General features: G+C 65.2%; 103 protein-coding genes, 1 tRNA gene and 1 pseudogene (2 of these 105 only partly in view). 48 read left to right on the forward strand and 57 right to left on the reverse strand.

Features of this window, described 5'->3' with window-relative positions; translation table 11 throughout:
• On the reverse strand, positions 1-2,411 hold the 5' portion of the coding sequence (gene putA, locus AAFG16_RS06910) for a bifunctional proline dehydrogenase/L-glutamate gamma-semialdehyde dehydrogenase PutA (RefSeq protein ID WP_342738251.1). 589 nt of this gene lie to the left of the window's left edge; the window shows 2,411 of its 3,000 coding nt (coding positions 1-2,411); its start codon is at positions 2,409-2,411; its stop codon lies beyond the left edge, outside the window.
• Positions 2,412-2,525: 114 nt separating this feature from the next.
• Between putA and AAFG16_RS06915 the strand changes: the two genes are divergently transcribed.
• Positions 2,526-2,987: an Lrp/AsnC ligand binding domain-containing protein gene (locus AAFG16_RS06915; protein ID WP_283084132.1), complete on the forward strand. Its 462-nt coding sequence runs from the start codon at positions 2,526-2,528 to the stop codon at positions 2,985-2,987.
• A gap of 171 nt (positions 2,988-3,158) precedes the next feature.
• Here AAFG16_RS06915 and AAFG16_RS06920 read toward each other — a convergent pair whose 3' ends face one another.
• The 4 genes from AAFG16_RS06920 to AAFG16_RS06935 all read right to left on the reverse strand — a co-directional run bounded on the left by AAFG16_RS06920 (position 3,159) and on the right by AAFG16_RS06935 (position 7,190).
• Positions 3,159-3,359 carry a cold-shock protein gene (locus tag AAFG16_RS06920; protein WP_008563500.1) on the reverse strand — a complete coding sequence of 67 codons (201 nt, stop codon included), beginning with the start codon at positions 3,357-3,359 and terminating at the stop codon, positions 3,159-3,161.
• 208 nt (positions 3,360-3,567) lie between these two features.
• Positions 3,568-3,876 (reverse strand): cytochrome c, encoded by a 309-nt coding sequence (locus AAFG16_RS06925; protein WP_283084133.1) that lies wholly within the window; start codon positions 3,874-3,876, stop codon positions 3,568-3,570.
• 12 nt (positions 3,877-3,888) lie between these two features.
• Positions 3,889-5,088: a molybdopterin-dependent oxidoreductase gene (locus tag AAFG16_RS06930; RefSeq protein ID WP_342738254.1), complete on the reverse strand. Its 1,200-nt coding sequence runs from the start codon at positions 5,086-5,088 to the stop codon at positions 3,889-3,891.
• A 374-nt stretch (positions 5,089-5,462) separates the two neighbouring features.
• Complete coding sequence (locus AAFG16_RS06935; protein ID WP_342738256.1) at positions 5,463-7,190, reverse strand: adenylate/guanylate cyclase domain-containing protein; 1,728 nt, start codon at positions 7,188-7,190, stop codon at positions 5,463-5,465.
• Between the two features lie 399 nt (positions 7,191-7,589).
• Here AAFG16_RS06935 and AAFG16_RS06940 point away from each other — a divergent pair, with 399 nt between their 5' ends.
• Positions 7,590-9,095, forward strand: a complete 1,506-nt coding sequence (locus AAFG16_RS06940) for a glycosyltransferase family 39 protein (protein ID WP_342740861.1) — start codon at positions 7,590-7,592, stop codon at positions 9,093-9,095.
• A gap of 198 nt (positions 9,096-9,293) precedes the next feature.
• Here AAFG16_RS06940 and AAFG16_RS06945 read toward each other — a convergent pair whose 3' ends face one another.
• Together AAFG16_RS06945 and AAFG16_RS06950 are read right to left on the reverse strand one after the other, a co-directional pair.
• Positions 9,294-10,322, reverse strand: coding sequence for a TIGR01620 family protein (locus AAFG16_RS06945; RefSeq protein WP_342738258.1), 1,029 nt, complete (start codon positions 10,320-10,322; stop codon positions 9,294-9,296).
• Entirely contained in the window at positions 10,319-11,788 is a 1,470-nt protein-coding gene (locus tag AAFG16_RS06950) for a YcjX family protein (RefSeq protein WP_342738260.1), read from the reverse strand. Before AAFG16_RS06950 ends, AAFG16_RS06945 begins: the two co-directional genes overlap by 4 nt.
• Positions 11,789-11,974: 186 nt before the next feature.
• On the opposite strand from AAFG16_RS06950, the gene AAFG16_RS06955 reads away from it, so the two are divergent.
• Both AAFG16_RS06955 and AAFG16_RS06960 read left to right on the forward strand, forming a co-directional pair.
• Entirely contained in the window at positions 11,975-12,670 is a 696-nt protein-coding gene (locus AAFG16_RS06955; RefSeq protein ID WP_283084138.1) for a hemolysin III family protein, read from the forward strand.
• Between the two features lie 65 nt (positions 12,671-12,735).
• Entirely contained in the window at positions 12,736-13,530 is a 795-nt protein-coding gene (locus AAFG16_RS06960; RefSeq protein ID WP_283084139.1) for an SDR family oxidoreductase, read from the forward strand.
• A gap of 157 nt (positions 13,531-13,687) precedes the next feature.
• On the opposite strand, the gene AAFG16_RS06965 is transcribed toward AAFG16_RS06960, so the two are convergent.
• Entirely contained in the window at positions 13,688-14,143 is a 456-nt protein-coding gene (locus AAFG16_RS06965; RefSeq protein WP_342738263.1) for a MarR family transcriptional regulator, read from the reverse strand.
• Between the two features lie 75 nt (positions 14,144-14,218).
• On the opposite strand from AAFG16_RS06965, the gene AAFG16_RS06970 reads away from it, so the two are divergent.
• A complete protein-coding gene (locus AAFG16_RS06970; RefSeq protein WP_342738265.1) occupies positions 14,219-14,995 on the forward strand; it encodes a glucose 1-dehydrogenase in 777 nt (258 codons plus the stop codon).
• Positions 14,996-15,116: 121 nt separating this feature from the next.
• On the opposite strand, the gene mdlC is transcribed toward AAFG16_RS06970, so the two are convergent.
• From mdlC to AAFG16_RS06990, 4 genes are all read right to left on the reverse strand, one after another.
• Entirely contained in the window at positions 15,117-16,739 is a 1,623-nt protein-coding gene (mdlC, locus tag AAFG16_RS06975) for a benzoylformate decarboxylase (protein ID WP_342738266.1), read from the reverse strand.
• A 150-nt stretch (positions 16,740-16,889) separates the two neighbouring features.
• Positions 16,890-17,741, reverse strand: a complete 852-nt coding sequence (locus AAFG16_RS06980; RefSeq protein ID WP_342738267.1) for a MaoC family dehydratase N-terminal domain-containing protein — start codon at positions 17,739-17,741, stop codon at positions 16,890-16,892.
• Positions 17,742-17,755: 14 nt separating this feature from the next.
• Positions 17,756-18,859: a CaiB/BaiF CoA-transferase family protein gene (locus AAFG16_RS06985; RefSeq protein ID WP_342738268.1), complete on the reverse strand. Its 1,104-nt coding sequence runs from the start codon at positions 18,857-18,859 to the stop codon at positions 17,756-17,758.
• Between the two features lie 10 nt (positions 18,860-18,869).
• A complete protein-coding gene (locus tag AAFG16_RS06990) occupies positions 18,870-20,039 on the reverse strand; it encodes an acyl-CoA dehydrogenase family protein (RefSeq protein ID WP_342738270.1) in 1,170 nt (389 codons plus the stop codon).
• Between the two features lie 125 nt (positions 20,040-20,164).
• Here AAFG16_RS06990 and AAFG16_RS06995 point away from each other — a divergent pair, with 125 nt between their 5' ends.
• Entirely contained in the window at positions 20,165-21,085 is a 921-nt protein-coding gene (locus AAFG16_RS06995) for a LysR substrate-binding domain-containing protein (RefSeq protein ID WP_342738272.1), read from the forward strand.
• A gap of 277 nt (positions 21,086-21,362) precedes the next feature.
• Here AAFG16_RS06995 and AAFG16_RS07000 read toward each other — a convergent pair whose 3' ends face one another.
• Both AAFG16_RS07000 and AAFG16_RS07005 read right to left on the reverse strand, forming a co-directional pair.
• Entirely contained in the window at positions 21,363-22,637 is a 1,275-nt protein-coding gene (locus tag AAFG16_RS07000) for a cytochrome P450 (RefSeq protein ID WP_342738273.1), read from the reverse strand.
• Between the two features lie 182 nt (positions 22,638-22,819).
• Entirely contained in the window at positions 22,820-24,085 is a 1,266-nt protein-coding gene (locus AAFG16_RS07005; RefSeq protein WP_283084148.1) for a cytochrome P450, read from the reverse strand.
• A 311-nt stretch (positions 24,086-24,396) separates the two neighbouring features.
• On the opposite strand from AAFG16_RS07005, the gene AAFG16_RS07010 reads away from it, so the two are divergent.
• The 3 genes from AAFG16_RS07010 (at position 24,397) to AAFG16_RS07020 (ending at position 28,894) form a co-directional block, all read left to right on the forward strand.
• Positions 24,397-25,542 (forward strand): YjgN family protein, encoded by a 1,146-nt coding sequence (locus AAFG16_RS07010; RefSeq protein WP_342740862.1) that lies wholly within the window; start codon positions 24,397-24,399, stop codon positions 25,540-25,542.
• A gap of 3 nt (positions 25,543-25,545) precedes the next feature.
• Positions 25,546-26,655, forward strand: a complete 1,110-nt coding sequence (locus tag AAFG16_RS07015; RefSeq protein ID WP_283084149.1) for a M48 family metallopeptidase — start codon at positions 25,546-25,548, stop codon at positions 26,653-26,655.
• Positions 26,656-27,238: 583 nt separating this feature from the next.
• Positions 27,239-28,894: a winged helix-turn-helix domain-containing tetratricopeptide repeat protein gene (locus AAFG16_RS07020; protein ID WP_342738274.1), complete on the forward strand. Its 1,656-nt coding sequence runs from the start codon at positions 27,239-27,241 to the stop codon at positions 28,892-28,894.
• A 291-nt stretch (positions 28,895-29,185) separates the two neighbouring features.
• On the opposite strand, the gene upp is transcribed toward AAFG16_RS07020, so the two are convergent.
• The 3 genes from upp to AAFG16_RS07035 form a co-directional block, all read right to left on the reverse strand.
• A complete protein-coding gene (upp, locus tag AAFG16_RS07025; RefSeq protein ID WP_283084151.1) occupies positions 29,186-29,815 on the reverse strand; it encodes a uracil phosphoribosyltransferase in 630 nt (209 codons plus the stop codon).
• Between the two features lie 156 nt (positions 29,816-29,971).
• Positions 29,972-31,210 (reverse strand): URC4/urg3 family protein, encoded by a 1,239-nt coding sequence (locus AAFG16_RS07030; protein ID WP_342738275.1) that lies wholly within the window; start codon positions 31,208-31,210, stop codon positions 29,972-29,974.
• 7 nt (positions 31,211-31,217) lie between these two features.
• Positions 31,218-32,474: a GTP cyclohydrolase II gene (locus AAFG16_RS07035; RefSeq protein WP_283084153.1), complete on the reverse strand. Its 1,257-nt coding sequence runs from the start codon at positions 32,472-32,474 to the stop codon at positions 31,218-31,220.
• 388 nt (positions 32,475-32,862) lie between these two features.
• Between AAFG16_RS07035 and AAFG16_RS07040 the strand changes: the two genes are divergently transcribed.
• Complete coding sequence (locus AAFG16_RS07040; protein ID WP_342738276.1) at positions 32,863-33,990, forward strand: threonine synthase; 1,128 nt, start codon at positions 32,863-32,865, stop codon at positions 33,988-33,990.
• A 179-nt stretch (positions 33,991-34,169) separates the two neighbouring features.
• On the opposite strand, the gene AAFG16_RS07045 is transcribed toward AAFG16_RS07040, so the two are convergent.
• Together AAFG16_RS07045 and AAFG16_RS07050 are read right to left on the reverse strand one after the other, a co-directional pair.
• Positions 34,170-34,985: a DUF2927 domain-containing protein gene (locus tag AAFG16_RS07045; protein WP_283084155.1), complete on the reverse strand. Its 816-nt coding sequence runs from the start codon at positions 34,983-34,985 to the stop codon at positions 34,170-34,172.
• A 207-nt stretch (positions 34,986-35,192) separates the two neighbouring features.
• Positions 35,193-35,774, reverse strand: coding sequence for a L,D-transpeptidase (locus tag AAFG16_RS07050; protein ID WP_283084156.1), 582 nt, complete (start codon positions 35,772-35,774; stop codon positions 35,193-35,195).
• Positions 35,775-36,138: 364 nt separating this feature from the next.
• Between AAFG16_RS07050 and AAFG16_RS07055 the strand changes: the two genes are divergently transcribed.
• Complete coding sequence (locus AAFG16_RS07055) at positions 36,139-37,686, forward strand: acetolactate synthase large subunit (RefSeq protein WP_342738277.1); 1,548 nt, start codon at positions 36,139-36,141, stop codon at positions 37,684-37,686.
• Positions 37,687-37,723: 37 nt separating this feature from the next.
• The gene (locus AAFG16_RS07060) at positions 37,724-38,242 is read left to right on the forward strand and encodes a hypothetical protein (protein ID WP_283084158.1); all 519 of its coding nucleotides are present in this window, start codon (positions 37,724-37,726) and stop codon (positions 38,240-38,242) included.
• 17 nt (positions 38,243-38,259) lie between these two features.
• Here the strand turns inward: AAFG16_RS07060 and AAFG16_RS07065 are convergent, their stop codons facing one another.
• On the reverse strand, positions 38,260-39,837 hold the full coding sequence (locus AAFG16_RS07065; protein WP_342738278.1) for a winged helix-turn-helix domain-containing protein: 1,578 nt from the start codon (positions 39,835-39,837) through the stop codon (positions 38,260-38,262).
• A gap of 148 nt (positions 39,838-39,985) precedes the next feature.
• Between AAFG16_RS07065 and AAFG16_RS07070 the strand changes: the two genes are divergently transcribed.
• Complete coding sequence (locus tag AAFG16_RS07070) at positions 39,986-40,219, forward strand: DUF1127 domain-containing protein (RefSeq protein WP_283084160.1); 234 nt, start codon at positions 39,986-39,988, stop codon at positions 40,217-40,219.
• 127 nt (positions 40,220-40,346) lie between these two features.
• Here AAFG16_RS07070 and AAFG16_RS07075 read toward each other — a convergent pair whose 3' ends face one another.
• Entirely contained in the window at positions 40,347-41,888 is a 1,542-nt protein-coding gene (locus tag AAFG16_RS07075) for a heme peroxidase family protein (protein ID WP_342738280.1), read from the reverse strand.
• A 65-nt stretch (positions 41,889-41,953) separates the two neighbouring features.
• On the opposite strand from AAFG16_RS07075, the gene AAFG16_RS07080 reads away from it, so the two are divergent.
• Entirely contained in the window at positions 41,954-42,178 is a 225-nt protein-coding gene (locus tag AAFG16_RS07080) for a hypothetical protein (protein WP_342738282.1), read from the forward strand.
• Between the two features lie 45 nt (positions 42,179-42,223).
• Here the strand turns inward: AAFG16_RS07080 and AAFG16_RS07085 are convergent, their stop codons facing one another.
• Positions 42,224-42,457 carry a DUF3551 domain-containing protein gene (locus AAFG16_RS07085; RefSeq protein WP_283084163.1) on the reverse strand — a complete coding sequence of 78 codons (234 nt, stop codon included), beginning with the start codon at positions 42,455-42,457 and terminating at the stop codon, positions 42,224-42,226.
• Positions 42,458-42,729: 272 nt separating this feature from the next.
• Here AAFG16_RS07085 and AAFG16_RS07090 point away from each other — a divergent pair, with 272 nt between their 5' ends.
• The 3 genes from AAFG16_RS07090 (at position 42,730) to greA (ending at position 44,339) form a co-directional block, all read left to right on the forward strand.
• Entirely contained in the window at positions 42,730-43,083 is a 354-nt protein-coding gene (locus tag AAFG16_RS07090) for a hypothetical protein (RefSeq protein WP_342738284.1), read from the forward strand.
• 134 nt (positions 43,084-43,217) lie between these two features.
• Positions 43,218-43,697, forward strand: coding sequence for a hypothetical protein (locus AAFG16_RS07095; RefSeq protein ID WP_342738286.1), 480 nt, complete (start codon positions 43,218-43,220; stop codon positions 43,695-43,697).
• Between the two features lie 159 nt (positions 43,698-43,856).
• Complete coding sequence (gene greA / locus AAFG16_RS07100; RefSeq protein ID WP_342738288.1) at positions 43,857-44,339, forward strand: transcription elongation factor GreA; 483 nt, start codon at positions 43,857-43,859, stop codon at positions 44,337-44,339.
• A gap of 325 nt (positions 44,340-44,664) precedes the next feature.
• Here greA and AAFG16_RS07105 read toward each other — a convergent pair whose 3' ends face one another.
• From AAFG16_RS07105 to AAFG16_RS07120, 4 genes are all read right to left on the reverse strand, one after another.
• On the reverse strand, positions 44,665-45,438 hold the full coding sequence (locus tag AAFG16_RS07105; RefSeq protein ID WP_342738290.1) for an SDR family NAD(P)-dependent oxidoreductase: 774 nt from the start codon (positions 45,436-45,438) through the stop codon (positions 44,665-44,667).
• A 46-nt stretch (positions 45,439-45,484) separates the two neighbouring features.
• Entirely contained in the window at positions 45,485-45,883 is a 399-nt protein-coding gene (locus AAFG16_RS07110; protein ID WP_283086824.1) for a cupin domain-containing protein, read from the reverse strand.
• 118 nt (positions 45,884-46,001) lie between these two features.
• Positions 46,002-46,694 (reverse strand): carboxymuconolactone decarboxylase family protein, encoded by a 693-nt coding sequence (locus AAFG16_RS07115; RefSeq protein ID WP_342738292.1) that lies wholly within the window; start codon positions 46,692-46,694, stop codon positions 46,002-46,004.
• A gap of 89 nt (positions 46,695-46,783) precedes the next feature.
• Positions 46,784-47,989, reverse strand: a complete 1,206-nt coding sequence (locus AAFG16_RS07120; RefSeq protein WP_342738294.1) for an arabinose transporter — start codon at positions 47,987-47,989, stop codon at positions 46,784-46,786.
• 100 nt (positions 47,990-48,089) lie between these two features.
• On the opposite strand from AAFG16_RS07120, the gene AAFG16_RS07125 reads away from it, so the two are divergent.
• Entirely contained in the window at positions 48,090-48,989 is a 900-nt protein-coding gene (locus tag AAFG16_RS07125; protein WP_342738296.1) for a LysR family transcriptional regulator, read from the forward strand.
• Between the two features lie 150 nt (positions 48,990-49,139).
• On the forward strand, positions 49,140-49,817 hold the full coding sequence (locus AAFG16_RS07130; protein ID WP_342738298.1) for a hypothetical protein: 678 nt from the start codon (positions 49,140-49,142) through the stop codon (positions 49,815-49,817).
• A gap of 318 nt (positions 49,818-50,135) precedes the next feature.
• Here the strand turns inward: AAFG16_RS07130 and AAFG16_RS07135 are convergent.
• The 3 genes from AAFG16_RS07135 to AAFG16_RS07145 form a co-directional block, all read right to left on the reverse strand.
• Positions 50,136-50,210 (reverse strand) — tRNA-Val (locus AAFG16_RS07135).
• Between the two features lie 159 nt (positions 50,211-50,369).
• A complete protein-coding gene (locus tag AAFG16_RS07140) occupies positions 50,370-51,662 on the reverse strand; it encodes a hypothetical protein (RefSeq protein WP_283084172.1) in 1,293 nt (430 codons plus the stop codon).
• 118 nt (positions 51,663-51,780) lie between these two features.
• The gene (locus AAFG16_RS07145) at positions 51,781-52,386 is read right to left on the reverse strand and encodes a DUF1134 domain-containing protein (RefSeq protein ID WP_283084173.1); all 606 of its coding nucleotides are present in this window, start codon (positions 52,384-52,386) and stop codon (positions 51,781-51,783) included.
• A 139-nt stretch (positions 52,387-52,525) separates the two neighbouring features.
• On the opposite strand from AAFG16_RS07145, the gene AAFG16_RS07150 reads away from it, so the two are divergent.
• Positions 52,526-53,011: a YHS domain-containing (seleno)protein gene (locus tag AAFG16_RS07150; RefSeq protein ID WP_342738300.1), complete on the forward strand. Its 486-nt coding sequence runs from the start codon at positions 52,526-52,528 to the stop codon at positions 53,009-53,011.
• Here AAFG16_RS07150 and AAFG16_RS07155 read toward each other — a convergent pair.
• A complete protein-coding gene (locus AAFG16_RS07155) occupies positions 53,005-53,832 on the reverse strand; it encodes a 3'(2'),5'-bisphosphate nucleotidase CysQ (protein ID WP_342738302.1) in 828 nt (275 codons plus the stop codon). The two genes, AAFG16_RS07150 and AAFG16_RS07155, sit on opposite strands and share 7 nt — an antisense overlap.
• A gap of 201 nt (positions 53,833-54,033) precedes the next feature.
• Here AAFG16_RS07155 and AAFG16_RS07160 point away from each other — a divergent pair, with 201 nt between their 5' ends.
• The 7 genes from AAFG16_RS07160 to AAFG16_RS07190 all read left to right on the forward strand — a co-directional run bounded on the left by AAFG16_RS07160 (position 54,034) and on the right by AAFG16_RS07190 (position 61,501).
• Positions 54,034-54,687: a histidine phosphotransferase family protein gene (locus tag AAFG16_RS07160; RefSeq protein ID WP_283084176.1), complete on the forward strand. Its 654-nt coding sequence runs from the start codon at positions 54,034-54,036 to the stop codon at positions 54,685-54,687.
• Positions 54,688-54,885: 198 nt separating this feature from the next.
• Positions 54,886-57,690, forward strand: coding sequence for a hybrid sensor histidine kinase/response regulator (locus AAFG16_RS07165; RefSeq protein ID WP_342738304.1), 2,805 nt, complete (start codon positions 54,886-54,888; stop codon positions 57,688-57,690).
• Positions 57,691-57,711: 21 nt separating this feature from the next.
• On the forward strand, positions 57,712-58,182 hold the full coding sequence (locus AAFG16_RS07170) for a chemotaxis protein CheW (RefSeq protein WP_283084178.1): 471 nt from the start codon (positions 57,712-57,714) through the stop codon (positions 58,180-58,182).
• A gap of 74 nt (positions 58,183-58,256) precedes the next feature.
• On the forward strand, positions 58,257-58,622 hold the full coding sequence (locus AAFG16_RS07175; protein WP_007600538.1) for a response regulator: 366 nt from the start codon (positions 58,257-58,259) through the stop codon (positions 58,620-58,622).
• Positions 58,623-58,697: 75 nt separating this feature from the next.
• On the forward strand, positions 58,698-59,897 hold the full coding sequence (locus tag AAFG16_RS07180) for a chemotaxis response regulator protein-glutamate methylesterase (protein WP_342738307.1): 1,200 nt from the start codon (positions 58,698-58,700) through the stop codon (positions 59,895-59,897).
• On the forward strand, positions 59,894-60,766 hold the full coding sequence (locus AAFG16_RS07185) for a protein-glutamate O-methyltransferase CheR (RefSeq protein WP_342738309.1): 873 nt from the start codon (positions 59,894-59,896) through the stop codon (positions 60,764-60,766). Before AAFG16_RS07180 ends, AAFG16_RS07185 begins: the two co-directional genes overlap by 4 nt.
• A 264-nt stretch (positions 60,767-61,030) precedes the next feature.
• Positions 61,031-61,501: a hypothetical protein gene (locus tag AAFG16_RS07190; protein ID WP_342738311.1), complete on the forward strand. Its 471-nt coding sequence runs from the start codon at positions 61,031-61,033 to the stop codon at positions 61,499-61,501.
• 56 nt (positions 61,502-61,557) lie between these two features.
• On the opposite strand, the gene AAFG16_RS07195 is transcribed toward AAFG16_RS07190, so the two are convergent.
• The 5 genes from AAFG16_RS07195 to AAFG16_RS07215 form a co-directional block, all read right to left on the reverse strand.
• Positions 61,558-62,718 carry a glutathionylspermidine synthase family protein gene (locus AAFG16_RS07195; RefSeq protein WP_283084182.1) on the reverse strand — a complete coding sequence of 387 codons (1,161 nt, stop codon included), beginning with the start codon at positions 62,716-62,718 and terminating at the stop codon, positions 61,558-61,560.
• A 3-nt stretch (positions 62,719-62,721) separates the two neighbouring features.
• Entirely contained in the window at positions 62,722-62,961 is a 240-nt protein-coding gene (locus AAFG16_RS07200; RefSeq protein ID WP_342738314.1) for a hypothetical protein, read from the reverse strand.
• Between the two features lie 64 nt (positions 62,962-63,025).
• Complete coding sequence (locus AAFG16_RS07205; protein ID WP_342738316.1) at positions 63,026-63,418, reverse strand: hypothetical protein; 393 nt, start codon at positions 63,416-63,418, stop codon at positions 63,026-63,028.
• A 14-nt stretch (positions 63,419-63,432) separates the two neighbouring features.
• Positions 63,433-63,837: a DUF350 domain-containing protein gene (locus AAFG16_RS07210; protein WP_342738318.1), complete on the reverse strand. Its 405-nt coding sequence runs from the start codon at positions 63,835-63,837 to the stop codon at positions 63,433-63,435.
• Positions 63,838-64,005: 168 nt separating this feature from the next.
• Positions 64,006-64,707: a response regulator transcription factor gene (locus tag AAFG16_RS07215; protein ID WP_016848562.1), complete on the reverse strand. Its 702-nt coding sequence runs from the start codon at positions 64,705-64,707 to the stop codon at positions 64,006-64,008.
• A gap of 400 nt (positions 64,708-65,107) precedes the next feature.
• Between AAFG16_RS07215 and fliI the strand changes: the two genes are divergently transcribed.
• From fliI to AAFG16_RS07245, 6 genes are all read left to right on the forward strand, one after another.
• On the forward strand, positions 65,108-66,433 hold the full coding sequence (fliI, locus tag AAFG16_RS07220; protein WP_027562547.1) for a flagellar protein export ATPase FliI: 1,326 nt from the start codon (positions 65,108-65,110) through the stop codon (positions 66,431-66,433).
• 121 nt (positions 66,434-66,554) lie between these two features.
• Positions 66,555-66,974, forward strand: coding sequence for a flagellar export protein FliJ (gene fliJ, locus AAFG16_RS07225; protein WP_011084990.1), 420 nt, complete (start codon positions 66,555-66,557; stop codon positions 66,972-66,974).
• Positions 66,975-67,158: 184 nt separating this feature from the next.
• Positions 67,159-67,704, forward strand: coding sequence for a sigma-70 family RNA polymerase sigma factor (locus AAFG16_RS07230; protein WP_342738321.1), 546 nt, complete (start codon positions 67,159-67,161; stop codon positions 67,702-67,704).
• Positions 67,705-67,776: 72 nt separating this feature from the next.
• Positions 67,777-68,826, forward strand: coding sequence for an anti-sigma factor (locus AAFG16_RS07235; RefSeq protein WP_342740863.1), 1,050 nt, complete (start codon positions 67,777-67,779; stop codon positions 68,824-68,826).
• Between the two features lie 167 nt (positions 68,827-68,993).
• A complete protein-coding gene (locus AAFG16_RS07240) occupies positions 68,994-69,953 on the forward strand; it encodes an AraC family transcriptional regulator (RefSeq protein ID WP_283084188.1) in 960 nt (319 codons plus the stop codon).
• 117 nt (positions 69,954-70,070) lie between these two features.
• Positions 70,071-71,288, forward strand: a complete 1,218-nt coding sequence (locus AAFG16_RS07245) for an NAD(P)/FAD-dependent oxidoreductase (RefSeq protein WP_342738324.1) — start codon at positions 70,071-70,073, stop codon at positions 71,286-71,288.
• A gap of 252 nt (positions 71,289-71,540) precedes the next feature.
• On the opposite strand, the gene AAFG16_RS07250 is transcribed toward AAFG16_RS07245, so the two are convergent.
• The 8 genes from AAFG16_RS07250 to AAFG16_RS07285 form a co-directional block, all read right to left on the reverse strand.
• On the reverse strand, positions 71,541-71,741 hold the full coding sequence (locus AAFG16_RS07250; protein WP_092193413.1) for a hypothetical protein: 201 nt from the start codon (positions 71,739-71,741) through the stop codon (positions 71,541-71,543).
• A gap of 294 nt (positions 71,742-72,035) precedes the next feature.
• Positions 72,036-74,177, reverse strand: a complete 2,142-nt coding sequence (gene flhA / locus AAFG16_RS07255) for a flagellar biosynthesis protein FlhA (RefSeq protein ID WP_283084190.1) — start codon at positions 74,175-74,177, stop codon at positions 72,036-72,038.
• A 379-nt stretch (positions 74,178-74,556) separates the two neighbouring features.
• Positions 74,557-74,850, reverse strand: a complete 294-nt coding sequence (locus AAFG16_RS07260) for a copper-binding protein (protein WP_342738326.1) — start codon at positions 74,848-74,850, stop codon at positions 74,557-74,559.
• Positions 74,851-74,861: 11 nt separating this feature from the next.
• Positions 74,862-75,317: a cupredoxin family protein gene (locus AAFG16_RS07265; RefSeq protein ID WP_342738328.1), complete on the reverse strand. Its 456-nt coding sequence runs from the start codon at positions 75,315-75,317 to the stop codon at positions 74,862-74,864.
• A 32-nt stretch (positions 75,318-75,349) separates the two neighbouring features.
• Positions 75,350-76,687, reverse strand: a complete 1,338-nt coding sequence (locus AAFG16_RS07270) for a copper oxidase (protein WP_342738330.1) — start codon at positions 76,685-76,687, stop codon at positions 75,350-75,352.
• A 13-nt stretch (positions 76,688-76,700) separates the two neighbouring features.
• A complete protein-coding gene (locus tag AAFG16_RS07275; protein ID WP_342738332.1) occupies positions 76,701-78,125 on the reverse strand; it encodes a TolC family protein in 1,425 nt (474 codons plus the stop codon).
• Positions 78,126-78,134: 9 nt separating this feature from the next.
• Positions 78,135-78,419, reverse strand: a complete 285-nt coding sequence (locus AAFG16_RS07280) for a hypothetical protein (RefSeq protein WP_342738334.1) — start codon at positions 78,417-78,419, stop codon at positions 78,135-78,137.
• A 79-nt stretch (positions 78,420-78,498) separates the two neighbouring features.
• On the reverse strand, positions 78,499-79,017 hold the full coding sequence (locus AAFG16_RS07285; protein WP_342738336.1) for a hypothetical protein: 519 nt from the start codon (positions 79,015-79,017) through the stop codon (positions 78,499-78,501).
• A 75-nt stretch (positions 79,018-79,092) separates the two neighbouring features.
• On the opposite strand from AAFG16_RS07285, the gene AAFG16_RS07290 reads away from it, so the two are divergent.
• Positions 79,093-80,358, forward strand: a complete 1,266-nt coding sequence (locus tag AAFG16_RS07290) for an MFS transporter (protein ID WP_342738338.1) — start codon at positions 79,093-79,095, stop codon at positions 80,356-80,358.
• Here AAFG16_RS07290 and AAFG16_RS07295 read toward each other — a convergent pair.
• Both AAFG16_RS07295 and AAFG16_RS07300 read right to left on the reverse strand, forming a co-directional pair.
• The gene (locus AAFG16_RS07295) at positions 80,355-80,762 is read right to left on the reverse strand and encodes a DUF4864 domain-containing protein (protein WP_283084197.1); all 408 of its coding nucleotides are present in this window, start codon (positions 80,760-80,762) and stop codon (positions 80,355-80,357) included. The two genes, AAFG16_RS07290 and AAFG16_RS07295, sit on opposite strands and share 4 nt — an antisense overlap.
• Before the next feature lie 65 nt (positions 80,763-80,827).
• Positions 80,828-81,466 carry a TetR/AcrR family transcriptional regulator gene (locus tag AAFG16_RS07300; protein WP_283084198.1) on the reverse strand — a complete coding sequence of 213 codons (639 nt, stop codon included), beginning with the start codon at positions 81,464-81,466 and terminating at the stop codon, positions 80,828-80,830.
• 241 nt (positions 81,467-81,707) lie between these two features.
• Between AAFG16_RS07300 and AAFG16_RS07305 the strand changes: the two genes are divergently transcribed.
• Genes AAFG16_RS07305 through AAFG16_RS07315 form a run of 3 tightly spaced genes read left to right on the forward strand, consistent with a single transcriptional unit; the run spans position 81,708 to position 85,511 of the window.
• A complete protein-coding gene (locus tag AAFG16_RS07305; protein WP_008140891.1) occupies positions 81,708-82,205 on the forward strand; it encodes a 2Fe-2S iron-sulfur cluster-binding protein in 498 nt (165 codons plus the stop codon).
• On the forward strand, positions 82,202-83,257 hold the full coding sequence (locus AAFG16_RS07310) for a xanthine dehydrogenase family protein subunit M (RefSeq protein WP_342738343.1): 1,056 nt from the start codon (positions 82,202-82,204) through the stop codon (positions 83,255-83,257). Before AAFG16_RS07305 ends, AAFG16_RS07310 begins: the two co-directional genes overlap by 4 nt.
• Entirely contained in the window at positions 83,250-85,511 is a 2,262-nt protein-coding gene (locus AAFG16_RS07315; protein ID WP_342738345.1) for a xanthine dehydrogenase family protein molybdopterin-binding subunit, read from the forward strand. The genes AAFG16_RS07310 and AAFG16_RS07315 overlap by 8 nt, the downstream gene beginning before the upstream one ends.
• Positions 85,512-85,553: 42 nt before the next feature.
• On the opposite strand, the gene AAFG16_RS07320 is transcribed toward AAFG16_RS07315, so the two are convergent.
• Positions 85,554-85,706 carry a hypothetical protein gene (locus AAFG16_RS07320; protein WP_283084201.1) on the reverse strand — a complete coding sequence of 51 codons (153 nt, stop codon included), beginning with the start codon at positions 85,704-85,706 and terminating at the stop codon, positions 85,554-85,556.
• Between the two features lie 145 nt (positions 85,707-85,851).
• Positions 85,852-86,400 (reverse strand): cupin domain-containing protein, encoded by a 549-nt coding sequence (locus AAFG16_RS07325; RefSeq protein ID WP_018646206.1) that lies wholly within the window; start codon positions 86,398-86,400, stop codon positions 85,852-85,854.
• A 147-nt stretch (positions 86,401-86,547) separates the two neighbouring features.
• On the opposite strand from AAFG16_RS07325, the gene AAFG16_RS07330 reads away from it, so the two are divergent.
• Positions 86,548-87,876, forward strand: a complete 1,329-nt coding sequence (locus AAFG16_RS07330) for an aspartate aminotransferase family protein (RefSeq protein WP_283084202.1) — start codon at positions 86,548-86,550, stop codon at positions 87,874-87,876.
• A gap of 70 nt (positions 87,877-87,946) precedes the next feature.
• Complete coding sequence (locus AAFG16_RS07335; RefSeq protein WP_342738349.1) at positions 87,947-89,212, forward strand: D-amino acid dehydrogenase; 1,266 nt, start codon at positions 87,947-87,949, stop codon at positions 89,210-89,212.
• Positions 89,213-89,367: 155 nt separating this feature from the next.
• On the opposite strand, the gene AAFG16_RS07340 is transcribed toward AAFG16_RS07335, so the two are convergent.
• Positions 89,368-90,027 (reverse strand): XRE family transcriptional regulator, encoded by a 660-nt coding sequence (locus tag AAFG16_RS07340; RefSeq protein WP_342738351.1) that lies wholly within the window; start codon positions 90,025-90,027, stop codon positions 89,368-89,370.
• A gap of 180 nt (positions 90,028-90,207) precedes the next feature.
• On the opposite strand from AAFG16_RS07340, the gene AAFG16_RS07345 reads away from it, so the two are divergent.
• Genes AAFG16_RS07345 through AAFG16_RS07360 form a run of 4 tightly spaced genes read left to right on the forward strand, consistent with a single transcriptional unit; the run spans position 90,208 to position 93,679 of the window.
• A complete protein-coding gene (locus tag AAFG16_RS07345; RefSeq protein WP_342738353.1) occupies positions 90,208-90,966 on the forward strand; it encodes an ABC transporter substrate-binding protein in 759 nt (252 codons plus the stop codon).
• A gap of 34 nt (positions 90,967-91,000) precedes the next feature.
• Entirely contained in the window at positions 91,001-91,654 is a 654-nt protein-coding gene (locus AAFG16_RS07350) for an amino acid ABC transporter permease (protein WP_027562571.1), read from the forward strand.
• Positions 91,651-92,382, forward strand: a complete 732-nt coding sequence (locus AAFG16_RS07355; protein WP_342738355.1) for an amino acid ABC transporter ATP-binding protein — start codon at positions 91,651-91,653, stop codon at positions 92,380-92,382. The genes AAFG16_RS07350 and AAFG16_RS07355 overlap by 4 nt, the downstream gene beginning before the upstream one ends.
• Positions 92,383-92,392: 10 nt before the next feature.
• Positions 92,393-93,679 carry an FAD-binding oxidoreductase gene (locus tag AAFG16_RS07360; RefSeq protein ID WP_342740864.1) on the forward strand — a complete coding sequence of 429 codons (1,287 nt, stop codon included), beginning with the start codon at positions 92,393-92,395 and terminating at the stop codon, positions 93,677-93,679.
• A 57-nt stretch (positions 93,680-93,736) separates the two neighbouring features.
• Here the strand turns inward: AAFG16_RS07360 and AAFG16_RS07365 are convergent, their stop codons facing one another.
• A complete protein-coding gene (locus AAFG16_RS07365; protein WP_342738357.1) occupies positions 93,737-93,955 on the reverse strand; it encodes a hypothetical protein in 219 nt (72 codons plus the stop codon).
• Between the two features lie 92 nt (positions 93,956-94,047).
• Positions 94,048-95,629: pseudogene (locus AAFG16_RS07370) on the reverse strand (gamma-glutamyltransferase).
• 115 nt (positions 95,630-95,744) lie between these two features.
• Here AAFG16_RS07370 and AAFG16_RS07375 point away from each other — a divergent pair.
• A complete protein-coding gene (locus tag AAFG16_RS07375) occupies positions 95,745-96,518 on the forward strand; it encodes an enoyl-CoA hydratase-related protein (protein WP_283084209.1) in 774 nt (257 codons plus the stop codon).
• A 175-nt stretch (positions 96,519-96,693) separates the two neighbouring features.
• Here AAFG16_RS07375 and AAFG16_RS07380 read toward each other — a convergent pair whose 3' ends face one another.
• Positions 96,694-96,864: a hypothetical protein gene (locus tag AAFG16_RS07380; protein ID WP_283084210.1), complete on the reverse strand. Its 171-nt coding sequence runs from the start codon at positions 96,862-96,864 to the stop codon at positions 96,694-96,696.
• A 9-nt stretch (positions 96,865-96,873) separates the two neighbouring features.
• Positions 96,874-97,107 carry a hypothetical protein gene (locus AAFG16_RS07385; RefSeq protein WP_027562577.1) on the reverse strand — a complete coding sequence of 78 codons (234 nt, stop codon included), beginning with the start codon at positions 97,105-97,107 and terminating at the stop codon, positions 96,874-96,876.
• Between the two features lie 207 nt (positions 97,108-97,314).
• Between AAFG16_RS07385 and AAFG16_RS07390 the strand changes: the two genes are divergently transcribed.
• The 3 genes from AAFG16_RS07390 (at position 97,315) to AAFG16_RS07400 (ending at position 101,493) form a co-directional block, all read left to right on the forward strand.
• Positions 97,315-99,381, forward strand: a complete 2,067-nt coding sequence (locus tag AAFG16_RS07390) for a PQQ-dependent sugar dehydrogenase (protein WP_342738362.1) — start codon at positions 97,315-97,317, stop codon at positions 99,379-99,381.
• Positions 99,338-100,279: an SMP-30/gluconolactonase/LRE family protein gene (locus AAFG16_RS07395; RefSeq protein WP_342738364.1), complete on the forward strand. Its 942-nt coding sequence runs from the start codon at positions 99,338-99,340 to the stop codon at positions 100,277-100,279. Before AAFG16_RS07390 ends, AAFG16_RS07395 begins: the two co-directional genes overlap by 44 nt.
• A 188-nt stretch (positions 100,280-100,467) precedes the next feature.
• Positions 100,468-101,493: a histone deacetylase family protein gene (locus AAFG16_RS07400; protein WP_342738366.1), complete on the forward strand. Its 1,026-nt coding sequence runs from the start codon at positions 100,468-100,470 to the stop codon at positions 101,491-101,493.
• A gap of 25 nt (positions 101,494-101,518) precedes the next feature.
• Here the strand turns inward: AAFG16_RS07400 and AAFG16_RS07405 are convergent, their stop codons facing one another.
• The 5 genes from AAFG16_RS07405 to AAFG16_RS07425 all read right to left on the reverse strand — a co-directional run bounded on the left by AAFG16_RS07405 (position 101,519) and on the right by AAFG16_RS07425 (position 111,435).
• Entirely contained in the window at positions 101,519-102,472 is a 954-nt protein-coding gene (locus AAFG16_RS07405; RefSeq protein ID WP_342738368.1) for a hypothetical protein, read from the reverse strand.
• Positions 102,473-102,706: 234 nt separating this feature from the next.
• Positions 102,707-103,687, reverse strand: a complete 981-nt coding sequence (locus AAFG16_RS07410; protein WP_342738370.1) for an LLM class flavin-dependent oxidoreductase — start codon at positions 103,685-103,687, stop codon at positions 102,707-102,709.
• Positions 103,684-104,415, reverse strand: coding sequence for a 4'-phosphopantetheinyl transferase superfamily protein (locus AAFG16_RS07415; protein WP_283084216.1), 732 nt, complete (start codon positions 104,413-104,415; stop codon positions 103,684-103,686). Before AAFG16_RS07415 ends, AAFG16_RS07410 begins: the two co-directional genes overlap by 4 nt.
• Positions 104,416-104,648: 233 nt before the next feature.
• The gene (locus AAFG16_RS07420; RefSeq protein ID WP_342738372.1) at positions 104,649-104,819 is read right to left on the reverse strand and encodes a hypothetical protein; all 171 of its coding nucleotides are present in this window, start codon (positions 104,817-104,819) and stop codon (positions 104,649-104,651) included.
• A 142-nt stretch (positions 104,820-104,961) separates the two neighbouring features.
• Positions 104,962-111,435, reverse strand: coding sequence for an amino acid adenylation domain-containing protein (locus AAFG16_RS07425; protein WP_342738374.1), 6,474 nt, complete (start codon positions 111,433-111,435; stop codon positions 104,962-104,964).
• 136 nt (positions 111,436-111,571) lie between these two features.
• Here AAFG16_RS07425 and AAFG16_RS07430 point away from each other — a divergent pair, with 136 nt between their 5' ends.
• On the forward strand, positions 111,572-113,250 hold the start of the coding sequence (locus AAFG16_RS07430) for an AAA family ATPase (RefSeq protein WP_342738376.1). It continues 1,792 nt past the right edge of the window; 1,679 of the gene's 3,471 nt are visible here — the first part of the coding sequence; it begins with the start codon at positions 111,572-111,574; the stop codon falls past the right edge of the window.

The raw sequence follows: 113,250 nt of genomic DNA on the forward strand, positions 1-113,250 counted from the left end.
ACGTCCTCCTGCACGAACAAGAGCCGCAGCGCCGAGCAGCGCTGGCCGGCGGAACGGAACGCGGAGGTGACGACGTCGTCGGCCACCTGCTCGGGCAGCGCGGTCGCATCGGCGATCATCGCGTTGATGCCGCCGGTCTCCGCGATCAGCGGCACGATCGGCCCGTCCTTGGCGGCGAGTGTGCGGTTGATCAGGCGCGCGACCTCGGTCGAGCCGGTGAAGACGATGCCCGCGATATCCTGATGCGCGGTGAGCACTGCCCCGATGCGGCCGTCGCCGGTGACGAGATGCAGTGCGCCCTTGGGAATACCGGCCTCGTGCAGCAGGGCGACCGCCTTGCGCGCGATGCGTGGCGTCTGCTCGGCGGGCTTTGCCACGACGCAGTTGCCGGCCATCAGCGCCGCGGTGATCTGGCCGAGGAAGATCGCCAGCGGGAAATTCCACGGCGAGATCGCGACGAAGACGCCGCGGCCGCGCATCGCGAGCGCATTGCTCTCGCCGGTCGGGCCCGGCATCGCGGCATCGGCGCCGAACTGCTTGCGGCCCTGCGCGGCATAGTAACGGCAGAAATCGGCGGCTTCGCGCAGCTCTGACAGTGCATCGTCGAGCGTCTTGCCGCCCTCGCGCTGCAACAGCGCGATGAAATGCGCGCCGCGGCTCTCCAGGAGATGCGCGGCCTGCTCCAGCGCCGCCGCGCGCACCGCCGCCGGCGTTCTGCTCCAGGCGGCGAAGCCGGCGCGTGCCGCTGCCACCGCCGCATTGGCCTGATCAGGCGTTGCATCGGCAATCGGCTTGAGATCCGTCGCCTCAGCCCTGACGGCCGTCAGCAACTGATCGAGCGCGGCATGCTCACCGAACTCGACGCCGCGTGAATTGCGCCGTTCCGGCGCGAACAGATCGCCCGGCAACGGAATTTTTGGATGCGCCGCCGCCTGCGGCCGGACGATGGCATCCGCCGGTCGCTGCAACAGCGCCGGGACCGGCACGCGATAATCGGCGGCCTGCGCGACGAAGGAGGAGTTGGCGCCGTTCTCCAAGAGCCGCCGCACCAGATAGGCGAGCAGGTCGCGATGGCTGCCGACCGGCGCGTAGGTGCGGTAGGCGATATCAGGGTGATCCTTGGCGAGCTGCTCGTAGAGCGCTTCGCCCATGCCGTGCAGGCGCTGGAATTCGAAGCCGCCGCTGCCATGCGCAAGCTCCAGCACGGTCGCGACCGTCAGCGCGTTGTGGGTGGCGAATTGCGGGAAGATGCGCGGCCGCAACGCCAGCATCTTGGCGGCACAGGCGACGTAGTTCAGATCCGTCATCGCCTTGCGTGTGAACACGGGATAGCCGTCGAGCCCGCGCTCCTGCGCGCGCTTGATCTCGGTGTCCCAATAGGCGCCCTTGACGAGGCGCACCATCAGCTTGCGGTCATGCGCGCGGGCCAGCGCATCGACATAGTCGATCACGGCGCTGGCGCGCTTCTGATAGGCCTGGATCGCGAGGCCAAAGCCGTCCCAGCCGGCGAGTGATGGGTCGGCGAGCGTCGCCGCGATCACGTCGAGCGACAGCTCCAGACGGTCGGCTTCCTCGGCATCGACGGTGAAGTTGAGGTCATACGCCCTGGCGCGTTGCGCGAGATCCAGCAGCAGCGGCACCAGCTCGGCCATGACGCGGTCACGGCTGATCGCCTCGAAGCGCGGATGCAACGCCGAGAGTTTTACCGAGATGCCGGGCCGGTCGGGCAGGGGATGGGGACCCGCGGCCTTGCCGATGGTTTCGATCGCACTGGCATAAGCATCGAAATAGCGTTTCGCATCCGCCGCGGTGCGGGCGCCTTCGCCGAGCATGTCGAAGGAATAGCGCGGCTTCTGGCCGGAGCGCGGCTTGCCCCGCTCCAGCGCCTGCTCGATGGTTTCACCGAGCACGAAATGATTGCCCATCAGCCGCATCGCCTGGCGCGTCGCGGTGCGCACCGCCGGCGCGCCCAGCCGCTTCACCAGCCGGCCGATGGTGCCGTCGGGCGTCTCGCCGGGCTGGATCACCCGCGCGGAGAGGCCGAGCGCCCAGGCCGAGGCATTGACGAGGAACGCGGTGGACTTGGTCTCGTGATGGATGAAGTCGCCCTCGCCGAGCTTGTCCTCGATGAATTGGTCGGCGGTGCGGGCATCAGGCACGCGCAGCAGTGCTTCGGCCAGCACCATCAGCGCCAGCCCTTCCTTGGTCGAGAGCGCGAACTCCCGCAGCATGTCCTCGACCCCGCCGAGCCGGTCGTCGCGCTTGCGGATCGCCTCGATCAGCCGCGTCGCGGTGCGGTCGATCCGCGCCTCCTGCGGCGGGCTCAGATGCGAGGCGGGCAGGAGCTTTGCTGCGATCTCGGCATCATCGGGGGCGTAAGGCGCGGTGAAGAGCGGTGGAATGTTGGGCATGGCGTGTCCTGTGGCTCAAATCCAGGATAAGGCCGGCATGACCGCAGTTCGATAGACAAGATAGCCATTTTGCCTTAGAAAATGAAGGCAAATGGTGATGTGGCCGCGGAAAATATGGAACTCGATCGAATCGACCGCAAAATTCTCTCAGTCCTGCAGCAGGATGGGCGAATCGCCAATGTCGAGCTGGCCGAGCGCATCGGCCTGTCGCCGACCTCGATCGGCGAGCGGCTGAAGCGGTTGCAGCGCGAGGGCTTTGTCGAGGGCTATGGCGCGCGCCTCAATCCGCACCGGCTGGGCCTTGGCCTGCTGGTGTTCGTCGAGGTGCTGCTCGACAAGACCACGCCGGACAATTTCGAGCGCTTCGCGCGCGCGGTGAAACTCGCGCCCGAGGTGCTGGAGTGTCACATGGTTGCAGGCGGCTTCGACTATCTAGTGAAGGCGCGGCTTGCGGACATGACCGCCTATCGACGCTTCCTCGGCGAGACCCTGCTGTCGATGCCGGGCGTGCGCGAGACGCGAACCTATGCGGTGATGGAGGAGATCAAGCGCGACGCACCGTTGCCGGTGGAGTAACGAAATGCGGTCGCGATTGTCATTGCTGTGGCGTTGAGGATGCGGTTTTCGCGGGAAAAATAGCTCTCCGTGTGCAGTCGCAACGCCTGTCGTCGAATGCACTGGCCGTCTTCTGAAATTTTTTTGGCCCCGCTCCCGGACTGATCCGGGAGGCAGCGAAGGCTGGCGGGCTTATACTTTGAGGTTCTCTGCGGAGGTCTTGCCCCGGTTTGCGATCTCTTCGTATTCAACCGTCTGTCCCTCGTTCAGGGTGGACAGGCCGGCTTTCTGCACTGCCGAGATATGCACGAACACATCTTTGCCCCCCGACGCAGGCTGGATAAATCCATAACCCTTCGTCGGGTTGAACCACTTGACCGTACCTTTAGCCATCACGACTTCTCCGCGGGTCTTCCTCCGAGATTGCGAACCGCCAGTCCCCGCCAACCGGCCGGTTCGGTCCTAACAGGATACGCGGATTGTGGCGGGCTTGGTAGCTCAAACCACAACCGCATTTCGCCGAATTCCGCTCAACTTCGCGGCGTTTTTGCCGGTTTTGCCCGTTTGGCGGTCAAATGGCCGGGAGCGCCCCTGCCGTCCATCAATAAGTCGCGGCCAGGTAATCGACGATCTTGCCGACATCGGCATCGTCGATCGGTGCGCCATAGACCTTGATCATCTTGGTGACCTCGGCCTGCCAGAAGCCCTTCTTGTCCTTCATCGGCGGCTGCGTGGCGACATAGTCGGACGAGTGGCAGGCGGTGCAATTGCCCTGCACGACCTCGAGATTGGGCCCGGGCTTGAACGCGGCGACCTCATCGGGGGTCTTGTAATTGATGGGCGCTGCAAGCGCCGAGCCCAGCAATGCGACGAAGACAAGCGAGGCGGCGAGGAGAACGGTGCGCTGCATGATCATTCTCCCTCAGGCCACGGTGACGCGCGTGGTTTCGACGACGTTGCGCAAGTATCCCGCGGGGTTCCAGCGCGGCGTATCCGGCTGGGTCTCGCCGCCATTGCCGGTGGCGCGCACGTTGAGCTCGACCTGGCCGGCCGCAAGCTTCACCGGCAGCTTCCATTCGCGGAACGCGTATTTGCCGAGATCCTTGCCGAGCTTGGCGGGCACCCAGGTCTTGCCGCCGTCGGTGGAGACCTGGACCTCCTTGATGCCCTTGCCGCCGTCGAAGGCGATGCCGCGCAGCGTCGTGCGTCCCGCCTTCAGCTTGGCGCCGTCGGTGACGCTGGTGATGAAGGAGCGGATGGTGAAGCGGTTGATCGGGATCGTCGCCTTCGGCGCGGTGCCCGGCTCGACCGCATTGTTCGGCGTATCGGGAATGCGATAGGCCGACTTCATCCAGAAGCCGTCATAGACGTTGTCGATGACGGTGATCTCGTTGAGGTGCTTGACCCAGTAGGTGCCGTAATAGCCGGGCACGACCAGGCGCAGCGGGAAGCCGTTGAGGAACGGCAAATCCTCGCCGTTCATGCCGTAGGCCAGCATCACTTCACCGTCGCTGGCGTGATCGATGTCCAGCGCCTTGATGAAATCGGGCGTCTTGTCGCTGGCCGGGCCGTCCATGCCGTTGAAGGTGACCTGTTTGGCGCCGGCCTGCACGCCGGCCATCTCGAGCACGGCCTTCAGCGGCACGCCGCGCCAGCGCGCGCAGCCCATCGCGCCGTTGGCAAGCTGGCCGCCGGCAACGCGCGGCTCGGAGAAGCCGCGGCTGTTGCCCGAGCACTGGTTGACGGCGATGATCTCGGTCGCCTTCATCTTCCTGATGTCCTGGAGCGACAGCTTGAGCGGCTTGTCGACCTTGCCCTTGACCTCGAGGGTGAACTTGTCGGGGTCGAGATTGTAGGGCAGGTCGGAGAGATGATAGCGCACGAAGAACGCGTTGTTCGGCGTGATCGGGCCGTCGTTGAAGACCGCGAACGGCGTCTCGAGCTGCGGCGGCCGGCTGGTCAGCCCGATCATCGGCCGCTTCTGCGGATACTTCACCAGCGGCCGCTCGCCATTGGCGAAGGGCAGCGCGACGGTGTCGAGGGCCAGCGCTTTGGTGGAATTCAGTGTGGCCGCCATGGCGGCAAGTCCCGCTCCTTTGAGCAGGTCGCGTCGATCGAACATGTCGTCTCCTCCCGGAGCTTTCGTTGGACCAGCGGTCATCACCGCGATCCCGTGCTCATCTGTCGCAACGACTCGGGCGAAGTCAATTCGTGCTTTCGCAGCAAGCCCATGCCGCTGCGTTGCAGCAAGCCGGTGTTACGTTTGTAACGAGATTGATCCGAACTGTAGCGGCGAACGATGGTGCACCTCTCCCGCTTGCGGGAGAGGTCGCGCTCCGGGCGATGCGAAGCATCGTCCCGCGCGCGGGTGAGGGCTTTCTCCTCTAGGGGATAGGGCTTTCTCCTCTAGGGGATTGTCCCGTTGGGGAGAGACCCTCTCCCCAACCCTCTCCCGCAAGCGGGGGAGGGAGCGCACTTCCGGTGTGCTTAGGCGTCTTACGCCGCCACGCGCTCGCCGCGGTCGACCAGCGCCGCAAGCTCTCTCGCATCGGCGACCACGCGCACGGCCATCGGCTCGTCGCGGCCGCGGATCGCGACTTCCTGCTGCGGCAGCGAATCGTCGCCAAGGCCGGCGGTGCGGCGGACTTCCTCCGAGACGATGGCCTCGCAGGCCAGCGTCTTGGTCATGTCCTGGAGGCGGGCGGCGACGTTGACGGCGTCGCCGAGCGCTGTGAACACGATGTGATCGCGATAGCCGATATCGCCGATGATGACTTCGCCGCCATGGATGCCGATGCCGAAGCCGATCGGCTGGCGCAAATCATGGCTGAGGAGCTCGTTGAGCTCGTCGATATTGGCGGCGATGCTGCTGGCCGCCTTCAGCGCCTGCCGGCAGGCGTGTTGCGGATCGGCCGACAGCCCGAACAGCGCCAGCATGCCGTCGCCGACGAACTGGTTCGGCTGGCCGCCATGCTCGATCACGGCCTGCGAGACCGCGCCGAGGAAGCGGTTGACGATGAAGACGGTGTCGAACGGCAGCCGCTTCTCGGCAAGCTGCGTCGAGCCGCGCATGTCCACGAACAGGCTGACGAGATAACGCTCCTGGCCGATCCGGGCCGGCGTCGAGGCGTGCGCGCCCGCCGACAGCGTGTGCGGTGTGAAGAGCTGGAAGAAGGAGAGGTCACACTCCGGCCGCAGCTGGCAGGCAAGCCGGATCGAGGGATCGGCGGTGCCGACGCGGGCGAGCACGAACGCTTCGCGCTGCGACGGCTCGGGCAGGGCGGCATGGTCGCCGATGATGCGGATGCGGCAGGTCGAGCAGCGGGCGCGGCCGCCGCAGACGCTGGCATGCGGCACGTTGTGGCGCAGGCTCGCCTCCAGCACCGACAGGCCCTTGGGCACCCGCACCGTCTTGCCGTTGCCGTAGGACAGCGCGATCATGCCGCCGCGCCGCTCGCGCAAGGCGCGCACGCCGCGCGCCGCCAGCACCAGTCCGAGCAGGCCGACATAGCCGATGGTGAGGGTGTTGGTGATGCGGTCCAGCGTTGCGGCCTCGGCCGTCGAGCCGAGCTGGCGGCGGGTCAGATTGTGCGTGCGCCATTCGCCGTCGTCGGCATCGAACATCACGCTACGGCCGCCCTGGTAGACGCCGAGCAGCGACAGCGTCGGGATCAGCACGGCGGCCGCGAGCAGATAGGGCGCCGCGCGCATGAAGAACGGCTTCAGACGAAGCCAGAAATAGATGCCGATGCAGCCGTGGATCCAGGCGATGGTGAGCAGGGTCGTCATGGTCCAGATGCGGTTCGAGCTGAAGAACAGATAGAGCTCCTGCGGATAGAGCTTCTGGTGCCCGTACAGCGTCTGGCCGAGCCGCACGCCGATCACATGCGCCATGACCAGCGCGGGGATGCTCAGTCCCAGCACAAGCTGGAGCGGCTCGATGGTCTTCCAGCGGAACTGCCGGCGCTGATACAGCGCGTAGACGCCGAGCCCCATATGGGTCAGGGCCGCGCCGTAGAACACGATCGCGACAGGCAGGAATTGCCAGAACGCCGTGTGATAGTAGACGGCGATCTGCATGGCATCGACCGAGATGTTGCCGAGCGCATGGTTGAGGAAATGGCTGACCACGTAGGCGAACAGGATGATGCCGCAGACCAGCCGCACCTGCCGCACGCCGGTCGCGCGGACGAGTTCGGGCATGTGGACGGGAGCGGTGGCCATGATTCGCTTGTATCAGTTCATCAATGAGAACAGCCAGCCTAGCTTTTAATTCCCGGAGTGGACAGCTGGCCCGATCACATGCGCGATATTTGCCAAATAAGCTGCTGTCGTCCCGGACAAGCGTAGCGAAGCGGAGCGCCGATCCGGGACCCATAACCCCAGGGAGCGGTCGTGTGACGGACTGATAACTCCGAGTCTTCGCCAAACTCCGCCCTGTGGTGATGGGTCCCGGGTCTGCGCTTCGCTTGCCCGGGACGACACCGATGCTGGGACCCCACATTGACTCCCCCTTCCAAGTCGGGGAAAAGCGCGGCCGTGACGATCGCTCCCGACATTTCTGCGAAGCCGGACGGCGCCCAGCGCCGGCTCATCCTCGTTGCGGTGCTGATCATCGCCGCGATGACGGTGCTCCGCATCGTCTACGCCTCCGCGATCGAGCTGCGCACCGACGAGGCCTATTACTGGACCTGGTCGAAGGAGGGCGCGCTGAGCTTCCTCGACCATCCCCCCATGATCGCCTGGTTCGTTCGCTTCGGCACCGCGATCTTCGGCGACACCACGCTCGGCGTGCGCTTCGGCGGCATCGTCGCCATGCTGGTGACGCAGCTGCTGCTCGCCGACATCGTCCGCCGGCTCACCCATGATATGCGCGCGGTCTTGTTCGCAGTGCTGATGCCGGAGGCCGCGCTCTATTACGGCCTGCTGATGGCCAAGGTCGCGCCTGATGTCGCCATGATCCCGTTTGCGGTGGCGATGATATGGGCGCTGGTGCGGCTCGCGCAAAGCGGCGACGGACGCTGGTGGCTCGCGGCCGGGCTGTTCGCCGGATTGTCGCTGCTGTCGAAATTCACCGCGATCATGTTCGCGCCCGCGGTGGCCGCCTTCCTGCTGGTGCCGGATTGGCGCTGGCGTTGGCTGCGCAGCCCGTATCCTTACCTCGCGGTGCTGATCGCCGTCGCTGTGTTTTCGCCGGTCTTGATCTGGAACGCGCAGCACGATTGGGCCTCGTTCCGTTTCCAGGGCGTGCGCGCCACTACCAATTACGGCGTCTCGCTGCGCACGGTCGGCGACTATATCGGCCTGCAATTCGGCCTCGTCGGCTTCGTCATGCTGCCGGTGATCCTCTCGGCTCTCGCGATGACGGCATGGCGCGGCTACCGCAGGCGGGAGCCGGTCGCGATCCTGCTGTCGACCGCGGTGCTGGTGCCGTTCTTCTATTTCCTCGTGAAGTCGATGACGCTCCGCGTCGGCGACACCTGGCCGATGTTCATGTGGCCGGTCGGCTTCGCCGCCGCCGCGGTCAATCTCGCCGTGCTGTCGCGCGAGGGTCGGTCGGCAAGGCTGATCCGGTTGAGCGTGTTCTGGCTCAACACGGCGGTGGTCTCGGGCATCGCCTTCGTCGTCATCGTGTTCCTGTACTACATCGCAGCGCCCTGGAATCTGCTCGGCAAGATCGACCCGATCGGCGCCGAGGCGGGCTTCGAGCAGGTCGCAGCACGTGCCCAGGCCGCGCTCGACGAGACCGGCGCGACCTGGATTGCCACCACGGACTACCGCACCTATGCCATGATGCGCTGGCTGTTCCGCGGCCGCGTGCCCGTCATCGAGCTCAACGAGCGCGGCCGCTTCCAGGATTTCGGCGACCCCGGCCTGGACCAGATCAAGGGCCACGCCGGCATCTATGTCGGCCGCGAGCCGGACAATCGCGCACCGGTGTGGGAATCGATCCGCGCGCAGCGCCAGCCGCTCGGCGACGTCGAACGCCGCTGGCGCGGTGTTCTCACGGATACCTATGTGATTGAAAAGCTCACCGGCTGGACCCCGGAGCTGTCCCCGCCGAAGGATTCTCCGCTGTTTTGGTGGAAGGTGCTGGCGGGGGAATTCGAAAAGCGGTCGCTCGGATAGCGCGGCAAGCTCGGGCTTCTTCCCTTCTCCCCTTGTGGGAGAAGGTGGCGCGAAGCGCCGGATGAGGGGTCTCTCTCCGCATATTCTACTGCGAGAGCTTCATTCGCGGAGAGATACCCCTCACCCGTCTCGCCGCTTCGCGGCGAGCCACCCTCTCCCACAAGAGGAGAGGGTGCCGCGAACGCGCGGCGCGAAGGATTACTCCTCCTCGTCCTTCTTCCGCAGCAGATCCGTCGCGAGGTCCGACAGTTTCGGCGGCGGCAGGGCCGCGAACGGCAGCGGGCGCGTCACGTCGATCGCCGCCAAGCCCAGCCGCGCCGTCAAGAGCCCGTTCAGCACGCCTTCTCCCAGCCGCTGCGACAGCTTTGCCGCTATCCCATGGCCGAGCATCTGCTGCACCAGGCTGTCGCTCGCGGCCATGCCGCCGGTGATAGCGAGATGGGCGATGACGTGGCGGAGCAGGCGGATCATGCCGAGCGCGCCGGGACGGCCGCCATAGAGATAGGCGAGCTGCCGGATCAGCCGCAGCGCGGCGACGAACACGAACAGCACGTCGATCGCCGCGCGGGGCGAGACCGCGGTCACGATCGAGACTTTTTGCGCGGCCGACGACACCAGCCGCCGCGCTTCCGCATCCAGCGGCGACATCAGCTCGCGCTCGGCGAGGCGAATCATGTCGGCGCCGTCGATGATCTCGCCGGCGTGGCTCTCCAGCGTGGCGCGGGCGCGCGCGAGCTGCGGGTTCTGGTGCGCGATCTTGATGAGATCCTGGACGATGACGCGGCTCTCCTTGCGGTCGTCGCTGGCAAGCACCGCGGCTGCGCGCTGATGCAATTTCTCGATGGTCGCAAGGCGTGCAAGTCCAAAGGCCTCGCGGCCGATCACGACCGCGAGCGCCAGCGCGGTGACGAAGGCGAAGGCAAGGCCAATGAAGCCGAGGCTTTCGCTGCGCGCAAACAGATCCTCGATCAGATGAACGACGCCGAGCCCGGTGCCGAGCAGCGTCAGCCCGGCAAGGCCGGACCAGAACAGCGTGCCCCACGGAAATCCGCGCCGCGCCGGCAGCGCGGTTTCGATCGGAACCGGGAAGGTCGATGGATCGGGCTCCGGCGTGATCTGGATGGTGGCGCGGCTGAGCCGGCTGGTCTCGTCGGCTTCGGTGACGACGACGCCGGGATCGTCGAGCCGGAACGTTGCCGGCCGGCGTGGCTTCGATCGGTCGTTCATGACAGCTTGTCTCCGATCAGGAACTGCAAGGCACGGTCGAGGCGGATGTGTGGCAACGTGGGCTCGTTCGCGCCTTCGCGCTCGAGCCTGGGCGGGCGGAAGCGCAGGAAGCGGAAATCGCTCTTTTCGGCCGCCTGCGTCGACAGCCCGCGGAACGCATCCCTGCCGTTGAACAGCGGCTCGGGATCGAGCGGCAGATCGCCCGGAAAGGTCGCAACTTCGGTGTTGCCGTCGAAAAACTCGCCGCCGGCGCTTTCGCCCGCGGCCGGCGTTCCCAGGATCGACGGCAATTTGTCGCGGCCATGCGCGACCTGCGCCTCGCGCGTGGCACGCACCGCGGCGAGCGCGACGACGTCGATCGCCGCGCCGGTATTTTCCGCGCGTGCAACCGCCCGGGTCACCGCTCGGCGCAGCACGGCCTCGAGTCGGTCGTGGCTGGAATGATGCAGATGGTCCGCCTTGGTCGCCGCGAACAGGATGCGGTCGATCCGGGGTCTGAACAGGCTGGAGAGGATGGTGCTGCGGCCGATGTTGAAGCAGTCGAGAATGCCGGCCAGCGCGGCTTCGAGATCGTGCAGCGCCTCCGGGCCGGAGTTGAATGCGGCGAGCGCGTCGGCCAGCACGATCTGGCGATCGAGCCGGGCGAAATGATCCCTGAAGAACGGCCGCACCACGACGTCCTTGTAGGCCTCGTAGCGGCGCACCATCATCGCCCACAGCGATCCCTCGCCCGCCTGACCGCCAACGGGCACGTCGAGCGGCGCAAAGGTCAGCGCCGGTGTGTCGGCGAGATTGCCGGGCATCAGGAAGCGGCCGGGCGGCAGCAGGCTCATCGCGAACTGTTCGTCGCGGCAGGCGCGCAAGTAATTGGTGAAGAGCTTCGCCGCCGTCAGCGTCGCCTGCTCGTCCTCGCGCGCTTCGGGCTTCAGCGTTGCGAGATGGGCGTGCCAGTCCGCGGCGAGATGCGCACGCGGCGTCTCGCGCGACAGGGCCAGGCTTTCGGCGGACCATTGCTCGTAGCTCTTCTGGAGCAGCGGCAGGTCCAGCAGCCATTCACCGGGATAGTCGACGATGTCGAGCGTCAGCGTGCGGTCGGCGCCGTTCGGGCGCTGATAGTCGATGACGAGGCGCAACTCGCTGATGTCGACGGTCGAGTTCGGCCAGCGCCGCTCCTCGATCAGCGCGCGCAGATGGTTCTCATAGGCAAAGCGCGGCACGGCATCGTCGGGCTGGGGCGCGAGATGCGCCCGCGCGATCCGGCCCGAGGCATAGGCCTCGAACACCGGAAACCGCCCGCCGCGGGTGAGGCCATGGATCAGCGCCGTGATGAATACGGTCTTACCGGCGCGCGACAGGCCGGTAACGCCAAGCCGCACCGTCGGGTTGAAGAAGTGCTCGCCGTAGTCGATCAGCGCCCGGGCCGACAGGCGCGCCTCCTCGACCATGTCCTGGAAATTGAATGCCATATGAACGTTGAGAGGGCTCGGGCGAGGGATACGCAAAATGGATTAATCACAAAAGTGGCAACTGCCTGATGAAAATCAAGCTTTCATACTTCTACCGTCTTTGTCGGCAAATCAGCCGTTTGAACGACGCGCCGGCCCCGAAAGACGCATACAAAAGGGCATTGCCTCAAGCTTTCCCGGATTGCCATGACCGTCTTCCAATTGAAACAGTTCGCATCCACCTCCGTCCACGCCGCAGCCGACGTGATCGGCTGGAACTACGATCGCGCCGAGATGATCGCCGACGGAATCATCCATGGCATCGGCGTCCTCGCCGGCCTCATCGCCGCGACCGTACTGGTGGTGCTGACGGCGATCTATGCGACCGCGATCGACATTGTCGGCGTCTCGATCTATGTCGCCGGCCTGCTCTCGATGCTGGTGTTGTCGGCGACCTATAATCTCTGGCCGATCTCGCCGGCCAAATGGCTGCTGCGCCGGTTCGACCATTCCGCGATCTACCTGCTGATCGCTGCGACCTACACGCCGTTCATCCTGGAAGTGAAGGACAGCGTGTTCGCGCTGGTGCTGCTCGCCGGCGTCTGGTGCGTCGCCATCCTCGGCATCGTGCTGAAGCTGTTTTACCCCGGCCGGTTCGACCGCGTCTCGGTCGGCATCTATCTCGCGATGGGCTGGAGCGGCCTCATGCTTTACGACGCCGTGGTCCGGGCGCTGCCTGCGCTGGTGCTGGGTTTCATCCTTGCGGGCGGCCTGTTCTACAGCTTCGGCGTGATCTTCCATGCCTGGCGGCGGCTGCGCTTCCAGAATGCGATCTGGCACGGCTTTGTCTTGGCCGGCGCGGCATGCCATTATACCGCGGTGCTCGACCTCGTGTTGAGCTGAGCAGGATCCGCGACGCGGAATAAGCGGCGCGGTATAAAGCGGTACAAGACAAGAGGAGACGTCGCATGCAGGTGACCGGCAAGGTCGTGGTCGTCACGGGCGGCGCCAATGGCATCGGCAGGGCGCTGTGCGAGGCCTTTCACCACGCGGGCGCAGCCAAGGTCGTGGTCGCGGACATGGATGCCGCCAACGCGCGGGCGGTCGCCGCCACGGTGAATGGCGCGGCGTTCAAATGCGACGTCGCGCAGGAAAAGGACATCACGCACGTCATCGAGGAGACCGAGCGGCAGTTCGGCCCCATCGATCTCTTCTGCTCCAATGCCGGCATCGGCGGCGGCTTCGATCCGATGTCGGAGAATGCCGGCGGCGCCTCCGACGAGCCGTGGCAGCGCAGCTGGGCGATCCACGTCATGGCCCATGTCTATGCCGCGCGGCATCTGATCCCCCGCATGAAGGCGCGTGGCGGCGGCTATTTCCTCAACACCATCTCGGCCGCGGGCCTCTTGTCGCAGGTCGGCAGCCCCGCTTATTCCACCACCAAGCACGCCGCGGTCGGCTTTGCCGAGAACCTCGCGATCTCGCACAAGGCCCACAACATCAAGGTCTCGATCCTCTGTCCGCAGGGCGTCGACACCAACATGCTGCGCTCGATCCCCAAGGGCCCGCAATCCGGCGACGGCGATCTCACGCCGGAGCAGGTGGCGAAGGACGTCCTCGCCGGCCTCGAGCAGGAAACCTTCCTGATCCTGCCGCACCCCCAGGTGCTCGGCTACATGCGCAAGAAGACCGAGAATTACGACCGCTGGATCGGTGGCATGGCGAAGATCCAGGCGAAGATGCGGGAGGAGTTCGGGAAGTAGGCGACGCTGTTTCCACGAACGACCTGTCATGCCCCGCCTAGTGCGCAATTGCGCACGGGGGCGGGGCATCCAGTACGCCGCGGCCTATCGATTGAACCATTGATGTCTCGGAGTACTGGATCGCCCGCCTTCGCGGGCGATGACACCGAGACTGCAGCTACGCCGCCGCCTCATCCTCCACCCGGCTCTGCCTGAGCGCCCGCGCGTAGAGCATCATGCCCTCGCGCACCGTACGCTGCTCAGCCGGCGTCAACGCCGCCAGCGCCCCGCGCACCTGCTGCCGGCCGAATGCGTGCAGCGCGTCCAGCGTGCGCCGTCCCTTCGGCGTCAGCGACAGCAGCTTGCTGCGCGCATCCGTCTCATCCGGCGTCTCCCGCAGTTCGCCGCAATCGATCAGCTTGCGCACCAGGCGGCTGACGCTGGATTTCTCCAATCGCAGGAAATCGCCGAGCTCGCCTGAATTCATCGGGCCGCGGATGCCGATCTCCAAAATGGTGTGGACCGCCGACGGCGGATAGTCCGATGCCGCCACGGTGGCATCCATGAAACCGAGCTCGCGCACCATCAGCCGCGAGGCGGCACGGATGTCGTCAATTAGCGAAAGCTCGGCCATCTTGACTCCGTGCATATAGTTGTATCATACAACTATATGCGCGCAACGACGCGCGCAAGCGTTTTGGAGTGTGCCATGAGCGGAACTTTGCCATCGGGGATGCGGATGCGAGGCAAGGTCTGCCTCGTCACGGGCGGCGGCAGCGGCATCGGCCGCGCCACGGCGCTCCGGATGGCGTGCGAAGGTGCGGAGGCGGTCATCGTCGCGGGCCGGCGCGAGGCCGAGATCGACGCGACCGCGGCCGCGTGCCACGAACTCGGTGTGGAAGCGATTCCACTCAAGACCGACATCACGAAAGAAGAGGACGTCGCGCGCCTGGTCCGCACCGCCATCGAACGCTGCGGCCGTCTAGACGTCGCCTTCAACAATGCCGGTTTTCAGGAGCGCCGCGCGCCGCTGGAGGAGCAGGGCACCGATATCTACGACAGCGTGTTCGACACCAATGTCCGCGCGCTGTTCCTGTGCCTGCGCCATCAACTGCCGGCGATGCTGGCGCAGGGCCGCGGCAGCATCGTCGTCAACGCTTCCGTCAGCGGCGTGCGCAACCCCAATCCCGGCTTCTCGCTCTATTCGGCCTCGAAAGCCGCCGCGATCTCGCTGACGCGCTCTGCCGCGATGGAGAATGCCCCGCGCGGCATCCGCATCAACGCCATCGCGCCCGGCCGTGTCGTCACCGACATGATGCTGCGCGCCGGCGTCGGCGATGTCGCAGCGGTTGGTGCGGGATTGCCGCTGCGGCGCATGGGAACGCCGGAGGAGGTCGCGGAGGCCGTAGTGTGGCTGTTGTCCGACGCGTCGTCCTATGTCGTCGGCCACGTGCTGGCGGCGGACGGCGGATTTCTCGCTTCGTAGCTTCGCTGTGGTGCGGCAGATTCGGTGTCGTAGCCCGGATGGAGCGAAGCGTAATCCGGGAATCGTGCCACAAGCGCGTCGGCCCCGGATTGCGCTTCGCTCCATCCGGGCTACACGCGCCTCAATGCTTCTGCCCGTACAGCACCGGCACCGCCGAATCCACGATCACCTCGACAAGGCTCGCGCCCTCGAACGCCATCCCGCGCTTCAGCGCCTCGCCGAGCTCCGCCGCCTTGCTCACCCGCACCGCATGGCATCCCATGCCTTCGGCGAGCCGCACGAAATCGATCCCCGGCAGCTCGAGCCCGGGCACGTTCCGCACCTGCATCACCTGGCTGAACGAGCGCATCGCGCCATAGCCGGAATTGTTGATGACGACCACCGTCAGCGGCAGCTTGCGTTGCGCGGCGGTCCACAGCGCCTGGATCGAATACATCGCCGAGCCGTCGCCGATCAGGCACACGGTGCGCTGCTTCGGCTTGCCGAGCGCCATGCCGACGGCGGCGGGCAGCGAATAGCCGAGGCCGCCGCTCGCCATGGTGTAAAAACTGTCCTGGCCCCGCATCGGCAGGAATTTTTGCATCGCCGGCCGATGCGAGGGCGCCTCCTCGACCAGCGACGCCCCATCCGGCATTGCCTGCGACAGCGAATGCAGCAGGAATTCGATCGGCAGCGGATCGGCGGCCTGCGGCGCCGGCGGCAGCGCGCGGCCTTTTGGCGTGGCGCGCTTGCTCTCGGGCAGAAGGTCGAGCAGCATCGCGAGCGCCGGCTTCATCGTCGCGATGATGCTCGTGCCGACGGGCGTCACCGCCGCGGCGTCCGGATCGTCCGTGATCTGGAAGATCGTCGCGCCGCCGTCAAAGATCGCGGCATGGCCCTCGACATGGAAGGTGAACACCGGCGCGCCGATGACCACAACAAGATCATGCTCGCGCAGCGCATCGGAGAGCTGTGCGGGCGAAGCATGCAGGAAGCCTGCGAATTGCGGGTGGTGCTCGGGGAACGAGCAGCGCGCCGAGAACGGGCTGACCCAGACGCTGGCCTTGGCCTTCTCGGCCACGCGCACCATCAGATCGACCGCGCCGGCGCGGTCGACCCCGGGGCCGACGACGAGGGCAGGGTGCTTTGCAGAGCCGAGCGCCGCCACCAGCGCTTTCATGGCGTCCGGCTCGGGCCCGATCTCGCGGCTGACCTTGCGCGCCTCGACCGGCGCGCAGGCATGGGCCCAGTCGTCGATCGGGATCGACACGAAGGTCGGCCCGCACGGCGGCTGCATCGCAGTGTAATAGGCCCGCGCGATCGCGGCCGGGACGTCCTCGGGCCGCGCCGGCTCGACGCTGTACTTCACATAGGGCCGCGGGAACTCGGAGGCGCGCTCGGCGTAGAGGAACGCCTGGAGCGGCAGGATCGAGCGCGCCTGCTGGCCGGCGGTGATCACGAGCGGCGTCTGGTTGCGATGCGCGGTGTAGATGTTGCCGAGCGCGTTGCCGACGCCGGCCGCCGAATGCAGATTGACGAAGCCGGCATTGCGCGTCGCCTGCGCGTAACCGTCGGCCATGCCGACCGCGGAGGCTTCCTGCAGCGCCAGCACATAGTCGATGTCGTCGGGCCAGTCGCTGAGGAACGGCAGCTCGGTCGAGCCAGGATTGCCGAACACCCGGTCGATGCCGAAGGCACGCAGCAGCTCGAGCGTCGCCCCCTTCACGGTGACGGACTTGCTGCCGGTCTTGCCGTTCTTGGACATTGGTTTCCGTCCCTTGTTTCTTATGGAAGGTAGCAGCCTCACCCCGTCATTGCGAGGAGCCCTTGCGACGAAGCAATCCAGACTGTCTCCCCGGAGGGATTCTGGATTGCTTCGCTGCGCTCGCAATGACGACGGGGAGACAGCGGTGACTCACCACACCGCCGCGCCCTTCATCGTCGGCTGCCCTTCCGCGTTCGCGGTCCACAGCTCGGTCCCCGTCTCGGTCTCGTTGGCGTTGATGGAGAACTCGGACCCTTCGAACAGCGGCTGCACGCCGCGATAAGTAAATTTCTTCGGCGCCTTGCCGCCGCGAAGCTTCGCCGCCATCTCGATGATCAACGCCGCCTGCAGCGGGCCGTGGAAGATCAGGCCCGGATATCCCTCGACCTTGGTGACGTAGTCGCGGTCGTAATGGATGCGGTGGCCGTTGAAGGTGAGCGCGGAATAGCGGAACAGCAGCACGGGATCGGAGACATGGGTCTCGCGGTGCTGTGGCTTGGGCGGCGGAGGCGGGGCCTTGGCGCTCGCAGGCGCGCTGCTCGTCATCTCGCGATAGACGATGTCCTGCCGCTCGCGGATGACGGTGCCGCGCGGCGAGGAGATGCTGTGCTCGACCGAGACGAAGCACAGCGTGCCGGTCGAGCCCGTCTTCACCTGCACATCGGCGATGCGCGAGGTTCGCGTCGATTCGTCGCCGACGCACAGCGGCTGCAGGAACTCGATCTCGCCGCCGGCCCACATCCGGCGCGGCAGCGGCACCGGCGGCAGGAAACCGCCGCGGGTGGGATGGCCGTCGGGGCCGAGCATCGACATCGGAAAAACCGGCTGCGCCAGGCACCAATGCACCGTGAATGGTGCGGCGTCTCCCTTTTTGGGCTCGCCGACGTCTTGGAACAGCGTCGCGCGAAGACCCTTCACGAGCTGCGCGGTGACGATGTCGGTGGCCTCCGTGCTGCGGCCGATCCATTGCCGCAAGTGATCGATGTCGAGCTTCTCGGTCATGACGCCTCGCTCTGTTATTTCTTGGACTTTGGCTTTTCGCCGATCGCGGGCACGGCGCCGTAGGCGCGGGTCTCGCCGACGACGATCGGCGCCGGCGCGGGATAGCTGACGCGGCCGTTCGGCGTATCGACCTCGATGCGGCGCAGATGCGGATGGTTGGTGAGGTCGGCCATGGTGTTGACCTCGGCGAAGGCGATGTCGGCCTCGGAGAGCCGCTTCAGCAGCTCGTCGCGCGTCATCCTGCCGAAGATGTCGGCGACCGTCGTGTCGGTGAAATCGCGATTACGCACGCGCTCGACCATGTTGGCGACGCGAGGATCGGCCGGAAGATCCGGCTGATCCAGCACCTTCACGCACAGCGTCTTCCATTCACGCTCGCTCTGGATCGAGATCAGGATGTCCTTGCCGTCCTTCGAGGTGAACACGCCGTAGGGCGCGATCGAGGGATGGCGCAGGCCCATGCGCTTGGGCGGATTGCCGGCCTCGGAGTTGAGCAGCGGCACGGTGCACCAGTCCGCCATCACGTCGAACATGGAGATGCGGATGTCCGCACCTTTGCCGGTGCGCCCGCGCCCGATCAGCGCTTCCAGGATCGCCGCGTGCGCCGTCGCGCCGGTCGCGACGTCCACGATCGACATGCCGACGCGCGAGGCGCCGTCGGGGTTGCCGGTGATCGAGGCAAGGCCGCTTTCGGCCTGGATCAGGAGATCATAGGCCTTGCGATACGCGTAGGGGCCTTCGTCGCCATAGCCGGTGATGGTGCACGAGATCAGTTTGGGATAATCTTTCAGCAAGCGCTCGCGCGAGAAGCCGAGCTTGTCCATCGAGCCCGGCTTCAAGTTCTGGATCAGCACATCGGCGCTTGCGATCAGCTTCTCCAGCTCGGCGCAGCCTTCTTTCGTGGCGAGATCGACCACCGCCGATTGCTTGCCGCGGTTGAGCCAGACGAAATAGCTGCTCTGGCCCTTGGCTGCCGCGTCATAGCCGCGGGCGAAATCGCCCTCGGGCCGCTCGATCTTGATCACCTCGGCGCCGGCATCGGCCAGGCGCGAGGAGCAGAACGGTGCCGCCACCGCCTGCTCGACCGCAATCACCCTGATCCCGTCAAGTGCTCCCATGATGGTGACCTCAGTACGAGCGCGGCATGCCGAGCACATGCTCGGCGACGAAGGACAGCACGAGATTGGTCGAAATCGGCGCGACTTGATAAAGCCGCGTCTCGCGGAATTTGCGCTCGACGTCGTATTCCTCGGCAAAGCCGAAGCCGCCATGGGTCTGGATGCAGGCATTCGCCGCTTCCCACGACGCGTCGGCCGCGAGCATTTTTGCCATGTTGGCCTCCGCGCCGCAGTCGAGCCCGGCCTCGTATTTGCGCGTGGCTTCCTTCACCATCAATTCGGCGGCGCGCATCGAGGCGTAGGCCTTGGCGATCGGGAACTGGATGCCTTGATTCTGCCCGATCGGCCGGCCGAAAACGCTGCGCTCCTTGGCATAGTTCGTCGCCTTTGCGATGAACCATTTGGCGTCGCCGACGCATTCGGCTGCGATCAGGATGCGCTCGGCATTCATGCCGGAGAGGATGTAGCGAAAGCCCTTGCCCTCCTCGCCGATCAAATTCTCCGCCGGCACCTTCATGTCGGTAAAGAACACTTCGGTGGTGGCGTGGTTCATCATGGTGCGGATCGGGCGGATCTCGAGACCGTTGCTCTTGGCCTCGCGCATGTCCACGATGAACACGGAGAGGCCATCCGTGCGCTTCTTGACCTGCTCCTTCGGCGTAGTGCGCGCCAACAGCACCATCAGGTCGGAATGCTCGGCGCGGCTGGTCCAGATCTTCTGGCCGTTGACGATGTAGCTGTCGTTGCCTTCCTTGCGCGCGAAGGTCTTGAGCGAGGAGGTGTCGGTGCCGCTGGTCGGCTCGGTGACGCCGAAGGCCTGCAGCCGCAATTCGCCGCTCGCGATCTTCGGCAGATATTTTGCCTTCTGCTCGGCATTGCCGTGCCGCAGCACGGTGCCCATCGTGTACATCTGGGCATGGCAGCCGCCGCCGTTGCAGCCCGCGCGCTGGATCTCTTCGAGGATGGCTGCGGCCGCCGAAAGCTTCAGGCCCGCGCCGCCATATTCTTCCGGGATCAGCACCGAGAGATAGCCGGCCTCGGTCAGCGCATCGACGAAAGCCTTCGGGTAGGCCATCTCGCGATCGAGCTTGCGCCAATATTCACCGGGAAACTGCGCGCAGAGCTTTGCGACGGCTTCGCGGATGTCGGCGTGATCTTCGCTGTGGTGTTCTTCACTCATGGCGTTTCCCATTGGTAGCGGCAGTCAAGATAACGCCGGCCAACCCTCTGGCGTTGTGAAAACATCGCCAGCCCCCTATGCTCATTTGCTATAGCGTATGGAGTAGCCTTCCAGGATTGGCAAGCATGGATTTCCGGCAGCTCAGGACCTTCAGTTGCGTGGCGGAGCTCGGCAGCCTCAGCAAGGCGTCCGACACGCTGCGCGTCGCGCAGCCGGCGCTCTCCAGGCAGATCAAGCTGCTGGAACACGAGCTGCGCACCGAGCTGTTCACCCGCAACGGCCGCGGCATGGTGCTGACCGAAGCAGGGCGTCTCTTGCTGGCCCGCACCTCCGGCATCGTGCGGCAGATCGACCAGATCCGCGACGACATCCAGTCGGCCAAGGGACCGCCGTCCGGGCAGGTCGTGCTCGGCCTGGTTCCGACCGTGAGCTGTGTGCTGTCGGCGCGCTTTGCGCGGCGCTGCGTCGAAAAGTTTCCCGGCATCACGCTGCGCATCGTCGAGAGCTACAGCGGTCATCTCGTCGAATGGCTGCATCGCGGCGAGATGGATCTCGCCATCCTCTACGGCCGTTCCGCCGATCTGCACCTCAATGTGCAGAGCCTCGGACGCGACAACATCGTCGCGGTCGGCCCGCGCGGCTGCGGGCTTGCGCGCAAGAAGAACGTCGACATCGGCTGGCTGCTGCGGCAGCGCCTGGTGCTGCCCAGTCATTCCCATGGCCTCCGCGCGCTGATCGAGCACGCCGCCGCCCAGCGCAAGATCAAGCTCAACGTCCAGTTAGAGGCAGATTCGTTCCGTGTGCTGACGAGCCTCGTCGAGGAAGGCCTCGGCTTCGCGCTCTTGCCGCCCTCGTCGGTCCACGGCGAGGTCGCGGACGGGCGGCTGGAAACGACAGTCGTCTCGAAACCGATGACGCGCGAGCTCATTTTTGCTTCTCCGATCGACCGCCCGCCTTCGACGGCCTCGCTGGCCGTCACCGCGCTGTTGCGCGAGGAGGTCGCCGCCTGCCGCAAGGAAGGCGTGTGGGACATCAAGCTGAGTTAGATGCCGTGTCGTAGAACAGATGCGGGCCGCGTTGCCTTCGCATCTGGCGCGAGCTGTCATGCCGGAATTGTATAGCTGGGCTGGATGAGGTGTGAGGAGCGTGCGCTCCTAGTCTGACCCTCGGTGTCATTGCCCGCGAAGGCGGGCAATCCAGTATTCCAGAGGCAGCGCGGCTTGAACCGAGAAGCCGCGGCGTACTGGATGCCCCGCCTTCGCGGGGCATGACAGCGGAGGTTGAAGACGCGGTTTGCCCCAAGGCGGGCAACTAGAGCAGCGCCTACCCCGGAATCCTTACCGGCAGCGACTCATATCCCTTGATGAAGCTCGAATAGATCCGCTTCGGCTCGCCGACCACCTCGATGCGGTCGAAGCGCTTGAGCATTTCCTCCCAGACGATCCGCAGCTGCAGCTCGGCGAGGCGCATGCCGACGCAGCGGTGGATGCCGAAGCCGAAGGAGAGGTGCGTGCGCGGGCGGGGCCGGTCGATAATGAAGTCGTTCGGGTTCTCGAACATCTCCTCGTCGCGGTTGCCGGAGACGTACCACATCACGACGCGGTCGCCCTTTTTGATGTGCTTGCCGCCGATCTCGGTGTCTTGCAACGCCGTGCGCCGCATATGCGCGAGCGGTGTCTGCCAGCGGATCACCTCGGGCACCATGGAATCGATCAACTCGGGATTTTCGCGCAGCTTGTCGTACTGCTCCGGGTTCTCGTTCAGCGCCAGCACCGAGCCGGACATGGTGTTGCGCGTGGTGTCATTGCCGCCGACGATGAGCAGGATGATGTTGCCCATGAGGTTGTCGGGGTCCATGAAGCGCGTGGCGTCATTGTGGGCCATCAGCGACAACAGATCGTTGCGCGGCGCGGAATTGACGCGCTCGTTCCAGAGCTTCGACATGTAGGCGTAGCACTCGTCCATCTCGCGGCGGCGCTCTTCGGCGGAGGCGACGATGCCGCTCTTGGGCAGCGCGGTCGCGACGTCGGACCAGCGCGTCAGCTTGCGCCGCTCCTCCCAGGGGAAGTCGAACAGGGTCGCCAGCATCTGCGTCGTCAGCTCGATCGAGACCCGCTCGACGAAATTGAAGGTCTCGTTGCGCGGGAGGTTGTCGAGCACGGTCTGCGAGCGCTGCCGGATCAGCTTTGCCATCTCGTCCAGATGGGCTGGCGTGAACATCGGCGAGACCGTCTTGCGCTGCGCCGAATGCCTGGGCTGATCCATCGCGATGAAGCTCGGCCAATCGTAACCTTCCGGCACGTCGCGGATGCCGATGCCGCCGAGCGTGGAGTCCGAGGAGAAGATGCCGTGATTGGTATCGACATGCATGATGTCGTTGTATTTCACCACGGACCAGTACGGCTCGATCGGCGCATTGGTGCAGTAATGCACCGGCTCTTCCTTGCGCAGCCGCTCGAACCACGGCCACAGCGTGTCGTCCTGGAACAGCCTCGGCGCGCCGGGATGGAACTGCGCCAGCGGTGTCGCATAGGCCTCCTCGCGCGCCCGGCGCATGCGTTCGGCCTTGTCCACTTTAACCGGCGCTTGGATGTTCATGGTTGTGGCTCCAGTTGGTTCTTCCTTCACCTCGCCCCGCTTGCGGGGAGAGGTCGGATCGCATCGTTAGATGCGATCCGGGTGAGGGGGACTCTCCGCGAGCCCAATTCTCTCCGTCCCCGTGGAGACTCCCCCTCACCCCGACCCTCTCCCCGCAAGCGGGGAGAGGGGGAGTTCTTCGTTCACGCCGCAATCTTCACCGGCAGGGTTTCCAGTCCCTTCACGAAACTCGAATAGACCCGCTTCGGTTCGCCGACCACGTCAATATGGTCGAAACGCCTAAGGATCTCTTCCCAGATAATCTTGAGCTGGAGTTCGGCAAGACGCAATCCGACGCAGCGGTGGATGCCGAAGCCGAAGGACAGATGCGTGCGCGGGCGGGCGCGGTCGATGATGAAATCGTAGGGCTTTTCGATCGCCTCCTCGTCGCGGTTGCCCGAGACGTACCACATCACGACCTTGTCACCCTTCTTGATCTGCTTGCCGCGGAACTCGAAATCGGAAAGCGCGGTGCGGCGCATATGCGCGAGCGGCGTCTGCCAGCGGATCACCTCGGGCACGAAGCTGTCGAGCAGCGCGGGATTCTCGCGCAGCTTGCGATACTGCTCCGGGTGCTGGCTCAGCGCGAGAAGCGAGCCCGACATGGTGTTGCGCGTGGTGTCGTTGCCGCCGACGATCAACAAGACGAGATTGCCGAGGAAGTTCTTGGCATCCATGTCGCGGGTCGCCGCGCCATGCGCCATCATCGACAAGAGATCGCTCTTCGGCGGCTGTTCGATGCGTTCCTTCCACAGCCGCGAGAAATAGCCGGCACATTCGGTCAGCTCGGCCAGCCGTTCGTCCTCGGTCGCGACGAGGCCGTCAGGCCCGGGAATGGTGGTGGCGATGTCGGACCAGCGCGTCAGCTTGCGGCGGTCTTCCCAGGGGAAGTCGAACAGCACCGCGAGCATCTGCGTGGTGAGCTCGATCGAGACCTGGTCGACCCAGTCGAACACCTCACCGCGCGGCAGATTATCCAGGCACTCGGCCGAGCGCTTACGGATGTTGATGGCGAGATTGTCCAGATGCGTGGGCGTGAACATCGGCGCCACGGTCTTGCGCTGCGCGGCATGGCGCGGCGGGTCCATCGAGATGAAGCTCTCGCGGCGCAGGTCGGGATCGATGTCGCGGATGGTGATGCCGCCGAGCGCCGAGGCCGAGGAGAACACCGAATGGTTGGTCTCGATCTCCATGATGTCGTTGTAGCGCGTCACCGACCAGTACGGCCCGAACATCGAGTCCTTGCAATAGTGCACGGGGTCCTCGCGGCGCAGGCGGTCGAAATAGGGCCAGAACGTATCGGTCCTGAACAATTCAGGATCGCCCGGATCGAACTGCTCCAGCGGCAGTGATGACGCGCGCTCGCGCAATGCGTCGAGCTTGGACGCGCTCTCCATGGTCCCGTGCATGACCGTCTCCCTGGCTTCCCCCGCGCCTTTTTATCAATTCTGCGCTGCGGGATTTGATTTGCAATTACAGCCGGTTGTCTGCGCCGGAGCAAGGGAGAGTTTTGCCACATCCAACCTTTGCGAGAGGGATTGGGCGGACGTCACGGGGATGTGTCAACGTGATCTCCCGCACGCCGTTTGTCATGAAATCCTGTCAGAAATCGGCTGGAATCGAGCTAAATCGAACCCGCCCATCTTGGGGTTCGACTAACCCCTGATCTATAAGTTTGATCCCGACAGGTCCGCACCCCGAGGTTGCCGCCGTGAACGACATGCAATGGACCCCGATCGGGTCCGAACCCTTACCGCCGCCGCTGCCGCCGACGCGGGTCGATTTCACCGGCAACCGCACCGAGTTCCGGAAAATGGTCACCAAGGGTGCCATGCTGGAGCTGGTCACCTTCGGCTTCTACCGGTTCTGGCTGGTCACCGACATCCGCCGTCATCTGTGGTCGAACACCGCGATCGACGGCGACGCCGCCGAATACACCGGGCGGGGCAAGGAGCTTTTGATCGGCTTCCTGTTCGCGCTCGCGATCCTGGTGCCGATCTATCTCGCCTATTTCCTCATCGGCATCGAGTTCGAGCGCTGGCAGGGCTTTGCCTCGACGCCGCTGTTCATCAGCTTCTACGCCTTCGGCCAGTTCGCGATCTTTCGCGCGCGGCGCTATCGCCTGACCCGCACGGTCTGGCGCGGCGTGCGGTTCTGGATGGACGGCTCGGGCTGGGCCTATTCGTTCCGCGCCATGGCGTGGGGCTTGCTCGTGTTCCTCACCCTCGGCCTGGCGCTGCCCTGGCGCGAGGCTTCGCTCGAACGCTACAAGATGCGGCACACCCATTACGGCGATCTGCAAGGTGACTTCGAAGGCAACGGCTGGGAGTTCTTCAAGCGTGGCTGGTGGCTGTGGCTGCTCAGCCCGATCGCGCTCATCATCTTCCCGCTCGCCCCGTTCTTCTATGCCGAGTTCAAGGCGCGCGAATGGCGCTGGTGGCTGGACGGCATCCGCATCGGCGGCGTCAGCGTGTCCTCGGAGTTGCCGCACAATGCGTTCTATGGCCTCTACTGGAAAGTGATCGGCTGGTGGATGCTGCTCTCCACCATCTTCGGTTTCTATCTCGGCGGAGCCACCATGCTCCTCGTCAAGCTGAGCGGCCTGCCGGCCGAGCAGGCGTTCGGGCCCGACAATGCCACCAGGAACATCCCGATGATGGTGGCGATGGTCATCGGCTATCTCGCGTTGGCACTTGCGATCAACATCGTCATGCGGGTGTATCTGCAGCGCGACATCTGGGCCAAGGTGCTGGAAACGGTCGAGGTGCACAACATCGGCGCGGCTGCGGACGTGCGCGGCAGCGGCGAGCTTGCCAGCGCGCTCGGCGAAGGCTTTGCCGACGGGCTCGATGTCGCGGGATTCTGATCTGTGAGTGAGCTGTCCACCGAGGCCCCGGCGCAGTCCGCCAAGCCGACCATCTTCTTCGACGGCGTTTCGAGCCGCAGGCGGCAGGTGACGCTCGCGCTCGGCGATGCGCTCGAGATCGTCGAGGAGGGCGAAGCGCCGGTGCGCTGGGCCTATGCCGACATCCGCCGCGCCGACAGTCCGGCCGGCATCTTGCGGCTGTCCTGCACGACCGCGCCGCTGCTGGCGCGGCTCGAGGTCCGCGACGTCGCGCTGGCCACGCAGGTGATGGTCCGCTGTGCGCGGCTCGACGAGCACCAGACCTCGCGCCGCGGGCTGGCAAAAATCGTCGGCTGGTCGGTGGCCGCCGCCGTCTCCATCGTCTGCGTCGTGCTGTTCGGCGTGCCGCTCGCCGCCGACCGGCTCGCGCCGCTGGTGCCGAAGCCGATCGAGCGCCGCATCGGCGATGCCTCCGAAGTCCAGGTGAAGACCATCTTCGGCCGCAGCGTGTGCGAAGAGCCCGCGGGCAAGGCCGCGTTCACCAAGCTCGTCAACCGCCTGCGCGATGCCGCCGGCCTCGACGATGATGCCATGACCGCCGGCGTGCTGCCGACGGCGGTGCCGAATGCGTTCGCGCTGCCGGGCGGCAAGGTCTACGTGCTGAGGGGCCTGCTCGACAAGGCGCAAAACCCCGACGAGCTCGCCGGCATCCTCGCCCACGAGCTCGGCCATCTCAAGCATTACGACAACATGCGTGGGCTGATCTACAACGGCGGCACCTCGTTCCTGATCGGCCTGTTGTTCGGCGACGTCACCGGCTCGAGCGCCGTGATCTTCGCCTCGCGCAGCGTGGTCGAAGCCTCCTATTCGCGCGAGGCCGAAACCGGCGCCGACACTTTCGCGATCGAGATCATGCACAAGCTCGGCCGCTCGCCGAAGCCCGCCGCCGAGCTGATGTTCCGCATCACCGGCAAGGAAGGCGGCAGCGGCTTCACGATCCTCGCCAGCCACCCGCTGACCGAGGACCGCCTTGCGCGGATGACGAAAGAGGATCGCCCCGCCAGCGGCCCGCCGCTCTTGACGGACAAGGAATGGCAGGCGCTGAAGGGCATCTGCGGCAGCGGGAAGATTTAGGGCGCGTACCCATAATTCCAGCAAAAGTCTGTTTCACCTCTGAAAGCAGACATCACGGCGTCGAAGACCGAGGACTACTGGGGGCCAAGAAGAGACATCCGGGCCGGAGCGCTGACTAACCTGGCAGCGCTCCAACGAAGGATATGTCGAGGTCCTTCTTCGTCCGCTATGCCGATCGGCGACCCAGCGACCTGTATCAACGCCGCGGGTCGACAGCGAAGTGCGAGGTGACGTTATCGATCTCGCCGCGGGTAATGCCCATATCCCTTAGTTCTCTATCATTTAGAGAGTACAAATCGGCTCGCGCCCTCTTTCGTTTTCGCCTTGCTTGAAACGCAACCCAATAAGTTTCGAAGAAACGGAAGGCACGCTGTGTCGAAGGGATGGAAGGGATGGTCTGTCCCAACTCGTTCGTCTTCATAGCTGCACCTCTCGAGCCTGCTTTGGCTTGAAGACTGTCAAAGCAAGTGCCGGCGCGCTTAATGAATGGCTTACATTTCCTTTACCGCAGGCTTATTCTTTGTATTTCACTCCAGATTAGAGCGCCTTTTGATATCCGAAGACTACCAAGGAGAATGGTGCTTTGCGCTATGTCTTTGAGGACTACGTCTTTGACACGGACCGGCGCGAGCTGCATCGCGGAAGCGACGTGGTCGCTATCGCGCCGCAGGTTTTCGATCTGCTCGATTACCTGATCAGAAATAGGGAGCGTGTCGTCACAAAGGACGATCTCATCAGAGCTGTTTGGAATGGACGCATCGTTTCGGATGCCGCACTGACGACTCGCCTCAACGCCGCTCGGAACGCGATTGGCGATTCTGGCGAGAAACAGCGCCTAATCAAAACGTTGCCGCGCAAGGGCTTCCGCTTCGTTGGCGCAGTGCAGGAGGCGCAGTCTATTGGGGCGCTCGTCGTTGCCGATGAGGGCGACCTGAATCGCAAAAGCGTTGCCCGCCCGGAACATCCCTATACTGTGCGCGGGGATGAACTTGGCTTGGGGACTGACGACGGAGGAGCGGCGTCGATGCCGGCTTTGGCACCGCGCTTGTCTATTGTTGTTCTACCATTTACCAGCATCGGCGGTGATCCCGAGCAAGAGTATTTTGCCGACGGCGTGACCGAAAGCCTGACTACGGACCTATCGCGCATCAGAAGCTCGTTCGTAATAGCCAGCAGCACATCGTTCAACTTCAAGGGCAAAGCAGTTGACGTGAAGCAGGTCGCGCGTGAATTGAAGGTCCGCTATGTGCTGGAAGGCTCCGTGCAGCGAAGCGGAAATCGGCTTAGAATTAATGTGCAACTGATCGACGCGGAAACAAGCAATCAGCTATGGGCCGAACGCTTCGATAAGTTCATCGCCGACCTTTTCGATATGCAGGACGAAATCGTATCAAGGCTCGCCAATACGCTGGATGCCCAGCTCATTGCGGCCGAGGCGCGGCGAGCCGAGCGTTCGTTACATCCAGACGCAATGGAATTGTATTTCCGAGGTATTGCATGCCTACACAAGGGGCTGACCAACGAACACCTGGGGCAAGCGCGAAGCTTCTTCGAGCGCGCCTTGGTGCTCGATCGCGATAACATCGAAGCACTCGTTGGCGCGGCGGCAGTCGACTTCAATAAGGCCGCTAACTTTGGTGTTGACGATCGGGCCGTGCTCCTCGCGACGGCCGAGGCGACCTTAATGAGGGCGTTGTCGCTGGCTCCGCAATACGCCGAGGCTCACATGTATCTGGGCGCCGTTCATATTTTTATGGGGCGCGTCGCCCAAGGCATTGTCGAATGTGAGCAGGCTTTGTCGCTGGATCGCAATCTCGCGAATGCTCACGGCTGGATCGGTCTTGCCAAGCATTTTCTTTGTCATGCCGAGGAGACCGAGACCCATGTCCGTGAAGCGTTGCGCCTCTCACCCCGCGATGTGTTCGCGCACCGGTGGATGATGTGGGCTGGCATTGCGAGCGTTTACCTCGATGCCAGCGCCGAGGCGGTCGCCTGGCTGCGCCGGAGCGTCGAGGCCAACCGCAATTTTCCCCTCGCGCATTTCCATCTTGCTGTCGCGTTTGCGCTGCTTGGGTCGCTCGAAGAGGCCCGCGCCGCCGCGGAGGCGGGGCTAGCGTTGGATCCAGCCTTTACCATCCGCCGGTTCCAGAGCCAGTCACCAAGCAACAGTCCGAGTTACTTAGCGCGGCGCGAACGCTTCTACGCGGGCATGCGTATGGCCGGGGTACCTGAAGGGTGATGTCAGACATGGGTCACGATCAGACATCCCGGACTTTGCCCAGCTTGTCCCCTAAGTCCCTGCACCGGGACCGTGAGCAGCACCAAAGCAAACGACATGGCTGAACAAATGATCCTGGCGGCTTGTGATCGGCGAACCACTTTCGTCATCAGTGCGTGTCCGAATGGTTGGTGTCGGGGTCGCGGATGCACCGCGCCAAGCGGCCGTGTCTTGGTCGCTGGCAAGGAATTTTCCGTTCAGAAACGACGGGAAGCCCGTCCACTGTGTCAAACAGGAATCTAGGTTCGCCGCTTATCGCGTCCCGTAGGCGCGATCGCCGGCATCGCCGAGGCCCGGCAGGATAAAGCCGTTCTCGTCGAGGCCTTCATCCACCGCAGCCGTCCAGATCGGCACGTCCGGATGCAGTCCGCGCAGCCGCTCCAGTCCTTCCGGGGCGGAGATCAGGCAGGCGAGGCGGATATCCTTGGCGCCGCGTTCCTTCAGCCGGTCGATGGCAGCGACGGCCGTGTTGGCAGTGGCGACGACAGGCGTCACCACGATGGCGAGGCGCTCGCCGAGATCGGACGGCGATTTGAAGAAGTACTCAACCGCGGCAAAGCTGTGCGGCTCGCGATAGAGGCCGATATGGGCGACGCGCGCGGTCGGGACCAGGTCCATCATGCCGTCGACGAAGGTGGTGCCGGCGCGCAGCATCGGCACGAACACCAGCTTCTTGCCGGCGATCTTGGCCGAGTGCATCGTCGCCAGCGGCGTCTCGATCACGGTATCAGCGAGCGGCAGATCGCGCGTCACCTCGTAGCACAAGAGCATGCCGATCTCCTTGATCAGCTCGCGAAACGATTTGGTCGAGATGGATTTGTCCCGCACCAGCGTCAGCTTGTGCTGCACCAGCGGATGATCGACGATCGTGACGCCTTCCATGATCGGCTACCTTTCTTCCTTCTCCCCTTGCGGGAGAAGGTGGCGCGAAGCGCCGGATGAGGGGTTCTCTCCACTTGCAATACCGTTGGTGAGGATAGAGACCCCTCACCCGGCTTCGCTTTCGCGAAGCCACCCTCTCCCACAAGGGGAGAGGGTTTAGAAAACCGTGCCGTCGCTGATCACCCTGAGCGGCGGCGAACCATCGGGGCGGCGCGCAAAGGCGATGGCGCGGCCCGCGGCCCAGCTGCCGCCTTCCAGGATGCTGGCGAGCGGCAGTGTCTCGGGCGTGCGGCCAAGTTTTGCGCGAACCAATTCGGCGAGACGGTCGAGCAACGCGACGGTCAGCGCGCGCCATTCGACGACGAGCAGGGAATCCACCTCATGCGCACGCTCGGCATCGGCAGCGTCGCGCAGGCGCAACACCTCGTGATCGACGAACAAGCCGCCATTGCGGTACTCGGCAAGCCCGGTGAGCCCATCGATGTCCGTGACCTCAAATCCAGCCCGCTGGAGTGGCTCGATCAGCGAGTAGCTCAGCCATTGCGACAGCTTGTGCAGCGGCACGAGGCCCGCGGTTGCGTCATCCGTCTTGAGCGCCGGATGGCGCCAGCAATCGCCGAGCGGGACACCCGCGAGCTCGAGCCGCGATGGCCAGATCGGCCCTAGCTGGTTCAGCACCGCGGACAGGATGGCGGGCGCGGGAATGGCCCCGTCCGTAGCCTGCGCAGCGATGTGGTCGAACAGGCCGCCCGGCCGCGGCGTGTCTTGCAGGCCGAAAATCTCCGCACGGTCCGCAACGAGTTCGCCCAGACGCCGCAGCAGATCGGTCCGTCCCTCGAGCCCAAGCAACGGATTGGCATCGTTCACCTGGAACGCGGATGTGAGCGCGGCGAGCGGCAGCTCTGCGAGCACGCCCGCATCGACCCTGAACGGCTCGCGGGTATCGCGCGAGAAGAGGCCGCTCGCGAACATATCGAGGCTGGCGATCGCAAGCCCCTCGGACCGGCCGATGCTTTCCCCCGTCACCGCGTCGCGATAGCGCCACGCGGCGCCCGCGCCGGCATCGAGCAGCACGCTGACGATGGCGAGATCGAACTCGGCGCGCGCCCGCGCTGCGCGATCCGGCCATGATGCAGCGTCGGCGAACCGCGCCCAGCGATCGACGCCGCCAAGCACAAAATGCCGCCAGCGCGCATGGAACGGAATGTCCAGCGTCGGATAGGCTTTTCGCGTGACTGCGAGCACGGCCTCAGCGACGCCGTCCATGCGGTCGAGATCGATCGTGAAGTGGCTCAAACCGCCGGCGAGGCCGGTCTCGAGCATCTGCCCAGCCCGTGCGCGCACCGCTGTCGCGGTGAGCAGCGAGCGTGCCTGTCGTTCCAAAGCGTCCGCCATCGCGCGATCAGTATTTTTCCAGCGAACGGCCGACCACGCCGTCCATATCCTTTTCCGGCGCGATGTCGGTCGAGTAATAGCCCGCGGCCTTCTTGGCGGCGATCTCGACATGGGCGTCGGCCGGGATCAGCTCGGGCGGGATCGGCACGCGCTCGACGATGTCGATGCCCTGCGAGGTCAGCGCGTCGTATTTCATGTCGCTCATCGACAGGAAGCGGTCGATGCGCTTCAGGCCCAGCCAGTGGATCGTATCCGGCATCAATTGCTGGAAGCGCGCGTCCTGGACGCCGGCGACGCATTCGGTGCGCTCGAAATAGGCTGCGGCCGCGTCGCCGTCCTCCTGGCGCTTGCGCGCATTGTAGACCAGGAATTTCGTGACCTCGCCGAGCGCGCGGCCTTCCTTGCGGTTGTAGACGACGAGCCCGAGCCCGCCCTCCTGCGCGCCGCGCGCCGATTCCTCGATGCCATGGATCAGATAGGGCCGGCAGGTGCAGATGTCGGAGCCGAACACGTCGGAGCCGTTGCACTCGTCATGCACGCGGCAGGTGATCTTGGTGCGATGGTCCGGCAGTTTTGTCACATCGCCGAACATGTAGACGGTGGTACCGCCGATCGGCGGCAAGAACACCTTCAGGTCCGGCCGGGTCACGAGCTCGGGGAACATGCCGGCGGTCTGCTCGAACAGCGTGCGCCGCAGCTCGGTCTCGTTGGTGCCGAACCGCGTCGCAAGGCCGGGCAGGTACCAGACCGGATCGATTGCGATCTTCACCACCGAGACGCTGCCATTGGCGTGCACGACCTCACCGTCGGCGCGCAGCCGCTTTGCGGCCAGCGCTTCGCGGATCTCCGGCAGATCGAGCCGCGCCCGCGTCACCGCGATGCTTGGGCGGATATCGACGCCCTCGGCGATGTCCTTGCCGAAATTCTCGGCGACGAGATGTCCCCACGGATCGAGTGCGACGATCTTTGCGGGATCGCGCCATTGCTCGAACGGGCCGATGGTCGCGGCCGGGAAGGTGTTGGTGAGATCGGGGCGCTTGATGGGATCGAGCGCGCCGGCGGAGACCGCGAGCGCGCGGTACATCGCGTAGGAGCCGCCGTGGCTGCCGATCACGTTGCGATCTCCGGCGCGCGACACCGTGCCGATGATCGGACCGCGGGCGCGCGCATCTGCGGCACCCCAGTGGATCGGGAAGGCAGCTTTCTTGCCCGGCTCCGGATGGGAGGTCAGGCGGATATGCTCGGTACGGTTCGCGCGGCTCATGTCCAGGCTCCCAAAAAGCCAACGGCCCGCCGCTTGGACGGGCCTGGCTCACCTGCATCGCCCATGCGGAGCACCGGCGACGCAAGCTCAATCCAACATATTGTAGCGGCGAGCCACGACAGACAAGTTAATCGTAGGTCGGGGCGGGCTACCTCCCATGAGATATGGCGCAGGGCTGCCGGGCGCCATGGTCCGGGCGGACCGCCGGGGCACATTTGCCCGCGCGGGAATTCTGTAAGATATTGAAATTACTATATTTATCTTGCTGGTGGGGAGCCGCGCCGAGCGCTTGCGTGCCATGCTCCGCGCGCGGTGCGGCCGCGACCGACTGGATAAGCCGCCCGCATTCGGACATATGGTCCGGACCGGCTCTGCCCCGGAGAATGCCATGTCCACCGCCAGCTATATCGACCCGCGCAACGGAAAGCTCTACCCGCTCGACCAGCCGCGCTGGTGCTCGGACGAGCGCACGCAGCTGCTGGTGACGCCGGGGGCTGGCATCTCGCGGGATGACATCGACAGCCGCACGCGATCGCTCTGGCGTTATCGCGCGGCGCTGCCGGTCGAGATCGCAATGCCAATTACGCTCGGCGAAGGCTGCACGCCGCTGGTTCAGCAGGGTTGGGGTGACCTGCGGCCCTTTTTCAAGCTCGAATGGTTCAACCCGACCGGCAGCTTCAAGGACCGCGGCTCCTCCGTGATGCTGTCTTTCCTGCGGCAGATCGGCGTCGACGCCATCCTGGAAGATTCCTCCGGCAATGGCGGCTCGTCGATGGCGGGGCTGGGTGCCGCCGGCGGCATGCGCGTGAAGATTCTGGCGCCGGCCTCGACGTCGCCGGCCAAGATCGCGCAGGTGCGCGCTTACGGAGCATTGGTGCAGCTCGTCGAGGGCCCGCGCGAGGAATCGGAGGCCGAGGCGATCCGCCAGTCGAGCCAGACCTTCTATGCCAGCCACAACTGGCAGCCGTTCTTCCTCGAAGGCACCAAATCGCTCGCCTATGAGATCTGGGAAGACCTCGGCTTCCGCGCGCCCGACAACATCATCGTCCCCGTCGGCGCTGGCAGCAGCTTGCTCGGCTGCGCCTTCGGCTTCCGTGAGCTCTTGAAGGCCGGACAGATTACAAAGCTGCCGCGCCTGTTCGCGGCACAGCCGCTCAATTGCTCGCCGATCGATGCGAGCTTCAAGGCCGGCGTCGATACGCCCGTCGCGCGCGAGGTGAACAAGACCATTGCGGAGGGAACCGCGATCAAGAATCCGCTGCGCCTGCGCGAGATCATCGCCGCCTTGCGCGAGAGCGGCGGCGGCACCATCGCGCTCGCCGAGGACGAGATCGTCGCCGCGCTGCGCCGCCTCGCGCGCCAAGGCCTGTTCGCCGAGCCGACCAGCGCCAGCGCAGCGGCTGCGCTGGACAAGCTCTCCACGACCGGGGCGATCAAGGGAAGTGAGACCACGGTCGCCGTCCTCACCGGCACGGGGCTGAAGGCCGCAACCACCGTCGCCGATCTCGTGCAGTAGGGCGAGGAGGCCGCACTTTCTTCCCTTCTCCCCTTGTGGGAGAAGGTGGCGCGAAGCGCCGGATGAGGGGTCTCTCTCCGCGTACTCAAGCTAGAACTGGACTCGCCGAGAGAGACCCCTCACCCGTCTCGCCGCTCCACGGCGAGCCACCCTCTCCCACAAGGGGAGAGGGTAAGAAATCACTCCTTCAGATCATTCACTTGCTTCACCCAGGCCCGGACATCCGCGAGCACTTGCGGCAGAACGGCCTTGACGTCCGGTACGGTCATGCCGGCCTTGATGCGGGGGTCGTAGAGCAGGTTGAGGATGTACTGGTCGTAGACGTCGAAATAGCCCATCGAGACGTTGTCGTTGAACATGGTCCAGGGCACGCTCGTGGTGTCGTTGATCGGCCCGAGCGATTGCAGCAGCTCCTCATAGGCGCAGTCGAGGAAGGTGAAGTCGCCGTTGTCGACGGTGAGGATGACGTCGGAATGCTCGATCTCGAAATCGTCGTTCTTGCGGAACCCGGACAGGCATTGCGGATCGAGCGAGGAGCGGATCTCGCGCGCCTTGTCCACGCCGTAGAAGGTCGCGATGGTGCGGAAGAGATCGCGGTCGCGCACGAGCTTGACCCGCACGTTCGCAGCTTCGCTGGTCCCGGTCATGGCGATGTCGAGATGCTGTACGCGCTTGCCGATGTCGGCCACGACCTTGGCGAGTTGCGCCTTGCGGTCGGCGCGGTCGCTCTCGGCGTAGACCCGCACCGGCCCGTCGAATTTGCGGATGCGGTCGACGCGGCCGGCGAGGTGATATTCGGCGCCGAACGCCGTCTTGAAAAAGCCTTCGACGATCTCGCCGTCGGTAAAACTCTTCTTCTCGCTGCGCTGGCGCGAGGCGATCGCGGGCAATTCGCCCGCGGCGGCGATGGTAGCGGTGTCAGGCACGGATGCGAGCGCTGCAAGCGCCAGCAGGGCGAGGCGGACGGCAGCCGAGGGCTGGTTGAATGCGCTCATCGTTGCGCGACGCTGCCGTATTCGCCTCGCGCGCACAAGCCCACAAATTCACGCGCCCGGCGGGTTCCCGGCGCTCAAGCACGATGCCTAGGGTGGGCAAAGGCGCAAAGCGCCGTGCCCACCAACTCAAAATGGTGGGTACACCAAAGGACCGCGCGTTGGCGCGATCCTTGGGCTTTGCCCACCCTACGGAAGTTCGCGCAGGACTTAATTGTTCAGCACGACCACGGGAGTGCCGACCGAGACGCGGCTGTAGAGGTCGGTGACGTCGTCGTTGGTCATGCGGAAGCAGCCCGAGGACACGGCCTGGCCGATCGTCTCCGGCTCGTTGGAGCCGTGGATGCGGTACAGCGTCGAGCCCAGATACATCGCGCGTGCGCCGAGCGGATTCTCGATGCCGCCCTTCATGTGGCGCGGCAGGTCGGGCCGGCGGGCCAGCATCTGCGAGGGCGGCGTCCAATCCGGCCATTCCTTCTTGGCGGTGATCCTGTGCACCCCGCCCCAGCGGAAGCCGTCGCGGCCGACGCCGATACCGTAGCGCAGCGCCTGGCCGTTCTGGAGCACCAGATAGAGCCGGCGCTCGGCCGTGTTCACCACGATCGTGCCGGGGGCATAGTTGCCGTTGTACATGACGGTGGTGCGGGGGATTGGGCTCGAGCCGCCGCGGAAGAAGAAGTTCGGTCCGCCGCCCATGATGTCGCGCGAGTCGAACCCTTCGGCGAATGCGCCGGGCACGGTGGCGGTCAGCAGTGCGATGGCGGCAATCGGCGCGGCGAAAAACCGGATCATTGGTACCCCCAAGCAAAAAATCTCTTCAACAAGGGCCAGAGGCCATATTCGCGGGCTTTTCGCAAGCCACGGCCCCGTGAGGAGGCCTTGCTTAACGAATGGCGTTAGCAAATCGGCAACCGCGACAGTTTGCCGGAAAGCATGAGAGCGTTTTCAAGCGAAGTGGATACCGGTTCGCATCAAGAAAACGCGTCAAAACAAGAATCTAATGCCCATTTCGATTCCATCGGAACGGGGCATTAGCCAAGCCCGCGAATTGCGGCGCGGGGCAGGGCCGCAATGGCCGCTCTTGCTTTGACGGCACGCGCGAACAATGATTGATCGCAGGGATCACTGGAAATCGCCGGTTGCGGGAGCAGACAGAATGAACGGTGCGGAAAGCCTGGTGCGGACGATGGTCAAGGGCGGGGTGGACGTCTGCTTCACCAACCCGGGCACCTCCGAGATGCATTTTGTCGCGGCGCTCGACCGCGTTCCCGGCATGCGCTGCGTGCTCGGCCTGTTCGAGGGCGTGGTGACGGGCGCCGCCGACGGCTATTTCCGCATGAAGGGCACCCCGGCCTCGACCCTGCTGCATCTCGGCCCCGGCCTCGCCAACGGCCTTGCCAATTTGCACAACGCCAAGAAGGCCAATTCCGGCATCGTCAACATCGTCGGCCAGCACGCGGTCTACCACATCGGCTACAACGCGCCGCTGACCTCGGACATCGAGGGCCTGGCCCGGCCGATGTCGTCCTGGGTCCGCACCTCCCCGGATTCCAAATCGGTCGCCGCCGACGGCGCCGCGGCCATTGCGGCCGCGAAAAGCGCGCCGCCGCAGATCGCGACCCTGATCCTGCCCGCCGACACCGCCTGGAACGAGGCCGACGGCATCGCCGAGGTACCGGCCGAGCAGCAGCGCGCGAGCTATTCGCCGCAGGCGGTCGAGCGGGCCGCCAAGATTTTGCACGGGGACGGCGAAGGTACGCTGTTGCTGATGACCGGCAGCGCGCTGAGCGAGCAGGGCCTGGCGCTGGCCGAACGCATCGCCGGCAAGACCGGCTGCACCGTGATGGGCCCGACCTTCCGCCCGAAGATGGCGCGTGGCCGCGGCCGCTTCTCGATCGACCGCATCCATTACGTGATCGAGAACGCGCTGCCGATGCTGGCGAAGTTCCGCCACATCGTGCTGGTCGAGTCCGACGATCCCGTGGCGTTCTTCGCCTATCCGAACAAGCCGAGCATGCTCAAGCCCCAGGGCTGCGAGGTGCATCGCATGACCTCCTGGGGCGAGAATTCGGTCGCAGCGCTCGAAGCGCTGGCCGGCGCCGTGAAGGCGAGCGCCAAGGACGTCAAGCCGCAGGCGTTGGCTGAACTGGTGAAGCCGACCGGCGCGTTGACCTTCGCCTCGATCGCGCAGGCGATCGCCTGCGCGATCCCCGAGAACGCGATCATGGTCGACGAATCGCTGACCACCGGCCGCGGCTTCTTCCCGCCGACGGCGGCGGCTGCGCCGCACGACTGGCTGCAGAACATGGGCGGCTCGATCGGCTTCTCGACGCCGCTGTCGATCGGGGCTGCGATCGCCTGCCCGGACCGCAAGGTCATCACCATGGTCGGCGACGGCAGCGCGATGTACACGATCCAGTCGCTGTGGACGCAGGCCCGCGAGAATCTGAACATCGTCACCATCGTGTTCGCCAACCGCATCTACCAGATCCTGCGCGGCGAGTTCGACAATGTCGGCGCCGGCGAGCCCGGCCAGCGCGCCAACGACATGCTCCGCCTCGACCGCCCGACGCTCGATTTCGTCGCGCTGGCCAAGGGCATGGGCGTGCCCGGCCGTGCCGTCACCAATGCCGACGAGCTCAACAAGGCGCTGGCCGAGGCGGTCGCCGAGCCCGGGCCGCGGCTGATCGAAGTCCAGATGTAGGGCGTACCAACCCAGAGCGCCGAGGCCCGGAGGCACGATGCAGACCGAGCTGAACAAGGTGATCGCGGCGCTCCGGGACTTCTACGCGCACGAAGCATTCTTGTTCGAGAAGGACATCGGCGAGCGTGCGATCACGCATCGCTTCGCCGTTTACCTGGAGCGACAGTTCTCGGGCTGGGCGGTCGACTGCAATTACGACCGGCTCGGCGAGCGCACGCTGCATCTGCCGCACGGCACCATCATCTCGACCGACGATCATCTCGGCAAGTCGATCTATCCCGACGTCGTGGTGCATCAGCGCGAGATCCCGAACAACCTGCTCACTGTGGAGATCCGCAAGGCGAGCAATCACACGCCGCTCGATCACGACCAGCACAAGCTGAAAGCGATGACCGATGCGCATGTCTGGTTCGCCTATTGGATCGGCGTGCTGCTGGTGCTGGACAAGTACGGGGTGACCACGTCGGAGGTCTATGCCGGCGGCATCGTCGAGCAGCCGCTGTCGCGCTGGTTCGCGACGCGCCTTGGCGAGAGCGGTCTCGGCGCTGCGCGTTAACGGCTGTGGAATCAATGTCAGCCCTCGGGTATGCCCGCCAACAGCATGCCATCGCGAATACGCCTGCTTCCGGCACGAAACGTTGGATCAGTGCTCAGTATGAGCCCTCGCGTGCGGCGCGTTGTGAAGGCGGGGTCGAGCGCAAGTCCCTCGCGGGCGGCAGCCTTTGCGTCGTCGATCAATCCCACCAGCGCCAAGGCCGCAGCAAGCTGGAGATGCACGATCGTATTGTTCCGGTTCGCTTCAAGACTCCGGCGCAACCAATCGATCGCCTCTTCATAGGCGCCCAGGATCAGCTTGGCGACACCGAGCCAGTGCATCCATCGATAGGTGAAACTGTCGCGGGGAGAAATCCGGAGCGCTTGCTGGATGTGAGCCTCGCTTTCGGCGCCTTGGCCAACAAAGACCTTTGCAAATCCGATCAGCGCATGGGCCGTGGCCATGTTGCGGTCAAGCGCCAGCGCCTGCTCGAACTCCACGATTGCCTGCGAGCCGCGTCCCGTGAACAGGTGCAAGACGCCAAATGCAAGACGTGCGCGGGCGTGGCGCGGGTTCATCGACAGGACCTTGGTCAGGTTAACGTCCGCCGCATTGAAATACGCGTCACGGTCGTTCACCATGAACGTGGTGGCGGTTGAAAGGTCGACGTGAGCTATGCCGACCAATGCTTCGACATTCTCTGGATCAAGCACCAGGGCCCGTTCAAAAAAGCCGCGAGCTTGTGCCAGGCGTTCGGGCGTTAGTCCTGTGTTCCACAAATGGCGGCCTTGGAAACACAAATCTATCGCATCGGGATGCGGCGCGCGCTCCGCGCGTCGCGCCTCGGCTTCGATCAGCTGAGCGTCCAGGGCATTGGCAAGTCTGGTAACGATTTCATCCTGCATTTCGAGCAGGTCGGTCATCGGCTTGTCGAAGCGATCGGTCCAAAGATGGGCGCGCGTTTCGGCATCGATCAGCTGGACGTTCACGCGGAGCCGATCGGCTCCGCGCTGAACCGAGCCCTGCAGGACGTACTTTACATTCAGCTCCCTGCCGAGCTGTCGCACGTCTATGGCCTTGCCGCGGAAAGTGAGCGCCGTGTTGCAGGCAATCACGAACGTGCCGTCGATCCTCGACAGATCGGCGGTCAAGCTTTCGGTGATGCCGGCGGCGAAATAATCCTGATCCGGCTCACCGCCGAGGCTGGCCAGAGGAAGCACAAGGATGGAAAGATGTGGCGGTGACGGCACCGGGGTCGAGTTGCCGTCATGCATGGCCGAGCCGGCAGGCTCAGCCATGGCGTTACCCACGCCCTGCACGGCGCCAACGAAGCGGAAACCTTTGCGCGGAAGCGTCTTGATGAGACGCTGCTGTTCTCCGTTGTCGCCGATGGCGCATCGTACGACATTCAAACGGGTCGTGAGCGCGGCATCGGATACCGCGCGTCCGTTCCAGATCGCGCTGATCAGCTCATCCTTGCTGACGACGCGTTCCCGGTGACGTATCAGGTACGCGAGCAGGTCAAATACTTGCGGCGCCACGGCCAACACATCCGGTCCGCGACAAAGCTCGCGCCGGTCGGTGTCCAATGCGTGGCCCTCGAAGAGATAGCGCAAGATCGCTCCCGTCTGGCATCAGGAATGTAGCATAGGGCGCAACGCAAAAAATAAGCCGCTGGTGAGGAAAATGTGAGCCCGGCGTCAAGCGCGCTCCGATCTGCCTTGGCAAGGTCGCCCGGTGGGTAGTCACCCCCCGGAGAGAGCGATGAGCACGATTTATGCTGCCGCGGGATCGGCGCAGACGTCCGTGTCGACGCGGCGAGCCCCAAATTTTCTCAAGAGGTATTTTGACGCTTATTGTGCTTGGCGTATCCGCCAGACCTTGCGCGCGACGTTGGACGGCCTGAGCGACCTGGAGCTCAGGGACATCGGGGTCGCGAGAGGCGAGATCGACTATCTCGTTCGAGCTGATCCGTCGATCGACCCACGCGGCTTCTAAACCGGAATGAGCTCTGGCTGCATCGACGCGGCCCTGGGGCGCGCGGTTCACCTATCCCCCTTGGGACGCGAGTAGACGACAAGGCCGCCCGCATGACGCGAGCGGCCTTTCATCGTTCGTCGCAAGCTCAGTGCAGCGGATCGCCCTGGCCGAGCGCGTAGGCGACGAGGTCCTTCAGTGCGAAGCCGGAGCCGGTTACCGGGGCCCATTGCGGGTCGAGCGACAGTACGGAGGAGCTGTCGCCGAACATCAAGCCGAGGAAGACCTCGGCGACGATGCGGCCGCCGACGGGGCCGAGCTGCGGCGTGTTGACGGCGCCGGGGCCGCCGGTGACGGGAATCGTGACGGCGGTCTGGAATTGCCGCGCCTCGGCCAGGATATAGGTCCAGAGCGGGCAATTGCCGGCAAACACACCGTTCGCGATGGTCGCGATCTTGGTTTGCGGGTCGCCCGCCTCGGGGTGGTCGACGGCCTTGCCGATGATGATCTGATCGTCCGTCAGCGGTGTCAGGTTCATCGCCCTGGCGACGGCTTGGCCGGAGGGCAGGCCGAGCCGCCAGCCGCGTTCGAGATTGCGCAGCGCCAGCGAGGCCGGATTGGAGGCGACTTCCGGTGGCAGCTTGCGCAGCGGATCGACCAGCGAGGTGTCGATGCGATAGGCGAACTGAAGCCGCCGCTTGTTGTCGGGATTGCTCTCGTCGTTCTCGTCGCCAAAGGGGCGCGTGTCGATGTCGATGAAGCGGCCCCAGTCGATGGCGCGTCCCGGGCCCATGGCGCGGAAGCCGGTCAGCGCGTTCTTGTCGGGATTGTTGGGATCGGGGAAGATCTGAAGCAGCATGTTGTCCGCGTCGTTGAGCCGGTAGCCCGGGCGGATCATGGAATGCCCGAGCCGGTAGGCGGCGACGGAGAACTCGACCGGCATGAACGGGTAATTGTGCCAGTGATAGTGGGCGAGCTTGCTGCGGTCGTAGCTGCCCGCGGTCTTCAGCGCGTTCAATACGTCGGCGTGGACGATGCGCGGCAGGAAGTCGTTCAGCACGACATATTGATAGTGGAAGCGGACGCGCTGCTGCACCTCCTCGAACGACAGGCTGTCGTTGTCGTCGACCATGCGGTTGTGAAAGCGCAGCATCAAGCCCTGGAACTGCGAGACGATGCTGTTCTCGTCGTTGCGGGGATCGCCGATCAGCGCGCGGCCCTTGAAGCGCGGCAGGTCGTTGGCGTCGGGGACGCCCGCGCCGGTCAGCTTCTCGCCGAGCAGGAACTTGATGCCGTCATACATGTAGGGCTGATCGTTCGGGCCGCGGCCGTAGAGATTGTCCAGATCGAACGACGGCGTGCGGAAATCGACCAGCCCGTCGGGATCCTGCTGCTTGGTCAGCGAGCTGACCGGATCAAAGGTGATGTCGTGATCGACGAACTGGCCGAAATAGGTGTAGAGCGCGGGAATGCCGCTCTCTTCCGCGTCCGGCGGGTTTTTCGGCGCATCGAAGCTGCCGATCATCTTGTCGGCGAGCGCCGACAGGTTGGCGATATTGTCGGCGTCGGTGGGTCCGAACTTGGCCGGGTTGAGGCTGAGCTTGCGGAACATGCGGCCGAAGCGGCCTTGCGAAAGCGGGGATCGGATCGTGTTCAATCCGCGCGGAATAATTGCGTGGCGGCTGCTCATTTCAAATTCCTCCCTGAAAAGTCACATGGAAAATCGACTAAAGTTAAAGTTGTTCGAAGCAGAATATGCATGTGACGCTAGATCAGGTGATTGGGCGCCACAAGCCGCTGCTTCACACAATGCGCGATGTCGATGTCGTTCCGGGGAGGGCGCTACGCGCAAGCTGCGGTCGTGCTTTGCAAATTTTTCCCGGAGCGATGACGGATAACATTCTTGTCATCGACGGGCGTGAGCGGTTTTGCGCGCGTGAGTTCGCCGGAGTGTCGGCGAAGCAGAAAGTCTTCACGTGAAAATTGTGGCGGCGCGCGCCTCGCGCGCACGCCGCCACAACGTCGTCAGTAATAGCGCTGCTGCGAGAACGCGTAGCGCGGATTGATGCCGCAATAGGCCGACGTGCCGGATGCACTGGCCTGGCACTGCTGATAGCTCGCGAATTGGCAGTTGCCGGGATAGCCCCAGCTGCGGCCTTGCAGGCAATACCGGTCGTTTGCGGCGTGAGCCTGGGCCGCCGGGAAGGTCGCGGCGATCAGGGCTGCAAACGATGCGAGGGTGAGGATAGTGCGACGCATTTCAAACTCCTTCGAGAGCGAGTGAATGAGGAACCGCAAGCTCCACCTGCGTGTTCCGGGACTTGGCCGACACTTTGTCGTGCCCGTCTTGGTCTGCGCAGTGGGCACTGCGTTCGACATGGGTCTATGATGCGGCGCGAGCCGCGATCAGCAATGTGATCTCGGCCACAGTTGGCGGCAGGCGTCGCGCCTATCGTGCGCGGACTTGCACGCGCCGATCCCGGGACGCGGCCGCTTCGTCTCGTTCGGGTCAGGTCATTTTGGAGGCTTTGATGCAAAGGTCATATTTGCTGGCTGCGACAGCAGCGCTGGCGCTTCTTGCGCAAACATCGCTCGCGCTGGCGCAGAACGCGCCGGCCGCCGGCGGAACCGCAGCGCCCGCGACCACCGCTGCGCCGGCGGCGACGACAGCGCCGGCGACGGCAACGACAACGCCGGGCACAACCACCGACAGCTCCAGCCAGCCATCCGACTCCAAGAAGAGCGCGTCGAAGAAGCCCGCGAAGAAGAAGATGACGCGGCAGCAGGAGATCGATCATTCGATCGACAGCGGCACGGTTCCGGCGCGCTATCGCAGCTCGGTGCCCAAGCAGTACCAGCAATATATTCCGTTCGATAAGCAGTGACGCATTGCACGGCGGTGCGGCGCGACTCGGCGTCGCGCCGCACCACTGGTCCCGCCGGCCGGAATCGGGCGATACATCCCTTGTGGCGGCCTGCCCGAGCGGTGCTAGAGTAGGCCGAAGCCCCGGGGGGAGTAATGAGCGACGACGTGAAGGATGCTGGCCTTGTGGCCATGATCAGCAGCATCCTGGGGGGTAACAAGCGCGCGGACAGCGTCGTCGCGCCGCCGCTCGCGGAGGTTCCGCCAACCGCGCCGTCGAACGGATTTGATGCGGCTGCCGCCATCGTCCCCGAAGCGAACCTGGTCAAGCGCGCGGACGCGGCTGCACCGATCGCGCCAGAGCCGGCCGCGCCGCCCCCGAAAATCACGAGGACTGTGGACGGCAAGCAATTGCTGCCCGCGGAAGCGATCGCCGAGCTCGTGCTCGGCGAGCTGCGCAAGCTGGAAGATTTTCCGGCGACCGGTGCCTCGGTCACGGTCTATGGGTACCGTCACTGGAACGCCATGATCACCTTCGCGCCGTTCTCGACCAGCTTCCAGAACGCCACGCGGTTCCGCCAGGCCATGCCGGATCTCGTCTTCAAGCTCCGTCGTTTCGTCCAACTTGAGATATAAAGCGTTTTCAAGCGGAAGTGGATTCCGGTTCGCGTGAACAAAACGCGTCGAACCAAGAAGCGAGAGACGCGTTCCATCGGAACGGGACTCTCGTCAGGCAAATCGCCCGCGGCGCCCGCGCGCCGCAATCAGCCAGACAAGTTCGACAGGATCTTCGAATTGAGCGTCGCCTTTACCAAGGAAGAAAGCGCCGAGACCGCGTCCGAGACGCTGCTCCCGGATCGCCCGATCTCGCCGCATCCCAACCTCGTGACGGAAGCCGGCTTGCGGGCCCTGCAGTCGGAGCTCCAGGAGGCGCGCGCGGCCTATGAGGCGGCGCAAGCCATCGACGACGTCAACGAGAAGCGCCGGCAGTCCGCGGTGCCGTTGCGCGACGTGCGCTATCTCACCGAACGGCTGCGCACGGCGCAGCTTGTTGCGAAGCCCGAGTCAACTGATACGGTCGCCTTCGGCAGCACGGTGACCTTCAGCCGCACTGACGGCCGGGTGCAGACCTATCGCATCGTCGGCGAGGACGAAGCCGATCCCAAGGCCGGATCGATCTCGTTCGTCGCGCCGGTCGCGAGATCGCTGATGGGCAAGGCGGTCGGCGACGTCGTGGGCTCGGGCGCGCAGGAGATCGAGATCCTGTCGATCGCGTAGCGAGTGGCGCGCCCTCTCCATTCCGTCCCCTCTTGTGGGCAGGGCAATCGCATATGAGTTGCACGATGCGGCGGCATCGGCACTGGGCTCCCTCTCCCGCTTGCGGGAGAGGGTTGGGGAGAGGGTGCCTCCGCAACGGGATAATCCCCAAGAGGAAAGAGCCCTCACCCGCCGCGCTCTGCGAGCGCGTCGGCCTCTCCCGCAAGCGGGAGAGGCGGAGCAAGCCCGCAGACAATCCTCGTGAAATTCACATGCGATTGCCCTACCTTGCGGGGGAGGGAACGCACCTCGGTCGAGGCTTGCAGATCTCACCTTATGAGACCTCTCAGACCTGCGGCAGCGCAACCCCGGTCAGCCTGCCCAATTTCTCGATGAGCTCGTCCTGAAACTCCGGATCGGTCGCTTCCCTCGCCGGCGGCTGCTGCTCGAGATGATGCCAGTAGCGCCCGCTGACCTGAGCCGCGGCATCCCCGCTCACCGCCAGCCAGGCCTGGGTCCGTTGTCCGGTGTCGAGATCGACCGGCGCGCCCGCGCCACCCATCTTGGTGCGCACCCATCCGGGATCGACGGCGTTGCTCAGCACCTTGGGCCAGCGTCTTGCTTGCGCGAAGGCCAGCGCGACCACGTGCAGCTTGCTCTCGGCATAGGCCTTGGCCGAATCCCACGCCCGCTTCGTCCAGTCGAGGTCATCAAGCGAGCCCTCGCCGCCCCGGTGCAGTCCGCTGCTGAGATACACCAATCGGCCGGGCCGCTCGATCAGCGCGGTCAGCATGTACGGTGCAAGCGTGTTGATGGCCAAGGTTTCGGCATGGCCCTCCGGCGTCGCGCCGCGGCCCGGCCGCGTGTAGACGCCGGCATTGTGGATGACCGCATCCATGCGCCCGATCGCGTTGACCTGATCGGCGATGCTCCTCACATCTGCACCTCGCGCGAGATCGCCGACCACCATCCCGGCGGAGCGCGATGCGAGCTCGCCGATCGCGCTGGTGCGGCCCGCCGATCGCGCGTGCAGCACCACGCGGTGCCCCTGATCGGCGAGCGATTGCGCCGCCGCCCGGCCGAGGCCGTCGGTGCTGCCGGTGATGAAGATGGTCGCCATGCGCTGCTCCTCGAAAGCGTTTCCGCACGCACTCTACAACGCGCGCTCATGGCTTCCGATACTGTTCGTCGCTCACTTTCTCCAGCCAGTCCACGTTCTTGCCGCCGGAGGATTCCTGGATGGCGATATGGGTCATCGCCGTCGTCGGCGACGCGCCGTGCCAGTGCTTCAGTCCCGGCGGAAACCACACGACGTCGCCGGGCCGGATCTCCTCGATGGCTCCGCCCTCGCGCTGCACCCACCCCAGTCCCGCGGTGACGACGAGCGTCTGCCCGAGCGGATGTGTGTGCCAGGCAGTGCGGGCCCCCGGCTCGAAAGTGACCTGGCCCGCGCCTACCCGGGCGGGATCAGGAGCCTGGAACAGCGGATCGATCCGCACCGTTCCGGTGAACCAGTCCTGTGGGCCCTTTTGTGACGGGCGCGATCCGTTGCGCTTGATGTCGATGTCCATATGAGCCTCCTCTTGTGCCTCCGACGCGCGCGCCCGCGTCCGGCGGATTCCGATCACAATGGCGCTGCCGCCAATGAGCACGTCCCTGCGCCTGATCACGTCATGTCTCCGCTCATCGCGGCCGCTTTTCGAGGACGTCCTTGACGACCGGCGCCGCAGAGAACGCGTTGGGCCATCCGGCGTAGAAGGCGAGATGGCCGAGCACCTCGCCGGCTTCCTCCCGGGTCAACCCGTTATCCATCGCGCGGTTCAGATGGTAGGTGATCTGCGCGACCTGACCGGTCGCGATGAGCGCGCTCACGGTGACGAGGCTGCGGTCGCGTGGCGCCAGAGCCGGCCTCAGCCAGAGATCGCGGAACAGTGCGTCGGTCGTGTACTGCACGAGGCTCGGCGTGATCTGCCCGAACTGCTCGCCGACGCGTGTCGCCCGCTGTTTCTCCGCGGCTTCGTCGAGCGGCAGGTGTGGCTCCGAAGCCGGCGGAAGCTGATCGGCTCCGATGTTGCGGCCCTTGAAGACCTCGCGTGCCGCCGGGATCGCGTCCATCGCATTGGCCCAGCCGGTGTAGAACGCGAGGTGCGTGATGATCTCCGATATCTCCGACGGCTTCACGCCGTTGTCGAGCGCAAGTGCCAGATAGTGCGGCAGCTCGACCATCTGGTCGCGCGCGATCAACGCCGCGACCGTGACGATGCTGCGGTCTCGCGGCGAAAGGCCTGGTCGCTTCCAGAGATCGCCGATGACGAATTTTTGCGCGTAGCCTTCGAGGGCAGGCGCAACGGCGCGGATGTCTTCCGATGTCGACATGGGATTTGCTCCTTTGATGGCTGTTTGGTCCGCGGCGGCCGGGCCTCCGGCGAACAGCCAGACCGACAACAAGGTGGTTGCGAGCGTTCTCATTGTTGATGTCCTTCGACGGTGAACGGGTGAGCGAGCAGCCACCAGGCGACCAGTGCGGCGCAGAGCACGGTGAGGGCGCTCGCGAGAAACAGGAGGTTCAGCCGCGCGCCGCTCGCGATCAATCCGAGCGCGGGGCTGGCGATGCCCTGGGCGAGGTCGAGAAAGGCGGTGTAGGCGCCCATGGCGAGGCCGCGATTCTGCGCCGGCACGCGGCGCACCGCCTCGACGCCGAAACCGGGATAGATCAGCGAGAAGCCAAATCCGGTCAGTGCGGCGCCGGCCAGCGCCATCTCGGGTCGGCTCGCCAGCCAGATCAGGGCCTGCCCGGCAGCTTCGATCGAGGCACAGAGCAGCGCAACCCTGGCGCCGCCGATCGCATCGGCCAGATGACTGAAGAAGACGCGCGCCAGTATGAAGGCAACCGCATAGGCCGTATAGGCAAGCCATCCATCGGCCCATCCGCGGCTGGCAAACAGCAAGGCGACGAACGTCGTCACCGCGCCGAAGCCGACGCTGCCGAGGGCCGATCCGAAGCCCGGCACCCATACGGCGCCGAGCACCTTGGCGAACGACAAGCGCGCCTGCTGCACCGGCGCGACCGTTGGAAGCTGCGCAACGAACAGCAGCGCCAGCAGCGGCGCCGCTAACGTGGCGAACGCGATCGCCGCGAAGCCATAGGCGGCGTAGAGCGCGGCGCCTGCGGGCGCACCGATGGCGAAGGCCGCGAACATCGCGGAGCCGACCCAGGCGATGACCTTGCCGGTGTTGCCGCTGTCGACGAGTGCCAGCCCCCAGCTGACTGCGGCCGTGATGATGAAACTTTCGGCGCCGCCAAGCAGGCCGCGGCCCAGCAGCAGAATGGTCACCGAGGCCAGCGGCGCCTCGGTGAAGCCGAGCGAGAGCAGGTACAACAGCCCGGATGCCGCGGCCGCTACGAGGCCGGCGATGACGCCGCGCTTCGCCCCGCGTCGGTCCGAGAAGTGACCGGCCCACGGCCGCGAGACCAGGGATGCCGCGAACTGGCTGCCAGCGACGAGGCCGACCACGAACGTGCCGAACCCCAATCCGTCGTGGACGTGGAGCGGAAGCACGGGCATCGCCACGCCGATGACGAGGAAGGCGAGGAAGACCACCGCCATGATCGGCAGCAACGTCGCGGTGACGCGAAGCGATGCGGCGGGCTGCATGGTCGTGACCGGCATGCTGGTTTCGGAGCTCCTGGTGGCTGCTCCGAACCTAGGGCCTTCGCTGATCCCCGATTAGATGATAGATTTCGAATGCGGTTATTAGGACTGCTAATCAATGCACCGGGACGACGCGAGCGACCTTCTTGCCTTCCTCGCCGTGGCGCGGGAGCGCAACTTCACGCGCGCCGCCGCAAAGCTCGGCATGACGCAGTCCGCGCTGAGCCAGATCATCCGCAATCTGGAAAAGCGGCTGGGTGTCCGGCTGCTCAATCGAACGACGCGAAGCGTCACGCCGACCCAGGCCGGCGAGCGGCTGTTCCAGAGCATCGGCCCCAAGTTCACCGAGATGGACAACGATCTTGCTGCACTCAGCGAGTTTCGCGAGAAGCCTGCCGGGACTGTCCGGCTGACGGCGACGGAATATGCCGCCGGCGAGATCCTGCTGCCGGCGCTGGGAAAGCTTCTGCCGAAATACCCCGACATCCATGTCGAGATCATCATTGATTACGGCCTCACCAACATCGTGGCGCAGCAGGTCGATGCCGGCATCCGTCCCGGCGAGCTCGTCGCCAAGGACATGATCGCGCTGCGCGTCAGCCCCGATCTCCGGATGGCGGTGGTCGGATCGCCCGCCTACTTCGCCGAGCGCAAGCGGCCGAAAACGCCGCAGGATCTGACCCACCACAATTGCCTCAATCTGCGCCTGCCGACGCATGGCGGCAGTCTCTATGCCTGGGAGTTCGAAAAGAACGGGCGGGAGCTCAACGTGCGGGTCGAGGGCCAGCTGGTGTTCAACAGCGCAGGGCTTTTGTTGGAGGGAGCGCTGAAGGGATTGGGCCTCGCCTATCTCACCGAGGGACACGTGCAGCCCTATTTGTCACAGGGCCGTCTTGTCCGCGTGCTCTCGGATTGGTGTCCGCCGTTCTCGGGATACCATCTCTACTATGCCAGCCGACGTCAGCCGTCTCCGGCTTTCTCGCTGCTGGTGGAGGCGCTGCGATACCGCGGCAAGTAGAATTGGGCGGCTGTCTTGCGCATTGCGTGGCAAAGAGCGCCCTCGACAGGAGCCATTCCATTCGCCTAAAGCATCAGCCACCCGCTTCCGCTGTCTTGTCCTGATATCGATGGTCTCCGCTATGTCCGCGCAACAAATCCCGATGGTTGGATGAGACGGTTTCTGTCGGGAGCGTTGCCGTTCTACGCGCTGGCGGGCCTCGCCATGTGCATGTACCTCGTCCTGTACAAGACTGAGCTCTTCGACCTGAACGCCGTCGTCCAGGGCGCGACCGGTTCATGGTGGTTTCCGGTCTTCATGTTCGGCTGCGTGCTGCTGGAGTCGGTCTTCCCGTATTTCGGCTATTTTCCCGGCACCGCCCTGATCCTGATGTCCGTGGCACTCAATCCGAAGCCTGCAGATATTTCCGTTTTCATCATGGCGTGGCTGGCCATCATCGTGGGCGCGGTCTTGAGTTACGGACAGGCGCGTTTCTTCAGACCGTTCCTGCAGCGGGTCGCCTCGAAAGCGGCCCTGACCCGATGTGAGTCCCTGTTCGACGCCTACGGTCCGTACGCGCGCGTTGCCTTGTTCGTTCATCCCAACGCTTCTGCGATGTATTTCACCGCACTCGGCCTGCTCGGCCGCAACCTGACGCGAGAGCTCGCCTATCTCTGCGCAGGCGCCGCGGCCGCCGTGGGCATTCTGTTCGTCATCGTGACCAGATTAGTGTCGTCCGTCGGCGCGACAGACGATGGGCAATTGCAGGTGCTGCTGGCAGCAGGCCTGGCCGCGATCGGAACGCTGGTTGGTCTCTACGCGGCGTTGCGGCCGGGGCGGGTCGCGTAAAGCTTGGAGGCGTGAACCGGCGCCGTCTCACCGTGCTTCCGTCATTGCGAGCGCAGCGAAGCAATCCAGTCTGCCTCCGCGGACACACTCTGGATTGCTTCGCTGCGCTCGCAATGACGGCACGCGGGACTTCCGATGCTTCCATCATGCGCCTGTTTTGCCCGACGGGTCAATCAAAATTCGGAAAAATCGTAACCCATTGATCCGACTGATGTCGGCTACTGTGCATGGGGTTGTTTTCGAGATTTTTGACGAGGCAGCCCAAAAAGCTGCCATGCACCGATGGTCGTCCGCAACCGATGGGGTTCAGAGAATGGATGGTGGGCGCACAAGGGATCGAACCTTGGACCTCTCCCGTGTGAAGGGAACGCTCTCCCGCTGAGCTATGCGCCCGGGACCATCATGCAGGCGCCCGGACTTGTCAGTCGGCCGGTGCATTGGAGCCCGCGATTTAGAAGTGCCGGCCGAAGGTGTCAAGTTTCGAGGTGCCTTGCGGAGGCGAAAACCTTGGCCGATCGCGCAATCCGGCTGCGAGGCCGCCTTTCGGCCCGCTTACGCGCCCTGCTGGCGGGCGCGGGAGGCGTGGGCCTGCAGCGCGCGGATGCGCTCGGCCAGCGTTCCACCGCCCTCGGGCAGGCTCGGTGCGCCATTGGTCGCGGCGTCGTTGGCCGGGCGCGGCGCCGGCTTCGGCGGCTGGCCGGCCTCGGCCGCGAGCAGCGCCTCGATCGGCGAGTTCGGGCCTTCGAGCTGCATCGCGAGCTTGGCCACTTCGGCGGCGATGTCGTTGATGCGCTCGCGCAAGAGCGCGTTCTCCATCCGCTCGGTCGCCCAGGAACTTTCCGCCTGCTGCTGGATCGCGTTGATGTCGCGCTGGAGTTTGCCGCGCTCGTCGCGCGCGGTGCGGAGCTGCTCCTCCAGCGCGGTCTTTTCCGCGCGCAGCGATTCGAACGCGGCCGACGACTTGCCGCCGCTCAAGGCCGCGATCTCGACGCGCAGCTCCTTGACGGTGCGCTCGGAGGTCTCATTGGCCTGACGGAGCTGGTTGTTCTCATAGTCGCGCTCGGCGAGCAGCTTGCCTTGCGTGGCGAGGCGGCCTTCGAGGTCGGCGACGCGGCCCGACAGCATCTCGGCTTCCTTGACCTGCACGAGGAGCTGGCGGTCGAGCTCGTTGACGCGCTGGCTGAGATTCTCGACCCGGCCACGTGCATCGCCGAGTTCGCGCGAAGCGGTCTCGGATTCGGTGCGCTCCTGCGCGAGGCGCGCCTGCGTGGCGGCGAATTCCTTCTCGGCATCGCCGACGCGGTTCTTGAGCTCTTCGATCTGGGCGCGCACCGCGACCAGCTCGACCTGGCGGCTCTCCGCCATCATCGAACGGTCGGACAGCTCGGAATTGATTTTCGCGAGCTCACCCTGCTTGTCGGTCAGCGCCTGCTCGGCGGTGCGCAAGGATTCGGTCTTGGCGCTGAATTCCTCCTCGGTCGCGCGAAGCTGCTCCTTCACCGCCTTCTCGCGCGCCTCGAGCGCGAAGATCGTGGCGTTCTTTTCGCCGAGCTCGATCTTCATGCGGTTGATGGCATCGCTCTTCTTGCCGAGCTCGGCGAGCTGGCTGGTGGTCTTGTTCTTGAGCTGCTCGACGCTCATCTCGAGCCTGCGCGCCGACATGGCGAATTCGGCACGGAGCTGGTCCTTGTCGGCCTGGATCTCGGCCATCGACAGCGGGGTCGCGGCCTCGAGCCGGCGCGTGGTCAGGCGGACCGCGCGGTTATGCACCAGCGGCACGATGGCCAGCCCGCACAGCATCGAGAGCAGGAAACCGATCGCCAGGTACATGATCGGTTCGACCATGGGCCAGAACTCCGAGAGCTAAGGAAAAATTTACCAACGACAATGCATGGCGGGCCGGCAAAAAGCCAGCCCCGCCCTGTCGTTAACGTGAATCCGGAACTTGTCCGGGGAGGGCGCTCTAGAACGGGTTCCAGGTCGCGCGCGGCGTGTATTTCAAATAGCCGATATTGGCGCCCAGCCGCAGGCCGAGGCCGGAGCGGATCGGCACCAGCACGATGTTGTTGGCGGTGAGCGCGGTCATGCCGAAGCCGCCGATGATATAGGCCGACCCGTCGATGCCGGCGAAGCGCTGGTAGATCGCGTTGGTGGCGGGCAGGTTGTAGACCAGCGTCATGGTGCGCGCGCCGTCGCCGCCCCAGTCGAAGCCGAGCGAGGGGCCCTGCCAGTAGACCCGGAGGTCGCCGGCGTTCTTGGTGTAGAGCGTGCCTTCGCCGTAGCGCAGGCCGGCGACGAAGGCGCCGGAGCCTTCCTCACCCAGGATATAGCCGTTGGGCAGGCCCCATTGGCTGACCGCCTTCTCGATGATCGAGGCGAGCCCGCGCGAGACGTTGCCGAAGAAGCGGTGACCGGCGCCCACCAGCTCGTCCGGCCCATAGGTGTTGGGCGTCGGGGTCCGCTGCGGCGGCGGCAGGTTTGGCGGCGGCGCCTGCTGGGCGGAAGCCGGCACGATCCAGCCCACCATCGCGGCAAGCGCGAGTGCAGCAAGGCGTGATGCGAAAGTCATAAAAGAACCCCTGCTATCGAATCCGATCGCTTCCTTAACCTGACGCCAACAGGCACGGCTCTAGGTTGCGCCGGATGTCCCCTCGACTCGGATGTTATCCGCAGCAACTATGACGGCACAACGGCAGGAAGATAGCCCTTTGCGCCCCGGAATTGCCTTGATCGGGCTCGCGATCCCCCTTCTGGCGGGCCTTTGGCTCGCCTGCCTGGAGTTGCCGGCGCAAGCGGCCACGACCGAACGGATCGTGGTCAACCGCTTCTCGGGCGTCGCCATCGAGGGTTTTGACCCCGTCGGCTATTTCGTCGACGGCACCGCCGAGCAGGGGACGGCGGAGTTCGAGGCGAACATGTGGGGGGCGGTCTGGCGTTTCCGGAACGAGGGCAATCGGGCCTCCTTCCTGGCCCATCCCGAGATCTATGGCCCGCAATTCGGCGGCTACGACCCGGCCGACATCGCCCGCGGCGTCACGGTCCCCGGCAACCCTCGCTTCTTCGTGATCGCGGCGCAGCGGCTCTATCTGTTCAGCCTGGAAGCCAATCGCGACGCCTTCGCCGCCGATCCCGAACGCTTCCTCTATGAGGTCGGCAAGCGCTGGCCGGCGCTCCAGGACAAACTTAGTCAGTAGCGGCCTACCGCCTGGGGGTCGCCCCAGGCGATGAAGTCCGGGATGATGAAGCCGGTATCGCGGCGCTGGCCGAAAAGGAGCTCGCCGCCCTTGCCGTCGGTGACCTTGCCGCCGGCAGCGGTCACGACCGCGCAGCCGGCCCCGACGTCCCATTCCGAGGTCGGTCCGAAGCGGGGATAGATGTCGGCGCTGCCCTCGGCGATCCGGCCGAACTTCACCGCCGAGCCACAGGTCATTCTCACGGAATTGGGCCGGCCACCGATGAACGCCTCGCTTTGGGGATCTCCATGCGAGCGGCTCACCGCGGCGATCCAGGGTTCGCCCTGCGCCGGCAGCTTGCGGGTGCGGATCGGTTCAGCAGCACCGATGGTGGCGCCGTCAAACCTGACGCGCTCGGCGCCGCGCCCGACGATGCCGCGCCAGAGCAGCCCCAGCGCGGGCGCGCTGACGATGCCGAGCAGCGGCACGCCTTCGGTCACGACGGCGAGGTTGACGGTGAATTCGTCGCGGCCGGCGACGAACTCCTTGGTGCCGTCGAGCGGATCGATCAGGAAGAAGCTGCCCTGAAACGGCGGCGAGGCGAGCTGGGTCCGCTCCTCCGAGAGCGTCGGAACGTCGCTCGCGAGCTGCGCCAGGCCGTCGGCGATGATGCGGTCGGCGGCCAGGTCGGCCTCGGTCACCGGCGATCCGTCCTGCTTGCCCTCGACCCGCATCGCCTCACGGTTGACCGCGAGGATCGCCTCGCCCGCCTTCACCACCAGCGCGGTGAGCGGCTCCATCAATCGGGCTGCGGCCTCGGTGTCGATGATGCTCACCTGCATGCCTCATTCATCGGCAAATATCGCCCCTCTTCACCTGATTCGCCCCGATCGATTCGCTTGGGCCTTTATGGCCGCTTCGAACCTATCGCAAGCTAGCTGCCACAGGCTGGCGAATGTTAGAACCCGCAGCATCCGTCAAGCATGCGTGATTCGCGGCGTCCAGCGCCGTGCAATTCCAGGAACCCTCCAGGACCCCTTTATATGTCTGACGCCTCGTCGCCCGCGACCGCTACTGCCCCCGATATGCTCGAACTCGCAGCGCTCCTGTGCTCGCGGGTCTGCCACGATCTCATCAGCCCCGTCGGCGCCATCGTCAACGGGCTCGAAGTGCTCGACGACGATCCCAAGCCGGAAGACCGCGAATTCGCGCTCGACCTGATTCGCAAGAGCGCCAAGACCGCCTCCGCCCGCCTCCAGTTCTGCCGTCTCGCCTTCGGCGCGGCCGGCTCGTCCGGCGCGCAGATCGACCTCGGCGACGCCCAGACAATGGCGCGCGGCCATATCGAGGACGGCAAGTGCGCGATCACCTGGAATCTGCCGCGGCTTTTGCTGCCGAAGAATCGCGTCAAGCTGCTGCTCAACATGCTGGTCGTCGCCCAGCATACGATCCCGCGCGGCGGCATGCTGACGGTCGATCCGATCGGCGAGGGCGAAACCATGAGCTTCCGCATCACCGCGACCGGACACAATGCGCGCCTGCCGCAGAACATCTCCGAGCTCCTCAGCGGCGAGCGGGGACCTGCCGCGGATGCGCATGCGATCCAGCCTTATTATACGCGCCTGCTCGCACAGGCCTGCGGCCTCACCGTGAAGCTCGCGCCGGAAGGCGAGGCCATCATCGTTACCGCTTCGTAAACGCGCCCGTCGCGGTTCGAACCGTTAATGTAATCTTTACGAGGCGCTTCGGTTTGTCCGGAGCGCCTTATCTCTTTGTTGGTCCCGTTCTTTTGCACATACTCAACCATTATTAAACGCTTTGCGGTGAAGCTGGCTTCATTCCGAAATGGCGCATCACGTCTCGTGCGCGCCCTCCCTGTATGAAGGCCTGTTTTCATGGATGATCTGTTGCGGGAGTTTTTGACGGAGACCAGCGAGAGCCTGGACACCGTCGACAATCAGCTGGTGAAGTTCGAGCAGGAGCCGAACAACGCCAAGATCCTGGATAACATCTTCCGCCTGGTCCACACCATCAAGGGCACCTGCGGCTTCCTCGGCCTGCCGCGGCTCGAAGCGCTGGCCCATGCCGGCGAGACCCTGATGGGCAAATTCCGCGACGGCATGCCGGTGACCGGCCAGGCCGTGACGGTGATTCTGTCCTCGATCGACCGCATCAAGGAGATCCTCGCCGGCCTCGAGGCAACCGAAGCCGAGCCCGAAGGCAACGACCGCGATCTCATCGACAAGCTGGAAGCGATGGTCGAGCAGGGCATGGCCGCAATGGCTGCGGGCGCTGCTGCTCCCGTTGCTGAAGCCCCGCCGCTGGTACCGGAGGCACCCGCCGCTACACCCGCACCCGCAAAAGAAATGACGACGGGTTCGCTGATCGAGCAAACCCTGGAGCGCCCGCTGCGTCCCGGCGAGGTCTCGCTCGACGAGCTCGAGCGCGCCTTCCGCGAGACCGCGATCGAAGCGCCGGTCCCCGCGCCCGTCGCGAAGGCCGAGCCGGCACCTGCGCCGGCGGCCGCGGTTCCCGCTCCCGCAGCGAAGGAAGCCAAGGAAACTGCCAAGCCCGCCGCCAAGGAGAAGGCCGCGCCGAAGAAGTCGATGGCCGACGAGAGTGTCGGTGAGGGCGACCGCATCGCCAACCAGTCGATCCGCGTCAACGTGGATACGCTGGAGCATCTGATGACCATGGTCTCCGAGCTGGTCTTGACCCGCAACCAGCTGCTGGAGATCTCAAGGCGCAACGAGGACACCGAGTTCAAGGTGCCGCTGCAGCGCCTCTCCAACGTCACCGCCGAGCTGCAGGAAGGCGTCATGAAGACGCGCATGCAGCCGATCGGCAATGCCTGGCAGAAGCTGCCCCGCATCGTCCGCGACCTCTCGAGCGAACTCGGCAAGCAGATCGAGCTGGAGATGCACGGCGCCGACACCGAGCTCGACCGCCAGGTGCTCGACCTGATCAAGGATCCGCTCACCCACATGGTGCGCAACTCCGCCGATCATGGCCTGGAGACCCCCGCCGAGCGCTTGGCTAGCGGCAAGGGCGAGCAGGGCACCATTCGGCTCTCCGCCTATCACGAGGGCGGTCACATCATCATCTGCATCGCCGACAACGGAAGAGGCCTCAACACCGAGAAGATCAAGGCCAAGGCGCTCTCGTCAGGTCTCGTCACCGAGGCCGAGCTCGAGAAGATGAGCGAAGCCCAGATCCACAAGTTCATCTTCGCGCCGGGCTTCTCCACCGCGGCCGCCATCACCTCGGTGTCGGGGCGCGGCGTCGGCATGGACGTGGTCCGCACCAATATCGACCAGATCGGCGGCACCATCGACATCAAGTCGGTGGCGGGTGAAGGCTCAAGTGTCACCATCAAGATCCCGCTGACCCTCGCCATCGTCTCCGCGCTGATCGTGGAAGCCGCCGGCGACCGCTTCGCGATCCCGCAGCTCTCGGTGGTCGAGCTGGTCCGCGCCCGCGCCAACAGCGAGCACCGCATCGAGCGCATCAAGGACACCGCGGTCCTCAGGTTGCGCAACAAGCTGCTGCCGCTGATCCATCTGAAGAAGCTGCTCAAGATCGACGACGGCGCCGCCTCCGATCCCGAGAACGGCTTCATCGTGGTCACGCAGGTCGGCAGCCAGACCTTTGGCATCGTCGTCGACGGCGTGTTCCACACCGAAGAAATCGTGGTTAAGCCGATGTCGACGAAACTGCGTCACATCGACATGTTCTCCGGCAACACCATTTTGGGCGATGGCGCGGTGATCATGATCATCGACCCCAACGGCATTGCGAAAGCGCTCGGCGCCGCCGGCTCCTCGGCCCACGACATGAGCGACGAGAACGGCGCGCACCACATCGGAAGCGGCGAGCAGACCACTTCGCTCCTCGTGTTCCGCGCCGGCTCGTCGCAGCCCAAGGCGGTCCCGCTTGGCCTCGTCACGCGCCTCGAAGAGCTACCGGCCGACAAGATCGAGTTCTCCAACGGCCGCTACATGGTGCAGTATCGCGAGCAGCTGATGCCGCTGGTGGCGATGGAGAGCGTCACCATCGCTTCGCAAGGCGCCCAGCCGATCCTGGTGTTCGCCGACGATGGCCGCTCCATGGGTCTCGTCGTCGACGAGATCATCGACATCGTCGAGGAACGGCTCAACATCGAGGTCGGCGGCTCCTCCTCCGGCATTCTCGGCTCGGCCGTGATCAAGGGCCAGGCCACCGAGGTGATCGACGTCGGCCACTTCCTGCCGATGGCGTTCGCCGACTGGTTCACCCGCAAGGAGATGAAGCCGTCGATGCACTCGCAGTCGGTGCTGCTGGTCGACGACAGCGCCTTCTTCCGCAACATGCTGGCGCCCGTCCTCAAGGCCGCCGGCTACCGCGTCCGCACCGCGCCGACCGCGCAGGAGGGCCTTGCGGCACTGCGCGCGCAAAGCTTCGACGTGATCCTGACCGACATCGAGATGCCCGACATGAACGGGTTCGAGTTCGCGGAAGTGATCCGCTCCGACAACAACCTTGCGGCAACGCCGATCATCGGTCTGTCGGCGCTGGTGTCGCCGGCGGCGATCGAGCGCGGCCGGCAGGCCGGCTTCCACGATTATGTCGCCAAGTTCGACCGTCCCGGCCTGATCGCGGCGCTGAAGGAGCAGACCGCGGGCGCGGCCGGCGCCTCCGAGCTGAGCCGGGCGGCAGCGTAAGGGCGCGAGGAGATATCTGAGATGAGCAAGAAGACGCAAATTGGCGAAGGCGCCATGGTCGAATACGTCACCGCGATGATCGGCGGCCAGCTGTTCGGCCTGCCGATCTCGCGCGTCCAGGACGTGTTCATGCCCGAGCGCGTCACCCGCGTGCCGCTGGCCTCGCGCGAGATCGCCGGCGTGTTGAACCTGCGCGGCCGCATCGTCACCGTGATCGACATGCGCGCCCGTCTCGGTCTGCCCAAGGTCGAGGACGGCAAGGCGCCGATGGCGGTCGGCGTCGACCTTCGCGGCGAATCCTATGGCCTCCTCATCGACCAGATCGGCGAGGTGCTGCGCCTGCCCGAGGACGGCAAGGAGGAAAACCCCGTCAACCTCGATCCCCGCATGGCCAAGCTCGCCGGCGGCGTCCACCGTCTCGACGGCCAGCTCATGGTCGTCCTCGATGTTGACCGCGTGCTCGAGCTCGCGCCCGAGATGATGGCGGCCTGATACGGCAGCAAGCGCCGCCGACGGACTTGCAATTGGAAGTACCCCCCGCAAAGGGGGAGGAAGCAGAGGTTCACATGCGAACTTGTCTCGTCGTTGACGATTCCAGCGTCATCCGCAAGGTTGCGCGCCGGATCCTGGAGGGCCTCGACTTCCAGATCCTCGAAGCCGAGGACGGTGAGAAGGCGCTGGAGGCCTGCAAGCGCGGACTTCCCGACGCGGTGCTGCTCGACTGGAACATGCCCGTGATGGACGGTTACGAGTTCCTCGGGCACCTCCGCCGCATGCCCGGCGGCGACCAGCCCAAGGTGGTGTTCTGCACCACCGAGAACGACGTCGCGCATATTGCACGCGCGCTGCATGCCGGCGCCAACGAGTACATCATGAAGCCGTTCGACAAGGACATCGTGACGGCGAAATTCCAGGAAGTCGGACTTATCTGAGCGAACTCCCGGAGGCTGAACGGATCCTTCGGCGATTGTTTTCAACTGAACCGTTTCAGTCTGAGTTGGTGAGTAATGAGTGTTGCGTTCGCAGGTAATTCGACCACGGGTCCCTCGCGCGAAGCCGGGCCGCTGCGGGTGATGATCGTCGACGACTCCGTCGTCATCCGCGGTCTGATCTCGCGCTGGATCGGTGCCGAGCACGACATGGAAGTCGCGGCCTCGCTGCGCACCGGGCTCGAGGCGGTCAACCAGCTCGAACGCATCAATCCTGACGTTGCCGTGCTCGACATCGAAATGCCCGAGCTCGACGGTCTGTCGGCGCTGCCGCGACTGCTGGCGAAGAAGCGCGACCTCGTCATCATCATGGCTTCGACCCTGACCCGTCGCAACGCGGAGATCAGCTTCAAGGCGCTGTCGCTCGGCGCGGCCGACTACATTCCGAAGCCGGAATCGACGCGCGAGGCGCAGGCCGCGGACATCTTTCATCACGACCTGATCCAGAAGATCCGTCACCTCGGCGCGCGGCTGCGCCGCAAGCCCGCGGTTGCGAGCCCGCCGCTGGCGCCCGCGAGCCAGGCTCCGGCCGCACGTGGCCCGGCCGTTGCGCGGCCCGCTGCGCCCGCGCCGGCTCCGGCGGTGCATGCGCCGTCGTCAGGGGTGTTGTCGACGCGCCCGTTCTCGACCCAAGCCCCGAAGGTGCTGCTGATCGGCTCCTCGACCGGCGGTCCGCAGGCGCTGATGGCGCTCGTCACCGAGCTCGGCCCGGTGATCGACCGCTTCCCGGTGCTGATCACCCAGCACATGCCGCCGACCTTCACCACCATTCTCGCCGAGCACCTGGCGCGTTCGAGCCGCCGCCCCGCAGCCGAGGCGGTCGACGGCGAGCCGGTGAAGCCGGGACGGATCTATCTGGCGCCCGGCGGCAAGCACATGCGCGTCGCGCGCAGCGGCGCGGACGTCGCGATCGCGCTCGATGACGGCCCCGCCGTCAATTTCTGCAAGCCCGCGGTCGATCCGCTGTTCACCTCCGCCATCGACATCTGGCACGGGGGCATCCTCTCCGTGATCCTGACGGGCATGGGCTCGGACGGCATGCGCGGCGGCAAGGACATCGTCGCGGCCGGCGGCAGCGTGATCGCGCAGGACGAAGCCTCCAGCGTGGTCTGGGGCATGCCGGGTGCGGCCGCCAATGCCGGCATCTGCGCGGCGATCCTGCCGCTCAACCAGATCGGCGCCAAGGTCAATCGCCTGTTCGCGGGAGACCGCTCGTGACGCCCGCAGATTACGATTATCTGCGCAAGTTCCTGAAAGAGCGCTCCGGTCTCGATCTCTCCGCCGACAAGCAGTATCTGGTCGAGAGCCGCTTGCTGCCGCTCGCGCGCAAGGCAAGTCTTCCCGGCATTCCCGATCTCGTGCTGAAGATCCGGAACGGCGATGGCCGGCTTGCGACCGACGTGGTCGAAGCGATGACCACCAATGAGACCTTCTTCTACCGCGACAAGATTCCGTTCGATCATCTGCGCGAAACCATCCTGCCGGGCCTGATCCAGGCGCGCGCGGCGCGCAAGTCTTTGCGCATCTGGTCGGCAGCGTCCTCGACGGGGCAGGAGCCCTATTCGATCGCGATGTGCGTGAAGGAGATGGGCGCGGCGTTCGCCGGCTGGCGCATCGAGATCGTCGCCACTGACCTCTCGCAGGAGGTGCTGGAGAAATCCAAGGCCGGCGTCTACAGCCAGTTCGAGGTGCAGCGCGGCCTGCCGATCCAGCACCTGATGAAGTATTTCACGCAAACCGGCGAGCTCTGGCAGCTCAACGCCGACATCCGCGCGATGGTGCAGTTCCGCCAGCTCAATCTGTTGCAGGATTTCTCTCATCTCGGCACGTTCGACGTGATCTTCTGCCGCAACGTGCTGATCTATTTCGACCAGGACACCAAGGCGGTGATCTTCGAGCGGATGGCGAAGGGGTTGGAAGCCGACGGCACGCTGTTGCTTGGCGCCGCCGAATCCGTCGTCGGCATCACCGATGCGTTCCGTCCCATCACCGAGCGCCGTGGCCTCTACCAGCTCAATCCGGCACGCTCCGGCCGTCCGATGGGCGGATTGATGCCGCAGCCGCTGAAGGTCGCCGCGGCAAGGTGATTTGCCGCACGGCGCGGCGATCGGAGTGAGTGACGTTGATGCGGATGACCGGTAGCACCTGCCGGCCCCTCCGTTGCACGCGACGCTTCACTCGCAATTGAGCAGCGCAGATTACTCGGCTACCGCGCAGCAGAGCGCGCGCGGCGATGCGACGCGATCGCGCTCCTCATCAGCATCTGGCAGTTGTGCTATGGTCCCGATCGTCCCGCCGGACAGAGGCGGGAATTCGTTCAAGATCATGACCTATTTCGAGGAGGACATACTATGCGAATGTCTTGTGCCTCTTATTTCCTGCTGGCGGCGCTCTCGTTGCCTGCGACGGCTGTTGCTGGCGAGCAGGTACTCGAATTCAAGCTCGTCACCAAGCCGATGAACGTCAAGGTCACGGAAGTCGCGAACGTCGAAGGTCAGACAGTCATATCCGGCAAAATGTTCGGCGTTGCCTTCTTCAAGGACGGCCGTATTGCCGTGAAGGACTTCGTCAATTCCTCCGACTTGCTCAAGGGCTCAGGACCGATATTCGGCTACAGTACCTACACCTTTGACGACGGCTCCTCGATCACGGCGCGCTACACCGGCGCGGTCAAGGACGGAAAGGCAAAGGGCGAATATACAATCTTGTCGGGCACCGGGACTTACGCAAACGCGACGGGCACGGGTGGCTTCGAGAGCGTGCAAAGTGGGTTCAAGGGCGCCGGTCTGTACGACGGAAGATTTATCGTCAAGACCCCCTAAGCCAGCACGCGAACCTTGGCGCTCGCGCGCCTTGCCGATGAGGTCGCGAGCGCATTTCACAAAATCGCGTGCGGCAGGAAGCGCGAGCTGTTGCCCGTGATCGGACTCTCGTCCTCGCGGATCGACAGGCCGCAGGGCTCGTGGTTCACCAGCCAGCTTCCCACCACGGGATAGACGCCGGAAAAATTCGGCAGCGGTGATAGCGCCTGGCGCACGAAGCCTTCCGCACCGTAGGGGCCGGCGTGCTCGTCGAGCGGCATTCCGCCCGACACCAGCGTGACATTGGCGCCTTCGCGCGACAGCAGCGGCTTGCGTACATACGACGTTCCGAGCTCCGCCGCCCGCGCGTCGTCCTCGAAGAAGGCCGGCAGCAGATTGGGATGGTTCGGAAACATCTCCCAGAGCAGCGGCAGGATGCCCTTGTTGGAGAGCACGGCCTTCCACGGCGGCTCGATCCAGCGCGTCGGCGCGCTCGCGAGCTTCGCGCCAAAGGCGTCCTGGAACATCCACTCCCAGGGATAGAGCTTGAAGACAAGCTCCATGTCGCGGTCGTCGAGATCGACGAAGCCGCCGGCTTCATCGCGCCAGCCGATCTCCTCGATGTCGAGCAGCGTGGTCGAGAGCCCCGCCTGGCGTGCGGTGTCCTCGAGATAAGCGAGCGTGCCGGCGTCCTCCTCGTTATCGGTAGCGCCGGTGAGATGCAGATGCCGACCGGCGCCGGTCGCCTTCCACGCCTCGATCAGCCGTTCGTGGATGGAGTTGAACTGATCGGCGCGTGCGGGGATGATGCGGCGTTCGATCGCCTGTTCGAGCCAGGTCCATTGAAACACCGCGGCCTCGAAGATCGAGGTCGGGGTATCGGCATTGTATTCGAGCAGCTTTGCCGGCGCTCCGCCGTCGAACTTCAGATCGAGCCGGCCGTAGAGGCTGCGGTCGTCACGCTCCCAACTCTCGGCGATCAAACTCCAGAACGCCTCTGGAATCTTCAAGCGCCGCAAGTAACGCTCATCACTGATGACGCGGCCGGCGAGCTCCAGGCACATCGCATCGATCTCGCCGGTCGGCGTCTCGATGCCGCGTTCGATCTCGTCGAGCGTGAAGGCATAATAGGCGCGCTCGTCCCAATAGCGCTCGCCGTCGATGGTGTGGAAGGCGAAGCCGTATTGCTCTGCGGTCTCTCGCCAGTCGTCGCGCTCGGGACAGACGATGCGTTGCATGGATCAACCGCCGTGGCCGCCATGGCCATGACCGCCATGGCCATGTCCGCCGTGGCCGTGCATGTGATGCAGCGTGCCGCCGAAACCGCCATAGTTCGGGCGGCAATAGGGCTTGCCGTCGAGGCCGGGAACGGCTTCGAGCCCGGGGCCGCATGGCTGTTCGCGCCTGGTGAATCCCATCGAGGCCGCGCTGACCGCGGCGCTTCCCATCAACGTCAGCATGACCCTTCGCGAGCGTTTCATGTTGCGTCCTCCCGCGCGACTTAAAGCAGACCGGCGCGCGGCGTTGAATTCAAAACCTCGCGCTTCAGCCGCCGCCCGAAAAACCATGGCCGAACGAGCCGAAGCCGCCGCGGCTCACGCTGCTCGAGCCTGAATCGGACGACGTGCCCGACGAGGAGTGGCTCGAGGAATCGCTGCTGAAGAAGCTCGATCGCGACGACCAGCGCGAGCCGCCGTTGCCGCCTGACGAACTGCTGCTGCTGGTGCTGCACGTCGTGGTCGTCTGCCCCGGCACGGCTCCGGGGGAGGGCTCGCAGGTCTGGTGCGGCATCAGCGTGTAGGCGGTGGTGCCGACCGCGATCGTGCCCATCACCAGCAGCGCGACATGGCCGGAGCGCTTCACCGGCGGCCGCGAAGGCGGCGGCTCAGCGGGCGGCCGGCGCTTGCCGAAATCCTTTTTGGTGGGTTTGTCCGCCATATCAGTTGATCACGTCAGTAGATCATGCAGGCCGCGTTCAGGAGGCCCGCGGCGAGCGAGGACAGCCCGAGCCAGATCGCGGGCGCAAGCTCGCCGGCAGCAATCCGCGCCGACAGGTTCGGCACCGGCACCCTGACGAGAAACAGCACGATGATCTGGACGATCAGCGCGATGATCGCCCAGATCATGCAGTCCAGCACATTGGCCGAATGCGCGATCGCGCTGACCAGCGGCGCCACGAAGCCGAGCAGGCTGAGGCCAAGCGCGATCGCAGCGGCCGGCTCGTTGTCGCGGATCAGCTGGAACTCGTTGTGCGGGGTGATGCGGGTATAGATGAACAGATACGCCACGATGGCGATCAGGCCGGTGCAGAAATAGACCAGGAAGGCGGGCAGGCCGGCGAGTGATTGCAGGATCATCGTTCCCCCATCGTGCAGCGACCATTCGTCGGCATCGGGAGGATAGCGGTTCAATGCCGGGGGAGCGACGAAGCGGCGCTCCCGTCCCCAAAAACAAAACCCCGCCATTTGCGGCGGGGTCCAGGCTGGGAGGAGCGAGCCCGATGGCTCGCGACGTAAAACCCAGGATCAGGCGGGGATGCGCTCGTCGGCCTCGTGCGGCTCGCGCAGCACGTAGCCGCGGCCCCACACTGTCTCGATGAAGTTGCGTCCCTCGGAAGCGTTGGCCAGCTTCTTGCGGAGCTTGCAGATGAAGACGTCGATGATCTTCAGCTCGGGCTCGTCCATGCCGCCATAGAGGTGGTTGAGGAACATTTCCTTGGTGAGGGTCGTACCCTTGCGGAGCGAGAGCAGCTCCAGCATCTGATATTCCTTGCCGGTCAGATGCACGCGCTGGCCGCCGACTTCCACGGTCTTGGTGTCGAGGTTGACGACGAGATCGCCGGTCTGGATGACCGACTGGGCGTGACCCTTGGAGCGGCGCACGATCGCGTGGATGCGGGCCACCAGCTCGTCCTTGTGGAAGGGCTTGGTCATGTAGTCGTCGGCGCCGACGCCGAGACCCTTGACCTTGTCCTCGATGCCGGCGAGGCCGGAGAGGATCAGAATCGGTGTCTTGATCTTGGAGACCCGAAGCTGCTTGAGCACGTCGTAGCCGGACATGTCGGGCAGATTGAGGTCGAGGAGAATAATGTCGTAATCGTATAACTTACCGAGATCGACGCCTTCTTCCCCCAAATCGGTCGTGTAGACGTTGAAGCTCTCAGACTTCAGCATCAGCTCGATCGACTGCGCGACGGCGCTGTCATCTTCAATCAGCAAAACGCGCATGCCAGTTCCCCATAGTCGCCGCTCCTGGGCGTCAGGTCGGCCGCATTCGCGGCACTCAACAAAACGCCTTTGAACAACTGATTCGGATCCTGACGACAGATGGTTAACAAATCCTGATTCTGGAACGCAAGTCCCCCCGGTGCAATTTTTCTCGAATCGCCCTAAGGTGTTGCGCGAGAAGCAGCTTTCGTCACCCGACTCCGTTCAAGTTCCACTTTAAGAGGCGGCGCTAACCGACTCCCGCGACTCAGCCTTCTTCTGAAGGGAAGTCACGCTCAGTCACAAAGACAGTGACGCAATGATTAATGATGCGGGTAAACACGAAGTTAAGCGCCGTTCAGAAATATGGCGAAACTTAAGGTTTCCACGGTGAGGGCCAAATCATGAAGGCGCGCTCCTGATGAAGGCTCTTGCCGAACAGATCGGCGACATCGACGGCGTCAACATTTATGGCCGCGTGGTCGGCGTGCGCGGCCTCATGGTCGAGGTCGCTGGACCCATTCATGCGATGTCGGTCGGCGCGCGGCTCGTGATCGAGACCGGCGCCAATCGCTCCATTCCCTGCGAGGTGATCGGCTTCTCCGGCAACAACGCTGTCGTGATGCCGTTCGCCGGTCTCGACGGCGTGCGCCGCGGTTGCAAGGCGGTGATCGCCAATGCCGCAAATCAAGTGCGGCCGTCGTCGGCCTGGCTCGGCCGCGTCGTCAATGCGCTGGGCGAGCCGATCGACGGCAAGGGGCCGCTGCCGCAAGGTTCCTCGCCGATGCCGTACCGCAATTCGCCGCCGCCGGCGCATTCGCGCAAGCGCGTAGGCAGCCCGCTCGATCTCGGCGTGCGCGCGATGAACACCTTCCTCACCTGCTGCCGCGGCCAGCGGATGGGCATCTTCGCAGGCTCGGGCGTGGGCAAATCGGTGCTGCTCTCGATGCTCGCGCGCAACGTCGATGCCGCGGTCAGCGTCATCGGGCTGATCGGCGAACGCGGCCGCGAGGTGCAGGAGTTCCTGCAGGACGATCTCGGCGAGGAGGGCCTGGCGCGATCCGTCGTTGTGGTCGCGACCTCGGACGAGCCGGCGCTGATGCGGCGGCAGGCGGCATATCTGACGCTCGCGGTCGCCGAATATTTCCGCGATGAGGACAAGGATGTCCTCTGCCTGATGGACTCGGTGACGCGCTTTGCCATGGCGCAGCGCGAGATCGGCCTGTCTGCCGGCGAGCCGCCGACCGCCAAGGGCTACACGCCGACCGTGTTCACCGAGCTGCCCAAGCTGCTGGAGCGGGCTGGACCGGGCCTGGGCGAGGGCGCCATCACCGCGATCTTCACGGTGCTGGTCGACGGCGACGACCATAATGAGCCGATCGCGGATGCCGTGCGCGGCATCCTCGACGGCCATATCGTGATGCAGCGCTCGATCGCCGAGCGCGGCCGCTACCCCGCGATTAACATCCTCAAATCCGTCTCCCGCACCATGCCGAAATCGGCCGATCCGCAGTTCTGGCCGACCATCCAGCGGGCGCGCCAGGTGATGGCGACCTATGCCGATATGGAGGAGTTGATCCGGTTAGGGGCCTACCGGGCCGGCTCCAGCCCCGAGGTCGACGAGGCGATCCGCCTGCACGAGCCGCTGGAGGCCTTCCTGCGCCAGCGCAAGGACGAAAATGCGTCACTGGCGGACGGCTATCGCCAGTTGGCGCAAATCCTCGGTAATTTGGAAACGGAACGCTAACTTTGTCGCGTCATCATCCGATCCCACAGAGTAATAGAGCCGGTCTTGGCCCAAATTGGGCCTGTGGGGAGACCGGTGTTGTCCCACGCGCAGCTGGGGGACTTCTGGGGAGTACGAGTCGATGAAGTCACGAGATACCCTCATCCGCCTGAAGAAGTTTCAGGTCGACGAGAAGCGCCGCCGGGTCACCCAGATCGAGACCATGATTGCCGATTTCCAGCGGATGTCGGTCGATCTCGAACGCGAGATCCAGACCGAGCAGGAGCGCGCGGGGATCAACGATCCCTCGCATTTCGCCTACCCGACCTATGCCAAGGCCGCGATCCAGCGCCGCGAGAACCTGACCCGCTCGGCCGACGAGCTCAAGGGGCAGCTCGACGAAGCCAAGGCCGCGCTGGCCGAAGCCTTCGAGGAGCTGAAGAAGGTCGAGCTGCTCGACGAGCGCGACCAGGCCCGCGAACGCGCCGAGGAGAACGCCCGCGAGCAGGCCGACCTCGACAGCATCGGCCTGATGCGCGCCCGCATCGGAGCGGTCGCCTAAAAGGCGCTGCCGGCAAACCTGCCGAGAATTCACAAAACCCGGACCGCAAGGTCCGGGTTTTTGCCTTTGCTGTCCACAGTGTGGCGCCGCGCCCCCTTGGTGGTCGGCTTTGCCGCGCGCTATGGTAGCGGAGTGCCAGGGCCTGCGCGAAAAGCGGCGGAGCCGTGCGCGTTTGGGGGACTGAATGCTGACGCCAGCAGAGCTGGTCGGGCTGATCGAGGCGGTGGCGAAGGGCGACCAGGCCGCGTTCGAGCGCCTCTACGCGGCCACGCGGGCGAAACTTTATGGCGTCGTGCTCCGTATCTTGCGCCGACAGGATCTCGCAGAGGAGGTCATTCAGGAGACCTACGTCAAGATCTGGAACGGTGCCGCCCAGTTCAATCCGGCCTTGTCGTCGCCGATCACGTGGATGGCGTCGATCGCGCGCAACCGCGCCATCGACATCATCCGCAAGAAATCCGAACTCTCCATCGAGGAAGAGCCTCAGGCGATGGAGGTTGCGGCCGAGAGTCCCGATCCGCTGGCGCGGCGGGAGATGACCGAGGAATTGAAGCGGCTTTTGGAATGCATCGGCCGGCTCGAGCCGGATCGTCAGAGGCTCGTTCTTCTCGCCTATTACAACGGCTGGAGCCGCGAGCAGCTGGCCGAGAAATTCGCCGCGCCCGTCAACACGGTGAAGACGTGGCTGCGACGCAGCATGCTGGATATCCGGGAGTGCCTCGGACTTTAGAGGATGATGAGAGTGGCACGAACCAAAGCGGCAACAGTCCACCTCTCCCTTCGGGAGAGGTGAAGGAAAGTGATGGCCTACACGGAGGACCATATCGCGCTCGCCGCGGAATATGCGCTCGGCACGCTCGACGCCGAGGAGCGCGCGCAGGTCGAGACCATGATGGCGGTGGACAGGGCGTTCGCCGACATCGTGCAGGCCTGGTCTTACCGGCTCGGCGTCCTCAACCAGATGGTCGGCAATATCGAGCCGCGTCCGATCGTGTGGGAGAACATCAGGTCCGAGATCGCGCGCACGGCGCTTGCGCAGGAGCCGCCGGCCCCGTCCGCAGTCGTGCCGCCGCCACCTCCGCCGGTCGAAACCGCGCCGCCGGACTTGCCGTCGGAGCAGGCGCCGGAGCCTGAGCCGCAGCCTGCCGAGGCAGAGCAGCCCGAGACGATGCGGACTTCACCCGATGCGATTGGCGACATCGCGCCGGTCTTCATGCCGCAGGTCCACGCACCCGATCCTGAGGTCGTGCACGTGCCGCAGGTGCCGATCGTCGACGACACCAACGTGATCTATCTCGAGGGCCGCGTGAAGCGCTGGCGCACCATCGCCTCCGCCGTCGGTACGCTTGCGGCCGCGCTGCTGGTGACGCTGTCACTCCAGATCTTCCGGCCCGACGCGCTGCCGGGTGCGTTGCGTCCCGCACCGCGCATCCAGACCGTGGAGGTGAAGACGCCGGCGGCGCCGCTCGCCGCCTCTGCGCAATATGTGGCGCTGTTGCAGGGCCAGGGCGGCGGCCCGGCCTTCATTCTCACCATCGACGGCGCGACGCGGAATTTCACGGTGCGCAAGGTCGGCGCGACACCGGAGCCCGGCAAGAGTTTCGAGCTCTGGCTGATCTCCGACAAGCTGCCGCGCCCGCGCTCGCTCGGCGTGATCGGCTCCGGCGATTTCACGGCACGCCCTGTTCTCGGCTCCTACGACGCCGATGTCGTCAGCGGCGCCACCTACGCCGTCACCGTCGAGCAGGCCGGCGGCTCGCCGACGGGACAGCCGACCTCCGCGCCGGTGTTTTCCGGCAAGCTGATCGAGACCGTGCCGCCGTCCCAGCCGCAGGCCCCCGCGAAGAAGTAGGCGACAGGAACTGGTTCCTGTCGCCAAGGTCCATCCCGCCGTCGCATTCCGACAAATCCCGCCAAATCCAGCCCCGATTTGAACCTCCCCGCAATTCTGGGCGTCAAATGCCCGGAATTTGCAGTCGGCGTCGCCGATCATGATGCCGGAGAGGGGCAGGAAATCAGATGGATGCAGCAAGGACGCCGGGCATCTTCGTCCACCAATATGCAGGACTGCCGCACGGTCCGGCCTTCGAACAGTGGCGCGAGCGGGCCTTCGGTGCCTGCGGTCTCGACATCGGGCCGAGCCACGGCGACAGCATCGACTGCCGGCTCCAGATCAGCGTGGTCGACAATATCGCGCTCGCCCTTCCCGAAGGCGCCTCCGCGCAATACACGCGCACGCAGAGCCATCTTGCCGACGGCAGCGACGACCTCGTGCTGATATCGGCCCATGCGGGCCTCGTCCGGGTCGGGCAGAACGGCCATACCGTCGAGCTTGCGCCGGCGCAGATGGTGCTGGTCGACATGAGCGTCACCGGCACCGTCGGGCACACCGACGAGGACCGCTTCACCACCATCCGCATGCCGCGCCGCGCGCTGCTCGACATCAATCCGCGCGCCGAGGAGAAGCTGTCGCAAGTGCTCTCCGACGGTGCGGTGGCCGAGACCATCTTCCGCTATCACGCGCTTGCCGCCCATCACGCGCCGCATCTCGACGCCGTCGGACAGCGCCTGACCGCGCAGCACATGGTCGATCTCGTTGGCCTCCTGCTCGGCACCGATGCCGAGCATGCAAGCCTCGCCCGCGGCCGCGGGCATGCGGCGGCACGTCTCGATCTCATGCGCGCCGACGTGATGGCCGCGCTCGGCCGCAACGATCTCTGCCTGTCCGAGATCGCGACGCGCTCGGGGCTCAGCCCGCGCCAGGCGCAACGCCTGTTCGAGCAGGCCGGCACCACCTTCACCGAATTCGTGCTGGAGCAGCGCCTGTTACAGGCGCGCAAGCTGCTCGGCGATCCCCGGGCCAGGGCGCGGAAGATCAGCGACATCGCGCACTCCTCGGGCTTCTCGGATCTGTCCTATTTCAACCGCGCCTTCCGCAAGCGCTTTGGCGCGACGCCATCGCAATTGCGCGAGGCCTGAGCCACGTTTTTGTGCAGCGGGTGCCGCGCTGCCGCAGTTGGTCGGCCGGAGCGAATGCGCTATACCTGCCTGCGCGGGCAGACCGTAGGAATCCTTGGGGAAGCGTAGTTGGCGGACATGGCGCGTATCGTCGTGCTCGGCGCCGGGTTTGCAGGCCTGTGGGCGGCCATCGGTGCCGCGCGCATGCGCGAGGAGATCGGCGCTAACAGCGACATCGAGATCCGCCTCATTGACCGCAATCCCTATCACAACATCCGCGTGCGCAATTACGAGGTCGATCTCTCCGAGGTCGCCATTCCGCTGCCGCAACTGCTGGATCCGATCGGCGTCAGTCACGGCATCGGCGAGGTCGAGACCATCGATCCGGCACGGCGTGAGATTTCGCTGGTCACCGACCGCGGCGACGAGACGCTGAGATACGACCGGCTGGTGCTGGCGCTCGGCAGCGAGGTGATGCGGCCCGACATTCCGGGCCTTGCCGAGCATGCGTTCGACGTCGATACCTATGCTGCGGCGCTCAATCTCGAGGAGCATCTCACCTCGCTCGGCCGCAGCGCGCCGTCGCCGGGGCGCTCCACGGTCGTGGTGGTCGGCGCCGGCTTTACCGGCATCGAGGTCGCGGCCGAGATGCCGGACCGGCTGGCGCGCGCGGGCATCACCGGAAGTCGCCGTATCATCCTGGTCGATTCCAATCCGGCCGTCGGCGCCACCATCGGCGCGCATGCGCGTCCCGTCATTGAGACCGCGCTGGCCTCGCTCGAGGTCGAGACAAGGCTCGGCGTGCGTGTCGCATCGGTCGAGGCCGCCGGCATGCACCTGAGCTCGGGCGAGTTCATCCCGACCCAGACGGTGATCTGGTGCGCGGGGATGCGTGCAAGCCGTCTCGCGGCGAGCTTTCCGGACGCACGCGACCGCCTCGGGCGCCTCCTGGTCGATCCCTTCATGCGGGTTGCGGATGTCGGTGGCGTGTTCGCGGCCGGCGACGTCGCCTCGAGCGTCGTCGATGGCTTGCATCCGACCGTAATGTCCTGCCAGTTCGCGCGGCCGATGGGCCGTTTCGCGGGCCACAATGTCGTGGCTGATCTCGCGGGCCGGCCGATGCTGCCGCTGCGGATCGACTGGTACGTGACGGTGCTCGATCTCGGCGGCTGGGGCGCGCTCTATACGGAGAGGTGGGATCGCGAGGTCCGCACGACCGGTCAGGCCGCGAAGGCGACCAAGCAGACCATCAACTGCAAGCGGATCTATCCGCCGCTGACGGGTAGCAAGGAGCAGCTGTTCGCAGCCGCAGCGCCGACCGTGCAGGCGCCGCCGCCGACCTATGGGGTGAGGTAGTTGGGGGGCGACGGCCGCGCCCTTTGCTCCGTCATTGCGAGCGCAGCGAAGCAATCCAGAATCTTTCCGCGGAGACAGTCTGGATTGCTTCGCTGCGCGCGCAATGACGAGGTACCCAGACATGAGAAAGCGCCCGTGGGGGGCGGGCGCTTTCTGTAGTCGACTTGGGGTTGGGGTCGTCTACATATCCACGTGGCGACTTTGGGGGGCTGGTAAAGAGCCGCGTGAATTCACAAAACTCGCTAGATCTCCTTATCGAACGAGGGACGCGTTCGAGCTGGTGATAACGACCGGCTTGCCGGCCTTGATGACGCGGGCCGTCTGGGTCAGACCTTCATCCGAACCCGAGCGTGCCGTGATGCCGAAGCCTGCCACCGCGATCCCTGCGACGAGGGCCACGACCACAATCTTCAAATGGGTCGAGCGATCGGCGCTGTAGATCGAGTGGTTCATGGAAGCCTCCTGCCGCCATCTACCCGAAGTAGTCGCCGGCCGTTTCAGGCAGGTTCATGCTTCCGGTGCCCAACAACGTAGTATTGGGGGGATTCGTTCCCAAGAGGCCATCACAAGAGCGTGAAAGGACGTGAAAGATCGCGATCAAAAACGACGCTGGATCGTTCGATTATATAATTATTTCAAAGATGTAATGTGCTCGTCGGGCGCCTTTTCGGCCTTTGGTCGACAAAGCGCCAGGAACTCAAAAACCATTTGCCTGTGGCCGAAAAACACACGGCTTCTTAAGGCAAATCAGATGCTTCCGACCGTTTTCAACCTCGCCCTGGGGTGGATTTCAGCCTGCGACAGCACGGTCGTCTGGGCCCGGAACCGCTCGACCAGGGAACGTACGAACGGACGAATTGCCGCAGAGGTGACCAGCACCGGAGCCTCGCCTTCGCGGGCGGCGCGCTCGAACGCCTCGCGCACGGCCGTCATGAACTCCGACAGTTTCGAGGGCTGCATCGCGAGGCTGCGCTCCTCGCCCTGTCCGATGATGGATTCGGCGAACGCCTGTTCCCACTTCGCCGAGAGCGCGATCAGCGGCAGATACCCGTTGTAGGAGGTGTTTTGCGCGCAGATCTGTCGCGCCAGGCGGGCGCGGACGTGCTCGACCATGGTCGCGGGATTGCGCGAGAAGGCGAGCGAGTCGGCGATGCCTTCGAGGATGGTCGAGAGGTCGCGGATGGAGATACGCTCGGCCAGCAGCAGCTGCAGCACGCGCTGGATGCCGGAGACCGTGACCTGTCCCGGCACGATGTCCTTGACCAATTCGCTCTGCTCCTTCGGCAGCTCCTTGAGCAGCTTCTGCACCTCGCCATAGGAGAGCAGGTCCGACATGTTGGCCTTGAGCAGCTCGGTGAGATGGGTCGAGAGCACGGTCGCGGCGTCGACGACGGTGTAGCCCTTGAGCGAGGCCTCTTCCTTGAGGCTGGCGTCGACCCAGGTCGCGGGCAGGCCGAACGTCGGCTCGGTGGTGTGGATGCCGGGCACCTGAACCTGGCTGCCGCCGGGGTCCATGACCATGAACTGGTTCGGCCAGATCTTGCCGGTGCCGGCGTCGACCTCCTTGATCTTGATGATGTAGGTGTTGGCTTCGAGCTGGACGTTGTCGAGGATGCGCACCGCCGGCATCACGAAGCCCATCTCGATAGCCAGCGAGCGGCGCAGCGCCTTGATCTGCTCGGTGAGGCGGTCGGTGCCGTCGGGTCCGTTGACGAGCGGCAAGAGGGCATAGCCGAGCTCGATCTTGAGGTCGTCGATCTTCAGCGCCGCGGAAATCGGCTCCTCGGCTGCAGCGGCGCCCGGCGCGCCGGGCTGACCTGCCGCGGGGGCGGTCTTGGCGGCTTCCTCGGCCTTGACCGTGGTGCGCTTGTGGTTGCGGGCGTGCCAGGCCAGCGCGCCGGCGCCGGCGCCGAGCGCGAGGAACGGGATGGTCGGAATGCCCGGCAGGGCCGCCAGCACCAGCATCACCGCCGAGGACATCGCCAGCGCCTGCGGATAACCGGAGAACTGCTTCATCAGCGCCTTGTCGGCCGCGCCGGAGACGCCGGCCTTGGAGACGAGCAGGCCCGCCGCGGTCGAGACGATCAGCGCCGGCACCTGGGTGACGAGGCCGTCACCGACTGTCAGCAGCGTGTAGCTGCGCCCGGCGTCGGCGAAGGAGAGGCCCTGCTGCGCGACGCCGATGATCATGCCGCCGACGACGTTGATGAAGACGATCAGGAGGCCGGCGATGGCATCGCCGCGGACGAATTTCGAGGCGCCGTCCATGGCGCCGAAGAAGCCGCTCTCGTCCTCCAGCTCCTTGCGCCGCTGCTTGGCGACCTTCTCGTCGATCAGGCCGGCGGAGAGGTCGGCGTCGATCGCCATCTGCTTGCCGGGCATGGCGTCGAGGTGGAAGCGGGCGGCGACTTCGGCGATACGGCCCGAACCCTTGGTGATGACGACGAAATTGACGATGATCAGGATGGCGAAGACGATGATGCCGATGACGAAATTTCCGCCCATCACGAAGCTGCCGAAGGCTTCGATGACGTGACCGGCGGCATCCGTGCCCTCATGCCCGTGCGACAGGATCAGGCGCGTCGAGGCCATGTTGAGCGACAGGCGCAGCATGGTCGAGATCAGGAGGATGGTCGGGAAGGCCGAGAATTCGAGCGGCGCCTGGATGAACAGCGAGGTCATCAGGATCAGGATCGAGAGCGTGATCGAGATCGCCAGGAACAGGTCCAGCACGATCGCGGGCAGGGGGAGGATCAACACCACCAGGATGGTGAGGATGCCGAGCGCGAGCGCGATGTCGCCGCGCTTGAGGACGCTGACGATCTCGTTGAGGGAGGGGATGCCGGGCTTGGCTGCGCCTACGCCCTGTCCCGCGGTGACGTCGACCATGGTAGCTGCCTCCCCGCGCGACTGCCGGCCGCGCGCCCCAAATGTCTGCGCGGCGGCCGAGGGGCCGCCGTTCCGAAAGTGAGGCACCGCACTGGCGTCCACAGGGGATCCCCCGTTCTAACGCGGCCGACGACACTCGACTTCACCCGGCAATTTTTGCCCGGTGTATGGTTAGCAAAGGGTTAACGAAGGGTGCGGCAGGAGGTCTGGGCAGCGGAATTCGGGGGGCTGCGGGCACGGAAGAAGTCGTCATGCCCGGGCTTGTCCCGGGCATCCACGTTCTTTCTGCCGCGTGGGAAGGCGTGGATGGCCGGGACGAACTCGGCCATGACGTCGTGGAGGTGTCTGGTGCTCAAGTCGGCGGCGAGGAAGCCGCCGCCTACTTCGCCTTCTCCATCTTCGTCACCGTGTACCCGGCCGGCGCCTCCTCGGCCTCGAAGGTCACCTTGTCGCCGACCTTCACCTGCTTCAGCAAAGCGGGGTCCTTGACGCGGTAGACCATGGTCATGGGCTCCTCCATGCCGAGGTTCTTCGCCGGGCCGTGCTTGAGCGTGATCTTGCCGGCGCCTTCGTCGATCTTCTTGACCTCGCCGCTGATCGAGGCGGCGAAGGCTGCGGTGGCAAGGCTCGCCGTCAGCGCCAGTGCTGCCGCGATGCGGATGATGCGGTTCATGGAAGTCTCCATCAGTTTACGGTGACGTGGCCGACCATGCCGTAGTCGCGATGGCCGGGGATCAGGCAGGAAAACTCGAACGTGCCAGCCTTGGTGAACTTCCAGAGGATCTCGGCAGTCTTGCTCGGCGCGAGCCGCACGCCGTTGGGATCGTCGTGCTCCATGTGCGGATGCTTCTTCATCACCTCCGCATGCGCGAGATTCTCCTTAGGTGTCGCGAGCAGGAACTCATGATCCTCCTTGCCGACATTGCGCAGCACGAAGCGGATCTGCTCGCCGCGTTTGACCTCGACCTTGGCAGGCGCGTAGTCCATCTCGTTCATCAGGATCTCGATGATACGCGCGGGTTTCTTGGGATCGCCCGGCTCGCCGGCCGAAAAGGTCCCGTGATCGTGCTGGTCGTGTGCAAAGGCCGGTGCGATTGAAAGCGCAGCCAGCGCGAGTCCGAGTTTGATCGTTGTCTTCATCTTCTTCTCCAGTTGGTGGTTCATCGAAACGCTCACATCTTCATGTGCTTCATCGGCGGGGTGCCGCCTTGCTGCCGCGCCGGCTCTGCGGCCGGTGGGGTGACTTCGTAGGCGACGGTGCCTTGCGGGAATTTGTAGGGGCCGGGATCGCGATAATCGTCGCGCGCGAGGTCTTCGCGGATCTTCATCACCGTGAACATGCCGCCCATCTCGATCGGCCCGAACTGGCCGGTGCCGGTCATCATCGGCAGCGTGTTGTCTGGCGCGGGCATCTCCATGTTGCCCATCGCCATGCCGGTCGAGCCCATGGCCATGCTGTCGGGCGCGAGCTTGCCGACGGCCTTGGCAAGATCCTTGCGCGACACGCCGATGAGCGTGCGCACCTCGTGTCCCATTGCGTTCATGGTGTGGTGCGACTTGTGGCAGTGGAACGCCCAGTCGCCGGGATTGTCGGCGAGCACGTCGAATACCCGTACCGCGCCGACGGGAACGTCGGTGGTGGTTTCGGGAATCTGCGCGCTCTCCGGAATCCAGCCGCCGTCGGTGCAGGTCACCGCGAAGCTGTGGCCGTGCAGATGGATCGGATGGTTGGTCATGCTGAGATTGCCGATGCGCACGCGCACCTTGTCGCCGAGCCGCACCGGCAGCGGATCGATCCCCGGAAACACCCGCGAATTCCAGGTCCACATGTTGAAGTCGGTCATCTCGTTGACTTGCGGCAGATAGCTGCCGGGATCGACGCGATAGGTGCTCATCACGAAGACATAATCGCGGTCGACGGGCCGGAAATTCGGGTCGCGCGGATGCACGACGACCATGCCCATCATGCCCATCGCCATCTGCACCATCTCGTCGGAATGCGGGTGGTACATGAAGGTCCCGCTCTTCTTCATCTCGAACTCGTAGACGAAGGTCTTGCCCGGATCGATGTGCGGCTGGTTCAGGCCGCCGACGCCGTCCATGCCGCTGGGCACGATCATGCCGTGCCAGTGCACGGTGGTGTATTCAGGCAGGCGGTTGGTGACGAAGATGCGGACCTTGTCGCCCTCGACCGCCTCGATGGTCGGGCCCGGCGACTGGCCGTTATAGCCCCACAAATTCACCTTCATGCCTTCGGCGAACTCGCGCACCACGGGCTCGGCGACGAGATGGAATTCCTTCCAGTCGCCGTTCATGCGGAACGGCGCCGACCACCCGTTCAGCGTGACCACGGGGCGATAATCGGGTCCGCTGATGGGGTGCAGCGGCGGCTGCATCACCACCTTGTCCATGTGCGGGGCTTCCGGAATCGAGGCCGCCTGCACGCGGCCGCTGACGACGGATGCGCTGGCGAGCGCGGCAGTGCCCAAAAAACCTCGGCGGGAAAACATGATGGCCTCCGTCTCAGTGGTCGCCATCGGCAGACGCTGCCGCAGCGATGGTGGTTGAAGTCTCGCCGCCGGAAGCCGGCGAGCCGCCGCCATTGACGGCGGTCTGCAAGTCGGCCTGTGCGAGGAAGAATCTTTGTCTGGCATCGATCGCGCCGCGCAGCGACGCCAGGCGCTGCCGCGCCTCGGTCAGCAGTGCAAAGATGTCGACCTGCATGCTGGAGAAACGCAGCTGCATCTCCTCGGTGATGATCTTGCGCAAGGGAACGATCTCACGCTGGAAATGGCTGGCGATGTCGTACGTGGACCGATAGGTGCGATAGGCATCACGCGCCTCCGAGCGCACGTTCACGGCACGCTCGGTCAGGCGGTTGAAGGCGAGATTGTAGGTCTCCGCCGCCTGCCGCACGCGGACCTCGCCGCCGTCGAAGATCGGAATCTGGAACTGCACGTCGAAGCCGCGTTCGCGGAACGGCGGCCCTTCCGGATCCTGGGTGCGGCGGGAGATGCCGGCGAGATCAAGCAGCGTCACGAAGCGCGTCGCCTCGGTGAGGTTCAGCGCTTTTGCCAGCGCCGTCAGTTCCAGCCGCGCGATCTGCAGGTCGATGCGATGGGCGACCGCGTCGGCCTCGATCGAGGGCAGGGCTTGCGGCCGGCCCGGCAAAGGCGGCAACTGATTGGGCAGACGGAAGTCGAGGCCGTCGTCCCACAGTCCCATCAGGCGCGCGAGTCTTTCGCGCGTGCTCGTCGCGGCCTGCCGCGCTGTGGCGAGGTCCGCGGTGGTCTCGGCGTAGAACACCTGTTCGCGGGCCTGGTCGAGCTTGTTGATCGAGCCGGTCTCGCCGAGCTTCACGGCGAGCTGGGCGGTCGATTCGGCCGTGGCCTTCGCGTCCGTCAGCAGCACCACCAGCTCGTTGCAGGTGACCGCGCGGACATAGGCGCGGCGCACGTCGGCCGCGAGCCGCAACGTCGCCAGCGCCGCGCGCAATTGGGCCTGACGGAAGCGGTCGCGGGCGATCTCGGAGCGGAACGGCAGTGTTGCGAGGGCGAGGATGTCGCCGACGACCTGGCGCTCGATCTCGTTTGCGCCATTGCCCGAGATCCGCGAGATCGAGAACACGGGGTTGGGCGGCAGGCTCTGCTCGACCTGCTCGGTTTCGGCCAGCGCCAGCTCGTTGTAAGCGGCTTGCAGGCCCTTGTTGTTGAGCAGCGCGATCTGCACGGCGGTCTCGACGGTCAGCGTGCGCGCCAGCAACCGGCGGACGGTCGCGTCGACGGCCTCGGCGCCTTCGGCCGATCGGACGAAGGCGACGTCCTTCTTGATGGTCTGGCTGGTGAGGTCGGAGACCGTCGTCATGCCGCCGTCCGGTGAGAATGCCATGCAGCCGGAGAGTCCGAACGCGGTGAGCATGAGCAGGCCCCGCGCAAGATGATGTGCCATGTCGCGCTTCTACCGGTCTTGCTTCGGCTGCGGCGCGACGGCGTCGTTGCGGTCGCGCCATGGTGCCGGGGTCGCGGGCCGCAGGCTGGTGTAGGGCGCGATGGTCGAGCGATAGCCGACGCGTGCCACCTTCGCCGCCGGATCGGCGGGATTCGCGCTCGCAAATTGCGTGGTTGCCGGCATGCAGCCGGACAGCGCCAATGCAGCCAAGGCCAGCAGCGGCCAATTGAATAGAAAGCGTCCTCGACGCGCCGCAGATGCGGCGGCGGACTTCGCCCCGGAAAGCGTAAGCATGAATCATCCCTGATCTGTTTGGAGACCACAGGTCCGCGCGCGCGGATGCACGCTCGGCCTGACGTCGTCGCGTGTCAGATCAGGCGATGGGAGGGCGGTAGCGCTGGGGCGGCGCCGTGCTGTGCAGGCTGGCCACGATCTCGGGCGCGCAGGCGGAGACGGGCTGAAGCGGCTTTGCGACGCTGGGCAGATCGGCCGGCAGCGCGCTCACGCACATCATCGCGCAGCACGGGCCAGCCTTGCCCTTGCCGTCATGATGATGCGACGCGGGTGCGTCCTGTGCGGCGGTCTGGTGATGCGCGTGCGATCCTGCGTGGTCATGAGACACGTCGCCGTGCACATGATTCGCGGCCATCTGGTGATGTGCCGGAACGAGGTCGGCAAGACGCGCGTCGTCGAGGCATGGCGCTGGACCACTGCCCCAGGCAAGGGCGGCTGCCGGCGCGAGCACGCAGAACAGGTAGGCGAGGGCAATGAGGCGCCCCACCCTGATCCGCATCGATCGTGTCAATCGCAACAACATTCCGCCGACATGCTCTTCGCGCGGCAATGTTGCACACGCAGATTGCAAACTAATGGCAAAGCGCGGTTTCGCCAAGCTCCTTCTTACCGCAGTGCACCGCGCATGCCCATTATCGCGGCACGATGCTTGACCGCGAGGCGATCCGCGAACATGGTCCGCGCCGTGCACGCGCCAAATCATCCACCACAAAGACCAGCTTCTTTCACTCCTGATTCCCGTCAGGCATGGGTGCGACTGCTGCTCGCGCTGCTGATCGGCTCGATCGGGGGCGTCGGCATGTGGGCGATTGTGGTGATGATTCCCGCCGTGCAGGCCGAGTTCGCCGCCACGCGCGGCGCGGTGTCGCTGGCCTTCACGCTGATGATGTTCGGTTTCGGGCTCGGCGGCGTGATCGCGGGCAAGATCACAGACAGGTTCGGCATCGTGCCGGCGATGGCGATCAGTATCGCCTTCCTTGGCGTCGCCAATACGCTGGCGGGGCTGTCGACCCAGCTCTGGCAGTTCGTGGCGGCCTATTTCCTCATCGGGCTCGGCACGTCCGCGACCTTCGCGCCGCTGATGGCAGAGGCTTCGCACTGGTTCGAGCGCTATCGCGGCCTTGCCGTGACCATCGTCGCCAGCGGCAACTATTTCGCCGGCACGATGTGGCCGCCGCTCGTCAATTGGGGCATGCAGACGATCGGCTGGCGTACCACCCATATCGGCATCGGCCTCGTCTGCGTGGGCCTGATGACCATCCTGGTGCTGGTGCTGCGCGCGCAGATGGGCAATGACACGGTCCATGACCACGCCAAGGCACCTCCGCCACGGGTCGATCTCAAGCTCTCGACCAACACGCTGACAGTGCTGCTCTCGATCGCCAGCATCTCCTGCTGCGTCGCCATGGCGATGCCGCAAGTCCATATCGTCGCCTATTGCGGCGACCTCGGCTACGGCGTGGCGCGCGGCGCCGAGATGCTGTCGCTGATGATGGCCTGCGGCATCATCAGTCGGATCGGCTCTGGCTATCTCGCCGACAAGATCGGCGGCATCCGCACGCTGCTGGTGGGATCGCTGGCGCAAGGGTTTGCGCTGGTGTTCTACCTGTTCTTCGACAGCCTCGCCTCGCTCTACATCATCTCGGCGATGTTCGGCCTGTTCCAGGGCGGCATCGTGCCGAGCTACGCCATCATTGTGCGCGAGGCGATGCCGGCGAGCGAAGCCGCAACCCGCGTCGGCATCGTGATCTTCGCCTCGGTTTTCGGCATGTCCTTCGGCGGCTGGGTGTCGGGCGTCATCTTCGATGCCACCGGCTCCTACGGCGCGGCCTTCGCCAACGGCGTCGCCTGGAACGCGCTCAACATCGGCATCGTCGTGCTGCTGCTGATCCGTTCGCGGATGGGCTCGGTCAGGGCCGGTCCGGGCTTGGCCACTTAGACCGCCTGTCCCGCCTTCAGCAGCGAGCAGCCGGTGATCTTGTAGCTGCCGTCGGCCTGCTGCTCGAGCGTGTACAGTGCCTCCCAGGCTTCGCCATTGGCGTCGACGATGTGGACGTGCTGGGCGATCCAGTTGCCTTCGCTCTTGCTCTCGCCGAACTCAAAGCTCTTGTGCCGGTAGACCGGCGCGTAGCCGTTCTGCACCATGGACATGAAGATGTCGGGGGCGGGGAAGATCTCCTTGATCGCCGGTGCAGCGTAGGAATAAGCCGCGGCCGCATCGTTGCGGCCGAACGCCTGCTCCTGGGCGCGGATGACGCTCTGTGCCGCCGCGACATCGTCGGCACGTGCTGAGATCGGGCTGAACGCGATACTGAGAGCGACGAGCAAGGCGGCGATGCGCATGACAGGCTCCGCGTTGAAATCCCGGCGGTGCTGATCCTAGCACGACCTTTGGAGGTACGGGCTCGCTACCGCTTCCGTTTCACCGCCGGCTTCGCGGGCTTCGTGGTGCGCGCCTTGGCCTTGGCGGCCGTCTGCACCCGCAGCCCGTCCACGAACACGTCGAGCATCCGCAGCACAGAGGATTGCCAGCCGGGCTGGTCGTGCATGTAGCACATGCCGAAGAACGCGCGCAGCAAGTCCTCGGGACTGATGTCGGCGCGCATCTCGCCGGCCGCGACTGCGCGGTTGAGCAGCGAACCGATGGCCTTCGTCAGCCGATCGAACGAGAAGGCGTGCAGCTCGGAACCGCTTTGGACCGCAAGCGCCAGGGCTGCCACCATGCCCTTCTTGGTGGCGACGAATTCGACACCCGAGCGCAGCCAGCGTTGCAGGGCATCGACCGGATCCTTGGCATTCTTCAACTGCTCGGCAAGCTCGCTGAGCTGCTCGACCTCGCGTCGGTACACCGCCTCGAACAGATCCTCGCGCGTCGGGAAATGCCGGTAGAGCGTGCCGATGCCGACGCCGGCGCGTTTGGCGACCGCCTCCAGGCTCGCCTCCGGACCGCCCGCGTTGAACACGACCTTGGCCGCTTCGAGCACGCGCTCGCGATTGCGCACGGCGTCGGCGCGGGGCTTTCGGGTCTGGTCAGTGTGGTCGTCCATATCAGGCAATGTAGATCACGAATTGGTTAGATTGAACCCTTGGCTGGCTTCATCGCGTTGTATGCGCATGGGCTTTTGACGATTTCCAAATATTTTTGCGCGGCCCTTGTTAAGCGGAGGGCGCCTCCGTATCTTCGTTGGGATGTTGGCCGGGTTCCGCCCGGTCCACACGATATCGACGGCGGCCACGGCGGTGGCGCGCCGAGCGATGAGCCATGTCCATATCTGATCGGAGCCTTGTATGAACCACTCCATCAGCCTCACCGTGAACGGTGCGCGGCGCGATTTCGTCCTCGACGATCCGCGCGTCACGCTGCTCGATCTCCTGCGTGAGCGCCTCCATCTCACCGGAACCAAGAAGGGATGCGACCGCGGCCAGTGCGGCGCCTGCACCATTCTCGTCGACGGCAAGCGCATCAATTCCTGCCTCGCGCTCGCCATCAGCCATGACGGCGCCGACATCCTCACCATCGAAGGCGTCGCGCGTGGTGACCAGCTTCATCCGGTGCAGGCCGCCTTCATCGCCCATGACGGATTCCAGTGCGGCTTCTGCACGCCCGGCCAGATCATGAGCGCGATTGGCATGATGCAGGAGGCGCAGGCCGGCAACGATCCCGAGCGCATCCGCGAATGCATGAGCGGCAATCTGTGCCGCTGCGGCGCCTATGCCGGCATCGTCGATGCCGTGCTGGAAGCGCAGGCCGGCATGGACGAATCCAATCAGAGGCGCTCCGCATGAAACAGTTCGATTATGTCAGGCCGGCCACGATCGCTGAAGCCGTCGCTGCGGCCGCCCAGCCGGGCGCTGTCTATCTTGCCGCCGGCACCAATCTGCTCGATCTGATGAAGGGCGGCGTCAGCCGTCCGGATCGCCTGGTCGACGTCACGCATCTCGAAGGGCTCGATCAAATCGAGACCCTCGCCGACGGATCGTTGCGCATCGGCGCGCTGGTCCGCAATGCCGATCTCGCGCATGATGCGGAATTCGCGCGGTCGTATCCGGCCGTGGCCGAAGCGCTGCTCTCCGGCGCGTCGGCCCAATTGCGCAATGCCGCGACCGTCGGCGGCAATCTGCTGCAACGGACGCGCTGTGCGTATTTCTACGACACCGCCAGCCGCTGCAACAAGCGCGAGGCCGGGTCCGGCTGCGACGCCCGCGAGGGTGAGAACCGCACCCATGCCGTGCTCGGCTGGAGCGAGAGCTGCATCGCCGCCCATCCGTCCGATTTCTGTGTGCCGCTCGTCGCGCTCGACGCCGTCGTCGAGATCGAGGGCAGGAGCGGCCGTCGCGAGATCGTGCTCGACGAGCTGCATCGCTTGCCCGGCAATACGCCGGAGCGTGAATCGGCGCTGGAGCCCGGCGACCTCATCGTCGCGGTTCGCCTGCCGCCGCCCGCCCGCGGCTTTGCCGCGCATGCGCGCTATCTCAAGGTTCGCGAGCGCACATCCTATGCCTTTGCCGTCGTTTCGGCTGCGGCTGCGTTGCGGATCGAGAACGGCAAGATCGCCGAAGCGCGGCTTGCACTCGGCGGCGTCGCCGCAAAGCCCTGGCGTGCCCGCGCGGCGGAGGATGTGTTAAAAAACGTCGCGCCCACGGCCGACGCATTCCAGGAAGCCGCCTGGCGCGCGCTCACCGACGCAAAGCCATCCGGCGACAACGCCTTCAAGATCGAGCTCGCGCGCCGCATCGTCGTGCGCGCGCTGGCCCTCGCCGCCGCCGGTACGCCCGCGCGCATCCCCGCGCTGCCGGCCTCTCCCTTTGCCTCCACATCCGGAGCCATCCATGCCTGAGCTCAATCTCACCAGCGCGCCCGCCCATCTGCGCCACGGCTCGAACATCGGCCAGCCGCTGACCCGTCGCGATGGCGTGCTCAAGGTCACGGGCCGTGCCACCTATGCCGCCGACAATCATCCGCACGGGATGCTGTTTGCGGTGATGGCGGTGTCGGGCATCGCGCATGGCCGCGTCACCTCGCTCGATGTCGCCGCCGCAAAACGCCATCCCGGCGTGGTCGACGTCATGGCGCCCGACCACAAGCCTGCGCTCGCGATCGATCCGGAGATCAAGACCAATCCATTCGTGTTCCGGATGGAGGTGTTGCAGAGCAATGAGGTCCGCTACGCCAACCAGCCGATCGCCGTCGTGATCGCGGAAACGCTGGAAGCTGCCACCGAAGGCGCCGCATTGCTGGCGCCGCGTTACGAGACGCTGCCCGCGCTGGTCGGCCTCGATGCCGGCGAAAGTTATGTGCCGCCGGTCGTCGGCGTCGGCAATCCCACGGAAAACCACCGCGGCGATGTCGAGGCGGGGCTTGCCGCGGCCGAGAAGCGGATCGATGCGATCTACGAGACGCCGCCGCAATATCACAACGCGATGGAGCCGCACGCGATCGTGGCTCATTGGGACGGTGACAATCTCCGGATCGACATGCCGACGCAGGGCCTGATGCTGTCGCTGGCGCGCGTTGCCGAGCTGTTCGGCATTGCGCATGACAAGATCCACATCCGCAGTCCGTTCCTTGGTGGCGGCTTCGGCTCGAAGGGGCTGATGGCCGGTCCCCCGGTCCTCGGCATCATGGCGGCCAAGCTGGTCGGCAAGCCGGTCAAGCTGGTGTTGCGCCGCGAGCAGATGTACGGCCCAGTCGGTCATCGCGCGCCAACGCGCCAGCGCCTGCGCATCGGCGCCGACGGCGAGGGGCAGCTGACCGCGCTCGATCATCACGCCAGGACCGTGTCGAGCACATTCGACGATTTCTACGAACCCGCGGCCGATGCCTCGCACACGCTCTATGCCGCGCCGGCGATCCGCACCTCGCACGATGCCGTTCGCGTCAACACCGGCACGCCGCTGTTCATGCGCGCGCCGGGCGAAGCGACCGGCTCGATCGCGCTCGAAAGCGCAATCGATGAGATGGCCTGGGCCTGCGGCATCGACCCGCTCGCCTTCCGCCTCAAGAACTATGCTGAGGTCGAGCCGATGACGGGACGACCCTTCTCGTCGAAGGCGTTGCGGGCCTGTTACGAGCAGGGCGCGGCGCGCTTCGGCTGGGCGAAGCGCTCGCTTCAGCCGCGGCAGATGCGCGACGATGCCGGCCTTCTGGTCGGCTGGGGCATGGGCACCGCCACCTTCCCGGCGCTGATGTTCCAGGCCGAGGCGCGCGCTGTGATCCGCCGCGATGGGAGCGGCGCGATGGAGATCGGCGCGCATGACATGGGGCAGGGCGCCTGGACCGCGCTCGCCCAGATTGCGGCCGATGCGGTCGGCCTCGACATCGACCGTGTCGACTTCAAGGCCGGCACATCTGACCTCCCCGATGCCGGCATCGCCGGTGGCTCGGCGCACACGGCGACCGCAGGTGCCGCGATCCACACCGCCGGCGCAGCCGTGATCGCAAAGCTCGCCGATCTCGCGACCGGCGACGAACGCTCGCCACTCTTCGGCGCCGGCAATGCCGGCGTGATCGCGCGCGATGGCCGGTTGATCCGGCGCGACGACGAGAGCCGCGGCGAAAGCTACACTGAGATCCTGGCGCGCGCCGGCGTTGCCGAGGTGGAGGCGCGCGGCACCGGCGCGCCGAATCCTGCGGCGATGGAGGAGTATGCGATGCATGCCCACGGCGCGGTGTTCGCGGAGGTGAAGGTCGATCCCGAGCTCGGCCAGGCCCGCGTCACCCGGATGGTCGGTGCCTTCGCGGCCGGTCGCATCGTCAATCCGCACCTGGTGAAGAGCCAGCTGTTCGGCGGCATGATCTGGGGCATGTCCTTCGCGCTGCACGAGGAAGCCATCACCGATCGCCGCAGCGGCCGCATCATGAATGCCAATCTCGGCGAGTACCACATCCCCGTGAATGCCGACGTGCCGCCGCTCGACGTGATCACGGTCGAGGAGCACGATCCGCATGTCAATGCGCTCGGCATCAAGGGCGTCGGCGAGATCGGCATCACGGGCAGTGCCGGCGCGGTCGCCAATGCCGTCTGGCATGCGACCGGCGTGCGCGTGCGTCGGTTCCCGATCAGGATCGAGGAATTGCTGACGGAGCGTTGAAGCAAAAGGCGGGGCGAGATCGTCTCGCTCCGCCTCATTCCTCTAATGCAGCTTCTTGCGGAGCGCCTTCAGCGCCTCGCGCTGCGTCTCGATGTACTCGGCAATCGCCTTGCGCAGCTCGCGCGAATGGAGCTTGTCGGCATCGCGCTGCACTTCGTCGAGCGCAGCCTCTGCATTGGCGAGCGTGATCTTCATCTGCGAGCCTTATGAAGCGGCGCCGGAATGTCTCTCGGCTACGGCTCGCATCATATAGAGGATCGGCGCGCGGAAATTGAGATGGATCAAGCTCCGTAAGACACCGGGGCACTCCCGTAGGAGCCCGGATAGCGCTGATCGCGCGTTAGAACGTCGGCGGCGTGCAGGCCGAGATCACTTCGCACGGCTTGCCGCCGACACAGCGGAAGCGATGCGGGCGGCGGCTCTCGAAATAATAGGCATCGCCAGGATTGAGGATGCGGCGCTCGTCTTCGACGGTGACTTCGAGCTTGCCCGAGATCACGATGCCGCCTTCCTCGCCGTCATGGACGAGGTGCACACGCCCGGTGTCGCTGCCGGGCTCGTAACGCTCCTTCAGGATCTGCAGGCTGCGGCCGAACAGATTGTCGCCGACCTGCCGGTACGAGATCGGCTTCTTGCCGACCTCGGTGAGCTCCTCGGCGCGGTAGAAGATCTTGCGCCTGGACTCCGGCTCCAGCGCGAAGAATTCGGCGAGCCCCATCGGGATGCCGTCGAGGATGCGCTTGAGCGCGCCGACCGACGGGTTCATCTGGTTGGACTCGATCAGCGAGATGGTCGAATTGGTGACGCCGGCGCGCTTTGCCAGCTCGCGCTGCGACAGCTTGTGGCGCGCCCGGATGAATCGCAGCCGTCCACCGATGTCGACGCTCATGCCCTTGGCCCTGTTTCAGGTGTTGCGGATCGCGCAAATATGGACCGGCTGCCCCAGTGAAATCAATGGCTTGCAGGTCACCAGAAAAGGACTTGTTGCGCTATCGAAGCCGTGGCTCTGCTAGCGGGTCAGCAAAGGAGCGCGGCCGTGACCCTTCATCAGATTCCGAACACTATCAAGACCGACTCGTTCTGGATGCCGTTCACGGCCAACCGTCAGTTCAAGAAGGCGCCGCGCCTGTTCTCCTCGGCCGAGGGCATGCACTACACCACGGTCGACGGCCGCAAGGTGATCGACGGCTCCGCGGGCCTGTGGTGCGTCAATGCCGGGCACGGCCGTAAGCAGATTGCTGCGGCGGTCGAGCGGCAGCTGATGACGTTGGACTTCGCGCCGACCTTCCAGATGGGCCATCCGCTCGCGTTCGACTTCGCCGAGCGTCTCGCCGAGATCGCGCCGAAGGGCCTCGACCGCGTCTTCTTCACCAATTCCGGCTCCGAGTCGGTCGACACCGCGCTGAAGATCGCGCTCGCCTATCACCGCGCCAACGGCCAGTCGAGCCGCACCCGCCTGATCGGCCGCGAGCGCGGCTATCACGGCGTCGGTTTCGGCGGCACCTCGGTCGGCGGCATGGTCGCCAACCGCCGCGCCTTCGCGACCCTGCTGCCGGGTGTCGACCACATCCGCCACACGCATGACCTTACCCGCAACGCCTTCGCCAAGGACCAGCCCGAGCATGGCGCAGAGCTCGCCGATGATCTCGAGCGTCTGGTCGGCCTGCATGGCGCCGAGACCATCGCCGCCGTCATCGTCGAGCCGGTGCCGGGATCGACCGCGGTGCTGCCGCCGCCGAAGGGCTATCTGCAGCGTCTGCGCGAGATCTGCGACAAGCACGGCATCCTCCTGATCTTCGACGAGGTCATCACCGGCTTCGGCCGCCTCGGCACGCCGTTCGCCGCCAACTTCTTCGGCGTCACGCCGGACCTGATGACGACGGCCAAGGGCATCACCAACGGCACCATTCCCTGCGGCGCCGTGTTCGCGAGCCGCAAGGTGCATGACGGCATGATGGTCGGCCCCGAGAACCAGATGGAGCTGTTCCACGGCTACACCTATTCGGCGCATCCGACCGCCTGCGCCGCGGGTATCGCCACGCTCGACATCTACAAGGACGAGGGCCTGCTCACGCGCGGCGCCACGATGGCCGAATACTGGCGCGATGCGCTGCATTCGCTGAAGGGTCTGCCGAACGTCGTCGACATCCGCAATTGCGGCCTGATGGGCGCGGTCGAGCTCGCCCCGCGTGACGGTGTCGTCGGTGCGCGCGGCTATGACGTCATGGTCGACTGCTTCAACACCGGTCTCTACCTGCGCATGAGCGGCGATAGTTTCGCGATGTCGCCTCCGCTCATCGTCGAGAAGAGCCATATCGACCAGATCGTCTCGATCCTCGGCGACGCCATCAAGAGGGTGGCCTGATAATTGCTCTCGCCGCTGTGGAGTTTTATCTTGCAGCGGCGAGCGTGATGCCGCGGGAGTTTGACCAAGCGTGAAAGTTCTGATCCTCGGCAGCGGTGTCATCGGTGTCACCTCTGCCTACTACCTCGCACGTGCCGGCCACGAAGTGACGGTCGTTGACCGTCAGCCTGAACCGGCGCTGGAGACGTCGTTTGCCAATGCCGGCGAAGTGTCGCCCGGCTATTCCTCGCCATGGGCCGGCCCCGGCGTGCCGGTGAAGGCGGTCAAGTGGCTGTTGATGAAGCACGGCCCGCTGGTGATCCGGCCGAAGCTCGATCCCGTCATGTGGGTCTGGCTGCTCAAGATGCTGCGCAACTGCACCAGCGCGCGCTATGCGGTCAACAAGAGCCGGATGATCCCGATCGCGGAATACAGCCGCGATTGCCTGCGCGATCTGCGCCGCGACATCGGCATTCAATATGACGAGCGCGCCCAGGGTACGCTCCAGCTGTTCCGCTACCAGGCCCAGCTCGACGGCACCGCCGAAGACATCGCCGTGCTCAAGCAGTACGGCGTGCCTTTCGAGGTGCTGAGCCGCGAAGGGTGTATCGCGGTCGAGCCGGCGCTATCAGGCGTGAAGGAAAAGTTCGCCGGCGGGCTTCGCCTGCCGCAGGACGAGACCGGCGACTGCCACATGTTCACGCAGGCGCTGGCGAAGCACGCCCAGGCGCTCGGCGTGCGCTTCATGTTCAACACCGGTATCGACCGCATCGTCACGGACGGCGCACGCGTCACCGGCGTCGTGACCAGCGCCGGGATGTTGCAGGCCGACTCTTACGTGCTCGCGCTCGGAAGCTGGTCGTCGCGCCTCGTCGCGCCGCTCGGTATCTCGCTGCCGGTCTATCCGGTGAAGGGTTATTCGATCACCGTGCCGATCAAGGACGCCTCTGGTGCGCCGGAATCGACCGTGATGGACGAGAGCTACAAGGTCGCGATCACCCGTCTCGGCAATCGCATCCGTGTCGGCGGCACCGCCGAGATCTCCGGCTATTCGAGCAAGCTGTACGACGCGCGCCGCGCCACGCTCGATCATTCGTTGACCGACCTGTTCCCGCGCGGCGGCGATCTCTCCAGGGCGACGTTCTGGAGCGGCCTGCGCCCGATGACGCCGGACGGCCCGCCGGTGATCGGCCCGACGCAATACGCCAATCTCCACCTCAACACCGGCCACGGCACGCTCGGCTGGACCATGTCCTGCGGTTCGGGGCGCGTGCTTGCGGACATGCTCTCGGGCAAGAAGCCGGAGGTCGATGTGAGCGCGCTGACGGTGGAGCGGTACGCGCACCGGTTTGGATGATTTCTTCGCCTCTCCCCGCGTGCGGGGAGAGGCCGGAATTTGCGCAGCAAATTCCGGGTGAGGGGGACTCTCCGCGAGTCTCACTCTGACCGTTTGCGCGGAGAGAGCCCCTCACCCCGACCCTCTCCCCGTAAGAACGGGGAGAGGGAGGGCAGTTACCCCGCCCCCGTCACGCAATTCACCCAGAGCACCACGGCCTTCGCATCATTCGCCGGATTCGAAAACCGGTGCGGCCTGCGGCTCGCAAAGCGAAAGCTGTCGCCGGTCTTCAGCGACCACGTCTCGCTGTCCACCGTCAGCATCATCTCGCCCTCAAGCACGAGGCCGGCTTCCTCGCCGTCATGGGTGTAGAGCTCATCGCCGGTGGAGCCGCCAGGCTCCAGATGCACCAGGAACAGGTTGAGCCGGTTGTCGGCACTGGCCGGACTGAGCAATTGTTTCGATACGCCGGTGCGCCACAGCTTCAGTTCGGGCCTCTGAAGTCCGCGCGTGACGACCTGGTCGGACGCGCCGTCGGCGCTCGGGCTGGCGCCGAACAGTGCGGCGATGCCGACGCCGAGCACGTCGGCGAGCGTGGCCAGCACGCGCAGCGACGGCGAGGAGAGGCCGCGCTCGATCTGGCTGAGGAAGCCGATCGAAAGCTCGGTGCGCGCCGCGACCGTCTCCAGCGAGAATTGCCTGACGCGCCTGAGATCGCGGATGCGGCGGCCGACTGCGACGTCCATCGCCGGCTCGGCCGGCTTGGCGGTAGCCTTGACCGGCACCTTCTTGGCCTTCACCTTCGTCGCCGGCTTTGCGGCGGCCGGTTTGCGCATTCTTTTGCCACCGCTCACGTCAAACCGCTTCCTTCATGTGCATGAAAACCGCTTGCATCGTCCGCGAAAGTGTGACCAAATTTTCATATTGGTGAAAATAGGCCGAAACGGCTTGGCCCGCAACGTCTGATCACGACTTGTGCGAGCGCCGTCATCGGCCAAGCCCAAAAGGGGGATGCGATGAAGCGTTTTGGTCTGGCCGCGGTCGCGGCACTCGCAATTGCAGCGATGACGCCGGCTTCGGCGCAGCAGGTGCTGAAGGTCGGCTCGACGCCGACAGGCATCCCCTTCACCTTCCTCGACACCAAGACCAACACCATCCAGGGCATCATGGTCGACCTCGTCACCGAGGTGGGCAAGGATGCCGGCTTCAACGTGCAGATCGAGCCGATGCAGTTCTCGGCGCTGATCCCGTCGCTGACCTCGAGCAAGATCGACATCATCGCCGCCGCGATGTTCATCACGGCGCCGCGCAAGGAAGTCGTCGACTTCTCCGACCCGATCTACACCTATGGCGAAGGTCTGGTGGTGCCGAAGAGCGACACCAAGGCCTATGCCACCCAGGACGATCTGAAGGGCGAGACCGTCGGCGCGCAAGTCGGCACCGCTTTCGTCGATGCGCTGAAGAAGAGCGGCCTGTTCGCCGAGGTCAAGGCCTACGACACCATCCCCGACATCCTGCGCGACGTGAACACCGGCCGCCTCAAGGCCGGTTATGCCGACTATCCGATCCTCGCCTACAATCTGAAGCAGGGCGGCTTTCCCGAGGTGCGCCTCGTCGACGGCTACAAGCCCGTCACCGTCGGCTCGGTCGGCATCGGCGTCCGCAAGGGCGAGACCGCGCTGCTCGGCAAGATCAACGCGTCACTGGCGAAGCTGAAGGCCAACGGCACCATCGACAAGATCCTCGATAAATGGGGCCTGAAGGCCCAAGGTTGATCGAGGCCGATAGCGCGTCATTGAAGGCTGCCCGATGAAAGGTTTTTGGCACGACACCGTCGAGTTCTTTCCGATCCTGATGAATGGCGTCGCGCTGACGATCATCGTCACCATCGGCTCGCTGCTGCTTTCGACGGTGCTCGGCCTGATCTGGGCGATGATGCGGGTCTCGGGCATCAAGGCGCTGTCGATGCTCAGCGCCAGCTTGATCAACGTGATCCGTGGCATCCCGATCATCGTGCTGCTGTTCTACCTCTATTTCGTCATGCCCGATCTCGGCGTCAGGCTGTCGGCCTTGCAGGCCGCGATCCTCGGGCTCGGCATCGCCTATTCGGCCTATCAGGCGGAAAACTTCCGCGCCGGCATCGAGGCGATCGACAAGGGCCAGATCGAGGCGGCGCAGTCGATCGGCATGGGCTGGTGGCTGACCATGCGCCGCGTGGTGCTGCCGCAGGCCGTGCGCATCGTGTTGCCGCCCTATGGCAACGTCATGATCATGATGCTGAAGGACTCTTCGCAAGCCTCGACCATCACGGTCGCCGAGCTCGCGCTGCAGGGCAAGCTGATCGCGTCGTCCACCTTCAAGAACACCAGCGTGTTCACGCTGGTGGCGCTGATGTATCTCACCATGAGCATTCCGCTGATCCTGCTGGTCCGTCACTTCGAGAAGCGGGCCGGAAAGAAATGATCGAGCTGAACGACATCCACAAGAGCTTTGGCAAGGTCGAGGTGCTCAAGGGCATCACAGCCTCCGTGCAGAAGGGCGAGGTGGTTTGCATCATCGGGCCCTCAGGCTCCGGCAAGTCCACCATCCTGCGCTGTATCAACGGCCTCGAAAGCTACGACCGCGGCGAGATCAGCGTCGAAGGCCTGAAGGTCGACCGCGATGCGCCGTCGATCGTGAACATCCGCACCCAGGTCTCGATGGTGTTCCAGCGCTTCAACCTGTTCCCGCATCGCACCGCGCTGGAGAACGTGGTCGAGGGCCCGCTATTCGTGAAGAGGGAGCCGCGCGCCCGGGCGTACGAACACGGCCGCGCGCTGCTCGCCCGGGTCGGGCTTGCCGAGAAGGCCGACGTGCATCCGCCGCAACTTTCCGGCGGCCAGCAGCAGCGCGTTGCGATCGCGCGGGCGCTGGCGATGCAGCCCAAGGCGATCCTGTTCGACGAGCCGACCTCGGCGCTCGACCCCGAACTCGTGGGCGATGTTCTCGGCGTGATGCGCAAGCTCGCCGACGAGGGCATGACCATGGTCGTCGTCACGCATGAGATGGGCTTTGCCCGCGACGTCGCCGACCGCGTGCTGTTCATCGACGGCGGCGTCATCGTCGAGCAGGGGCCGGCCAAGGCGCTGCTCAACCAACCCCAGCACCCGCGCACGCAGGACTTCTTGCGCCGCGTGCTGCATCCGCTCTGACCGGACTCCTATAATGACGCGCCTGCCACTGCCGCCCTCGCTTTACGCCGACACCGCCGTCGCGCCGGTCGCCACGCCGCCTCTCGATACGGACAAGAGCGTCTCCGTTGCGATCGTTGGTGGCGGCTACACCGGCCTTTCCACCGCGCTGCATCTGGCGGAGCAGGGCGTCGAGGCCCTGGTGCTGGAGGCGCAGGAGCCGGGCTGGGGCGCGTCCGGCAACAATGGCGGCCACACCAATCCCGGCCTGAAGCACGACCCCGATCAGATCGAGGCGGACTTCGGCGCGGAGCTCGGCCGGCGCATGATCGCGTTCTCCTACGGCACCACGAACTTCACGCATGATCTGATCCGCCGCTACCAGATCCCGTGCGAAGCGCGGCAGAACGGCACGCTACGCGCGGCCTATAACGAAGCCAGCGCCGCGGCGATCGAGAAGACGGCGCAGCAATGCATCCGTCGCGGCATGCCGGTGTCGTATCTCAATCGCGAGCAGTTGCGCGAGATGACCGGCACCGACCGCTATATCGGCGCGATGCTCGACACGCGCGGCGGCGATCTGCATCCCCTCAGCTACGCCCGCGGCCTCGCGCGCGCCGCGATCTCGGCGGGCGCGAAGGTCCACGGCGAGACGCCGGCGCTGTCGCTGCGCCGCGACGGTAGCCGCTGGCGCATCGAGACCCCGCGCGCCGTCGTGCATGCCGACAAGGTGCTGCTCGCCACCAACGGCTTTACCGACGATCTCTGGCCCGCGCTCCGCCGCACCATCGTGCCGGTGTTTTCCTCGATCGCCGCCTCCGCCCCGCTGTCGGACGCGGTTGCCCGCTCGATCATGCCGACGCGTCCCGTTCTCTACGAGAGCGGCCACATCACCGTCTATTACCGTATCGACCAGCAGAACCGCCTCTTGATGGGCGGCCGCGGCCCGATGCGCTGGATCAAGTCACCCAACGATGTCGCCTATCTCATGCGTTATGCGGAGAGGCTGTGGCCGCAGCTCAAGGGCGTCAGCTGGACCCATGGCTGGAACAGCCGCCTCGCCATCACCGGGGATCATTACCCGCATGTGCACGAGCCGGCGGAAAGCATCCTGATCTCGCTCGGCTGCAACGGCCGCGGCGTCGCGCTCTCGACCGCGATGGGCGCGCAGCTTGCGCGCCGGCTGATCGGCGGCGCCAAGGCCGAGATGGACTTGCCGATCACGGGCATCAAGCCAATCCCGATGCATGCGTTCTGGCCGGTCGGCGTGACGACCGCCGTGATCGCGGGCCGCGTGCGCGACCGGCTCGGCATTTAGAGAAGAAGGCGCCGCCCGGTCAGGAGCGACGCCTTGCAACACTTGCAATTAGGAGCGTCAGCAGCGGCCCTGTTTCCACAGCCCGGGCGGGCAACCGTGACCGCGCCAGCCGACCTTGCGTCCATGATGCCATCCGGGCGGAGTTCCATGGCGATGCACATGGTATCCGCTATGATGGCCATGGCCGTGACCATGACCGCCCTTGGCCAGTGCCACGCTGGGCATGGTCAAGCCGGCAGCGATGATCATTGTTGCGGCGAGCGCGAGCTTCTTCATCCGAAATCCTCTCTTGTTAGGCACGCATCTGTCGGTTCGACGAACCGACATCGATCGCGATGTCGCGCGCAAATGCGGAGGAGTCGTGACGCTCAGGATTCGGCCACTGCGTCGGCCCAGGGGTGGAAGATCTCGACCGCGCCCGAATTGCTGTCGCCGTCGCGCATCACCACGCTCGGGCAGGCGAATTTTTGCGGCACGGCCTGCACCCGGCTCTCTTCATAGTCGAAGCGGCTGGCCAGGACTTTGCGCACGTCCGCCGGCAGTCTGGCATCGCCGATCACGATCGCGCCCTCGCTGGCGTCGATGCGCGGCTGGTGGATCGCCGCATCGAGATCCATGCCGAAGTCCATCGCGAAGGAGACGAGCTGCATGACCGAGGGCAGAATGCGGCGGCCGCCGGAGGCGCCGACGGCGAGGCGCTTGCCGTCTTTGGTCTCCGCGATGACGGGCGTGTAGTTGCAGAGGCAGCGCTTGCCGGGTGCGAGCGAGTTGGTGGTGCCCGGCGTCGGATCGAACCACATAATGCCGTTGTTCATGGTGATGCCGCTGTGCGGCGTCACATATTTCGAGCCGAAGGACGAGAGCAGCGTCTGCGTCACCGCCGCGATGTTGCCGTGGCGGTCGACCACGGAGAAATGCGTGGTGCAGGCGGGCGCGAGATATTCGGCGCCGAGCGAGCGCTTGCCGTCGGCATCGCCCATGTCCTTGAGCCGCTCGCGGAAGGCCGCCTGCAAGGCGAGCGCATATTCGACATAGGCGGAGGCATCCGGCGCGTCCGCCGGCTTCAGGCTCTGTTGCAACAGGCGCAGCGCATGCGCCATGGTCGGCCCGGCCGTGAGCTCCGGCGTCGCATAGACCTTGCCGTCGCGATAGGGAATTGCCAGCGGCTCGCGCAGATGCGCGCGGAACGCGGCGAGGTCCTCCAGAGCCGCCGCCGGCCTTGATGTCGGAGGCGATGCTCCTGGCAAGATCGCCCTGGTAGAAATCGCGCGGGCCGGCGTCGGCGAGATGCGACAGCGTCGCCTTGAGCGCATCCTGCGGCAGTCGCGTCTCGGACTTGATGCCCCATGGCGCGCTTGGCGGCAGGCCATCCTTCAGATACGCGGCCGCGCTGGCGGGATAGCGCCTGAGATCAGCGGCCGAGCCCGCGATCGTCAGCGTTGTCCACCAATCGGCCAGCAAGCCTTCGCCGGCGAGCCTGGCTGCCGGCGCGACCAGATCCTTCCACGGCATCTTGGCGTAGCGGCGATGCGCCTCCTCCATGCCGGCGACGACGCCGGGCACGGCGACCGAGCCGGGGCCGTGGATGTTGCGGTCGTCCTTCACCCGCGGCCAGGGGAAGAGATCGGAGGCCGCGCCTTCGCCGCTGAGTGGATAGTCGGCGGTGCGCAGGCTCTCCGGCGCGCACATGCCGTAGTCGATCACCTCGGTGCGATTTTCCCTGGCGCGGTAGAGCACCATCGCGCCGCCGCCGCCGATGCCGCTGTTCCAGGGCTCCAGCACGTTCAGTGCGAAGGTGGTCGCGACGATCGCGTCCACGCAGTCGCCGCCCGCAGTCAGCACCTGCGCCCCGACTTCAGCCGCCCGCCGCGATTGCGAGGCGACGATGCCGCCCTTGGATGTGACGGCGGGCTTGCGGACGGTTTGGTTGAGGCTGAACTGATGAGGCATGATGTCGTCTTGATCTCTGTTGTTTTTGGTTTGTGGCGCTGGCCGGAAGCTCAGCATTGGCGGGGCGCGCGGAGGATGGCACATTGCCGTCAACGAGAACAAACGGAGGCGCGACATGGCAGGTGTGAAACAGGCGCGGGATGGCGCGGTCGGGATCCTGACGCTCGACGAGCCTGCAAGCCTGAACGCGATGACGCCGGACCTGCTTGGCGCGCTCGCGGCCGCTATCGCCGAGATCACCGAAGATGACGACGTCCGCGCGCTGGTCCTCACCGGTGCGGGGCGCGGATTTTGCTCAGGACAGAATTTGAAGGCGTCCGAAGCGCTCGGCGAGGACATCGCCGCCGGCGTGATGCGCTTCTACTGGCCGGCCTTCAAGGCGCTCCGCGAATGCTGCGTGCCGGTGGTCGTCGCCGTCAATGGTGTCGCCGCCGGCGGCGGCTTCAGCCTCGCAATGGCCGGCGACATCATTGTTGCGGCGCGGTCGGCGAGCTTCATCCAGGTGTTCAGCCGCATCGCGCTGGTGCCCGATCTCGGCTCGACCTGGCTGCTGCCGCGCCTGATCGGCCGGCAGCGCGCGCTCGAGCTGATGCTGCTGAACGAACCGCTGACGGCCGAACGCGCCCAGGAGATCGGCCTGGTGCGTGAGGTCGTCGACGATGCCAGGCTGATGGACGAGGCGCTCGCGTTGGCGCGCCGTCTCGCCGACGGCCCGACGCGCGCTTTGGTCGCAACCCGCGCGCTGGTCGAGGAGAGCGAGCACGCGACCTACGAGGCGCAGTTCCGCCGCGAGATCGAGCTTCAGGCGACGATCCGCAAAAGCGCGGATGCGATCGAGGGCCGCACCGCCTTCGTCGAGAAGCGCAAGGCGAAGTTTACGGGAAGTTGAGGAGAAGACCGTTCCCCCACACTCGTCATGCCCGGGCATAGCCGTCCGAAAGACGGCGTCGCTTACGCTAGCCTATGACCCGGGCATCCACGTCTTTGCGTCCCAAGAACGTGGATGGCCGGGACAAGCCCGGCCATGACGGAGAAGATCGAGATGCTGGGGAAAGCCGCCGCGCTCAGAGCGAGCGGTTCAGCCGGCTGGCCTGGTACTTGGCGTGCCATTTCGGGCCGGGCCCGCGCATGTAGTGAAGCTCGGGGCGATAGGGGTTGCCGGCGATCCGCACCAGCTTCTGCCATTTGGCGGCGACGAAGCTGAGCGGCTGGCGAATGAGGCTGAGTGACAGCACGGCATCACCTCAATGCGGCTTGCCGAGCATGGCGGTGAAGGGGAGATCGAACAGATCCTCGCCGTCGGAGCCGCTGACATGGATCACCCAGTCGCGCCAGTCTTCGGCACCTGGCGTCAGGATCATCGAGCTCATGATCTGGGCGGCGCGGTCGCGCGCTTCGGTCAGGTTGGCGACGGCAGCGCCGCTGCGATCGATCAGCGTGCCCTCGGTGTTGGAGCAGTGAAAGTAGACCTGGACCATATGCGTCTCCTATTGGGAGCGATTGGGACGGCAAACCGATACCACCGGAGGCCTTCGCGAAACATTCGGGGCGAGCCCGGTAAGGGAATTTACGGAGATTGGTCGGCTCCAAGGTCGTTACGGGTTTAATCACAGGCGGGTGATGATCGACTGGACGGCGTATCGGCGGCATGGAACAAGCTTTACGGGAAAGTCCGGGGGGCCGCCGTGAATCAGCTCACATTGTCGCGCAAATGCCGACGCCTGTTGGCGGCGGTCCTCGCCGGCGTGCTTGGCGCCGCGTCAGGAGCCTCCTCCGAACAGGTGAAGAAAAGCGGCTATGCGATCGGCACGGACCTCTGCGGCAGCGGCGATCTCGCCTTTCCCAGGGTCCAGATCGACATGAAGGCAGGGTTCTGCGCCGGCCTCGTCGCCAGCGAGGAGGACCATCTCAAATTTCCGCGCTCGATCGTCCAGGTGCCGGGCCGCGACCTGTTCGTGGTCGCCGAAATGGGCGGCTGGGGCCACACCGACGGCCGGCTGCTGCTGCTCGATCCGCGCGCGCCGCAGGGCCAACGCTTCAAGGAGCTGCTGACCGGGATCGAATATCCATTCGGCCTCGTGATCGGCCCCGACAAGAAGCTCTATGCCTCGTCCGCGGAGGCGATCTTCCGGTTCGATCCGCTGGCGGAGAATCCGCGCAGCACGGTCGAGACCATCATCCGTCACATGCCAGGCCGGCGGATCAAGCTGCCCGACGGCATCAGTCTCGACGAGAGCGCGCATCCGCTCAAGCAATTCGTCTTTGATAAAAATGGTCGGCTGTTCGTCAATATCGGCTCGCACAGCGACGACTGCATCACGCCGGCGCCGATCACAAAGCCCTGCGCAGCGGCCGAGGGCGAGTCGGCAATGGCGTCGATCTGGTTGTTCACGCCGCCCGCAGGCGGCGTCTTTCCGGCCTTGAAGCCGAACGACCCCGATCCGCCGCATATGGTTTACGCGCGGGGACTGCGCAACTCGATGGCGCTGGCGCTGCATCCGAACTTCCCCGACGCCGGCTACGCCTTCCTGCAAGGCGAGAACGGCCGCGACCTGCCCGATATCTTCAAGCCGAACGAAGAGATCAATGCGATCGAGCAGGGCAGGCATTATGGCTGGCCCTATTGCTATGACCTCTCGGCGCCGAGCCCCGAATTCCGGCTGGTGCTGCAATCGGGAATTTACAAGTCGCTGTGCACCGCCAATGCGCTTTACAAGCCGCCATTCTCGCTGCTGCCGCCGCACGGCGCGCCGCTCGCGATGCTCTATTATCACGGCGCCAAATTTCCGGAGCTGGAGGGCAAGCTGCTGGTCGGCCTGCACGGCTATCGCCCGACCGGCAGCCGCGTTCTCGTCTACGACGTCGACGATCACGGTCTCCCAAAACCCGCTCCGGCGCCGGTGCGCTACCATGTCAGCTGCGCCGCCGATCCGACCCACAGCTTCCAGACCGAGGGGGGCGAGGTCGCCGCCGCGCCGTTCGAGGAACTGATCGCCGGCTGGCACCGCGTCAACGGCGCGCGGCCGCAGGGCGCGCCGGTCGGCATGACGGTCGCCGAGGATGGCGCGATTTGGCTGGTCGAGGACAAGAACCAGACCGTGATCCGCATCGATCGCGCCGCGGGCGACCCGCCCGCGCCGCTCCCCTGCGACACGCGCAGCCAGGCGGTGATCGACCAGCTCGCGGCCTTCGTTGCGAGAGACGCGCAGAACAGCATCCGTCTCACCACGCTTCGCAAGGGGCTCGTTGAAAAGCACTGCGTCGGCTGCCACTCCGATTTCGGCCTGACGGCGGGACAGTCGGACGCCGAGAAGGACAAGACGGTGCTGCGTTTCATGCTGTCGCAGGACGGCTGGATCTACCCCGGCGACCCCGAGTCCGGCCGGTTGCGCACGCGGCTGCGCGGCATCGGCGCGGAGAAGCTGATGCCGCCGGGCGGCGAGAGCCTGCCGAAGACCGAGCCCGGCTACACGCGCCTGCTCGACACCGCGGACTTGCTGGTCGCGAAAATGGTTCCGGGCACGCGGATGCGGATCAAGGCCGGCCCGCCGCAACGCAAGTTCTTTGGCAAAACCAACAAGGAATGCGGCGAAATACCGGCCGGCAAGGTCGTCGTCGTGACACAAAGGAGCGCTGTAGACAAATCCGGCTTCAGCCGTTTTTTCCGGCCGGCCGATCCCTATCTGAATGGCGAGTGCAGCGACGACGATGGCTATTACATCCGGCAGGAATATCTGGTGCCTGTGCAGTAGCATTGTCCTCGTCATTGCGACGGCGTCCGCTCAAGCAGACACGAAGCTGTTCGAAAGCGTGCAGGTGACGCCGGGCGGCGAATACACCTTCGGTATCGAAGGGCCCGCCGCGAATCTCGACGGCAATCTCTTCGTGGTCAATTTCGGCAAGCCCGGCACCATCGGAAGGCTGCCCGTGGGCGGCGCGGCGTCGGAGCTGTTCGCGACGCTGCCCGAGGGCAGCGTCGGCAACGCCATCCGCTTCGATCGCAGCGGCACCATGTTCATCGCCGACTACAAGAAGCACAACATCTTCGCGATCCCGAAGGGCGCGACCGAGCCCGTCGTGTGGTTTCATTCCGACGAGATGAAGCAGCCCAACGACATCACGCTCGCGCGCGACGGCACGATCTATGCGAGCGATCCGAACTGGAAGGGCAGGGAAGGCCACATCTGGCGCATCGCCAAGGCCGCCGATGGCTCGGTGCAGGGGCAGGTAATGTCGGCGCCGCGCGCGATGGGCACCACCAACGGCATCGATCTCGGCCCCGACGGCAAGACGCTCTATGTCGGGGAATCCAGCAGCGGCCAGATCTGGTCCTATGCGATCAACGGCAACGAGCTCACCGGTGCGAAGATGGTCAAGGCATTTCAGCCCGACACCATCGACGGCCTGCGCACGGACGTCGCCGGCCGCCTTTTCGTTGCGCGCATCCTCAAGGGCACCATCGCGGTGATGAAGCCCAATGGCGCGGTCGAGCGCGAGATCGCGCTGAAGGGCAAGGAGCCGACCAACCTCGCCTTCGGCGGCAGCGACGGCAAGACCGTCTTCGTCACCCAGCGCCAGGGCGGCTTCATCGAGGCCTTCCGCACCGACCAGCAGGGCCGCGAGCACTGTCTCCAGCGCGGGCGCTGCTGAGCATGATCCGGAAAAGCGTGAAGCGGTTTTCCGAAAAGATCGTGCTCGAATAAAGAGCGTCGAACGCGTTCTGCTTTCGGCGCAGAGCGGCGCGGCAAGGGCGGCATTCTTCTTGCTTGCATCCGGCCGCCGCAGCGATCAAGACATCTGTGGCACTATTCCAAGAGCGCATGCCACGGAGTGTTTGAGTGAAAGCCGTCCATACCGAGCTGCACCGCAGCCATGATCCGCAATTCTTCCTGGTTCGCGGCGTCGTCAAGCGCACGACCGAGCAGCCCGAGCGCGCCGACCGCCTGCTCAAGGGTCTGAAGGACGGCAAGCATCAACTGGTCGAGCCCAAGACATTCGGGCAGGGGCCGCGTGCGCGCATTCACAGCCCGGAATATCTGTCGTTTCTGAGCGAAGCCTGGGACGCCTGGACGGCGCTCGGAGATTCCGGCCCGGAGATGATCGGCAACATCCATCCCGTGCGTCATGCCGCGACTTATCCGACCCATATCGTCGGCAAGCTCGGCTGGCACACCGCCGACACCGCGGCGCCGATCGGTCCCGGCACCTGGGCCGCGGCCTGCGCCGCGACCGACGTTGCAGTCACCGCCGCGCAGATGGTGATGGACGGCGAGGATGCGGTCTACGCGCTCTGCCGTCCGCCCGGCCATCACGCCTATCGCGACATGGCTGGCGGCTTCTGTTTCCTCAACAACAGCGCGATCGCCGCCGCGCATCTGCGGCTCAAGCACGAGCGTGTCGTGATCCTCGACGTCGATGTCCATCACGGCAACGGCACGCAAGGCATTTTTTACGCACGGCCGGACGTCTACACGATCTCGATCCATGCCGATCCCGTCGCGTACTATCCCTTCGTGTGGGGCTATGCGCATGAGCGCGGCGAGGGCGCCGGCCTCGGCAGCAATCTCAACATCCCCCTCGCCATCGGCACAGGCGATGACGGCTACATCCAGGCGATGGACATCGCGCGCAAGGCGATCGAGTCCTTCGCGCCCGGCGCCCTCGTCATCGCGCTCGGCCTCGATGCCTCCGAGCACGATCCGCTGCGCGGCCTCGCCGTCACCACGCCCGGCTTCCGCCGGATCGGCCAGGCCATCGCCAAGCTCGGCTTGCCGACCGTGTTCGTGCAGGAGGGCGGCTATCTCTCGGATATTCTGGGAGCCAACCTGACCTCGGTGCTGGCGGGATTCGAAGAGGCGAGGTGATCCAGATCAGCCAACAAGACAGGTGTTACGAACCTGTCTTGTTGCCGGCCAGCGCTTCACCGGCTTTTACTGCGGCCTTCAAATTATCAAGGATCGTCGCTGCGTTGTTTCCGGCAGTAGCCAGATCGCTGAGAGTTAGATTCTTCAGAGGATCGGCGAGCTTTCTGTTCTCGGCGAGGACAGCCTTTGCCAGGTCGGCGATCGGTGGTGTCCCCCGGAGCTGGTTGCGTTTGGCGGCATACGCGGCATAGGCTTCGTCCAGTCTCGTGCCTGAATCGATGGCGAAGAGCGGGGGATAGCCGCGGACCTTCGAGAGTGGATTGTCGCGGATGAAGCGTAATTTCTCCTGCGCACAGGAGTCCCATTTCACGAAGGCAGCATGCTCGTTGCCGACGAACACGGGATAGAACTTCTTCACGTTTGCGACCGCCGCCTCCAGCGGCGCCTCCATGCGTTGAGCGGCCTGCTGCATCTTGACGGCATTGAAGTTCAGCACCGCACTGCTAATGACCGCTTGAAACGCTGATGCGGCGGCCGCCGTTCCCGTCGGGAATCCCGGCACGTTGTTGGCGACGTCCTTCGCGATGCTCGTCAAGCTTGCGATGTCCTCCTGCGCTTGCTTGTTGGCATCCGCGATCGAGTTCAGCGTCTTCAAATAGGCGGCCAGGAAGATGAGGCTCTTCTGCCACGCCTCGGACACCTTCTCTTCCTTGACGAATTGCGCCGGATCCTTGGCGCTTAGAAGCCGTCGTTGCTGCATGTCGTTCGGATCGCCGCAGCTATACGACCCGGCTGACATGAAATCGAGGGTGTCATTCTCGAGTTGAAGTTGGGTGATGAGCGTCGCCTCGCGCTCAGCGGTCGTCTGAAATGCCGCCTGAAGCTGTGAGACCGAGCCCGGAACGAGTTTGGAAAGATCAGTACCGACGCAACCAGAAGCGAGCGTGCCAACGCACGCCGCAGCAATGACGGCTTTCATGAAATGCCCCTTTTCAAATCCCCGTGCGAGTGTTGCAATTGCAGGATGCATATGACTAGGAGACGAGGTCGCAACGTCTCCCTTATCCCCACAATTAACAGTTGTGGGAGCGGTAGCTGGTTGAACGCAGAGGGGCGTCGTCGCGTTTCAGTTGACGGGGCGCGCTGGCAGGTTCGCAAAGCGCGATGAGGCGAGCTTTCGGCCTTTGCGCCGAAACGGGAGAGGACGACGAACCTAGAACATCCCGCTCACCGCGAGCGCCTTGCAGACGTGCTGCATCTCGGTCTCATCCGCGACCATGTCGAGCATGATCGTGGTCAAGCCCTTCGCCGCGAACGCCTTCAGCTTCGCGCCGATCTCCGCGTAGCTGCCGACGAGATAGGGGCAATCGGCCTGGAAGGTCAAAAACGGCAGCAGCCAGTAGCCATTGTCCTGAAGTTCGCCGTTCTGCCCTTCATACAGCCGCCGCTTCCACACGGAGTCGCTATTCTCCACCGTGAGCGCCAGCAGCTCGCGATCATCGACGCTATCGCGAAAGCGCGCCTTCGCCGCTCGCCGCGCCTCGTCGCGGCTCTCGCGGGCGAAAATTCCAAAGTTCATGCCCGGTGCATCGAGGCTGTGATCGAGATCGGGCGGCAGCATCTGCATCTTGATGCAGCCGGTCTCCTTCGCCACGCGCTGCGCCGCCTCGGACTGGCCTGCGATCAGAAATTCCGGCATCAGCTCCGCCGGCAGGCGCGGACGCAGTTGCAAATTGCTGGCGCGGTAGAATCGGCCGTCGATCGTCACCGGGCGCGGGCTCGAGAGCAGCTGGCGCATCAGCGCGACGAATTCGCCGAGCCTGACATAGCGATCGCCATGCGACTGCTCATCGCCGAGGCCCTGCAAGTCACTGACGGCGGTCCCCGTGATCATGTTGAGGTAGACCTTGCGGCCGTAGAGCTGCGCGAAGGACGAGACGAACTTCGCCGCCGTGAACGGGTGCATGTAGACCGGGTTGACCGCGATCAGCGGCGAAGACCGCGCCGTTTCCGCCATGATGTGCTGGGCCATCGCCCAGGGCTCGACGAACACGTCATTGCCTTCGAATAGCAAAATGCCTTCGAAGCCGTTGCGGTCGGCGAACTGCGCCACGCCCATCAGCTCGCCGACATATTTTCTGGGGTCGCGGTTGCGCGAGATCGCTGGAAAGACGCGCAGCCGCGCCGGCGTCATTCCGCCGCTTCCTGGAACGGCCAGGCGTTGCGGCTGATGGGAAGACCGCCGTCCGCACGGGAGCCGTCGGCGATCGCAAGGCGATGCGACGGGGAGGGCGAGCACAGCGAGAAGCGCCACCCCTGGGGATCGTCGGCGATATCCGGCTTGAAGCTGATCTCGATCGCCTCGCGCGAGACCTGCATCGCGAAGGCGTCGAGCGGCAGGTTGAGCCCAAAACCCCTCGCCTTCAGATAGGCCTCCTTGAGCGTCCAGTAGTCGAAGAAGCGCTCGATCGCGGCGGGCTCCGGCAGTCCGCGCAAGGCTTCGACCTCTTCCGGCGCGAAGAAGCGAAGCGCGGTCGACAGCGGCGCCACCCGCCGCGACACGGTCTCGACGTCGACGCCGACGGCCTCATGCCTGGACACAACGCAGGCGACGCAGCCATCGGCATGCGACAAGCTGAAGTGCAGCGCGGCCGAGGTCTTGGGCGCTGCGACATACGGTCGTCCGTATCGCCCGGCACCAAACGACCAGTCGGAGGGCGCGACGTTGGGCGCGACCTGGGACAGCGCCAAGCGCAGCATCGCGTGCGCGAAAATATATTGCCGCCGGTGCCGCTCGAACACGAAGCGGTCGGCGCGAACCCGTTCGTCGACCGAGAGCAGGCGGCGGCACGCATCGGCGGCGCCCGGCGCGTCAATGGTCTCGATCAATCCGACAAACAGTTCAATTCTGTCGTCTGCCATCAATTGGGCCTTTGGCATCGGGCTGAGGCTGGATTGCCGGTCCCGACAGAAGAAACAACTGAGCAAGAATCAACTGAGCGGACCGTTTGTAACGGTCCACCCGGGCAAATTCTTGTCGATTTGCAGGCCGGTTTACAGGCGCAAGCTTGCGCGAGACCCCAACTCGACGCGCGAGCGGCCGATTTCCGTAAAATGAAGCCTGAGGATTCGTGCGGCGTCCCGGCCGACGAACCTTACTTCTTCTTCTTCTTGGCTTTCTTCGCGCCGCCCAGCACCGAAAGGCTGGCGTCGACGTCCTTCAGCGCGGCCTGGAGCTTCTTCTTCTCGTTGCTCAGCAGTTTTTGCAGGGCCTTGCGGTCCTTGTCGCTCAACGAGGTACCCTTGGTAAATTTGATGAAACCCATAATATACTCCCCCGGTTGAAAATGATCGTCCAAATCAAAAGGCGGGAATAATCTTGCGCGGTGGCGCCAAATAATCAAGATGCAACTTGCCCATTCACAGCTTTGGCGAGTGAACCCGTATTCGCCCGTGCTGTATAGCCGGTCATGCCGCTCGGCGCGCGAGCAATCGGCCGAGCGGTGTGTTGGGTTGGGCGCTAGCGGCCGCCAGCAGCGCGACGAGATCCTCCATCCACTCGCCGATCATACCACCGTCGAGCAATTCGCTCTTGTAATTGCATGACCCCGTGATTCCGGTCGGGCGCTCCTTGAGCATCAGCGACAGCCAGGTCTGGTCGATCGGCAGCACAGGCTGGCCTTCGCGCGCGACGTTGCCGATCGACGTTGTCGTGAGATCGGGCAGGTCGAGCGGCTGGCGCAGCGGATTTTGCAGCGTGAAATACACCTGGAGCAGGGCGGCCGGATCGATCCCCTCCTGCTCCAGATGGTCGGCCACGATGTTGAACGGCAGCTCCTGCCGCGCATGCGCGTCGAGCACGCTCTGGCGCACCCGGGCCAGGGCTTCGACGAACGACAGCTCCGGCGAGATTCTCGTGCGGACGATCACCGTGTTCTCGAACGGGCCGACGATTCGGTCGGTGTCCGGCTGGGCACGATTGGCCATGGCCGTGGCGACCGCGATGTCGCTACGGCCGGTTCGCGCCACCAGCAGGGCCTTCAGGCCGGTGAGGAGGCACATGAACAAGGTGCCATTGTGCTGGCCGGCAAAGGCTGTGAGCCGTGCGATCAGGTCGGGCTCGAGATTGACCGGATGATGGCCGGTGGATGGGCCCGGGCTTGATTCGCCGTCAAAGAGCGCGGCCGCCCCGCGCAAATTCTCGATCCAGTCGGCGGCCTGGCGGCGGGCGGCGTCGGTGCCGCACCACCAGCGCTGCCAGCGTGCGACGTCCGCGAAGGCCGGTGGCGGTTTCGGCAGCGGCACCGACGGATATCCGGCCAGCGCCGCATAGCGGCTCGACAATTCCTCGAACAGCACGCCGATCGACCAGCCGTCGACGATGGCGTGATGCAGCGTCAGCAGCAGCACGTGATCGTCGGCATGGAGCCGCAACAACCGTGTCCGCAGCAGCGGCGCCTGCGTGGTGTCGACCGGGGTGTACGTCTCCTGTTCGATCAGGAGGCTGATCTTCCTGAGTTCCAGGCCCTTGCGGCGCTTGTTGTTGTGGGGGTGACCGTCGCCGATCGTCTCGACCGTCAGCACGCGGCGGAGCTTGCCCGGCGGCATGATGCGGCTGGTCGGCTCCTCGCCATCCCAGCCGAACGTGGTCCGCAGCGATTCGTGCCGGGCTGCGACATCATCGAGCGCCTGCGCCAGCGCGGCCGGATCGAGCGGGCCCTGGAGACGGAAGGCAAAGGGCAGGTTGAACAGCGGCAGTCCCGAAAGGTTCTGCTCGATCCGAAGCATCTGGTCCTGCGCGATCGAGAGCACGGGAAGTCCGCTTTCGGCCAGCCTTGATTCAATCAGTCTTGATTCAAACGGCCTCGGCAAGCTAGCGGCAGGCTTGCGCGGCTTTGCCGCCACGGCCTCGTCGACCCGCCGGGCGAGCTGTTCGATTGTCGGTGCCTCGAAGATCGTCTTGATCGGCAGCGACACGCCGAGCGCGCGGGCGATACGCGCCATCGCCTGGCCGGCCAGCAGCGAATGGCCGCCGAGGTCGAAGAAATTGTCGGTGACACCGATGCTCTCGACCTTCAGCAAATCGATCCAGATGTCAGACAGCACCTTTTCGGTGAAGCGCCGCGCAGGCACGGCCGCATCCGGCCCGGACGTCTCTACCTGGGCAGGTGCCAGCAGCGCCGACCGGTCGATCTTGCCATGGGCATTGAGCGGTACCTGCTCCAGGAACAGAAATGCGGACGGGACGGCGTGGGCCGGCAGCCGCCTCTTCAGGAATTCACGCAGCTCGCTGGCGCTGCTCCGGCTCCCCGGCTTTGCGACGATATGGGCGATCAGCCTGACATCGCCGCCCGCCTCGCGGCGCGGCTCGACGATGCCGGCGCGCACAGCCGGATGCTCGGCAAGCGCGTTCTCGATCTCCTTGAGCTCGATACGGTAGCCGCGGATCTTGACCTGATGGTCGGCGCGACCGAGGCATTCGATCGTGCCGTCACGGCGGCGGCGGGCGAGGTCGCCGGTCCGGTAGAGACGGCTGCCGGCCCGGCGCGCAAACGGATCGGGCAGGAAGCGCTGCCGGCTCTGCGCGGGATCGTTGACGTAGAAGCGGCCGACCCCGGCACCGCCGATGCAGAGCTCGCCGACCACGCCGACCGGCTGCGGCTGGAGGTTTGCATCGAGCACGTAGAGCTGGGTGTTCGGCAGCGGCGCGCCGACCGGCACGTTGGTTGTCGTCATCGCTGGCGCCCTGGTGAGGCGATGCAGGGAGACGTCGTCGGAACATTCCGACGCGCCATAGGCGTTGATCAGCGGCACTTTCGGGCAGCGGGCAAACCAGGCGTGGCAGAGATCGACCGGCAGCGGCTCGCCGGTCGAGATCATCAGCCGCAGTTTTGCGAAGGCGCGCCGGATCTGGGGTTCGTCCATGCGATCGAGGATCACGCGGAGCAGTGAGGGCACGATCTCGAGCACCGTGATGCCCTCGCGCGCGATCTCCTGCGCGAGCAGGATCGGGTCCTGCACGGTCGCGTTGGCACAGACATGGACCCGCGCGCCGACCATCGGCCCGGCGAGGAATTGCCAGACCGAAATGACAAAACTCTGCGGCGCGGTCTGGGCGATCACGTCCCTGGCCGTGAGGCCGAGCTCGGCGATCAGCGAGGCCAGATGGTTCGTCAGTCCGCGCTGCTCGATCATGACGCCCTTCGGCGCGCCGGAGGAGCCGGACGTGTAGATGAGATAGGCAAGGCTCGCGGCGTCGCGCGGTGCGGCGCGGATCGGCTTGGCCGCCCCAGGCGCGATCGCGTCTTCGAGCTCGGCCACATGGATGCGCGCGACCAGCGGATCGAGCAGCGCCTCGACCATGGGCGATTGCGCGCGGGCGGCGAGCAGCACCCCGGCGCAGCTCGATCCCAAAATGGTCGCGAGCCGCGCCGGCGGCTGCTCGGGATCGAGGTTCAGGAAGGCTGCGCCCGCGCGCTGCACGCCGATCATCGCGGTGACGAGGTCGGGTCCGCGCTCTGCAAGCAGTGCAACCACGCTCTCGGCGCCAACGCCTTCGCGCGCCAGCCAGCCCGCCACAGTCTCGCTGCGGCGCGCCAGCTCGCGATAGGTCAGGGACGTTCGACCATCGGACATAGCGATCGCGTTCGGCGTCTTCTTCGCCTGGGCGTCGAAGCGTTCGCTGAGGTTGCCGCGCTTGCCAAAATTGACGCGGGCTCCGCGGCCTTGCGCCAGCAGCTGCCGGCGTTCGGCCTCGGCCAGCAGCGGCAGGCGCGAGATCTGCTGTTCAGGGTTGGCGATGGCAGCCTTGAGCAGGGTCTTGAATTGTGCGGCCATGTCCTCGATCGTCGCCGCGTCGAACAGGTCGGTGGCGTATTCGAAGAAGCCGGTGAAGCGGCCGTCGGCCTCGACCAGCTCCAGCGTGATGTCGAAGCGCGCGACCTTTGGATCGATCTCGATCCGCCGCGTCGACAGGCCAGGGAAGCGCGCCGCCTCGATCGAGGCGTTCTGGAGGATGAACATGATCCGGAACAGCGGATTGCCGTCCGTCCGTCGCGCCACCTGCAAGGCGCGCAACACCTCCTCGATCGCGAGGTCCTGGTTGCGGTAGGCATCGAGCGTGACCTGCCGCACCCGCCGCAACATCTCGCCAAAACTGGGATCACCGCCGAAATCGTTGCGCAGGATCAGCGTGTTGGCGAACAGCCCGATCAGGCGCTCGCTCTCGATCTGGTTGCGGTTGGCGATCAGCGATCCGGTCGCGACGTCCTCATGCCCGGTGTGGCGGAACAGCAAGCACTGGAACGCCGCGAGCAGCGTCATGAACGGCGTGACGCCCTGATCCTGGCTCAGCGCGCGGATGTCGCCCGACAGTGTCGTGGACAACTCGAAATAATGACGGCCGCCGTGACCGCTCCAGACCTCCGGTCTCGCCCGGTCGGTCCGCAGCGGCAGCGTGGTGACGCCGTCGAGCTGAGTCTTCCAGTAATCGAGTTGCTCTTTTGCCGCCGGCGTCTGCGCCCAGCTCTGCTGCCACAGCGCAAAGTCGCGATACTGGAAGGTGGGCGAGGGAAGCGCCGCCACCGCCTTCTTGCGTGCCGCGGCGTAATGGGCGGCAAGCTCCTCCCAGAACAGCCGCTGTGACCAGCCATCGGTGACGAGGTGATGAACGTTGACCACCAGCGCGTGGCTGGATCTGTTGAACGAGAGCAGCGTGACCCTCAGCGGTGGCTCGCGCGACAGATCAAATGGATATTGCGCGAGCTTGAGCGCCTCGCGCTCGACGACCGCGGCCAGCGTGCCGGCTGGGCAGGGCTTGAGCTTGATCCGATCGAACCGCGGCGGCGATCGCAGCACGCGCTGTGCCGGCTCGCCGTGCTGTTCGACGAAGACCGAGCGCAGCGCCTCATGCCGCGCGCAGATCGCGGTGAGGCCCGCAGAAAGCGCGGGGACATCGACTTGGCCTTTGAGGATCGCGACTTCGACGACATTATAGTTGTAATGCGTCGGGTCGAGCCGGGAGAGCACGTACATCCGCTGCTGCTGGAACGACAGCGGCGCGTCGGTCTCTCTGGCCTGGCGCCAGGCCGGCAGCCCGGCTTTACGATAGCTTGCGGCGGTCTCGATCCGCGCCGCAAGCGCAGTGACCGTGGCGCAATCGAAGATGTCCTCGAACGAGAAGTCGACGCCGAAGCGTTCGCGCAGGCGCGAGCGCATCTGCGTCACGGCGAGCGAATCCGCGCCCAGCGCGAAGACGTCCTGATCGATGCCGACCTGCGGAAGCTCGAGGAGACCGGCCCAGATATCTGCGAGCTGGGTCTCCAGCGTGTTGCGCGGCAGTTGCTCCTCGTCGGCGTCCTCCGCCGTCGCGATCAGCTCGGCCAGCGCATTGCGCTTGACCTTGCCGCTGGCACCTTTCGGCAGTGCCGGCACGCTGCGGATCAGGCTCGGCACCTTGTAGGCGGCGAGACGCTTCCGCGCGAATTGGCGCAGCTGGTCCGAAGTCGCCTCGGAATTCGGCCGCAGCACCACGACGGCGGCGACATTCTCGCCGAGCTTTGGGTGCGGGACGGCGAACACGCCGGCCTCCAGCACCGCCGGATGGCTCAAGAGGATCTCTTCCACTTCGAGCGGCGAGATCTTCTGGCCGCCGCGGTTGATGACGTCCTTGATGCGGCCGACGATGAAGAGATAGCCGTCGGCATCGAGATAGCCGAGATCGCCGGTCCTGAACCAGCCGTCGCGGAACGCGGTCCGCGTCGCCGCCTCGTCATTATAATAGCCGCGGCTCATGTTGGGGCCGCGCAGCATGATCTCGCCGCGCTCGCCGCTCGCAAGCAGCCGGCCGGTCTCGTCCATGATCGCGATCTCGGGGCCGGCGGCGCGCCCGACCGATCCGACCTTGCGTAGCTCGAACGGATTGGCCGCGATCTGCGAGGCCGCTTCGGTCATGCCGTAGGTCTCGAGCACGGGAACGCCGAACGTCGCCTCCAATCCGTTTAGGATCGCGGGCGCGAGCGAGGATGACGCCGAACGGATCACGCGCAGCGACGACGAACGGGCGCGGTCCGGGTCGGCTTCCGCCGCCGTCAGCAGTGCGCGATGGATGGTCGGCACCGCCGTGTACCAGGTTGGTTGCAGCTCCCGCATCCAGCCGAAGAAGGACGCGGCATCGAAACCCTCGGTGCAGATCACGCTGGAGCCTGCGGCCAGCGCCGTCAGCAGGCCGGAGATCAGGCCATGGGCGTGAAATAGCGGCAGAACGTTGAGCAGGCGATCGTTCGGCGCGAGCGACAGCACGCGGCCGGCATTGTAGGCGGAGAGGCACACATTGCGCTGTGTCAGCGGCACCATTTTCGGTCGCGCCGCCGTGCCCGACGTCAAGAGGATGAACGCATCGTCGTCGCCGCGCGAAGCGCCGCTGCCGCTGGCTGGAGCGACCGTCGGGCCGATGAATGTGCAGCCGCCGAGATTGTCTTTCGGCCCCGGAACGAAATCGATCATCGCGATGTCGAGCGTCCTGGCGACGTCACGACTTGGTGAGTTCAAGTCGGCCCGGGTGACGAGCGCGGTGAGCTCCAGTTCGCTGAAATAGCGTTGCAGCTCGTCCGCGGTCAGATCGGGATTGACGGGAACGCAGGCGCAGCTTGATGCGACCGCGATCAGCGCCAGCGCGCTGTCTGCACCGCGTGGCAATGTAACGGCGATCCGGTCCGCAGGGCCGATGCCAAGTCCGCGCAGCGTGCGGATCAGATGCCGGATCAGCTCGTCCAGCCCGCCATAGGTGAGGGCCAGCCGGCCAGGGGCGAGGAGGGCCGGTGCTGACGGCGCTTTCCGCGCATAATGCTCGAGAAGACCGCCGATATGGGCAAAGGTGCTGGTTTCGGCACTTTCGCCGTCCGATCCCTCTCCCGCTCCGGATGCAATGTCGGACAACGCCATTCCCTTTTGATCTGATTGGGCTATTCTTCCCAAGACTTAGGGAACGCGTCCAGTCTGAGGTGAAGTTCGGGCCTCAAAATCTGTGGTTGAGGGCCCCAAAAGCCCTTCGACGGAGTGATGGTCGGGCAGAATCACCATGCTGGAGAACGAACCGGACACGGGAACGGGAAGCGGGCTGAAGCGCTGGCTTGAGGATATCGGTCTCGGCCATTACAGCGATCTCTTCGCACAACACCGCCTCGATCTCGACGTCATGGCGGACCTGACCGAATCCGATCTGGTCGAGCTCGGCTTGCCGCTCGGCGATCGCAAGCGGCTCCAGCGGGCGATGGCCGCGCTGTTCAAGGCGGAAACCGCGGAGACGCCGGCGCCAGCGCCGCGCCCGCAAACCCGGACGGAAGTCGGCGCCGAACGGCGTCAGCTCACCACCATGTTCTGCGACATGGTGGATTCCACCTCGCTGTCGGTGCAGTTCGATCCGGAAGACGTGCGCGACATGATCGCGAGCTTTCGCGAGACCTGCGTCCGCGTGGTGAAGCATTACGAAGGTTTCGCCGCCCGTTTCGTCGGCGACGGCATTCTGGTCTATTTCGGCTATCCGACCGCGCATGAGGACGATGCCGAGCGCGCGGTGCGTGCCGGGCTCGAGATCGTGCGCGTGCTTTCGACCGCCCGTGCGATCGAGCCGCGCGGGGCGCTCAGCCACTCGCCCGCCGTCCGCATCGGCATCGCAACCGGCCTCGTCGTGGTCGGCGACCTCGTCGGACAGGGCACCGAGGAGCGCGACTCCGCGGTCGGAGAGACCGTCAATCTCGCCGCGCGCCTGCAAGCCCTGGCGCCGCCCAATGGCGTCGTGATTTCCTCCTCGACCCAGTCGCTGCTGAAGGGGAAATTCGACTACCGCAATCTCGGCGTCCATGTCCTCAAGGGCATCTCGGAGAAGGTGCAGGCCTGGCACGTGGTGCGTGCCTCGCGGGTGGAGACCCGCTTTGCCGCCGCCATGGGCGGACGGCTGACGCCGCTCGTCAACCGCGAGGAGGAGATCGCGCTGTTGATGGGCCGCTGGCAGCAGGCCAAGGACGGCGACGGCCAGGTCGTGGTCAAGTTCGGCGAGCCCGGCATCGGCAAGTCGCGCATCATCCAGGAGATCTTCGAGCGGATCTCGGGCGACCGCCATGGCCAGGTCTCGTTCCAGTGCTCGCCCTATTACACCTCGACCGCGTTCTATCCGTTCGCCGAGCAGCTCAAATTCTCGCTCGGCCTCGACCGCGAGGATCCGTCCGCGATGTCGCTGGCGAGCCTGGAGACCGCGGTCGCCGCCGCGCATGGCGAGATCGAGCAGGTCACGCCGCTGTTCGCCGCGCTGCTGTCGATACCGACCGGCGATCGCTATCCGCCGCTCGACCTGTCGCCGCAACAGCAGAAGGACGCGACCGTCGCGGCGCTGGTCAATCATTTCCTCGGGCTTGCGCGCGAGATGCCGCTGGTGATCGCGTTCGAGGATCTGCACTGGATCGATCCGACCTCCCGCGAGGTGATCGACCTTCTGGTCGACCGGGCGCAGAACCGGCCGATCCTCGTCATCATCACCGCGAGATCCGAATTCCAGCCGAGCTGGAACGCGCATTCGCACATCACGACGCTGGTGCTGAACCGCCTGAGCCGGCAGCTCCGCACGACGCTGGTCGAGCGCGTCGCCGGCAGGGAGCTTCCCAAGGAGGTCGTCGAGGAGATCATCGTCAAGACCGACGGCGTGCCGCTGTTCCTGGAGGAGCTGACCAAGACCGTTCTCGAATCCAACCTGTTGACCGAACG

This window comes from Bradyrhizobium sp. B117 (assembly GCF_038969555.1).
GTDB lineage: Bacteria > Pseudomonadota > Alphaproteobacteria > Rhizobiales > Xanthobacteraceae > Bradyrhizobium.

Excerpts from the sequence above, each read along its gene's own strand:
- AAFG16_RS07170 (WP_283084178.1), top strand. The coding sequence starts at position 57,712 with ATGAGCAAGAAGACGCAAATTGGCGAAGGCGCCATGGTCGAATACGTC.
- AAFG16_RS07250 (WP_092193413.1), bottom strand. The coding sequence starts at position 71,741 with ATGAACCACTCGATCTACAGCGCCGATCGCTCGACCCATTTGAAGATT.
- AAFG16_RS07270 (WP_342738330.1), bottom strand. The coding sequence starts at position 76,687 with ATGTTTTCCCGCCGAGGTTTTTTGGGCACTGCCGCGCTCGCCAGCGCA.
- AAFG16_RS06985 (WP_342738268.1), bottom strand. The coding sequence starts at position 18,859 with ATGGGAGCACTTGACGGGATCAGGGTGATTGCGGTCGAGCAGGCGGTG.
- AAFG16_RS06980 (WP_342738267.1), bottom strand. The coding sequence starts at position 17,741 with ATGACCGAGAAGCTCGACATCGATCACTTGCGGCAATGGATCGGCCGC.
- AAFG16_RS07290 (WP_342738338.1), top strand. The coding sequence starts at position 79,093 with ATGGTCCGCGCCGTGCACGCGCCAAATCATCCACCACAAAGACCAGCT.
- AAFG16_RS06970 (WP_342738265.1), top strand. The coding sequence starts at position 14,219 with ATGAGCGGAACTTTGCCATCGGGGATGCGGATGCGAGGCAAGGTCTGC.
- AAFG16_RS07280 (WP_342738334.1), bottom strand. The coding sequence starts at position 78,419 with ATGCTTACGCTTTCCGGGGCGAAGTCCGCCGCCGCATCTGCGGCGCGT.
- flhA (WP_283084190.1), bottom strand. The coding sequence starts at position 74,177 with ATGGTCGACGTCACCGCGGGACAGGGCGTAGGCGCAGCCAAGCCCGGC.
- AAFG16_RS07405 (WP_342738368.1), bottom strand. The coding sequence starts at position 102,472 with ATGAAAGCCGTCATTGCTGCGGCGTGCGTTGGCACGCTCGCTTCTGGT.
- AAFG16_RS07350 (WP_027562571.1), top strand. The coding sequence starts at position 91,001 with ATGAAAGGTTTTTGGCACGACACCGTCGAGTTCTTTCCGATCCTGATG.
- AAFG16_RS06940 (WP_342740861.1), top strand. The coding sequence starts at position 7,590 with ATGACGGTGCTCCGCATCGTCTACGCCTCCGCGATCGAGCTGCGCACC.
- AAFG16_RS07340 (WP_342738351.1), bottom strand. The coding sequence starts at position 90,027 with ATGCGCAAACCGGCCGCCGCAAAGCCGGCGACGAAGGTGAAGGCCAAG.
- AAFG16_RS07320 (WP_283084201.1), bottom strand. The coding sequence starts at position 85,706 with ATGAAGATCACGCTCGCCAATGCAGAGGCTGCGCTCGACGAAGTGCAG.
- AAFG16_RS07240 (WP_283084188.1), top strand. The coding sequence starts at position 68,994 with ATGGATGCAGCAAGGACGCCGGGCATCTTCGTCCACCAATATGCAGGA.
- AAFG16_RS07215 (WP_016848562.1), bottom strand. The coding sequence starts at position 64,707 with ATGCGCGTTTTGCTGATTGAAGATGACAGCGCCGTCGCGCAGTCGATC.
- AAFG16_RS07365 (WP_342738357.1), bottom strand. The coding sequence starts at position 93,955 with ATGAAGAAGCTCGCGCTCGCCGCAACAATGATCATCGCTGCCGGCTTG.
- AAFG16_RS07125 (WP_342738296.1), top strand. The coding sequence starts at position 48,090 with ATGCACCGGGACGACGCGAGCGACCTTCTTGCCTTCCTCGCCGTGGCG.
- AAFG16_RS07385 (WP_027562577.1), bottom strand. The coding sequence starts at position 97,107 with ATGGTCCAGGTCTACTTTCACTGCTCCAACACCGAGGGCACGCTGATC.
- AAFG16_RS07195 (WP_283084182.1), bottom strand. The coding sequence starts at position 62,718 with ATGCAACGCATCGTCTGTCCCGAGCGCGACGACTGGCGAGAGACCGCA.
- AAFG16_RS07230 (WP_342738321.1), top strand. The coding sequence starts at position 67,159 with ATGCTGACGCCAGCAGAGCTGGTCGGGCTGATCGAGGCGGTGGCGAAG.
- AAFG16_RS07165 (WP_342738304.1), top strand. The coding sequence starts at position 54,886 with ATGGATGATCTGTTGCGGGAGTTTTTGACGGAGACCAGCGAGAGCCTG.
- AAFG16_RS07085 (WP_283084163.1), bottom strand. The coding sequence starts at position 42,457 with ATGCGTCGCACTATCCTCACCCTCGCATCGTTTGCAGCCCTGATCGCC.
- AAFG16_RS07080 (WP_342738282.1), top strand. The coding sequence starts at position 41,954 with ATGCATGTGACGCTAGATCAGGTGATTGGGCGCCACAAGCCGCTGCTT.
- AAFG16_RS07325 (WP_018646206.1), bottom strand. The coding sequence starts at position 86,400 with ATGAGCGTCGACATCGGTGGACGGCTGCGATTCATCCGGGCGCGCCAC.
- AAFG16_RS07190 (WP_342738311.1), top strand. The coding sequence starts at position 61,031 with ATGCGAATGTCTTGTGCCTCTTATTTCCTGCTGGCGGCGCTCTCGTTG.
- mdlC (WP_342738266.1), bottom strand. The coding sequence starts at position 16,739 with ATGTCCAAGAACGGCAAGACCGGCAGCAAGTCCGTCACCGTGAAGGGG.
- AAFG16_RS07120 (WP_342738294.1), bottom strand. The coding sequence starts at position 47,989 with ATGCCGGTCACGACCATGCAGCCCGCCGCATCGCTTCGCGTCACCGCG.
- AAFG16_RS07305 (WP_008140891.1), top strand. The coding sequence starts at position 81,708 with ATGAACCACTCCATCAGCCTCACCGTGAACGGTGCGCGGCGCGATTTC.
- AAFG16_RS07090 (WP_342738284.1), top strand. The coding sequence starts at position 42,730 with ATGCAAAGGTCATATTTGCTGGCTGCGACAGCAGCGCTGGCGCTTCTT.
- AAFG16_RS07060 (WP_283084158.1), top strand. The coding sequence starts at position 37,724 with ATGCAGACCGAGCTGAACAAGGTGATCGCGGCGCTCCGGGACTTCTAC.
- AAFG16_RS07095 (WP_342738286.1), top strand. The coding sequence starts at position 43,218 with ATGAGCGACGACGTGAAGGATGCTGGCCTTGTGGCCATGATCAGCAGC.
- AAFG16_RS06920 (WP_008563500.1), bottom strand. The coding sequence starts at position 3,359 with ATGGCTAAAGGTACGGTCAAGTGGTTCAACCCGACGAAGGGTTATGGA.
- AAFG16_RS07345 (WP_342738353.1), top strand. The coding sequence starts at position 90,208 with ATGAAGCGTTTTGGTCTGGCCGCGGTCGCGGCACTCGCAATTGCAGCG.
- AAFG16_RS07115 (WP_342738292.1), bottom strand. The coding sequence starts at position 46,694 with ATGTCGACATCGGAAGACATCCGCGCCGTTGCGCCTGCCCTCGAAGGC.
- AAFG16_RS07145 (WP_283084173.1), bottom strand. The coding sequence starts at position 52,386 with ATGACTTTCGCATCACGCCTTGCTGCACTCGCGCTTGCCGCGATGGTG.
- AAFG16_RS06950 (WP_342738260.1), bottom strand. The coding sequence starts at position 11,788 with ATGGCATTCAATTTCCAGGACATGGTCGAGGAGGCGCGCCTGTCGGCC.
- AAFG16_RS07235 (WP_342740863.1), top strand. The coding sequence starts at position 67,777 with ATGGCCTACACGGAGGACCATATCGCGCTCGCCGCGGAATATGCGCTC.
- AAFG16_RS07040 (WP_342738276.1), top strand. The coding sequence starts at position 32,863 with ATGTCCACCGCCAGCTATATCGACCCGCGCAACGGAAAGCTCTACCCG.
- AAFG16_RS07005 (WP_283084148.1), bottom strand. The coding sequence starts at position 24,085 with ATGCACGGGACCATGGAGAGCGCGTCCAAGCTCGACGCATTGCGCGAG.
- AAFG16_RS07415 (WP_283084216.1), bottom strand. The coding sequence starts at position 104,415 with ATGGCAGACGACAGAATTGAACTGTTTGTCGGATTGATCGAGACCATT.
- AAFG16_RS06955 (WP_283084138.1), top strand. The coding sequence starts at position 11,975 with ATGACCGTCTTCCAATTGAAACAGTTCGCATCCACCTCCGTCCACGCC.
- AAFG16_RS07105 (WP_342738290.1), bottom strand. The coding sequence starts at position 45,438 with ATGGCGACCATCTTCATCACCGGCAGCACCGACGGCCTCGGCCGGGCG.
- AAFG16_RS07265 (WP_342738328.1), bottom strand. The coding sequence starts at position 75,317 with ATGAAGACAACGATCAAACTCGGACTCGCGCTGGCTGCGCTTTCAATC.
- AAFG16_RS07155 (WP_342738302.1), bottom strand. The coding sequence starts at position 53,832 with ATGCAGGTGAGCATCATCGACACCGAGGCCGCAGCCCGATTGATGGAG.
- AAFG16_RS07410 (WP_342738370.1), bottom strand. The coding sequence starts at position 103,687 with ATGACGCCGGCGCGGCTGCGCGTCTTTCCAGCGATCTCGCGCAACCGC.
- AAFG16_RS07140 (WP_283084172.1), bottom strand. The coding sequence starts at position 51,662 with ATGGTCGAACCGATCATGTACCTGGCGATCGGTTTCCTGCTCTCGATG.
- AAFG16_RS07295 (WP_283084197.1), bottom strand. The coding sequence starts at position 80,762 with ATGCGCATCGCCGCCTTGCTCGTCGCTCTCAGTATCGCGTTCAGCCCG.
- AAFG16_RS07130 (WP_342738298.1), top strand. The coding sequence starts at position 49,140 with ATGAGACGGTTTCTGTCGGGAGCGTTGCCGTTCTACGCGCTGGCGGGC.
- AAFG16_RS07030 (WP_342738275.1), bottom strand. The coding sequence starts at position 31,210 with ATGGCGGACGCTTTGGAACGACAGGCACGCTCGCTGCTCACCGCGACA.
- AAFG16_RS07160 (WP_283084176.1), top strand. The coding sequence starts at position 54,034 with ATGTCTGACGCCTCGTCGCCCGCGACCGCTACTGCCCCCGATATGCTC.
- AAFG16_RS07260 (WP_342738326.1), bottom strand. The coding sequence starts at position 74,850 with ATGAACCGCATCATCCGCATCGCGGCAGCACTGGCGCTGACGGCGAGC.
- AAFG16_RS06965 (WP_342738263.1), bottom strand. The coding sequence starts at position 14,143 with ATGGCCGAGCTTTCGCTAATTGACGACATCCGTGCCGCCTCGCGGCTG.
- AAFG16_RS06995 (WP_342738272.1), top strand. The coding sequence starts at position 20,165 with ATGGATTTCCGGCAGCTCAGGACCTTCAGTTGCGTGGCGGAGCTCGGC.
- AAFG16_RS06990 (WP_342738270.1), bottom strand. The coding sequence starts at position 20,039 with ATGAGTGAAGAACACCACAGCGAAGATCACGCCGACATCCGCGAAGCC.
- AAFG16_RS07055 (WP_342738277.1), top strand. The coding sequence starts at position 36,139 with ATGAACGGTGCGGAAAGCCTGGTGCGGACGATGGTCAAGGGCGGGGTG.
- AAFG16_RS07075 (WP_342738280.1), bottom strand. The coding sequence starts at position 41,888 with ATGAGCAGCCGCCACGCAATTATTCCGCGCGGATTGAACACGATCCGA.
- AAFG16_RS07210 (WP_342738318.1), bottom strand. The coding sequence starts at position 63,837 with ATGATCCTGCAATCACTCGCCGGCCTGCCCGCCTTCCTGGTCTATTTC.
- AAFG16_RS06930 (WP_342738254.1), bottom strand. The coding sequence starts at position 5,088 with ATGTTCGATCGACGCGACCTGCTCAAAGGAGCGGGACTTGCCGCCATG.
- AAFG16_RS07045 (WP_283084155.1), bottom strand. The coding sequence starts at position 34,985 with ATGAGCGCATTCAACCAGCCCTCGGCTGCCGTCCGCCTCGCCCTGCTG.
- AAFG16_RS06935 (WP_342738256.1), bottom strand. The coding sequence starts at position 7,190 with ATGGCCACCGCTCCCGTCCACATGCCCGAACTCGTCCGCGCGACCGGC.
- AAFG16_RS07395 (WP_342738364.1), top strand. The coding sequence starts at position 99,338 with ATGGCTATTACATCCGGCAGGAATATCTGGTGCCTGTGCAGTAGCATT.
- AAFG16_RS07205 (WP_342738316.1), bottom strand. The coding sequence starts at position 63,418 with ATGGCGGACAAACCCACCAAAAAGGATTTCGGCAAGCGCCGGCCGCCC.
- AAFG16_RS07300 (WP_283084198.1), bottom strand. The coding sequence starts at position 81,466 with ATGGACGACCACACTGACCAGACCCGAAAGCCCCGCGCCGACGCCGTG.
- AAFG16_RS07245 (WP_342738324.1), top strand. The coding sequence starts at position 70,071 with ATGGCGCGTATCGTCGTGCTCGGCGCCGGGTTTGCAGGCCTGTGGGCG.
- AAFG16_RS07010 (WP_342740862.1), top strand. The coding sequence starts at position 24,397 with ATGCAATGGACCCCGATCGGGTCCGAACCCTTACCGCCGCCGCTGCCG.
- AAFG16_RS07420 (WP_342738372.1), bottom strand. The coding sequence starts at position 104,819 with ATGGGTTTCATCAAATTTACCAAGGGTACCTCGTTGAGCGACAAGGAC.
- AAFG16_RS07175 (WP_007600538.1), top strand. The coding sequence starts at position 58,257 with ATGCGAACTTGTCTCGTCGTTGACGATTCCAGCGTCATCCGCAAGGTT.
- AAFG16_RS07050 (WP_283084156.1), bottom strand. The coding sequence starts at position 35,774 with ATGATCCGGTTTTTCGCCGCGCCGATTGCCGCCATCGCACTGCTGACC.
- AAFG16_RS07425 (WP_342738374.1), bottom strand. The coding sequence starts at position 111,435 with ATGGCGTTGTCCGACATTGCATCCGGAGCGGGAGAGGGATCGGACGGC.
- AAFG16_RS07275 (WP_342738332.1), bottom strand. The coding sequence starts at position 78,125 with ATGGCACATCATCTTGCGCGGGGCCTGCTCATGCTCACCGCGTTCGGA.
- AAFG16_RS07200 (WP_342738314.1), bottom strand. The coding sequence starts at position 62,961 with ATGAAACGCTCGCGAAGGGTCATGCTGACGTTGATGGGAAGCGCCGCG.
- fliJ (WP_011084990.1), top strand. The coding sequence starts at position 66,555 with ATGAAGTCACGAGATACCCTCATCCGCCTGAAGAAGTTTCAGGTCGAC.
- AAFG16_RS06925 (WP_283084133.1), bottom strand. The coding sequence starts at position 3,876 with ATGCAGCGCACCGTTCTCCTCGCCGCCTCGCTTGTCTTCGTCGCATTG.
- AAFG16_RS06960 (WP_283084139.1), top strand. The coding sequence starts at position 12,736 with ATGCAGGTGACCGGCAAGGTCGTGGTCGTCACGGGCGGCGCCAATGGC.
- AAFG16_RS06915 (WP_283084132.1), top strand. The coding sequence starts at position 2,526 with ATGGAACTCGATCGAATCGACCGCAAAATTCTCTCAGTCCTGCAGCAG.
- upp (WP_283084151.1), bottom strand. The coding sequence starts at position 29,815 with ATGGAAGGCGTCACGATCGTCGATCATCCGCTGGTGCAGCACAAGCTG.
- AAFG16_RS07315 (WP_342738345.1), top strand. The coding sequence starts at position 83,250 with ATGCCTGAGCTCAATCTCACCAGCGCGCCCGCCCATCTGCGCCACGGC.
- fliI (WP_027562547.1), top strand. The coding sequence starts at position 65,108 with ATGAAGGCTCTTGCCGAACAGATCGGCGACATCGACGGCGTCAACATT.
- AAFG16_RS07375 (WP_283084209.1), top strand. The coding sequence starts at position 95,745 with ATGGCAGGTGTGAAACAGGCGCGGGATGGCGCGGTCGGGATCCTGACG.
- AAFG16_RS06945 (WP_342738258.1), bottom strand. The coding sequence starts at position 10,322 with ATGAACGACCGATCGAAGCCACGCCGGCCGGCAACGTTCCGGCTCGAC.
- AAFG16_RS07070 (WP_283084160.1), top strand. The coding sequence starts at position 39,986 with ATGAGCACGATTTATGCTGCCGCGGGATCGGCGCAGACGTCCGTGTCG.
- AAFG16_RS07000 (WP_342738273.1), bottom strand. The coding sequence starts at position 22,637 with ATGAACATCCAAGCGCCGGTTAAAGTGGACAAGGCCGAACGCATGCGC.
- AAFG16_RS07355 (WP_342738355.1), top strand. The coding sequence starts at position 91,651 with ATGATCGAGCTGAACGACATCCACAAGAGCTTTGGCAAGGTCGAGGTG.
- AAFG16_RS07310 (WP_342738343.1), top strand. The coding sequence starts at position 82,202 with ATGAAACAGTTCGATTATGTCAGGCCGGCCACGATCGCTGAAGCCGTC.
- AAFG16_RS07035 (WP_283084153.1), bottom strand. The coding sequence starts at position 32,474 with ATGAGCCGCGCGAACCGTACCGAGCATATCCGCCTGACCTCCCATCCG.
- AAFG16_RS07180 (WP_342738307.1), top strand. The coding sequence starts at position 58,698 with ATGAGTGTTGCGTTCGCAGGTAATTCGACCACGGGTCCCTCGCGCGAA.